The following is a 110,852-nucleotide window of genomic DNA, read 5'->3' as shown; positions in this document are numbered from 1 at the left end:
GTGACCATCCACAACCCGGGGCGGCGCAACGCGATGACCCCGGCCATGTGGCGACGGTTGCCGGTGCTGCTGGACGAGCTGGAGGGCGACCCGGCCGTACGGGTGCTGGTGCTGACCGGGGCCGGGGGCACCTTCTGCGCCGGCGCCGACCTGGGCGACCTCGACGAGCTGCTGGACGCCGGTGACCACAGCATCGCGGTGGCCGCCGAGGAGCGGCTGGCCGGGTTCGCCAAGCCCACCATCGCCGCCGTCCAGGGTCCCTGCGTCGGCGGCGGCTGCCAGCTCGCCGTCGCCTGCGACCTGCGGATCGCCGCGTCTGACGCCCGGTTCGGCGTACCGCCGGCCCGGCTGGGGCTGGTCTATCCGGCGCCGACCACCCGCCGGCTGACCCGGCTGGTCGGCCCGTCCACCGCGAAGTTCCTGCTCTTCACCGCCGAGCTGATCGACGCCGAGCGGGCGCTGCGGGTGGGCCTGGTGGACGAGGTGGTCGACGACCTCCCCGCCCGGGTCGACGCGGTCACCGCGGCCATCGCCCAGCGCTCCCAGCTGAGCGTCACCGCCGCCAAGGAGATCGTGGACGACCGGGCGAACCCCGCCCGGCTCGCCTGGTGGCACCGGAAGGTGCGGGACAGCGGTGAGGCCCGCGAGGGGGTCGCCGCCCACCACGAGCGCCGGGCGCCCGACTTCCGCTGGGCGCCGCCCGGCCGGCACTGACCGCCGTTTCGCCGACCCCCGTCGATGGGTACGAGGTGACCTCGACTGGTACGGGGGTCACAGTGGACGACGATTCTCCTCGGCGGAAAACGGCCCGGCAGTCCCATCTGCCGTGGATCGTGGGCATCACCCTGGTGGTGGTGGCGGTGCTGGTCCTCGACGCGGTGGCCCTGGCACGGGCCGGCACCACGGCCTTCGAGGGCGACCCACCTGGTTGGCTGCGCACCATCGGCTGGATCGTGGCGGCGTCGGGCCTGCTGCTGGAGATCGGCGGCCTGGTCGTGCTCTTCCGTGCCAATCGACGGAACCGGGATGCCCCGCTTCGGGTGATGAGCGTGGAGCGCGGGCGTGAGCTGGCCAGAGTGGTCCGCCGCGGTGGCCCGGCATCTGCCGACGACCTGCCGTTGTTGCGGTACACCGCGGAGCAGGCGGTTGGCCAGACCCGGCTGGCCTGGTCACAGGCAGGCATCACGCTGCTGCTGGCCGGGCAGGCGTTGCTGCACTTCGGCTGGTTGTGGTGGGCCTTCGCCGCGCCCTTCACCGTGCTGTTCTGCGTCGCGTGGTGGTGGTTGTTCCGGGACGCTCGGCTCGCCGACGCCTTCCTGCGCGCCCATCCGGCTCCCGCGCCGTCCCCGCCGGCACCGGCAGGCTGACCTCGTAGGGGCCGATCGGTCGCGCCCGTCCGGGTGGCCGCCGGGCCGCTCCTGGCAGATCCGTCGATGGATGTGGGCCACGGAGGCCCGGGCTCGGTGGGTCTGCCGATGACGGTTGTCTCTGGCAGGCTGAGCCGGTGGAGAACCACATAGTCCTCGGTGGACGGTACCGACTCGGCGAGCGGCTGGGTGCCGGCGGCATGTCGGTGGTGCACTACGGCCACGACGAGGTGCTGGAGCGGGACGTCGCGATCAAGCTGCTCGCCGGCTCCGACGTCGCCGCGCGCCGCCGGATCCGGGCGGAGGCGCTGTCCGCCGCCCGGCTGTCCCATCCGAACATCACCAACGTGTACGACTACGGCGAGTCAACCGGGCCGTCGGGCGAGTGGGTGCCGTACGTGGTGATGGAGCTGCTGCCCGGTATCAGCCTCGCGCGACGGCTGGCCGACGGGCCGCTGCCGGCGCCGGCGGCGTTACGGGTCTGCGCCGAGGTGGCCGGCGCGTTGGCGGCGGCCCACGAGCGGGGTCTCGTGCATCGGGACATCAAAGCGGGCAACGTCATGCTCACCCCCACCGGCGCCAAGGTCGTCGACTTCGGCATCGCCGCGGCCACCGGGGATCCGGAGGTCGACTTCGATGGTCAGCTGATGGGTACGCCCGCCTACCTCGCCCCGGAGCGGCTCACCGTCGGCGAGGTGACCCCGGCGTCGGACGTGTACGCCCTCGGTCTGCTCCTGCACCGGGTGCTCACCGCTCGACTGCCCTGGGAGAACGAGACGACCACCCAGATGCTGCGGTCCCACGCGTACGTCGATCCGATGCCCCTGCCCCCGGTGCCGGGGGTGCCGGACGAGGTGCACCAGCTCTGCCGGCGTTGCCTGGCGAAGGACCCGGTGGCTCGCCCGTCCGCCGAGGAAGCGGCAGCGGTGCTGTCGGCAGCCGCGCTGCCCCGGGCGGCCGGTGGCCCGGGTGCGGTGGTCGACTCCGCTCCCGACCCGGCCTTCTCGGAAGGGCTCGGCGGGGACGCCGGCCCGGAGCGGTCGGGTGGTCGTGCGGCAGCCCGGCGTCCCGTGTTGCTGGTCTTCGGCGCGGTGGTGCTGGTGGTGCTGTCGCTGGCCGTCATGCGGAACCTCCCCTGGCCGGGCGGGCAGGGCGGCGACGTCGCCGGGCCGGGTGCCCTGCCACCCGGCCGGGCTCCCGGCGGAGCCACCGCGGCGTCCACCACGGACGGTGCGAGCCGCGCGGGTGGCACCACCGGTTCCGGCACGCCCGGTGCGACCGGTCCCGGGGGGGCGGGGGGGGGCGGCGGCCCCCCCCCGGGGGGCCCCCGGGGGGGCCCGCCCGCCCCCCCCCCACCCCGCCCCCCGGGGGGGGGCCCGCGGGGGGGGGGGCCCCCCGGGGGCCGGCCCGGGGGGGGGCCGGGGGCGGGGGGGGCGGGGGGGGCGCCCCCCCACCTCCCGGTGCCGGCCCGAGTGGTTCCGGCCCGGCCCCCGGCAATCCGGCGCCCCCGTCGTCCTCGACCGGGCGCCCGGGCGCCGCGGGCGGCTCCGCCGCACCGACCCCCGCCCCCACCGTGGCCCCGACCCGTCCGTCCGCCGGTGCGAGCTCGCCAGGGGGCCTGCCTGTAGGGCTGCCCATCACCGCCCTCGGGGGCGTGGTCACCGTGCTCTGCACCGGCTCGACCGCCCGGGTGGTGGCACTCGTCCCGGTGCTCGGTTACCGGGTGGAGGAATACCACCCCGGCCCGGCGGACGAGGTCCGGGTGGTGCTCGTCTCGCCGACCAACACGAGCGAGGTCAGCGCGAGGTGCGCCGGCGGTGGGCTGCGCCCCCTGATCAAGGAGAGCTCCCGGTGAGGACGCCGTTGTCGCCTGAATCGGCCGCGCCCGGCGGCCTACGGGCGCTTGCTGTACGCCCATCTCCGCCGGCCCACCGGTTTGCGTCGAGCTGACGGACGGGTAGGTTCCCCGCACGGCGGCGACGGGGGGCACAGTGGACGATCATGATGACGAGTCGCGTGCGATCCGATGGGGGCGGCGGCGGTTCCGACTGGCGTTCACCGGTGTCGGCGTACTCGCCGGGGCGCTCGGGGCGATCATCGCCGTCACCGGTGGGGGCGACGCGCTGTTCCGGGAGGGTGACCCGCCAGGTTGGCTGCGGGTGCTCGGCTGGGTGATCGCCGCCGCGGGGTTGATCATCGAGATCGTCGCGCTGGTCCGGCTGGTGCGCAACGGCTGGTACCGGCGCAACCGGCAGTCCCCGCTCTGGGCCGTGCGCTGGGTCGACCGCAACGCGATGATCAAGCGGGTCCGTCGAGGCGGACCGGTCACCGACCAGGAGCTGCCGTTGCTGCGGCGGCTCGCCGAGGGGATGCGTGGCCAGGTCTCGGCGATCTGGATCCAGGTCGGGCTGGTGATCTTCTTCGCCGGTCAGGCGTTCACGCGTTTCACCTGGTTCTGGCTGGGGTTCGCGACACTGATGGCCGCCCTGTTCGCCGTCGCGTGGTGGCAGATGCGCCGGGACGCCCGGCTCGCCGACGCCTTTCTGCGCGCCCATCCGGCGCCCGCGTCCCCGCCGTCCGGTGGGATCGGGCCGGGTGCCGGTTCGGAGGCGTCTCACCACTGAGTGGCGGGAGGGCCGGCGGGCGCCGCGCCGGGGCGTACCCCGGGCGCGGCCCCCTGTGCCCGCCGGCCGGTCTGTCACCGCCCGGCGAACGCCGCCCAGCCCGGTACGGCCGGCTCCCGCCGCAGCGGCATGGCCGCCTCGGCCGGCGTCCGGTCGCCTTTGCGCTGGTTGCAGGCGTAGCAGGCGGCGGTGGTGTTGCGCCACGTGTTCCGGCCGCCGCGGGAGCGGGGCAGCACGTGGTCGACGGTGCTGGCCGGCCCGCCGCAGTACGCGCAGCACCGGCCGTCGCGGCGCAGCACGCCGGCCCGGGACCAGGCCGGCCCGGCGCTGAACCGCCAGCGGGTCACCACGTACCGGACGAGGCGGACCACCCGGGGGACCGGGAAGACCCCGATCAGCTGGTCCGGCTCGGCCTCGTGGATCTCGGCGACCCGGCGGCAGAGCATCCGGATCGCGTGCTGCACGGTGACCCGGTGCAGCGGGCCGAGGTCGGCGTTGATGACGAGGACGGCGTCCACCGGGCTCTCCTTCCACGTTCGGCGGCGGACCGGCCGGGCAGCGAAAAAAGCCGCCCGGTCCGGTGCGGACGGGCGGCTGGTCGCGTGCGGGCGCACGCGTCAGTCGGGCTCCCCGCCCCGGGTACCTTCGGCTCGGCGACCGTCACCGGGCAGCGTCGGCCACGCGCACGTCAGGTGCGACAACGACATGGCGAGCTCCCGGTGGACTGGTCGGCCTTGCGTGATCACGGTAGGTCGACCCCGGAGACGGGGGCAACGGATTTCGATGGCACCCCGTCGCGGTCCGGCCGGCGCTGCCGCCCGGTGCGCGCGGCGGCGCGGGCGGCGGCCAGTGGTCGACTGATCCGCTCGGTCATCCGGGCGACCAGTTCGCTGTCCAGCAGCGGCCGGTTGACCTGGGCGGCGACCGTGAGGGCCGGGCCGGAGACCGAGCGCCAGACGGCGGTCAGCCCGGCGCCGAGGCCGACCAGGGCCACCGCCGCCCGGGTGGTCGGCGAGCCGGCCGCCGCGGCGGCGCTCACCCCGACCACCGCGCCGAGCACCACCAGCAGGGGTACGAGCACCGGCCAGAACACCCCGCGCGCGGCCTGCACCACCAGCTTCCGGTCCCGGATGATCAGGTTGCGGGCGATCACCGCCCAGTCCTCCTCGTCGAGCAGGTCGCGCGGGTGCAGGCCGCCGGTGAGCACGCCGCGCCACAGGTCGCCCTGGTTGCGCAGCTCCCGGGCCAGCTCGCCGGCGCCGGCCTCGGCCGGGTCGCCGAACCCGGCCCGGGTGACCGCGTCCGCCCAGGCCGCCAGGGAGCGGCGGACCACCGCCGAGGAGTACGGCGGGAGCACGCTGGCCAGCTCGTCGAGCCACCGGCTGATCTCGATCTGCCGGCCGCCGAAGCGGTGCGTGAGCCGGTCGGCGGCACCCCGGCGGACCGTGTCGGCGAGCGACCGACCCAGCCGGTACGCCAGCCCGACCCGGTGGTTGGTGGCCATCGCCCAGCGCAGTACCTCGACGTTGAGCGCGTCCAGCGCGAGCAGCAGCGGTTCACCGGCGGTCTGCGCGCGGGCGGCGGCCGGCGAGGGGCCGGGCCGCCGCGCGTCGGTCAGCGCGGCGATCTGGGCCAGCGCCACCTCCACCCCGTCCAGGTACATCCGCATCCGGTCGGGGCCGGACATCTCGGTGAGGTTGGAGAGCTTCGCGGGCGCGACGGCGGGTGGCTCGTCGGTGGCCGCCAGGTCGGCGGTCTGCGCGTGGTGGTACGCGTCGGCCATCCACCAGCCGAGGCGCAGCGCGGTGCCGATGCAGGCCCGCTCGTCGCGGAGCAGCCCGTACGCGTCGTCCCGGCCGCTCTCCTCGGCTAGGCCCGCGGCCCCGCCGACCCCGTGCGCCGCCACCCTCCCGCCCTCCCGTGCCGCCCGGTCGCGGCCTCGATCAACGTCAGTCGAGGGTAGGACGGTTCCGTATGCGAAAAGGGTCAAATCGCATAATCATCGACGCTTCGACGTGTAAGCCGAGTGTGGCCGACAGCGCGGCTGGGCTGCCTGCGGCCGGTCCCGGCGTGGCGCCGGACCGCCGCTCGCCGCTCCTGCCGCCGGGCCGCCGCTCCTGCCGCCGGCTTCCAGCGGCATTACCCTTCGTAGTGGCCAGCCCCCATTCGGTGCCACAAGCGATATGACTCTGCGGCATTTTTATACCGCAGAGTCATATCGCTTGTGACCGAATGCGGCTGCCGGCCAGGCCGCCTCCGGCCAGGCCGCCTCCGGCCAGGCCGCCTCCGGCCAGGCCGCCCTCGACCGGGGGCACCCGGACCAGGACACCCCTCCCACCATGGCGCCCCCGACCAGGGCGTCGCCCGACCGCGCGCGTGCCGGCCACCACGGCGTCGCGCCGTGCCGGCAGCCGTGGGCCGGGTAGGAGGGCGCGGGACGGTCAGCGGCGGGCCAGCAGCCCCCGGGGGCGGATCGAGCGGACCGGTTCGGCCGCCGCGCCCACGCCGCGCAGGATGTGGTTGGCCGCGATGATCCCGGTGGCCGCCGAACGCTCCATCAGCGCGCTGGGGAACTCGGTGGAGATGCCGTCCCCGGCCAGGTAGAGGCCCTCGGCGTCGGTGCGTACCCCCGGGCGGGTGGCGTGGCTGCCCGGGGTGAACGCCGGCGCCTGCGCCTCCACCCGGGCGCGCAGCTCGCGGACCCGCAGCGCGGCCGCCTCCGGCCAGAGCGCGACCAGCTCGACCCGCATCCGCTCGGCCAGCTCCTCGGCCGGAACGTCCGGCTCGCAGGCGTACGCGTGCAACTCCACCACGGAACCGCCGGTGCGCTCCGCCCAGCGGCGCGGTTCGTTCTCCAGCCGGTGGTAGAGCGTCACCGAGTCCAGCGTGGGCTGCCGGGACACGCCGTTGAACACCGCCCGGTCGGCGCGTACGTCGCCGTCCATCCAGTACCGCGCCACCGCGTACGGCGGGCCGGGGCGACCGAACGCGGGCATCCGCTCCACCAGCCCGGGCGCCGCCGCGACCAGGCCGGGGGAGGCGGCGACCAGCGCGGCGAGCGCGGGCGGGTCGACGGCGAGCACCACGTGCCCGGCGGCGTGGACCGTGCCGTCCGCGGTGGTCACCCGCCAGCCCTCCGGTGCGCGGTCCAGCCGGGTCGCGGCGGCGCCGGTGAGCACCCGGCCGCCGTGCTTGTCCACGTGCCGAGCCAGCGGCTGCCAGATCGCCGTGCCGTAGTCGGAGTCCGGGCAGTCGAACGCCAGCCCCTCCGGGTTGCCGAGCAGGTAGAAGTGGAACTGGGCGATCATCTCGGCGGCCGACATCTCCGCCTCGTGGTTGAAGAACGAGTGCGAGAAGACCTCGAAGAGCATCGCCCGGGCCCGGTCCGGCAGGCGCAGCGAGCCGAGCAGCTCGTCGGCGGTCCGCTCGTCGAACTCGGCGTAGGTGCGTACCGGGTCGTAGGTGAGCAGCGGCAGGGCCGCGTCCCGGTCCATCGTGCGCAGGTCGGCCAGGCGCAGGCTGGGGCTGCGGGCCAGCAGGGCGAGCAGGTTCGCCGGCGGCGCGGGCGGCAGCTTGCCGAACTCCTCGGTGGGCCACTGCGCGGACAGGATCGGGTAGCCGGGGATCGGCTTGAGGAAGCCCAGCCCCGGGTCGACCCGCCGCAGGATCGACCGCCAGTTGTAGTACTGCCGGAAGAACGCGTGGAAGCCGTGCTCGTTCTGCTGCGGGCCGTCGGCCAGCGCCTCCGGCCAGGCGCCGAGCCGGCCGCCGAGGGTCGGCGCCGCCTCCAGCACCGTCACGTCCACCCCGCGTTCGGCGAGCACCACCGCCGCCGACATGCCGGCGATCCCGCCACCGACCACCACGGCGGTGACCGGGCGCGGCACACGCGGGGCGCCACCACCGCCCGGGTCCACCTCGTGCTCGCGTACGCCGATGAGCCGACCCACCACTTGCGACAGCGCCATGTGCACCTTCCCGACCGACCGAGCCCCCAGTCTGCCCGGTCAGGCGTCCGGCGGCAGCAGGCAGCGCCGTTCCCGGTCCGAGCCGGGCCAGACGTACTCCAGGTCGGGCGGGACGTCGCCGAACCGGGGCCGGTAGTGCTCGGGGTCCTTGCGCAGCAGCGACGAGCGGTGGCTCAGGTGCAGGTCGTCGCGGCCCAGCCACGGCGGCAGCTCACCGACGGCGGCCAGCTCGGCCTGGGTGCGGACGGTGGTCACGCCGCAGGCGGCGGTGAGGTCGGTGACCATGGTGGCGGCGCAGGTGTCGGCCCGTCCCGGCTCGCACCACACCGCGCACATGTCCAGCCCGTACCGGGTCAACGCCTCCTCGTAGCCGGCCCACATCTTCACCGCCGGATGGTTGCGCCAGCCGTAGCCCGGCCGGGTCAGCCCGCGCAGCACCTGGATGGTCTCCACCCGCTGCTTGCCCAACCGCTTCTGGTCCAGCGCCCGGGCGCTGGCCAGGAAGTCCGGGTACGGGAGGAAGGTCTGCATGCGGCTGATCTACCCGGGTCGCGGCCGGCCATGCCTGCTCGATGATCACCGGGGGCTGCGCCGAGTGCGAGCGGCTGACTACCATCCGGGCATGGCGGATCCTCTGCGCGACCGGGCCCGGGTGAAGGGCTGGCGGCTGCGGATCAACGGTGACACCCGCCCGCACTACGTGGTCTGCGGCTCCGACCCGCTGGCGCATCGGGTGGTCAAGGCGCTGCTCGCCAGCGAGGTGTCCGGCGCCCGGGTTCGGGTCACCCTGGTGGTGCCGGAACGCCGCCGCACCGATGGGCCGGACGGCCGGGACCTGCCCGGCGTGCACGTGATCACCGCGAACCGGATGGACGAGGGGGTGTTCCACCGCGCCGGGCTGGCCGGCGCGGCCGGTCTCGCGCTGCTGCACCAGGACGACGTGGGCAACATGCACGCCGCGCTCTGCGCCCAGGAGGTCGAGCCCCGGCTGCGGCTGGTGGTGCGGATGTTCAACACCAGTCTGGCCAACGGGGTCCGCCAGCTGTTTCCGCAGTCGGCGGTGCTGTCGGACGCCTCGATGGCCGCGCCGGCCTTCGTGGCGGCCGCCCTCGGTGAGGTCGCCCCCACCCACTTCCGGCACGCCGGCCGCACCATGTACGTGGCCCGCCGCGAGGACGTCCGCCCGGCCGACGTGGTCTGCGGCGTGGCCGACACCACCGATCCGGACGGGGTGGCGGTGCTGCCCGCCGACGAGTCGACGGCCGACGTGGTGATCGCCGAGGCCACCGGCGCGCCGGTCGGCACCGAGTTGGCGGCCCGCCGGCTGGTCCGGGCCCGCCGCCGACGACGGCCGATGGCGGTGCTGCTGCGGGCGGTACGCAGCTTCGCCACCCGCAAGATCGGCATCGCGGTGCTGGTGCTGCTGAGCGTGATCGCCGTGCTCGGCTGGCTGAACGGGCGGGCGGCGGACGTCAGCTGGAACGAGGCGCTCTACCTCACGCTGGTCACCACGCTCAGCGGTCAGGACCCGGACGTCAACAAGCCGGCCGCCGCCCAGGTCATGCAGGTGGTGCTGAACCTGGCCGGCCTGGCGCTGATCCCGCTGATCACCGCCGTGGTGGTCGACGGCATCGTGAACGCCCGGCTGGCCCTGCACGACGGGCGGATCCAGCCGTACCGGGCCGGGCACGTGGTGGTGGTCGGGCTGGGCAACATCGGCACCCGGGTGATGGCCCAGCTGCGCGACTTCGGCGTGGAGGTGGTGGCCATCGACCGGCTGCCGGACGCCCGGGGCGCCGAGCTGGCCCGCCGGCTCGGCGTCCCGCTGATCGTCGGTGACGCGGCCCGGGAGGAGACGCTGCGGTCGGCGTCCGTGGAGCACTGCCAGGCGCTGGTGGTGGTCTCCACCGACGACGGGGTGAACCTGCGGGCCGCGCTGACCGCCCAGGCGCTCAGCCCCGACCTGCGGGTGGTGCTGCGGCTGTTCGACGGCGACTTCGCCGAGCGGATCCAGCGGGCCTTCGGCATCGGCACCTCGCGCAGCGTGTCGTACCTGGCCGCGCCGTCGTTCACCGCCGCCCTGCTGGACCGGGCGGTGATCGCCACCATCCCGGTGGACCGGCACGCCCTGCTGGTGGTCGACGTGCCGGTCGGCGCCGGTGCCGCGCTGGACGGCCGGCCGCTCGCCGCGGTGGCCCGCCCGGGCGAGGTGCGCCTGCTCGCGCACACCCGGGCCGGGCGCACCGACTGGGGGGCCGACCGCCGGATGGTGATCAACGCGGGCGACCGGCTGACGGTGGTCGCCCGCCGCGCCGGGCTGGACGCCCTGATCCGGGAGACCACCCCACCGGTACGCGTCGGCGAGCCCGGCCCCGGTCGCCCGCCGACGCCCGGCTCCCGGGCCACCCCCACGCCTGGTTCCGCCCCGCCGGCGGGGCCGGACCGGCCGCCCGCTGAGGACCGGCCGCCCGGGCGGCCACCGAGCCAACGCGCCGACGACAACGCGGATTGAGCGAGGACGGCCCCCGAAAACGCCGACTTCCACGGTAGTGTGGAAGTCGTGTCCGCAGTCTACGAAGAACTTCCGTTCAGCGAGTTCCTGCACAAGCCCGCCGCCGCCGCCGACCGACTCGACCGGGTGCGCGCGCTGCGGCTGCGGCGGCGGGGCGCCGGTGATCTGGCGCTGACCCGCGCCGACCAGCTGGAGCGCGACGCCGTGGTCGTCGACTTCACCGCCCGCCTGCTGGCCGGGTTGGTGCGGTCCGAGCCGACCGACGTGGTGCGACGGGTGCTGGGCGAGGCCCTGCCCTGGGTCTCCTTCCTGCCCGCGGTCGACGTCGACCTGCTGCTCGACGAGCTGGTCACGGTCGCCCAGGGCGCGGCGTCGCTGGAGAACCTGTCGCCGGTCGCGGTGCTGCTGACCCAGTGGCGGCACACCGCCGAGATCCACGCCGACCCGACGCTGCTGGAGCTGCTGACCCGGGAACCGGCCGCCGACCTCGGTCCGGTGCCCGCCCCCGACGCGCGCCCGTGACTCCGAAGCGAGGGGGCCGCGCGGCCCCACCCGCCGTCGGAACGGAGTACGAACTGCGCTTCGCCGATTCGGCCGCTGTCGACGGTTGGGAGCAGCTGGCCCGACAGGCACCCGCCAACCTGCGGCGTGCTTACGAGGCGATCCGCGCGGATCCGCGGGCGCGTACCGCCCCCGAACGTCAGCACCGGCTCAAGGGCACCCTCGGCTCCGGCTCCTGGAAGGGGCAAGAGTTGGAGCGCTGGCAGTACGAGGTCACCGGCGGCGGCCGCATCTGGTACCTGATCGACGACGAACGGCGCACGGTGTGGCTGACCTACGCCGGCACCGGCCACCCCCGCGAGACGGAGTGAGAGCGGCGGGGGTGGTCAGGTGGCCGGGCGGCGGTGGCGCAGGGTGTACCAGAGTGCGCCGAGGACGAGCACGCCGAAGCCGGCCAGCACGCTGACGACCGGCAGGTTGACCGCGAGCAGCAGGCAGCCGACCAGCCCCAGCGCGGCGAGGAGCCGGACGGGCAGCTTCCGCGCCGGGTCCCGTCCCAACGTCAGCGCCGCCGCGTTGGTGATCGCGTAGTAGACCAGCACCGTGCAGCTGGAGAAGCCGATCGCCCCGCGGACGTCGCCGAGCGCCACCACCACGATCACCACCGCGGCCACCGCCAGCTCGGCCCGCAGCGGCACCTGGCGGGTCGGGTCGACGGCGGCCAGCGCGCCGGGCAGGTCCCGGCGGCGGGCCATCGCCAGGGTGGTGCGCCCGACTCCGGCGAGCAGCGAGAGCAGGACCCCGGTCACCGCCACGGTGGCCCCGGCCCGGACCACCCAGGCCAGCCCGGGCAGCCCGGCCGCGGTCACCACGTCGGCCAGGGGCGCGGCGGAGGCGGCCAACCGGTCGGCCCCGAGCACACCGACCGTGACCACGGCGAGCACCAGGTAGACCGCCAGCACCACACCGAGGGCGAGCGGCACCGCGCGGGGGATGGTCCGCTCCGGCTCGCGCACCTCCTCGCCCAGGGTGGCGATCCGGGCGTACCCGGCGAAGGCGAAGAAGAGCAGGCCGGCGGCGGTGAGCACCCCGCCCGCCGAGCCGCCGCCCGCGCCGAGCCGGTCGAGCTGGACGTGCCCGGCCGCCACCCCGGTCAGCACGACCAGGGCGAGCACCGCGAGCACCACCACGACCAGGGCCTTCGTCGCGGCCGCGGTCTTGGCGATGCCGCGCAGGTTCACCGCGGTCACCGCCAGCACCGCGGCCACCGCGACGAGCCGGGCCTGCCCCGGCCAGAGGTACGCGCCGATGGTCAGCGCCATCGCCGCGCAGCTCGCCGTCTTGCCGACCACGAAACCCCAGCCGGCCAGGAAGCCGGCGAACGGGCCGAGCCGCTCCCGCCCGTACACGTAGCTGCCGCCGGATTCCGGGTAGCGGGCGGCGAGCCGGGCGGAGCTGGTCGCGTTGCAGAACGCGATCAGCCCGGCCAGCGCCAGCGCCACCAGCAGCCCGGCGCCGCCGGCCGTCGCGGCGGCCGGGGCGAACACCACGAAGACGCCCGCGCCCAGCATGGCGCCGAGCCCGATCACCACCGCATCCGGTACGCCCAGCCGGCGCGCGAGTCGATCCACGAGCGCAGACCCTAGGGGTACGAGGTGAACGGGCGGTCCCACCGGCGCAACCGGCCGGGCAACGGCAGCGTGTCCCAGGGCACCCGGCGCAGCAGCCGGTCCAGCAGCAGCCCGAGCAGCAGCCCGGCCACCGAGTCGGTCAGCCAGTGCCAGCCCAGGTAGGTGGTGGTGCACAGCACGATCAGCGGCGGCAGCACCCGCACGGCGGTGAGCAGCCGGTCCGGCAGCCGCCGGCCGCCGAGGGTGGCCAGCAGCGGCCCGAGCAGCAGCGCGATGATCCCGTACCAGACGATCGCGTTGGCCACGTGCCCCGACGGGTACGACATGCCGTAGCGCCCGGCGGTGTGGAAGAGCTGGATGGTGTCGGCCTCCGGCAGGTACGGCGGTTTGACGCTGGCGCTCGGCGCGGCCCGGTCGGTCCAGAGCTTGAGCGGCCCGATGGTCAGGTTGGTGAGCAGGAACGCGGCCACCGGCGGCAGCACCGGGCGCACCGAGCGCAGCCGGACGGCCAGCAGCACGCCCAGCCCGGCGGCGATCAGCGTCAGCGGGGTGCCCTGACCCAGGAAGTTGAGCACGAAGGCCACCCAGTACGCGGCCGTGGGCCGGTGCTCGTCCGCCCAGTCGGCGACCGCCCGGTCCAGCCCCAACAGGTGGCCGGTGGCGAGCGCCACGGTCAGCGCGACCAGGGCGGCGAGCAGCAGCCCGTCGTACCACCAGCCGGCCGGGCGGACCGGGGTCGGGCGCGCTTCGGGGCGTACCGTCGTGGTTTGCCGCACCCGGTCACGCTACCGGGCGCGGTCGGTGGCCGACCGGCGCGGACCGGTTGGCCGTTCGGGCCGGCCGGCGGTCGCGGGGCTGTGTGTCGAGCCACGAAGGGAAGCGCTCGACGGGGGGCACCCGTCACACTTGTCGGCGTGCGGATCACCTCGGCCCTCGTCGACCCGGCGCTGCTCGACCTTCCCTGGTCGACCCCGCTGGAGGAGTGGCCCGCCCATCACCTGGTGGCGCTGCCGCAGGGCATCTCCCGGCACATCGTCCGGTTCGTCCGGCTCGGTGACTACGTGTACGCGTTCAAGGAGACCCGGGAGCGGATCGCCGAGCGGGAGTACGACCTGCTGCGGGCCCTGGAACGGATCGACTTCCCGTCGGTCGAGGCGGTGGCGATCGTCGCCGACCGGCAGACCGACGACGGTGAGCCGCTGGAGTCGGTGCTGATCACCCGGCACCTGCAGTTCTCGCTGCCGTACCGGGCGCTGTTCTCCAACACGCTGCGGCCGGAGACGATGAACCGGCTGTTGGACGCGCTCGCCGCGTTGATCGTGCGGATGCACCTGACCGGCTTCTTCTGGGGCGACTGCTCGCTGTCCAACACGCTGTTCCGGCGGGACGCGGGCGCGTTCGCCGCCTACCTGGTGGACGCCGAGACCGGCGCGCTGCACACCTCGCTCTCCGAGGGTCAGCGCGGCGAGGACCTGGAGATCGCCCGGGTCAACATCTTCGGCGAGGCGCTGGACCTGCAGGCCGCCGGGCTGCTGCACGACTCGATCGACCCCGAGGTGGTCTGCGACGAGGTGGTCCGGCGGTACGAGCGGCTCTGGCACGAGATCACCTACGAGCAGCAGGTCGAGCGGCAGGCCCGGCACGACATCGAGGGGCGGATCCGGCGCCTCAACGAGCTGGGCTTCGACGTCGCCGAGGTGGCCATGTCGACCGCCGCCGACGGCCGCTACCTGGTCCGGCCCAAGGTGGTCGACGCCGGCTACCACACCCGGCGGCTGATCCGGCTGACCGGCCTGGACGCCGAGGAGAACCAGGCCCGCAAGCTGCTCAACGACCTGGACGCGTACCGGGTGGAGAGCGACCTGACCGACGAGCAGCAGGCCGCCCACCGGTGGCTGACCGAGGTGTTCGAGCCGGTGGTCCGGGCGGTGCCCGCGGACCTGCGCCGCAAGCTGGAGCCGCAGGAGCTGTTCGCCCAGATCATCGAGCACAAGTGGCTGCTCTCCGAGCGGGCCGGGCGGGACGTCGGGATGGGCCCGGCGGTCCAGTCGTACCTGGCGGACGTGCTGGTGCACCGCCCGGACGAGCAGGCCGTCCTCGGCGTCGACGTCCCCGCCGCCGCCGACCTGGCCTGATCGCACCGCGGGCGGGCCGGGCGGGGCCTCGCGCCGTCGCCGGGCCCCCCGGTCGGTCAGGCCAGCCAGTCGCCCGCGCGCATCACCCGGACCACGTTCAGGTCGTCGTCCAGCTCCACCAGGTCGGCGCGCAGGCCCACCTGCAGCGCGCCGAGCCGGTCACCGAGGCCGATGGCGCGGGCCGGGGTGGTGGCCAGCATCCGGACCGCGTCGGCGAGCGGGATGCCGGCGGCGACCGCCCGGCGCAGCGCCGCGTCCATGGTCAGCGTGCTGCCGGCGATCGCGCCGCCGTCGGTCAGCCGGGCCACCCCGTCGGTCACCGTGACCGGCTGCCCGCCCAGCTCGTACGCCCCGTCGGCCATCCCCGCGGCAGCCATCGCGTCGGTGATCAGGGCGGTCCGCTCCGGGCCGGCCACCGTGGCGGCGAAGGTGAGCGTCCCGTCGTGCAGGTGCACCCCGTCGGCCACCAGCTCGCAGACCACGTTCGGCGCGTCCAGCAGGGCCAGCACCGGGCCGGGCTCGCGGTGGTGCACCGGCCGCATCCCGTTGAACAGGTGGGTGGCGACGCTCGCGCCGGCGGCCACCGCGGCCCGGGCCTGGTCCCAGGTGGCGTCGGTGTGGCCGACCGCGGCCACCACGCCGCGCGCGGTGAGCAGCCTGATCGCCTCCAGCGCGCCGTCCCGCTCGGGGGCCAGCGTCACCATCCGCAGCGCGCCGTCGCCGGCCTCGATCAGCGCGGTCAGCTCGTCGGTCGACGGGTCGCGGAGGAACTCCGGGTTCTGCGCGCCGCACCGGGCCGCCGACAGGTACGGCCCCTCGAAGTGGATGCCGGCCAGCACCCCCTCGGCGACCAGCGGGGCGTACGCGGCGGTCGCCGCCCGCATCAGCTCGAACGGGCCGCTGACCAGGCTGGCGAGCAGGGTGGTGGTGCCGTGCCGGAGGTGGAACGCGGCCGCCTCTCGCGCCGAGCCGGCGTCACCGGTGGTGAAGCTGTGCCCGCCGCCGCCGTGGGTGTGCATGTCCACGAAGCCGGGCACGATCCAGTGCCCGTCCCGGACCGACGGGTACTCGGCCACCGCTCGGATGCGCCCGCCGTCGATCTCCACGCACCCCTGCCGGATCACGCCGGTCGGGGTCACCACCTTGCCGGTCACCCGCAGGGCCATTCACGTCTCCTCAACCTCGACAGCGAGCAGGGCGGCGCCGAGGCAGCCCGCCTCGTCGCCCAGGGCGGCCGCGACCAGCCGCGGCTCCCGGTGGAAGGTCATCCTCTCGCACAGCGCCGCGCGCAGCGGATCCAGTAGCTGCGCGCCGGCCCGGGCCAGCCCGCCGCCGAGCACGACGGTCTGCACGTCGAACAGCGCCTGGCCGGTGGCCAGGCCGTCGGCCAGCGCCTCGACGGCCTCCCGCCACACCCGGCCGGCCAGCGGTTCGCCGCCGGCCGCCCGCCGCGCCACCTCCGCCGCGGAGACCGCCCGGCCAGGGCCCGCACCGACCGGGTTCGCGTCGGTCGGGTTCGCGTCGGTCGAGTCGGCGCCCGTCGGGTGCGAGCCGTTCGGGTCCGGGCCGGTCGGGGTCGCGGTGTCGGCGAGCTGCGCGTAGCGGCGGGCGATGGCCGAGGCCGAGGCGATCGCCTCCAGGCAGCCGCGCCGCCCGCAGCCGCAGGGCGGGCCGTCGGGGCGTACCAGGATGTGGCCGATCTCGCCGGCCGCGCCGTGCGCGCCGGCGGCGGCCGACCCGGCGACCACGTGCGCGCCGGCGATGCCGGTGCCGATCGCCACGAAGAGCACGTGGGCGGTGCCTCGGCCGGCGCCGAGCCGGGCCTCCGCGACGCCGCCCACCCGCACGTCGTGGCCGAGCGCCGTGGGCAGGCCCAGCCGCGCCACCGCCAGGTCCCGCAGCGGTACGTCCCGGAAGCCCACGTTCGCCGACCAGACCGCCACCCCGGCCGCCTCGTCGACCACCCCGGGCACGGCGATGCCGCAGGCCACCGGGGTGAGCCCGGCGGCGCGGGCCCGCGCGGCCAGCCCCTCGGCCACGTCCAGCACGGTGCCGACCACGGCGTCCGGCCCGCGGCCGGCGTCGGTGGGGTGCCGCTCGCTGTGCACGACCGTGCCGTCCGGGCGGACCAGCGCGCACTTCATGCCGGTGCCGCCGACGTCGAGCGCGATGACGACGTCGGCGGGATTCACGCCAGAACCACTGAGCGGGTCAGGTGCCGCGGCGCGTCCGGGTCGAGGCCGCGGCTGGTGGCCAGCGCCACCGCGAACCGCTGGGCCAGGATCAGGTCGGCCATCGGGTCGACCGGGGTACGCCCCGCCGCCCATCGCCCGAGCGAGGTGCGGCAACCGTGGTGCCGGCTGTGCACGAAGGCGGCCCCGGTGGCGGCCACGTCCTCCGGCAGCCCCTCGGGCAGCTCACCGAACGCCCAGACCAGCCGGCCCGGCGCGGCGATCGAGATCGGGCCGTGCCGGTAGTCCATGGCCGGGTACGCCTCGGCCCAGAAGGTGGCCGCCTCCCGGCACTTCAGCGCGGCCTCCTGGGCCAGCCCGACCGTCCAGCCCCGGCCGAGGAAGGTGGCCTGCTCGATCCGGGCCGGGTCGATCGGCAGCGGCGCCCGCACCGCGACCTCGGCGTCGGCGGCCAGCGCCTCGACGTTGTCGCCGAGGTGGGCACGCAGCAGCGCCAGCGAGGTGGTGGCGAAGCGGGTCTGCACCACCGACCGCTCGTCGGCGAAGGGCAGCGCGACCGCCGCGTCGGCCAGCTCGACGGCCGGCGAGCCCGGGTCGCCCACCAGCACGGTGGTGGGCACCCGGCCGCGCAGGGCGGCGAGCAGGTCGAGCACCTCGGTGGTGGTGCCGGAGCGGGTGATCGCGAGCAGCCGGTCGTAGCGGCGGCCGAGCGGGAACTCGCTGGCCTGGAAGGCGTCGGTCTCGCCCTGCCCGGCGCGCTCGCGCAGCCCGGCGTACGCGGCGGCCATGAACCAGGAGGTGCCGCAGCCGACCACGGCGACCCGCTCGCCGGGGCGGGGCAGCCGGTCGGTGACCGTGGCGGCCAGCCGCGCCGCCTCCCGCCAGCACTCGGGCTGGCTGGCGATCTCCGCGTCGACGTACGCCATGAGGACTCCTCGCAGAGGGCGGCGATGCGCAATACGGCGCGTTAGCGCCGTCGTTCGCGCGTTATTCTGCGCGAGCCCGGGTGGCGCTGGCAACCAGCTCCCGGTTCGCGCAGAGCAAAGTTTTGCGCCCCGGTAGTTTCGCGCACTACTGTGCACGCAATCAATCACCGATCGTGCAGAGTCGACGGAGGCCCCCCAGGTGGACCGGTACGCCAGATGGAACGCTCTGCTCGAGATGCTGACCGACAGCGGGCGGGTCAGCGTCGAGGAGGCGGCCGAGCGGCTGGACGTCTCGCAGGCCACCATCCGGCGCGACTTCGACCAGCTCGCCCAGCAGCAGATGATCACCCGTACCCGGGGTGGGGCGGTCGCCAACGGCGTCTCGTACGACCTGCCGCTGCGCTACAAGACCGCGAAGCACTCGGCCGAGAAGCAGCGGATCGGGGCGGCCGCCGCCGCGCTGGTCACCCCGGGCACCGTGGTCGGCCTGAACGGTGGCACCACCAGCACCGAGGTGGCCCGGGCGCTGGCTGTCCGGCCCGACCTGAACACCAGCGCCGAGGGCGCCCAGCTCACCGTGGTCACCAACGCGCTGAACATCGCCAACGAGCTGCTGGTGCGTTCCCGGATGAAGGTGGTGGTGGCCGGCGGCGTGGTGCGGCCGAAGTCGTTCGAGCTGGTCGGCCCGCTGGGCGGGGCGCTGCTGCGCGAGGTCACCCTGGACATCGCCCTGCTCGGGGTGGACGCGGTCGACCCGCAGCTCGGCGCCGCCGCCCACCACGAGGGCGAGGCGGCGATGAACAACCTGATGGTGGCCCGGGCCAAGCGGGTGGTGATCATCGCGGACTCGTCCAAGCTGGGCGGTCACGCCTTCGCCCGGATCTGCCCGGTGGACCGGGTGGAGACCCTGGTGACCGACTCCGGGGCCGACCCCGCGCTGGTCGAGGCGTTCCGGGTCGCCGGGGTGCACGTCATCTGCGCCTGAGTGCCTCGTTACTCCACCGTGGGCGACGATCGGCGTCCTCCATGCATACCGGGTATCGCCGCGAAGGGCATACCGCGTATGGTGACCGCTGTCATAGCCACCGACGGGGGAGGCGCAGCTTTGTCGGCCGTCCTGGAGATCGAAGGTCTACGTAAGACGTACCGGAGCCGGAAGCGGGGCGTGCGCAACGCCCTGGACGGCTTCGACATGCGGGTCGAGGCGGGGCAGGTGCACGGCTTCCTCGGCCCCAACGGCTCCGGCAAGACCACCACCCTGCGTACCCTGCTCGGCCTGATCCGGCCGGACGGTGGCCGGATGGCCGTCCTCGGCCACGAGGTGCCCGCCGCGCTGCCCACCGTGGCCCGCTCGGTGGGTGCGATCGTGGAGAGCCCGCAGTTCTTCCCGCACTTCTCCGCCCGGGACACGCTGTCCCTGCTGGCCGGCGCGGGGGAGGTGCCCGGCACCCGGGTGGACGAGGTGCTGGAGCTGGTCGGCCTGCGCGACCGCGCCGGCGACCGGGTCAAGACCTACTCGCTCGGCATGAAGCAGCGGCTCGCCGTCGCCTCGGCCCTGCTCAAGAACCCGAAGCTGCTCATCCTCGACGAGCCGGCCAACGGCCTGGACCCGGGCGGCATCCGGGAGATGCGCACCCTGATGCGCACCCTCGCCGAATCCGGGATGACCGTGGTGCTCTCCAGCCACATCCTCGGCGAGATCCAGCTGATCTGCGACGAGGTCACCATCATCTCGCTGGGCCGCCGGGTCGCCGCCGGCCCGGTCGACCAGGTGCTGGCCGCCCACTCGCAGGGCGGCGTGCGGGTCCGGCTGGAGGCCGCCGAGGACCTCACCGCCGCCGCCGACCTGCTGGAGCGGGCCGGCCTGACGGTGACCCGGCACCCGGACCACCTGATGCTGGCGGGCGTCGACAAGCCCGCCTCGGTCAGCCGGCTGCTGGCCGAGCAGCACCTCTACGTCAGCGAGCTCGCCCCGGTCGCGGTGGACCTGGAGAGCGTCTTCCTCGAGCTGACCGCCACCGCGCCGGTCCCCGGGCAGCACCGCCAGGTCGACCAGTCCACGAAGGTCGGCACGCCGGATGCCACCGGCGGCACCGCGGGAGGGTGGGGCGCATGAGCTTGTACGTCACCGAGCTGCGCCGGCTGGCCAAGCGCCGGCTGACCCGGGTGATGCTGGTGCTGCTCGTCCTCGGCCTCGGCACCATCGTCACCGCGTTCGCCTTCTCCAGCCACCAGCTGTCCCCGGCCGTGGTGGCGAAGGCCCAGGCCGAGGCCGACGCGAACTACCGCACCGCGCTGGCCGACTGGCAGCGCAGCGTCACCAACTGCGAGGCGGCCAAGGCCCGGGGTGAGCAGGTCGAGGAGCCGCTGCGCGCGGACTGCGGACGCAGCTGGCAGCCGACGCCGGAGAACTTCGACCCGGCGTGGAGCCTGCCGTACCAGTTCGACTTCCGGGCCGAGTTCGGCAACTTCGTCGCCGTCTTCGCCGGGGTGGTCGCGCTCTTCGCCTTCCTGTTGGGCGCCTCGTTCGTGGGCGCCGAGTGGAGCTCCGGCGGGATGATGAACCTGCTGCTCTGGCGGCCGAAGCGGCTGACCGTGCTCGGCACCAAGCTGGCCGCCGTGCTCACCGCCGTGACCGGGGTGACGGTGCTGCTCGGCGCGCTGTGGACGCTGGCCTTCTGGCTGATCGGCACGTACCGGGGCAGCACCGCGCGGGTCACCTCGGGGGTCTGGCAGTCGACCGGGATCAGCGGGCTGCGCGCGCTGGCGCTGATCCTGGCGGTCGGCGCGGTCGCCTTCGCGCTGGCGTCCCTCGGCCGGCACACCGCGATGGCGCTCGGCGTGGCGGTCGGGCTGGGCGTGGTCAGCGAGATCGGCGTCCGGATCGCGGTGGCGATCGCCGGGGTGCGGTTCGGCGAGCGGTACGTGCTGTCCACCTACGCGCTCGCCTGGTTCCAGCAGCGGTGGACGCTGACCGACTACCGCTCCTGCGACTTCGTCCAGGGGGTGTGCAACCCCCGGGAGATGCTGGTCACCTGGCAGGACTCGGCGCTGGTGTTCGGGCTCGGCACGGCCGTGGTGCTGGTGGTCGCCTTCTGGATGATGCGCCGCCGGGACGTCACCTGAGCCCGGGCCGCCCGGTTCGGGCGGCCATCGCGACGGGCGGGCCCGGGCGACCCGGGGCCGCCCGTCGCCGGCTGCGGGTACGGTCCGCTCTCGCTACCCTGGACGTCCCCGGTCCGGTGCCGCTCGCCGGCCGTACGCCCTGCTGAGGAGCGCCATGCCGCCCGCCGACGCCGTCCCGGCCGCCGACCGGTCCGAGCCCTCGCCGGCGGTCGGCGCACCGCCGGAGCCGGTGGCCGACGACCGGCACGGCAGCAGGCACGGCGTCGTGCCGCCGCCCCGCCCGGCCGCCGAGGAGGAGCGCGCGGGCCCGGTGGTCGAGGCGCAGAGCGCCCTGGTCGCGCCCGCGCCGCAGGTGGCGGGCGCGCCGCCGCAACGCGTGCCCGAGGGACGGAGTGGGCCGGCCGGGGATCCGGATGCCGAGTCGGCGGACGATCCCGCGGCGGAGCCGGCGGCAGCGCCCGGGGGCCAGGAGTTGACCGAGCGGGAAGTCCGCATCCTCGCCTTCGAACAGCAGTGGTGGAAGCACGCCGGGGCCAAGGAGCAGGCCATCCGGGACACCTTCGGGATCTCCGCCACCCGGTACTACCAGCTGCTCAACGGCCTGCTCGACCGGCCGGCCGCGCTGGCCGCCGAGCCGCTGCTGATCGGCCGGCTGCGCCGGCTGCGCTCGTCCCGGGCCCGCAACCGGCGCCGCTGATCACTTCTCGTACGAGCGCAGCCCGTTGCCGATGGCGAAGAACGTCGGCGCCCACTCGCCGACGAAGATGCCCCAGCGGTCCGCCCGGGCGATGCCCGCCTTCTCCAGGTGCTTGGAGAGGAACCAGCTGGTGAAGGAGATGCCGATGCTGGCGAAACCCGCCAGGTACGCGTGCTCCGCCTTGAATCCCGCCTCGTGCAGCCGTTCCAGCATGGCGATCCCCCTGTCGTGTCGCGCGGCTTCCCCGGTGTGCCCGGTGCCCGGCGGTGCCGGTCGGGAACGGGAAGCCAACCACTGCTGACGCTACCGTCGGTCATCGGGGCGTACCGGTGGGTTCCGCCGATCGGGCCGGTGGCGGGCCTACCGATTCGGGCGGGCCGGGCGGTCGACAGCGGAGCGTGACGCGGAACACCCCGGTGGGACGACCGGTCGCAACGTCCGTCCGGACCGCCAGTCGACGCCCGAAGGGGTGGACGGAGGCCGGTGGTCCCGGCAGACTGCGGCACGTGGCGGGATCGGTACGGCTGGAGCCGGTGGACGAGTCGAACCTGGAGGCGTTGCTCTCCGTAGCGGCCGCCGAGGCGGAACCGGGTGACGTGATGCCCCCGGTCGAGGCGCCCGCCGGTTGGTCGCACGCCCGGCGGGAGGCGTTCCGGCAGTTCCACCGGGCCAGCTTCGCCGGGCTGGCCGCCCCCACCCGCACCCGGATGTACGCGGTGCTGGCCGGCGGCGAGGTGGTCGGGATGATCCGGATGCGCCGCTGCGACGAGCCCGGGGTGGTGGAGACCGGCATGTGGCTGGGCCGCTCGGCCCGGGGGCAGGGCCTCGGCGCGGCCGCCCTGCGGGAACTGCTCGACGCCGCCGCGGCGGCTGGCATGCACACCGTGGTGGCCGAGACCACGACGGCCAATTTCGGGGCCGTGCGGACTTTGAAGAAATGCGGCGCGAAATTGATTGAGGACGGCGAGAAGGTGCACGCCGAAATCTGCCTGGACGCGATTCCGCCGGCATTCTGAGTAGGCCCCTGCCGCATGCTTGCACTGCGGCATCCTTTTCGTGTCCGCCCTGTTCAGGGCGGGTAAGTATGTCTCCTTCATCCGCTTTTCGACCCACTGGGAGCGGCCTCCCTATTGTATTGGGCGGTGGCTGGGGGAATCGTTCGGAAACGTTTTGCCTGCTCGGCGGGGGGTAGTGAGGCCCGGGTCCGCCAAAAGGGGACACCCGATCGCAGGCCCGCCGTGCGCCATTCCCCGGTCGTTTTTCCGGCCTCCGGTGGGATCGGGTTGCCCGACCACCGGGGAGTGAAGGAGAACTGATGAAAAGCGGAATGCGGATCGGCCTCGCGGTCGGTTTCGGATACCTCCTCGGGCGGCGCCGGAAGCTGCGTACCGCCCTGACCCTGGGCGCGGCGGTCGCCGCCGGACGGGCCAGTCGCGACCCCGGCCAGCTGCTCCGGCGCGGCACCGACCTGTTGAACTCCTCCCCGCAGTTGGCGAACCTGAGCAAGCTCGGCGGCCCGTTGGCGTCGGCCGGCAGGTCCGCCGTGAGCGCGGCAGCCGGCAGTGGCGTCGACGCCCTCAGCGGCCGGCTACGCGGCACCGCCGACAGCCTGCGCCGCCGCTCCGGCGGCGGCGACCAGGGGCCCGGTGACCCGCGCTCGTCGGCCCCCGACGAGGAGCCGGAGCTGGACGACCAGGCCTACGACTACGACGACGACCGGGAGCCCGGCCGTGACGAGCGGCCCGCGCCGGCCCGACGGAGGCGGTGACCATGGCCCCCAACCCCCTGGTGGACCAGGCGAAGGACCGGCTGGCCGCGGACCTGAAGGACCTCGCCTCTGCGATCGGCGAGCGGGCCGTGTCGGTGGTCACCGAACGGCTCACCGGCGCCACCGGCCGACTCAGCGAGTACGCCCGCGACGGCGGCGGACCCGGCCTGATCGCGGCCGCCACCGGTGCGCACAAGCTCGCCGAGGGCCACTCCCCGATGAAGGCCATGTTCCATGCCGGCCTGGCCGGCGGTAAGGAGAAGTTGATGTCGGCGTTCGGCGGTGGCGGCGGCAAGGGTGACAAGCAGGGCAAGAAGAAGCTCAAGGTCACCAACATCGTCGAGACGATCGAGGTCGGCGTGCCCGTTCGGGTCGCCTACAACCAGTGGACCCAGTTCGGTGACTTCCCGAGCTTCATGAAGAAGGTCGAGAACATCGACGCCGACGGTGACGGCGAGAAGCTGAACTGGAAGGCGCAGATCTTGTGGTCGCACCGCAGCTGGGAGTCGACCATCGTCCGGCAGATCCCGGACAAGCTGATCCACTGGCGGTCCAAGGGCGAGAAGGGCTCGGTCGACGGCACGGTCAGCTTCCACGAGTCCACCCCGGACCTGACCCGCATCCTGGTGGTGCTGGAGTACCACCCGCAGGGCCTCTTCGAGCACACCGGCAACCTGTGGCGCGCCCAGGGCCGCCGGGTCCGGCTGGAGCTCAAGCACTTCGTCCGGCAGGTGATGACCAGCACCGTGCTCGACCCCGACTCGGTCGAGGGCTGGCGCGGTGAGATCGAGGACTCGCAGGTCGTCAAGGACCACGAGACCGCGCTCCGCGAGGAGCAGGAGGCGCAGGAGCAGGGCGGCGAGCAGGGCCGCGCCGAGGAGCCGGAGGACGAGCAGGAGGAGCGGGAGCAGCGCCGGCCCGCCGAGCGCGGCCGCCGCCGGCCGCCGGAGCGCCGCCGCCCGCCCGAGGAGGAGGAGTACGACGCGTACGACGACGGCGAGGACTACGACGAGGGGTACGACGAGGAGGAGCCCGAGGAGGAGCCGCCTCCGCCGCGCCGGCGTCAGCCCGAGCGGGCCCGCCGCCCCCAGCCCCGCCCCGAGCGGGAGCCCCGCCCCGAGCGGGAGCCCCGCCCCGAGCGGGAGCCCCGCCCCGAGCGGGAGGACCGGCCTCGTCCGGCCGCCCGCCGCGCACCCGAGGCACCCCGCCGTCCGGTGGTCCGCCGACGCCGCGAGGAGCGGGGCGAATGAGCATCGCGACGGGCGGCGGCCAGGCCGGTAGCGCGCTGGAGCGCGGCACCGGTGGCGGCGGCGGTGGGGGCACCCTCGCCGACGTGGTGGAGACCGTGCTGGACAAGGGTGTGGTGATCGACGCCCAGGTGACCATCGGGGTGGTCGGCATCCAGCTGCTGGAGATCAACGCCCGGGTGGTCGTCGCGAGCATCGAGACGTACCTGCGGTACGCCCAGGCGGTCGACCGGTTGGACATCACCCCCAAGGACCAGAAGGGCCTGCCCGACCTGGTCGGTGACACCACCAAGGCGGCCGTCAAGGGCAGGGCGCTCTCCGGGCTGGGCAAGGCCGCCCAGGAGATCACCGGCGCGGTGGCGGACTCGATCGCCGATCGCGGCGACCGGGAGCGGCAGCGGGACCGGCCGAGCCGGCGCCGCCGGGACGGGGAGCGCTGAGATGGCCGACGAGACGGGCCTGTTCATCTACGGCATCGTGCCGTCCGACGTGGAGCCGACCCCGGACGCCGCCGGGGTCGGCGACCCGGCCGGCGCGGTGGACGTGGTCGTGCACGGCGACCTCGCCGCGCTGGTCAGCGAGGTCGGGTTGGAGCAGCCGATGGGCCGCCCGGCCGACCTGACCGCGTACCAGACGTTGCTGGACGGGACGATCGAGGTCGCGCCGGTGCTGCCGGTGCGGTTCGGCACGGTGGTGACCGGGCCGGACGCGGTGGTCGACCTGCTGGACGCCCACCACGACCAGTTCGCCGACGCCCTCGACGAGCTCGAGGACCGGGTCCAGTTCACCGTGCACGGGCGCTTCGACGAGCAGGAGCTGATCGCCGAGGTGCTGGCCGGGGACCCGCGGGCGGCGCAGCTCGCCGACCAGGTGCGCGGACGCTCCGAGCCGGAGAGCCGGGAACAGCGGATCCGCCTCGGCGAGCTGATCAGCCAGACGGTCGAGCTGCGCCGGGAGGCGGAGAACCGGCAGCTGATCGACCGGCTCGCCCCGCTCAGCCTGGCGAACGTGCCCCGGCAGCCCAGCGACGAGCTGGACTCGGTGAACGTCGCCTTCCTGGTCGAGGCCGACCGCGAGGACGAGTTCGTCAGCGTGCTGGAGGAGTTCGCCGAGCAGCGCCGGGACCTGATCCGGATGCGACTGCTCGGGCCGCTGGCCCCGTACGACTTCGTCGACGCGCACCAGCTGGTGGAGTGAGCGGTGGAGATCCTGTGGACGCTGCTGACCCTGCCGTACGCGCCGGTGCGCGGGCTGACCTCGGTGCTGCGGGTGGTGGCCCGGGAGGCGGAGGCGCGGCAGACCAACCCGGTCAACATCCGGCGCGAGCTGGAGGAGCTGGACCGGGCCGCCGCCGCCGGTGAGATCACCGCGGCCGAACGCGACGCCGGGCAGCAGCAGGTGCTCGACCGGCTGACCGGTACGGCCGGTGGCGCCCCCCGCACGGCGGCCACCACCGCAGGCGGCACCAGCGCGGGCCGGGCCACCGCAGGCGGTACCACCGGGGGCCGTACCAACTCCGGTCGTGCCCCCGAGGGCCGTACCGCCGAAGGCCGTGCCGCTGCGGGCCGTGCCGCTGCGGGCCGGAACGCCGGGGGCCGTACCAACTCGGGCCCGACCGGCGGCGGCCGTTCCGCCGGAGATCGGGCCCCCGCGGGGCGGGCCGGGGGCGCGCGGGCGGCCGGTCGGCGGGCCGCCGGCGGGCTCCCGCACGGCGCGGGCCGGGACCCCGACCGACGGCGAAGGAGGTGAGCGGGGTGGCGCCAGGACGGATCCGCGGCGACGGTGGCCGCGAGCGGCCGGAGGACCCGGAGGACCGGTACGCGGACGAGGACTACCTCGAACCGGTCACCGCCGCCGAGGCGGCCCGCGAGGGCCTGCGGCAGGTGGTCGGGCTGACCGGCAAGGACCCGCTCGGCATCACCTCGATCCAGCCGGCCGACGACGGCTGGCTGGTCGGGGTGGAGGTGGTCGAGGACCACCGGATCCCGGCCTCGACCGACCTGCTCGGCCTCTACGAGGTGGAGCTGGACATCGAGGGCGCACTGCTCGGCTACCGCCGGACCCGGCGGTACCAGCGCGGCAAGGGAGAGGCGGCCTGAGATGACCGGTCCGCGGCCACCCGTGGTGCAGAACACCGGCCAGGTGATGGGCGCCGGGCACGAGCCGGCCAACCTCGGCGACATCCTCGAGCGGGTGCTCGACCGGGGCATCGTGATCGCCGGCGACATCCGGGTCAGCCTGCTCGACATCGAGCTGCTCACGGTGAAGCTGCGGCTGGTCATCGCCTCCGTCGACACCGCGCGGCAGATCGGCATCGACTGGTGGGAGCACGACCCGTGGCTCAGCTCGCGGGCCACCCCACTGGTCGAGCCGGGTCCGCGCGACCCGGAGGAGGTCGAGGCGGAGCGCCGCGTACGGGTCGCCCGGCGGGCCGCCGTACGGGAGGAGCGGGAATGAGCACGACGGGTCGCTGGCTGCACGGCGTGGTCCGGGAGCCGGACCCGGCCGTGCTGGCCGCCGTGTCCGGGATGGACGGCGGCCCGGTCCGGGCCGTCCCGGCCGGCGACCTCACCGCCGTGGTCAGTGCCGTGCCGCTGAGCGAGTACGGCGAGGAACCGCTGCGCCGGAACCTGGAGGACCTGGCCTGGCTGGAGCGGGCCGCCCGGGCGCACCACGCGGTGGTGGACGCGCTGGCCCGCGCCGGGGCGGTGGTGCCCGCCCGGCTGGCCACCGTGCACCACGACGACGCCCGGGTCGCCGCCATGCTCACCGGGCGGCGGGCCGAGCTGGCCGAGGTGCTGGATCGGCTCACCGGTCGCGCCGAGTGGGGCGTCAAGGGGTACGTGGTGCCCGGCGCGCTGCCCCGCACCGAGGCGCCGGCCGGCGGCGGTGGGGTCGGCACCGCGTACCTGGCGCGGCGTCGGGCCCAGCTCACCGCCCGGGACGAGGGGCAGCGGATCGCGGCCGAGGCTGCCGGCGCGGTGCATACGGCCCTGACCCGGTACGCCGCCGCCGGCCACCGGCACGCCCCGCAGGACCGGCGGCTCTCCGGCGCGCCGACCGCGATGGTGCTCAACGGCGCGTACCTGGTGGAGCTCGGGGCGGTCGACGGCTTCGCCGCGCTGGTCGGCGAGCTGACCGAGCGGCACCCGGAGATCCGGCTGGAGCTGACCGGCCCGTGGCCGCCGTACTCGTTCGTCTCCGACGGCGCGCGGGAGCCGGCGCACGCCGTCCGGGAGCCGGCGTGGTGACCACCGGGCTGGCCCCGAGCAGCGCCGACGACCCGCTGGCCTACCGGCCGGTGGCCCTGGTCGACCTGCTCGACCGGGTGCTCGCCACCGGCGTGGTGATCACCGGGGACATCACCCTGGCGATCGCCGACATCGACCTGGTCCGCGTCTCGCTGCGGGCGCTGGTGGCGTCCGTCGGCGCGCTGGTCCCGCCCGAGCTGCGCCCGGCGGCCCCGGAGCCCGGTGAACCGTACGGTCTCCCGTCCGGGGGCCCGGGATGACCGCCGGCCGACCGGGGTCCTCGCCGGAGGCCGAGCCGTCCGGGGTCGACCGGGCGGGGCCGCGGCGACGGGACGAGGGCGCCGAGCTGGCCGCCGCGCTCGGCGAGGCGATGCCCTGGCAGGCGCCGTCGGTCCGGCCGCTGGACCGCCGCCTCGCCGTCGACCAGGACTCCGTCGAGCGGGGGCTGGCCAGCCTGGTGCTCACCGTGATCGAGCTGCTGCGCCAGCTGATGGAACGGCAGGCGCTACGCCGGGTCGACCTCGGCGACCTGACCGACGAGCAGGTCGAGCGGATGGGCGCCACCCTGATGGCGCTGGAGGAGCAGATGGCTCACCTGCGCGACTACTTCGGGCTCTCCCCGGAGGACCTCAACCTCGACCTCGGCCCGCTCGGCCCGCTGCTGCCCACCGACTGACCGGACGGCGCTGCGACCGGGCCGCGCGTCGGCCCGGCGGTCGGGTCGAGACCTGCCGGACGGCGTCACCCGTCGGCGTCGAGCAGGCTGGGATCCCGGCGGATCAGCTCCGCCAACCGGGTCGCCGGGTCACCGCTCAACCCCTCCGGCCCGGCCCAGGACGGCACCGTCCGGGTGGACAGCGGCCAGGCGGGCGGTGGCGTACCGGGGTTGTCCGGGCCGACCGCGACCTGCTCGCCGTCCCGGGCGATCCGCAGCGGGTGCGTCCGCCCGCCGTGCTCCACCCGGACGATCACGGTCAGGCCGGGATGGGCCGCCACCACCTGGCGGACCGCCTCGGCGACCTCCGCCACCGGGTCGCGGTCCCCGGCCTCCCGCCGGTCCGTCGGCGGAGCCGTCGACGGGGGCCGCCGCACCGGGCCGTCCGGCCGGCCGGTGGCCTGGGTGTCCCGGCGCGGCTCGTCGCCCGGCTCCGCGGCCCGCCGCCGCAGCGCCTCCTCGCGGCGAGCCAGCCGGGCCAGGCTCTCGTCCAGACCACCACGCATGGCGTCCCCCCTCTCGTCACCGAATACGGATGCCGCCGGTGTTCGGTTCAGGCACCCCGCTCGCGGGTCGCCCGTTCCAGAGCGCGGTCCAGGACGACCAGCAGGGCGTCCCGGACCGACAGCCGGTCGCGGGCGTCGAACTGCACCAGCGGCACGTGGTCGCCGACGGCCAGCGCCCAGCGGATCGCGCCCAGGTCGTGCGCCACCCGGCCGTGGAAGGCGTTCACCCCGACCACGAACGGCAGGCCGGCCCGTTCGAAGAAGTCGATCGCCGGATAGCAGTCGTCGAGCCGGGAGCTGTCCACCACCACCAGCGCACCGAGCGCGCCCCGGGCCAGGTCGTCCCACATGAACGCGAACCGGGCCTGCCCGGGCGTGCCGAACAGGTAGAGCTTCAGGCTGTGGTCGATGGTGACGCACCCGAAGTCCATCGCCACCGTGGTGGTGGACTTGGTGTCCCGTGCTCCCGGGTCGTCCACCCCGATGCCGGCGCTGGTCATCACGGCCTCGGTGGTCAGCGGCGCGATCTCGGAGATCGCCCCGACCGTGGTGGTCTTGCCCACCCCGAACCCGCCGGCCACCAGGATCTTCACCGGGATCGGTGGCGCGCTGCGGGCCGGCGCCGCCGGCACCGGCTGGGCCGCGGCCGGCCGGTACGCGGGCGGTCCCCCCGGGTACGCGGGCGGTCCCGCCGGGTACGCGGGCGGCGGCGTGGCCGACGGCGGCCCCGCCGGGTACGCCGGCGGCGGCGCGGGGTGCCCGCCCGCCGGCTGGCCGTAGCGGGCGGAGGCGCTGTTCGCGGCGAGCCCGCCCAGTGGCGGGATCGGCCATTCAGGAGATCGCACGGAGTCCGTCAATCAATCGAAGGATGAGGTCGGGGTCGTGGGCCTCCGCGACGGTGGCCACGTGCACGTCGAGGAGGCCTGCCGCGCGTAGGTCCCCGACCAGGACCCGGGTGACGCCGAAGTGCATCCGGGTCTTGGCGGAGATCTCGGCGACCGAGATCGGCGCGCCGCAGAGCGAGACGATCGCCTGCAGCTCGGGCGGGAGCCGGTGCGCCACGCCCGGGTCCGGCCCGCCGCCGGAGCGGGCGGTGACCTGGGTCTCCAGCCCGATCGCCGGGTCGGCGCCGGCGACCCGGCCGGCGGTGAGCACGAACGGGCGCGGCGCGGTCGGCGCCACGGAGCCCGGGTAGGCCGACGGCACCGGGGTCGCGGCCGGCGGACGCGAGCCACCCGCCGCCCGCAGGTAGGGGCGGATCCGGACCATCGGCTCCGGCTCCGGTTCCTCGCCCGCGGGGTCGGGGATCACTGCTGGACGGCGTTCTTCAGCTCGACGATCAGCCGGGGGGTCAGCGCGCTGCCGGCCCGGCCGGCGAAGAGCGTCATCTCGTACGCCACCGTGCCCAGGTTGGCGGACCGGTCGGCGACCACGCCGAGCACCGAGCCGCTGCTGATCGCGCTGATCAGCAGGTAGCCGTCGGCCATGTCGACGATCACCCGATTGAGCCCACCGAGGTCGTACCAGCTCGCCGCCCCGCCGGCCAGGCTGGTCATGCCGGACACGACCGCGGCCAGGCGCTCCGCGTTGGACCGGTCCTTGATCGCCGACATGGCCATCAACAACCCGTCCGACGACACGGCGATCGCCTCCAACACCCCCGCGGTGCTGGAGGTGAACGAGTCAAGCAGCCAGTTGAAGGTGCGGGCCTCGGGGCTGAGCTCCGGGCCGGCGTGGCTCGGGTGATCGACGTTCTCGTGCAGGAAGGGGCTGGTCACCGTGTTGATCCCTTTTCGTGGTTGCGGTGGTGGGGGACTTCACCCAGCGCGCGGGCGACGCCGGCCTGGAACTGGTCGATCAGCTCGCGGACCTCGTCCGGGTCGCCCGGCTGCTGGTGGGAGACGGCCGGCCGGGACGGGGCGACCATCAGGTTCGCCCCGGGCACCCGCCGGCTCAACCGGGGCCGCTGCGAGGCGGCGCCCAGGTCGGCCGGGCGCCCGGGCGGGTGGCTCAGCTCGGCCCGGCGTACCCCGGACTCGAACTGCTCGACCAGGGCGCGGGCGGCCTCCGGGTCGGCGCCCGTGGCGTCCACCGGCCCGATCGGCCGTCCGCCCGGCGGCAGGCTCGCCCCCGGCACCCGCTGCCGGATCGTCGGCCCGGCACCCGTTGCCGGCCCGGTGGGCCCCCCCGGCACCGGCGGCCAGGGTGGCGGGTCGGCGGGCGTGGTCGGCGCGGCCGCCGGGCCGGTCGGTGCGGTGACCGGCCCGGCGTACGGGCCGGTGGACGGCGCGCCGGCGGGACCGCCCGGGATGGCGCCACCGATCGGTCCACCCGGCTCGCCGGTACGCCGGCGCCGGGGGAGTCCGGCCTGGGTGATCGGCGCGGTGCCCTCACCCACCGGTGCGGAGCCCGGCCGGGCGGCGGTCTCTACCGGTGGCGCCGCCGCCCGAGGTGCGGCGGCCGAGGCGGACGGCTCCGCAGCCGCGGCCGCCGCCCCGTCGTGCGCGCCGAAGGCGTCCCACGAGTCACCGGCCTCCATGGTCCGGGTCGCCCGCAGCAGCGCCCGGTCGAAGCCGGCGACGGGGGCGTCGTCCCGGTGGGCGCCGACCGGCGAGGTCGGCGCGGCGGTCAGCGCCCGACTCGACCGGCCGCCCTGCAGCGCGGCCGAGCGACGGTCCCGGCCCGGTACGGTCGCCCGGGCCACCGTGGCGCCCTCGCGGTCGGCCTGCCGCACCACCAGCAGCGCGTGCGGCACCTCCAGCCGGGCGGTCACGCCGCCCCCGGCGGTCGGCACCAGGTCGACGGTCCAACCGTGCCGGCGGGCCAGCCGGCCGACCACGAAGAGGCCGAGCACCTCGGTCGGCACCAGGTCGAGCCGCTCCCGGCGGGTCAGCCGGGTGTTCTCCTCGGCGAGCCGTTCCGGCGCCATGCCGATGCCGTGGTCGGTCACGCAGAGCCGGGCGCCGGTGCCGGTCAGCTCACCGGTCACCACCACCCGGGTGTGCGGCGGCGAGAACGCGGTGGCGTTCTCCATCAGCTCGGCCAGCGCCAGCACCAGGTCGCCGACGATGGCCGGTGCCGCCGAGACGCCGGGCTGGACCTGTACGTCGACCCGGGTGAAGTCCTCGATCTCGCCCAGCGCCAGCCGGACCACGTCGGCCAGCTGCACCGGCGCGACGTGCCCGTCCGTGCCGGCCGAACCGGAGAGCACCACCAGGCTGCCGGCGTTGCGGCGCAGCCGGCTGGAGATGTGGTCGAGCCGGTACAGGTGTTCCAGCCGGCCGGGGTCGGCCTCCTGCTGCTCCAGCCGGTCGATCAGCGCGATCTGCCGGCCGACCAGGTTCTGGGTACGCCGGCCGACGTGCCCGAACATCTGGGCCACGTTGCGCCGGCCGGCCACCTGGCGCTCGACCAGCCGGGCCGCGGTGCTCTGCACCCGCTCGAAGGCGCGGGCCAGGTCACCGATCTCGTCCCGGGCCCGGACGTCGACCGGGTCGAGTCGGACCGGCGGCGCGGCCTCGGTCTCGTCGTCGGCGACCCGGACCAGCTCGGCCTCGGCGACCCGGGCGACCCGGTCGGCGGAGCGGGTAAGCCGGGTGAGCGGCCGGGCCACCGTGCGCGCCACCGCCACGCTCAGCAGCACCACGGCCAGCAGCACCAGGACCGCCGCGCCGCCCACCAGCCACGCGGCGACCAGGGCGTCCCGTCGCTCGTCCCGGGTCTCGGTGACGACGTCCGTGACGATCTTCTTCTCCACGAACTGGCCGAGGGTGATCATCGACCGGACGGCCGGGAAGAGCGCGTCCAGCGAGACGTTGGCGATCGCGCCCACCGGGTCGCGGACGCTGTCCACCTGGAACGTGGGGCTGGTCCGGGCGGCGACCGCGCCGTCGTCCAGCAGGGCGAGCTGGTACTGCTCCGGCGTGGCCAGGCCGCGGAACCGCAGGTTGTCCACCTGGAGGCCGGCCATGCAGGCGATGTAGCCGGCGATCGCCCTCGGATCCCGGGTGGCCTTGACCAGGACGATCAGCGTGGCGCAGGCGCCCAACGACTCGTCGGTGCGCAGCAGCGCGTCCAGGGCGAGCACCTGGCGCCCGGCGGAGGTGCCGGTGTCCACCCGGAAGCTCAGCCGCAGCGAGTCGATCAGCGCGGTGTCGATCGGGCCGTACACGTCCATGATCTGGCTCGGCGCGGCCGCTCGGGCGAGCACCAGGCCGCGCAGCTCGTCGAGCTTGCGTACCCCCTCGAGAGCGGCGGCGACCTGGGCGGGCAGCTCCTCGGCCCGCTCGGCGCGCAGGTCGGCGACCCGGTCGTCCACGCCGGCCGACTGCCGCAGCAGTTCGCTGCGGGTGACCCGGCCGAGCAGGAAACCCACCGACAGCACGCGTTCCTGCTGGAGATCCTGCACCAGGCTGCCGATCCGGCCGGCCAGCCGGACGGTGTCGGCCATCTCCCCGGCCTCGCGGGCGACGGCGACCCGGTCCAGCACCACGGGCACGGCCAACCCGATCATGCTGAGCAGCGGGACGATCACCAGCAGGGCAAGCTTGCCCCGGATCCGGAGCCTACCGAGCAGCATCGAACGGCCCCCAGCGCTCGGCGCCGTGCTGGCCGGGCCCGACCGGCTGCGGCAGCCGCGGCTCGGCCGCCGGTCCGCCCCGCTCGGCCGGCGCCGGTCCGCCCCGCTCGGCCGGCCCGGGTCGCCAAGCGCCCGGCCCGGGCAGCGCGCCGGAGTCCTCCGGGTGACCGCGCTCCTCGGCCGCCCGCCGGTACGCCCGCCGGAACGCGGCGATCAGCACCGCGGCCAGCGCCAGCACCAGCAGGACGGCGAGGACGGCGGCGCCCAGGGCGAGCCAGCGGTCCCGGTCGTACCGGTCGATCCGCTCGCCGAGCAGCACGTCGAGTTCGCCGAGGATGACCGGCTGGAGCTGCTTCGCGGCTGCCTGGGCGTTGAGCCGGGCGGCAGCCACCTGCCCCGGCTCGGCCCGCCCGCCGGGGTTGGCCGGCGCGGAGAGCGCGGCGAGCGCCTCGACGGAGCGCTGGTAGGTGTCCAGCGGGGTGAGCACGTTGGTGCCGAGGTCGGTGCTCTCGGTGCTGTCCACCGCGGCCCGCAGGGCGGCGACCAGGTCGGTGGCGGCGCCGACCGCGGTGACCCGCAGCTCGGCCAGCTGCGCCTCGGTCGCCGGGCGCTGGGCGGCCGGCCGGCGGGTGGCCAGCGCGGTGAGATCGGCCAGCCGTCCGGCGGCGACCATCGCGGTGGGCAGGTCCCCGCCGATGCCGTCCTGGAGGAAGGCCGAGTCGGTGCCCGGGTCGCGGACCAGCCCGGAGCTCTCCCGGGCCTTGCGGTGCAGCGCCAGCAGCAGGTCGGTGGCCTCGCCGTACGCGGCGAAGGCGGCCTCCGGGTCGGCCGGGCCGCGGTCCGGCAGCGCCTCCAGCTTGGCGCGCAGCCCGGCCCAGCGTTCGTGGGTGCGCAGCTGGTCGCCGATCCGGGCGTCCACCGCCGCGGCGTCCCGCACCGCCCGGTCCAGCGCCTCGCGGCCGGCGGGGCGCCCGGCGACGGCGGCGGACTGGGCGTCCACCAGCGCCTCGGTCACCGGCCCCAGGGCGCGCAGGTACTCGACGCCGCGCCGTTCGTCGGCCGCCAGGTCCCGGTCCGCGCCGGTGAGCCGGTAGGCCTGGACGAAGAGGAGCGCCATCGGGGCCAGCAGCGCCACCACCAACACCAGCGGCAGCACCCGGCCGGGCGTGGAGGGCCGTCGACCGACCCGCTGCCCGGGAACTGTCATGGTTCGTCTCCTCCGGCGACGGCGGGGTGACCGGTGTGCGGGGGTCGCCAACCCGGTCCCGTCCACCGGACCGGAAAAGTAGTCGAAGCGGGCCCGGTGCAGGTCGCGATTGGTTAGTCAGTTTCGCGTCACTCGGAGCGATGTCACGTGTTGTTGACCTTCTGGACACGCATCGTGCGTCGAGTGCGTCGGCTTGAACGGGTCGGAGGGGATTTCGGATGAGGGTCGGAATTCACGTGATCCGAAGTCGTCCGGGCGGATTCGATCTGGACGGCGGGTGGTCGACCGGTTCGGCGGACCGAACGGGCCAGCCGGACGGACGTACGGCGGATCTCAGCCAACGCTCAGCAAGCGGGCCGTACCGTGAGCCGCATGAGATCACCGCTGTCGGCCGCGTGGGTGAAGCGCGTCCTGGCCAACCGGCGCCGGGTCGTGGTCGGGTCGGTGGTCGTCGTGCTGCTGGCCGCCGCCGCGGTCTGGGCGGCCCGGCCGGACCGGCCCGGGTATCGGACCGAGTCGGCCCTGGTCACCGTGCGGTCCGGGCCGGCCGGCGACGAGCCGGTCACGTTGGACACCACGCTCTGGCTGCCCGACGGGGCGAGCGCCGACCGGAAGGTGCCGGCGGTGCTGCTCGCGCACGGCTTCGGCGGCACCAAGGACTCCGTCCGCGCCGACGCCGAGGACCTGGTGGCCCAGGGCTACGCGGTGCTCGCCTGGACCGCCCGGGGCTTCGGCCGCAGCGGTGGCGAGATCCACCTGGACAGCCCCGACCACGAGGTGCGGGACGCGCAACGGCTGCTGGACCTGCTCGCCGCCCGCCCCGACATCCGTACCGACGGCGCCGGTGACCCCCGGGTCGGCGTGGTCGGCGGCTCGTACGGCGGTGGCCTGGCGCTGCTGCTCGCCGCCCAGGACCCGCGGGTGGACGCGATCGTCCCGATGATCACCTGGAACGACCTGTCCCGGTCCTTCCTGCCGGAGAGCACCGGCGGGCCGGCCACCCAGGGCGTGTTCAAGTCAGGCTGGGCGGGGATCTTCTTCGGCGGCGGCGGCAACGCCGGCTCCGGCCCGGCCGGCCTGTCCGGCGCGACCGCCGCCGCCCAGCCGGAGCAGGCGCCCGCGTCGGCCGGCGCGCCCAGCCCGCAGCCCGGGGCCGGCCCCGGCACCTCCACCGGCCGCGCGCCGGGCGCCGCCGCGGACCCGTCCTGCGGCCGGTTCGCCGCCGACGTGTGCGCCGCGTACCTGCGGATCGCCACCACCGGGCGGGCCGATCAGGCGGCGGTGGACCTACTGCGGCGATCCTCGCCGGCCGGCGTGCTGGGCCGGATCAAGGCGCCCACCCTGCTGGTGCAGGGCGAGGCGGACACCCTCTTCCCGCTCACCGAGGCGGACGCCAACGCGCGCGGCATCGCCGCCGCCGGCACCCCGGTGCGGGTCGCCTGGTTCACCGGCGGCCACGACGGCGGGTCGGGCCCCACCAACGACTCGGACCGGGTGAAGTTCCTGACCGCGCAGTGGCTCGACCACTACGTGAAGGGTTCCGGGGAGACGCCCGGCGACGACTTCACCTTCTCCCGGATCGCCGGCTTCGACGCCCTCGACCGGGGTCTGGTGGCGACCGGCTACCGGACCACCGACTACCCCGGGGTGGCCGGCGACGCCCGCCGCGAGGTCGCGGTGACCGGGCCGGCGCAGCCGGTGGCCAACCCGCCGAACGGCAAGCCGGCGGCGATCTCGTCGGTGCCGTTCGCCGGCGCGCTCGGCTCGCTGGTCGACGGGGTGGCCGGCGACGTGCCCGGCCAGCACGCCCGGTTCGAGTCGGCGCCGCTGCCGGACGCGGTGGACGTGGTCGGCGCGCCGACCTTCTCGATCCGGGCCGCCTCGCCGACCGGCGAGGCGGTGCTCTTCGTCAAGCTCTACGACGTCGACCCGAACGGCGCGGCGACGCTGCCGGACGGCCTGGTCGCCCCGGTGCGGCTGACCGGGCTGCCGCGCACCATCGACGCGGCCCGGCCGGTGAGCGTGACGCTGCCGGCGATCGTCCGCCGGTTCGAGGCCGGGCACCGGCTGCGGGTGGCGGTCGCCACCTCCGACCAGGCGTACACCACGCCGGCCCAGCCGGCCGTCTACACCGTCGCGGCCGGTGGCGGGCCGGTCAGCCTGCCGACCGTGGTCGCCGACCCGATCCCCACCACGGCCACCGTCTGGCGCTGGGTGCTGGTCGGGCTGCTGGCCGCCATCGCGGTCGGGCTCGTGGTGGTCGTCCTGGTCGCCCGCCGCCGGCACCGTCGCCAGGACAGCTCCGTCCATCCCGGGTACGCGGGCGTCCCGCTCGCCGTCCGGCAACTACGCAAGGAGTACGCGGACGGCTTCGTCGCCGTGTCGAACGTGGACTTCGAGGTGCACCCCGGCCAGGTGGTGGGACTGCTCGGCCCGAACGGCGCGGGCAAGACCACCACGCTGCGGGTGCTGATGGGGCTGACCCAGCCGACCGCGGGCGAGATCTACGTCTTCGGGCACCGGCTGGTGCCGGGCTCGCCGGTGCTGTCCCGGATCGGCGCCCTGGTCGAGGGGCCCGGCTTCCTGCCGCACCTGTCCGGGTTGGACAATCTGCGGGCGTACTGGAAGGCCACCGGCCGGCCGTGGGAGGACGCGCACTTCGACCAGGCGCTGGAGATCGCCGGCCTGGGCGACTCGGTGCACCGCCGGACGAAGAACTACAGCCACGGCATGCGCCAGCGGCTGGCCATCGCGCAGGCGATGCTCGGCCTGCCGGACCTGCTGGTGCTGGACGAGCCGACCGACGGGCTGGACCCGCCGCAGATCGCCGAGATGCGCCGGGTGCTCCAGCGGTACGCCACCGACGGCCGGGCGGTGCTGGTCTCCAGCCACCTGCTGGCCGAGGTGGAGCAGACCTGCACCCACGCCGTGGTGGTCAACAAGGGCCGGATCGTGGCGTCCGGGCCGGTCGAGGAGATCGTCGGCGAGTCGCCGAGCACGCTGTTCGAGGTGACCGACCCGGACGCCGCGCGGGCCGTGCTGAGCCGGCTGGACGGGGTACGGGTACTGGGCGCCGGTGACGGCGGGGACCTGCCGCCGCTGGCCGCCGGTCCCGGTGCTGGTGCTGGTGCTGGTGACGACGGTGACGATGGCGGTGTTGCCGGGGGCGGTGGCCGCGGCGGGGGCGGGCTGGTGGTGGACACCAACGGCACCGCGCGCAGCGAGGTGGTGGCCGAGCTGGTCCGGGCCGGGATCGGGGTGGACCGGGTGGTGCCGCGGCGGCGCTTGGAGGACGCGTTCCTCGCCCTGGTGGGCGAGAACTCTCGGGGAAGCGGGGACCGGTGATGGCGGGCTCTTCAGCTGGAGCGGGCGACGCGGGCCGTCGGCCGGGGGCGGCGGTCGGCGCCGCCTCGGCCGGGCCGGGGGCGGCGGCGGGTTACCGGCCGTCGGCCACCATGCCGTTCGCGGCGGAGTTCCGCCGGCAGGCGTCGCGGCGGCGTACCCAGCTGGCGCTGGGGTTCATGGTGCTGCTGCCGTTGATCATCCTGATCGCCTTCCAGTTCGACTCGGGCGGCGGCGACGACAACGGGCGCAACGAGTTCGCCAGCCTGGTCGACCTGGCCACCTCCGGCGGGCTCAACTTCACCCTGTTCTCGATCTTCGTCTCGGCGTCGTTCCTGCTGGTCGTGGTGGTGGCGCTGTTCTGCGGGGACACCGTGGCCAGCGAGGCGAGCTGGGGCAGCCTGCGCTACCTGCTGGCCGTCCCGGTGCCCCGGGCCCGGCTGCTCACGGTGAAGCTGGTGGTGGCGCTGGCGTACTCGGCGCTGGCCCTGGTCCTGCTGGCCGGCACCGCCCTGCTCGCCGGCACCCTGCGGTACGGCTGGACGCCGCTGCGCAGCCAGGTCGCGGCCGAGCTGGCGCCGGCCGACGGGCTGCTGCGGTTGCTGGCGGTGCTCGGCTACCTGGCGGTCGTACTGCTGGTGGTGGCCGGCCTGGCGTTCCTGCTGTCGGTGTCGACGGACGCCGCGCTCGGCGCGGTCGGCGGCGCGGTGCTGCTGTGGATCCTGTCCAGCATCCTCGACCAGATCACCGCGCTCGGCGTGCTGCGCGACTTCCTGCCCACCCACTACAGCAGCGCCTGGCTGGGGCTGCTGTCCACCCCGGTGCAGACCGACGACGTGGTCCGGGGGGCGATCTCCGCGATCAGCTACGCCACGCTGTTCTGGGGGCTCGCGTTCTGGCGCTTCACCCGCAAGGACGTCACCAGCTGACGGGCCGGCGTTGCCCGACCATGCCGTGCTGCGGATCCGGAGTGGGCGGGTGATCGAGATGGCAGATTATGACAAACAGGAATCATCGCGGTAATTAGATTCACAGCGCATCCTGGCGGCAGTCGATCCGCCCTGGAGGCGCCAGATGAACCCCGAACCGCTGCGTGGCCCCGCCCTGTCCCTCTTTCGCATGGTTCTCGGCCTGTTGTTCCTCTGTCACGGACTGGCCTCGGTGTTCGGCGTCCTCGGCGGTCACCGGGGCGCCGGGGTGGCGCTCCCGGCCGGCCAGTGGCCGGATTGGTGGGCCGCGCTCATCCAGCTGGTGTGCGGCTCGCTGGTGCTCGTCGGGCTGCTCACCCGGGTGGCCGCGCTGCTCGCCTCGGGCTCGATGGCGTACGCGTACTTCACCGTCCACCAGCCCCACGACCTGCTGCCGCTGCGCAACGGCGGTGAGGTGGCGGTGCTGTTCTGCTGGTCGTTCGCGCTGATCGCGGTGCTCGGCGCGGGCCCGTGGGCGCTCGACGCGCTACGCCGGACGACCGAGCCCGGGGACCGGGGGCTGCGGACCCGACTGGTGGTGCCGCGCCGCCGCCGCTCCGCCACGCCGGTCTGACGACGGCCGGCGGGCCAGCGGCGCGCACCTTCAGGACCTACGAACCGCTCACTCGCCCGGACCTGCGGGATCCTCCGCCGCGCAGCCACCGGTGTGCGCGTGGGGCTGGGCGCATCGTCCACCGGCGGGCAGTCGGCGGTCGCACCACACGCGGGTACGCACCGACTGGCGGTCCTCCTCGCTGAGGGTGGTGTCGCCGAAGTCGAGGGCGAGCACGTGGCCGAGGGAGCGGCGCAACGCCATGGCCAGGGCGCCGGCCTCGTCGATCCGGGTCAGGGTGGTCGGCAGATGGATGATCCAGTGCGGGTCGGTCACCGGAACCACCTGCTGTTCGTGGCCGTCGTGGTCAGGTGGCAGTCGGTGTGCCGGGACTGCCACTGGCGCAGCGCCACCCGGATGCGCTCGCCCTCGGTGTTGGCGGTGGCCAGGTCGCGGGCGAGCCGATCCAGCTCGTCGGCGACCCGGTCGAGGTAGGCGTACACCTGGGCGGGGTCGAGGCCGCGCCACCGGCGGACGCCGAAGGTCGCCTCGCGCACGTGCTGCGGGAGCAGGCGTTGCATGGCTCGGTAGATCACGCTGTCTCGCCTTTCCGGGTCGTCAGGTCTGGTTCGGGCGGGGCGGCGCCGAGGCGGGCGGGGTCGACCGGCACGACCGCGCGTGCGCACCGGCCGGAGCCCGGCACCCGCCCCGGGCCCGTCTCCTTATCGCGGCGTCCGCGAGCAGGTTTCAGCTGGTCGCGGCGTCCACGCCGGACAACCCGCCGGTGTACGACGCCAGCGCGTTACCGGCCGACGTCAGGCTCTGCGCCATCAGGTGGAGCTGCGCGGCGGCGTGCCGCCACTGCTCGGTCGCCGCCTCGGCGGCCAGTCCGGACGGATCGGCGGCGGCGAGTTGCCGGCCGGCGGCGGTGATCCGGTCCGGCAGCCGCGCGATCCGGTCGGCCGCCGCGCCGAACTGGTTCCGGACGGTGTCCAGCACCTCGATCAGCCCGCCGACGGTGGCGAACTCCCGGTGGCCGGCCTCGGCGCGCAGGCGGTGGATCCCGTCCCTGAGCTCCTGTTCCGCGTCGCCGGCCAGGTCCAGGGCGTCCTCGCCGCTGCGCCGGGCGAGGTGGATCGCCGGGTGCGCGGAACCCACGCTGGTGCGATCCAGCAGCACGGTGGCGGCGGCCACCGCCAGGTATGTCGCGCGCAGCTCGCCGGCCACCTGCTCGGCCGACCACACCGCGTGCGCGGCGGGTATCTCGCAGTCCGTCAAGGCGCAGACCTTCCTGTTGTGGATGGGTGCCGGGACGGCAGAGACTGCCGCCCCGGCGGCCGGGCGAGCCCGGGGATGAGCCGTCCCCGTTTTGCCGACGAGGGGCGCCTCGTCCTCAACATATGATCCCTAGTGTCAGATGCGCAAGCCCTGTAACACCAAGAACTTGATGTCATAAGCGAAGAGTGGTCAGATGGTGCTGCCGACGAGGGAGCACCGCCATGTCCGTCACGCCGTTCTACGTCCGTATCGCCGACGAAATTCGCGAAAAGATCAGATCCGGCGACCTGAAGCCCGGCGACAAGCTGCCGTCGATCTCTGAGCTGTGCGCTCAGTACAGCGTCTCCACCCAGGTCATCCGCTCGGCCATGCTGACGCTGCGAGCCGAGGGCCTGGTGGAAGGGCACCAGGGGCGCGGTGTTTTCGTCCGGGGCCATGGCAACACCGGGCAGTGACTGGCGACAGTTGACTGATTCGGCTCGGCTGCCTGATCGGGTCGCAGGCAGGTGGGCGAATCGAGTGGGGGCGGAGGCTGCCCGTCAGGCGTTGCCGAGGCTGGCCAGGATTTCGGCCAGTACCAGGGGGTTGAGGTAGTCGCGGTACGCGACGACCAGGCCGTCCCTGATCCGCAGAACGGCGATGATGGTCTGGTGCAGGGGTGCGCCGGTGGGGATCACCGTGCCGTGGGCCTCGTACTCGACGATCACCACCTCCGGGTCGATGGTCTCGTGGATCACCATGTCGCGGTACTCGTGGAACGTGACCAGACCGTTGGCTTGCGCGGTCAGGAACTCGCGGATCTGGTCGCGGCCTTCCACTCGGCCAGCGACGCCCGCGGGTCGGTACGGCCACTCGATGTAGCCGTCCGACGCGAAGAGGTTGACGAACGCCTCGGTGTGCTGATCGCGGCTCGCGCGCAGGATCTGCTCGACGACCTCGCGTGACGTGGCGGGCATGGCACCCCCTTTGGTTCAACGCTTGTTGATTGAACGAGCGTAGAACGCAATAGGTGGCCGGTCAACGGCCGTAGAATGAGTTCGTGCCTGAAGCAAGCCCCCGCCCGACGCGGGCGCAGCAGCGCCGTCAGAGCGAGGAGCGCATCCTCGCCGCGGCCCGCCAGATCTTCGCCGAACGCGGCTACGAGCGGACCACGATCCGGGCCGTCGCGTCGACCGCCGGTGTCGACGCGGGACTGGTCATGCACTATTTCGGCAGCAAGGACCTGCTCTTCGCCAAGGCCGTCGAGGTGCCTACCGACGAGGTGCCCGGCGGCACCTCGGGCGAGGTCGCTGAGGCGCTGCTGACGTCGCTGGGCCGGCGCCTGGCGGGCGAGCCGGCGGCATCCCTGGCGGTGCTGCGCTCCATGCTCACGAACGCCGACGCCGCCGATCGTTACCGAGCCGCCGGTGAGCCCCAGCTCAACCAGCTCACCGAGGCGATTCCGACACCCGACGCCGACCTGCGCGCGAGTCTGCTCAGCGCGATCATCCACGGCGTCATAGCTGATCGATACCTACTGCGCCTCACGCACCTCGCGGACGCGCCGCCCGAGCAGATCATCGACCTGCTGCGCCCGTGCTTTCAAAGCCTGACCACACCGCCGCCGGCGTCGCCGACGCCCCTGTAGCGAGCCGCGGGCTCTGCCGTTCCGGCAACCGTCTCACCCAGATCTCCAGCGGCGACCTACCGGCGCGACCGGCCGTTCACCGCCGTCACCGACCGGGCGGCGGTGGTGGAGCCGGCGGCCGTCATTTCCGCTCAATGGGTGCAACCCGGTGCTTACCCCGACCGTAAACAGGGCATGTCCTTGATCCACAGCAGACGGTGGCGCACCCGCCGCCCGTCGACGACAGGAGTAGACATGGCCGTTCCGTACCGTCGCACCGCCGTCCTCGTCACGCTCGCCGCCCTCGCGGCCAGCCAGCAGGCCTGCGCGGCGGAAGACCCGGGCGGCACCGCGTCGACGCCGTCTCCGACCCTGGTCGCGTCCGCCACCGTCGAATCCACCCCGGCGACGCCGAGCGCCCCGGCCACCGGGCAGCCCGGCCCGACCCCGACGGGCACGACGGCCACCGCGACGCCTCGGCCGACGGCCGCCCCCGCCGGGCTGCTCTCCGGTAAGCGGCAGGTCCAGCTCTTCGCCCGCTGGCGCGGCAGCCAGGTGCCCGAGTCGGTGCTCACGGTCGGCGCTTCCGGCCGAGCCGAGGTGTCCGGCGACTTCGGTGACCGGGCGCTGTTCGTGCCGGTGCCCGCGCCCGGCGGGCGGCACCAGATCAAGACCGGCAAGCTGCGGTCCGGCGGTGAGCCGTACTGCCTGTCGATCAAGACCAACGGCAGCAAGCCGCTCACCCTGGTCGCCGCCGCCTGCGACACCCGCCAGGCCAGCCAGTTCTTCACCTTCGTCGGCACCGGGAAGGACAACCAGGGCCGGGCCACCTACGCGGTGCAGAACCGCGACGCGTACCTGCGCTGGAACCCGGAGGGCAGCTCGGGCCTGATCGCGGAGGAACTGGCCGACTCGGGGCCGGAGACCACGTTCGTCCTGGTGGACAAGGGCCCGGCCAGCCTGCCGGCGCTCGACTGATCCCGCGCCGGGTCCGCGGCTGCCGGCCGCGGGCCCGGTTCACAGGATGGGAGCGCCTCGGCGATCGCGGCGGGCCTGGCTAGACTCGGCGGCACAACTGCATACCTCATCCAGAGGGGCTGAGGGATACGGCCCGACGACGCCCCGGCAACCACCCCGTGCGCTCACCGCAGAGCGACCGACGGGGCAGGTGCCAATTCCGTCCCCGCCGCACCGTGCGGTGCGGGGAAAGATGAGAGGACTCCTCGACATGACGTCGACGCTTCCCGCCGCCGGTATCGACACCGCCGCCAGCCCCGCCCGCGCCCTGGTCTGCCGCGCCTGTTCGGCGCGCTACCCGCTGGCCGCCCAGCACGCCTGTTACGAGTGTTTCGGCCCGCTGGAGGTCGACTACGACGCCGCCGCGCTGGCCACCGTCACCCGCGAGCAGATCGAGGCCGGGCCGCAGAACATCTGGCGGTACGCCGGCCTGCTGCCCGCCGGTCAGGACCCGGCCGGTCGGGTCACCTTGGACCCGGGGCTGACCCCGCTGGTGGCGGCCCCCCGGCTCGCTGCCGAGCTGGGCATCACCGCGCCGCTGTGGGTCAAGGACGACAGCGCCAACCCGACCCACTCGTTCAAGGACCGGGTGGTCTCGGTGGCGCTCACCGCCGCGAAGGCGCTCGGCTTCACCCGCTTCGCCTGCGCCTCCACCGGCAACCTGGCCAACTCGGTAGCCGCGCACGCCGCCCGCGCCGGCACCCCCTCGGTGGTCTTCATCCCCGGCGACCTGGAGCAGGGCAAGGTGATCACCACCGCCGTGTACGGCGGCGAGCTGGTCGCCATCGACGGCTCGTACGATGACGTGAACCGGCTCTGCGGCGAGCTGGTGGAGACCGACGAGTTCGAGGACACCGCCTTCGTCAACGTGAACGTCCGGCCCTACTACGCCGAGGGCTCCAAGACCCTGGGGTACGAGGTGGCCGAGCAGCTCGGCTGGCGGATCCCGGCGCAGGTGGTGATCCCGATGGCCTCCGGCGAGCTGCTCACCAAGGTCGACAAGGCGTTCTCCGAGCTGGTGGAGATCGGGCTGGTCGAGGCGCCGGCCGGCGGCTGGAAGGTCTTCGGCGCTCAGTCGGCCGGCTGCAACCCGATCGCCGCCGCGCTGCACGCCGACACCGACACCATCACCCCGGTCAAGCCGACCGGCATCGCCAAGTCGCTCAACATCGGCGACCCGGCCGCCGGCGCGTACGCCCTGGAGGCGGTCCGCCGCACCGGCGGCTGGATGGAGTACGCCGACGACGACGAGATCCGCGCCGGCATCCGCGACCTGGCCCGTACGGCCGGGGTCTTCGCCGAGACCGCCGGCGGGGTGACCGTCGCGGTGCTGCGCAAGCTGGTCGAGTCCGGCCGGCTCGACCCGACGGCCGAGACGGTCGTCTTCAACACCGGCGAGGGACTCAAGACCATCGACGCGGTGGCCGCCCAGGTCGGCCCCACCCACCGCATCAAGCCCTCGCTGCGCGCGGCCCGGGACGCCGGCCTGCTCTCCTGAGGCCCGAGGCGGCAGACCGGGGAGTAGCTGGCGGTTTGCTGTGAGTGTGGAAAAACCCGCCGGTAGGGACTTGACGGCAGGAACCAGGCGGCGCAAGATGCTCCGTGCGGGAGGGCATTTCGCCGGAGACTTTTGAAGTTCTTACGACCCAACGCCGGAGGCGTTGTGCGAGTGTCCCTCCCGACCACGTCCGATCGGGCCAGCGAGTAATTCGCTGGCCCGATCGCTTTTCCGGCTGCCAGGCTCCCCGACATGAGCATCACGATCGCGTCGTTCGACGGCGCCGACCAGGCCGCGGTCGACGAGGCGTACCGGATCGGCGCGGCGGCCAACGACGCCGACCTGCCGGACTTCCCGCCGTTCTGCCGGCGACGCTTCGACGCGCTGTTCTCCACCCCGATGCCCGGCACCGCGACGCTCTGGGCGCTGGCCCGCCTCGACGGGGTGCCGGCCGGCTACCTGCAGCTCGACCTGCCGCAGCTCGACAACACCGACAACGCCACCGCCGAGCTGGTGGTCCACCCCGAGCTGCGGCGCCGCGGGGTGGGCCGGGCCCTGCACGCGTACGGGGTGCGTCTGCTGCGCGAGCAGGGGCGCAAGCGGGCGGTCACGATGACGGTCTCCGCGCTGCCCGACGGGCCGGACCGATCGGTGGCGGGCGACGCGTTCGCCGCCGCGACCGGAGCCCGGCCCGCGCTCGCCGAGGTGCGTCGCCGTCTCGACGTCGGTGAGATCGACCGACTCGCGCTGCGGGCGGCGCTGGCCGAGGCCCGCCCGCGCGCCGAGGGTTACCAGTCGGTCTGCTGGCAGGGTGCCACCGGGCCGGAGTACGTCGCGGACGTCGCCTACCTGGACGGCCGGTTGCTGATGGACGCGCCGATGGGCGACGTGCAGTGGGAGCCGGAGCAGGTGGACGCCGAGCGGGTCCGGGGCACCGAGCGGGCGCTGGACGCCCGGGGCCGCCGGCGCTACCACCTGGGGATGCGGCACGAGGCGTCCGGGCGGCTGGTCGCCTGGACCCTGCTGGACGTGGGCGCCGCCGCCGACTGGCACGCGTTCCAGCAGATCACCATCGTCGACCCGGACCACCGTGGGCACCGGCTCGGCCTGATCGCCAAGGCCGAGAACCTGCACCACCTGCTCACCCACGAGCCCGGGGTACGCGTCATCGACACCTGGAACGCGGCGGAGAACCAGCACATGATCGCCATCAACGAGCGGCTCGGCTTCCGCCCCGTCGACGCGTGGACCAACTGGCAGTTGACGATCTGAACTGTGACACGCCCCTACTGATCTGGGGGCTTCCTGTTGCATGATGGCGGGCATGACGGAGACCCCGCACCCCCTCTACGCCAGGCACGCCGACACCCTGGACCGCGCGCTGACCGCGATCTCCGAGCGCGGGTACTGGTCCGCCTACCCCGAGTCCCCCAGCCCCCGGGTGTACGGCGAGACCGCCGCCGCCGACGGCAGGGCGGCGTTCGAGGCGTACCTGAACGGCGACTTCCCGCTGGACCAGCCGGGCGACGGGGACACGGTCGCCACCGAGAGCAGCCCGTTCGGCCTGGCGCTGAACGTGCGCTACCCGCACGCCGCCGCCGACCAGCTGGTGGGCGCCGCGACAGTCGCGTTGCCGGCCTGGCGGGACGCCGGCCCGCAGGCCCGGGCCGGGGTCTGCCTGGAGATCCTGGACCGGCTGCACAAGCACATCTTCGAGCTGGCCAACGCGGTGCAGTTCACCAGCGGGCAGGCCTTCGTGATGGCCTTCCAGGCCGGCGGGGCGCACGCGCTCGACCGGGCGCTGGAGGCGGTCGCGTACGCGTACCGGGAGATGACCCGGCACCCGGCGACGGCCGGCTGGGAGAAGGCCGCCGGCAAGGGCGACCCGCTGCGGATGAGCAAGACGTTCCACGTGGTGCCGCGCGGGGTGGCGCTGGTGATCGGCTGCAACACGTTCCCGACCTGGAACTCGTACCCCGGGCTGTTCGCCTCGCTGGTCACCGGCAACCCGGTGATCGTCAAGCCGCACCCGCGCGCGGTGCTCCCGCTGGCGATCACCGTCCGGTACGCCCGCGAGGTGCTGACCGAGGCCGGCTTCGACCCGAACCTGGTGCAGCTCGCCCCCGAGGCGTCGGGGGAGAAGCTGGCCTCCACCCTGGCCCTGCACCCGGCCGTGAAGATCGTCGACTTCACCGGCTCCACCGAGTACGGCGACTGGCTGGAGGAGAACGCCCGGCAGGCGGCCGTCTACACCGAGAAGGCCGGCCTCAACACCGTCGTCGTCGACTCCACCGACGACTTCGCCGGGATGTGCCGCAACCTGGGCTTCACGCTCACCCTCTACAGCGGCCAGATGTGCACCACCAGCCAGAACATCCTCATCCCGGCCGGCGGCATCGAGACCGACCAGGGGCACAAGAGCTTCGACGAGGTGGCCGGCGGGATCGCCGCGGCGGTCGGCAAGCTCACCGCCGACCCGGCCCGCGGCGTGGAGCTGACCGGCGCGATCGTCAACGACGGGGTGCTGGAGCGGCTGGACGAGGTGACCAAGGTCGGCGAGCCGGTGCTCGAGTCGCGTACGGTCGAGCACCCGACGCTGCCCGGCGCGGTGGTGCGGACGCCGACCATCGTCAAGCTGGCCGCGGACGACACCGGCACGTTCGGCCGGGAGTGGTTCGGCCCGATCTCGTTCGCCATCGCCACCGAGTCGACCGCGCACAGCCTGGAGATCATGCGGGGCACGGTCGGCGAGAAGGGCGCGCTGACCGCCGCCGTGTACTCCACCGACGAGGCGGTGCTGGACGCCGCAGAGGGCGCCGCGATCGAGGTCGGCGTGCACCTGTCCTGCAACCTGACCGGCGGGGTCTTCGTCAACCAGTCGGCCGCGTTCTCGGACTTCCACGGCAGCGGCGCCAACCCGGCGGCGAACTCCGCCCTGACCGACGGCGCGTACGTGGCCAACCGGTTCCGCATCGTGCAGTCCCGCCGCCACGCCTGACCCCCTACCCATTCGCGCGCTTTCACGCAAGGAGTGGCCATCTGCCGCCGGATGGCCACTCCTTGCGTGAAAACTGCGCTCTGAGCAGATGACCGCGGGGAGCGTGAGGTCAGGCGGGGCGGCGCATCTGCAGTTCGCGCATGACCGGGACGGTGGGGTGCGGGACGCGTACGCCGGTGTCGGTGAAGCCGATCTTCTGGTACGCCCGGTACGCGCGGTCGTTGCCGACCACCACCTCCAGCAGCAGCTGCGGCCGGCCGCACTCGTGGGACCAGGCGCCCACCGCGTCGACCAGCGCGCCGAGCAGCCCGCTGCCGCGCCAGGTCGGGGTCACGTACACCGCGTAGACCACCGTCAGCGCCGGCTCGTCCGGGCTGACCGTGCCGCCGGCGTGCCCGACCAGCCGGCCGTCGGCCTCCGCGACGAACTGGGCGGTGTGCCGCCCCGCCGCGACCTGGGCGATCCGGGCGGCGTACTCGGCGTGCGGGCGGGCGGCCGCCTGGGCGACCGTCTCCAGGAAGGCCAGTGGGGTGTCGGCCAGCATCTCCAGCCGCAGCGCCCGCATCCGGGCGGCGTCCTCGGGCCGGACCCGGCGGACGGTGACCGTCGAGTTGTCCGGGTGGGCCGGGGCAGGTGTCATGCCGCCATGCATACCGCAACGACGGCTGACGATGGCTCGGACACCGCAAACCGTGGCGGAATGTGCCGATTTGTGGTCGTGCGGTGCCGTCACTGCTCGTGTAGCGTGCGATTTCGGTCACCTTGCGCGGTCGTCGCCGGCCAGCCGCAAGGGTGGGCCTCCGGTGCCGTCCCCGTCGGCGCCGGGTGGTGGAACGCCGCGCACAGTGAGGAAGTGGCACCGTGGCACAGGGCAGTGTGAAGTGGTTCAACGCCGAGAAGGGCTACGGCTTCATCGCCGTCGACGGCGGGCAGGACGTCTTCGTTCACTTCTCAGCGATCGAGATGGACGGCTACAAGGCGCTGGACGACGGCCAGCGGGTGGAGTTCGAGATCACCCAGGGGCAGAAGGGTCCGCAGGCCGAGCGGGTCCGCGTCATCGCCTGATCCCCGGCCGCGGCGGTCCGCCCGCCGGGCCCACCTCGGGGCCGCGGCCCGGGCCGGCGCCAGGGAAGATCATGAGCCGTTCCAGGCGTCGTCGCTGAGGAGGCTCCATGTCCGAGCAGTTCCCGCCGGGGTCGGCCGAGCCGCACCGCGGTGACCCGACCGGCCCGGGGTCGTCCACCCCGTCGCCGGACCCGACCGCCGCCCCGGCCGCACCCGGCTGGCCGGCCCAGCCCGCCTGGCCGAGCCAGTCCGCCTGGCCTTCCTCGCCCGGCGCCGGGCCCGCTCACCCGGGCGAGCCCGTGCCCGGCCAGCCCGTGCCCGGCCAGCCCGTGCCCGGCCAGCCCACGGCGGGCCAGCCCGCGGCCGGCACCCCGGCGCCCGGCCTTCCCGGTCAGCCCGCGCCGGGTCACCCCGGTCAGCCCGCGACCGGCTGGCCCGTGCCGAGCCAGCCGATGCCCGGCCAGCCCTGGCCGGCGCCGGCGCCGGGCTGGGGGTATCCACCCGCCGGCGGATTCCCGCCCGGCGCCGGGCCGTACCCCGGCCAGCAGCCGTACGGGGGGTCGGTCCCCGGTGGCCACGACCCCGCCGACCCGCTGGTCAACCCGCCGTACGCCGGGGTGAACGGCTGGTTCGCCCGCTGCCTCGGTGCGGCCCGCCGCGGCTGGCGGATCCTGCTGCCGGTGCTGCTGCTCACCCAGACGGTGCCCGCCGCGGTGGTCTCGCTGCTGTCGCTGGGGCTGACCCCGAATCCCGAGTCGGTGGCGCCGGACGGCTCGCTGCCGCCGGGCTACCTGAGCGACATCGCCGTGTACGGCGGCGCGGTGCTGGTCGCCACGTTCCTCCTCGGCTTCGTGCAGAGCGTGGGCTGGGCGGCCGGCACCTGGGTGGTCGCCCGGCAGGCCGCCGGCGAGCCGGTCGACCTGGGCGGGGCGCTGCGCTACGGCGGGCGTCGGGCGCTCGGCCTGTGGGGCTGGACGCTGCTGATCACCGTGATCATCACGGCCGGCGTCTGCTTCTGCGTGCTGCCCGGGGTCTACCTGACCTTCGCGCTGGCGCTGGGTGGCCCGGTCTACCTCTTCGAACGGAGCAACCCGATCGGTCGCTCGTTCCGGATGTTCCACGACCGGCTCGGCCTGGTGCTGGGGCGGGTGGCCCTGGTCGGGGCGGCTCTGGTGCTGGGCAGCGTGCTCGGCGGGGTGGTGGAGTCGGTCGGACTGCTCCCGTTCGGCGCCGACCCGCTGGCGTCGCCCGGCACCGCCGTGGGCGCCGTGCTGGTGATCGTGGCGTGCGCGGTGCTGGTCGTTCCGGCGTACCTGGCGCAACTGGTCGGGCTGGTGGTGACGTACGCGGAGCAGCGCGCCCACGAGGGCCCGGTGAACGCCGCCCGACTGTTGGCGGAACTCGGCTGACCGGCCCCATCGTGCTTGCACTCGGCAGGGGAGAGTGCTAAACAAGTCATTGGCACTCGCATACCGTGAGTGCCAATGGTCGGGGCGGTAGGGCCACGGCCGCGCCGGTGTCTCGATGGCACCGGCCGGCACGAGGCCGGTCGTCGCGGGCTGTCCGGCCCGACCGAGGAGGACGTCGTCGTCGCCAGGTGGCGACGTCCCCAAGGTGCGTACACCAGGCGGCCCATCCGGGATACACACTCGGGTGGCCCGTGAGTGTCCAGGAGGACAACGCCGTATGGCCAAGATGATCGCGTTCGACGAAGAGGCTCGCCGCGGCCTCGAGCGGGGCATGAACCAGCTCGCCGACGCCGTGAAGGTGACGCTCGGCCCCAAGGGCCGCAACGTGGTGCTCGAGAAGAAGTGGGGTGCCCCCACCATCACCAACGATGGTGTGAGCATCGCCAAGGAGATCGAGCTCGAGGACCCGTACGAGAAGATCGGCGCCGAGCTGGTCAAGGAGGTCGCCAAGAAGACCGACGACGTCGCCGGTGACGGCACGACGACGGCGACCGTTCTGGCCCAGGCCCTGGTCCGCGAGGGCCTGCGCAACGTGGCCGCCGGCGCCAACCCGATGGCCCTGAAGCGGGGCATCGAGGCCGCCGTGGCCAGCGTCTCGGAGGAGCTGTCCAAGCTCGCCAAGGACGTCGAGACCAAGGAGCAGATCGCCTCCACCGCCTCCATCTCCGCCGGTGACAGCACCGTCGGCGAGATCATCGCCGAGGCGATGGACAAGGTCGGCAAGGAAGGCGTCATCACCGTCGAGGAGAGCAACACCTTCGGCCTGGAGCTCGAGCTCACCGAGGGCATGCGCTTCGACAAGGGGTACATCTCCGCGTACTTCATGACCGACCCGGAGCGCATGGAGGCCGTCTTCGACGACCCCTACCTCCTGATCGTCAACAGCAAGATCTCGTCGGTCAAGGACCTGCTCCCGATCCTGGAGAAGGTCATGCAGTCGGGCAAGTCCCTGCTGATCATCGCCGAGGACATCGAGGGCGAGGCCCTGGCCACCCTGGTCGTCAACAAGGTCCGGGGCACCTTCAAGTCGGTCGCCGTCAAGGCGCCGGGCTTCGGTGACCGCCGCAAGGCCATGCTCGCCGACATCGCCATCCTCACCGGTGGCCAGGTCATCAGCGAGGAGGTCGGCCTCAAGCTGGACGCCGTCGGCCTCGACATGCTGGGCCGCGCCCGCAAGGTCGTGGTGACCAAGGACGAGACCACCATCGTCGACGGTGCCGGTGACGCCGAGCAGATCCAGGGCCGGGTCAACCAGATCCGGGCCGAGATCGACAAGAGCGACTCCGACTACGACCGCGAGAAGCTGCAGGAGCGGCTGGCCAAGCTGGCCGGCGGCGTCGCGGTGATCAAGGTCGGCGCGGCCACCGAGGTCGAGCTCAAGGAGCGCAAGCACCGCATCGAGGACGCCGTCCGCAACGCGAAGGCCGCCGTCGAGGAGGGCATCGTCCCGGGTGGTGGCGTCGCGCTGGTGCAGGCCGGCAAGACCGCCTTCGACAAGCTCGACCTGGTCGGCGACGAGGCGACCGGTGCGAACATCGTCAAGGTCGCGCTGGACGCCCCGCTGCGGCAGATCGCCGTCAACGCCGGCCTCGAGGGTGGCGTCGTGGTGGAGAAGGTCCGTAACCTCGACGCGGGTCACGGCCTGAACGCCGCCAACGGCGAGTACGTCGACCTGCTGGCCGCGGGCATCATCGACCCGGCCAAGGTCACCCGCTCGGCGCTGCAGAACGCGTCGTCGATCGCGGCGCTCTTCCTCACCACCGAGGCCGTCGTCGCGGACAAGCCGGAGAAGACCCCGGCCGCCCCGGCTGGCCCGGGTGGCGGGGACATGGACTTCTGAGTCCAGCTCCATCCAGTACGCCACAGGGGCGGGCCGCGCGAGCGGTCCGCCCCTGTGGCGTTGTCTAGCGGGGTATCCGGCGCTGGTTGCGGCGCTTCTCGGCCCGGCCGTACGGGGGTGGCACCGGCACCGGCTCGTCGACCACCGGCACCGGCTCGGCGACGTCCGGTTCGTCCACCTCGGTCAGCTCCGCGAGCTGCTCGGCGTCGCCGTAGTCCCGCCGGTCGAACGGCACCGCGCCCGGCCGCTCGGTGGCCGGCACCCGGGTGACGTGCGCAACGTCGTCGGTCTGCTCGTCGTCGGTGGTCATGTCGCCTCCTCCTACCGAAACGGTAGGGGCCGCCGTTCGGTCACGCGGACGAACCGGATTATCGGGGTCAATGCCCGCTTTGGCCGGTCGGCGACGGGTCCGGGCGGTCCGACCCGAGCGCCGTCGGTAGAGCGGGAAGACCCGCTCGATCCGGGCGGCGGCAGGGCCGACGGCGCACCGGTCAGCCGCGGGCGGCGCGGACCGCCGCGTACGCGTCGACGATGCCCGCGCCGGCCAGGCTCCCCGCACCGCCGCAGCCGTCCCGCGGCCCGGCCGGCGGAGCGTCCGTCGCGGCGGGCTTCGCGGTCTCCCGCAGGATCCGTCGGGTCCGGTCCAGGTCGCCGACCAGCGCCGGGTTCGCCGACCACATCAGCGCCACCACGCCCGCCACCTGCGGCGTCGCCATCGAGGTGCCGTCCAGGGTGGCGTACCCGCCGCCGGGCATCGCGGAGAGCACCTCCGCGCCCGGGGCGACCAGGTCCGGCTTCGCGGCGCCGCCCGGGGCCGGCCCGCGGCTGGAGAAGTCGGTGACCCGGCCGCGCCGGTCGACCGCGCCGACGGTGAGCACGTCCGGATAGGGCGCGGGCGGGTCGACGATCGACCCGCAGTACGGGCCGGTGTTGCCGGCCGCCGCGACGACCAGGATCCCGGCGGCGTCCAGCGCGTCGACCGCCGGGCGCAGCGCCCCCGGGTCGCAGCCCTCGATCGGCGGGCAGCCCCAGGAGTTGGTCAGCACGTCCGGCGCCCGCTCCGGCCGCCCGTCGGTGAACGGGTCGCCGCCGGCCGGGAACGGGGCGAGCATGAACTGCAGGCAGTCCAGGTAGCGCGCCGGGCTGCCCAGGTTCCGGTCGAGGTCGGCGCAGCCCACCCAGCCGGCGCCGGGCGCCACCCCGATGCCGTCCCGGCCGACCGCGCTGCCGGTCGTGTGGGTGCCGTGGCCGCCCTGGTCGGTCGGGGAGCGGGTGCCGTCCCACGGGTCGTACCAGGAGTCGTCCCCGCCGCGGAAGCCGCCGGCGAGCGCCGGGTGGGTGCCGTCCACACCGGAGTCCGAGCTGCCGACCACCACCCCGGAGCCGGTGACCCCCAGCTCGGACCAGACCCGGTCCGCGCCGATCAGGCGCACGTTCCAGGTCGGGCCGTCGGGGGCCGGGCGATCACCGTGGGCGGTCGGCGCGGCGGCGGGCAGCGGGCGTACCCGCTGGCTGATCAGCACCCGGGCCACCTCCGGCCGGCCGGCGAGCCAGGTCCGCACCGCCGGCCCGCCGTCGGTCTCGATCGCGTTCAGCAGGTAGTACGGCGTGGGGTGCAGGCGCAGCCGGGTCAGCTCCCGGCGCAGGCCGCCCTGGGTCCGCTCGGCGGTCGCTACCAGCCGGCGGTGCACCTCGACGGCCCGGGCGTCGCGGCCGGCCCGGCCCGGCGTCCCGGTGGGGAGGCCGCCGAGGTCGGCCTGCTCGCGGAGCACCACCAGCAGCCGCTCGCCGTGCAGGCCGGGCTGGCCGGGGCCGAGGTCGACCGCGCCGAGGGCGACGAGCAGCACGGCCGTGGCCAGCGCCGCCACCGGCCGGCTCGGCGTACGCCCGCGCGGGCGGGCCAGTAGCACGCCGTACCCGACGGCCAGCAGGATCGCGGCGACCAGCCCGGCGCCGGCGGCGACCGCGACCCAGTACGGCACGTCCCGGCTGCCGATGAGCACCACGGAGATCTCCTCCGGGTCGGCGAAGGCCAGCGGCCCGAACAGCACCAGCCCCACCAGCCAGCGCACCGGCGCCTGCCCGGCCGGTACGCCGTCCCGGCGGCCCGCCGCCTGCAACGCGCCCAGCGCGAACCCGACCGGCGGCAGGGTGACCAGCGCGGGCAGTTGGGCGCCCGACTGCCCCGCCCCGGCGGCGAGCAGCAGCAGGACGACCCCGGCCACCAGGCCACCCACCAGCACCAACCGCGTCGGCTGCGGCCGGCCCGCCGCGGACCCGGCGGTGGCGAAGCGGGACCAGAACGGGTCGCCGAGCAGCGCGCCGGCCAGCGTCCCGAGGGCGGCGGCGGCGAGCGCGGCGAGCAGCGTCTCCAGCAGGCCGCCGAACGCGCCGACCCAGGCCCAGGGCAGCAGCAGCGCCAGCCCGGCGGCGATCGCCAGCAGCGTGCCGGCGGTGGGCCGCCCGCTCCGGGCGTGCGGCCGGCTCTCCGGGCCCGGCTGCTTCGGGACCGGCTCCGCCCGGCCGCCCGGGACGAACCGGGCGGCGAGCAGGGCGAGCACGGCGGCGGTGGTGGCCAGCGCGGCGAGGTAGAGCTCGTGGTGCACCGGAGGGACCGCTCGCAGCGCGGCGAGCACCGCCAGCGCCAGGGCCGCCGCCAACCAGACCCGGCCGGTGCTCCGGACCGCGGCCGACCGGGGGAGCAGGGCCAGCAGCAGCGCGGGCAGTCCGGCCAGCAGGGCGGAGGCCACGCCGACCGCCGGCCAGAGCCACACCCAGCGGTCCCGCCCGCCGGCGAGGAGGAGTTGGTCCGCCACCCAGCCGCTGGCCTGGAGCAGCGCGACCACGGTCGCCGTCCAGCCGCCGGCCAGCGCGGCCACGACGACAGCCCACGGGCTCCCCGACCGGCCGTCGTCGTCGCTTCGGGGTCCGTCGGGCCGCATCCGCACACAGTACGACGGCCGACCGGCGGGCGGCGTCGCCGCCGGGTGAGCGGGCCTGCCCGCCCGCCTGCGTCCACCGCGGGGTAGGTGGGAGACGTCCCCGTCGCTTGCTCTGCTGCCATCCACGCGACGACCACTCTCGGTGACTGCCGCGTATATGGCAGCAGAGCAAAGCGTGCAAGCCAGGGCGCCGGGGGCCGCGGACCCGAGGCGGCGTTTTCCCAGCTCAACACCGCGGTCGGTAGGAGCGGTGCCCGGCGGGCGCGGATGGCTGGGGCGCGCCTGATTACGCAGAGTGCGACAACCGCGGTCGGCGCTAAGGAAAACGCCGCGTGAACGGGGGCGCACGGCGCGACGTACCCCGGATCGGGGCGTGCTGCGGGCGGCCCGGTGCGGTTACGGTGGACGGGTGCGTGACCCCTACGTGACCCGAGCCGCCGCCGGCCAGCTCTCCCCGCAGCGCCGGGCCGACGACCTGCGGAAGCTGCGGGCCGAGCGGTTCGATGTGCTGATCATCGGCGGCGGCGTGACCGGCGCCGGCGCCGCGCTCGACGCCGCGTCCCGGGGCCTCAAGGTGGCCCTGGTCGAGGCGCGGGACTACGCGGCCGGCACCTCCAGCCGGTCCAGCAAGCTGATCCACGGCGGCCTGCGCTACCTGGAGCAGCTCGAGTTCCATCTGGTCCACGAGGCGTTGACCGAGCGCGGCCTGCTCGCCACCCGGCTCGCGCCGCACCTGGTCCGGCCGCTGCCCTTCCTGGTCCCGCTGCCCGGCGGGCGCAACCTGCGCGACCTGCCGGCACGGGTGTTCCGCCGGGCCTACTACGGCGCCGGGGTGGCCGCCTACGACGCCTTCGCCGGGCTGTTCGGCGGGGGTCGCGGCATGCCGCTGCACCGGCACCTCACCCGCGAGGGCGCCCGCCGGATCTTCCCGAGCCTCCGGGCCGACGCGCTGGCCGGCGCCATCCGCTACTACGACGGCCAGGTGGACGACGCCCGGCTGGTGGTCACCCTGGCCCGCACGGCGGCCAGCCTGGGCGCCACCGTGGTGAACAGCACCCGGGCCGTCGGCCTGATCCGGCAGGCCCGCGAGGTCACCGGGGTTCGGGTCCGCGACCTGGAGGCCGCGCCCGGCGACCCGGACGCCGAGTTCGAGGTACGCGCCCGCACCGTCATCGGGGCGACCGGCGTGTGGAGCGACGACATGTCGCGGATGCTCAACGACGTCGGGCTGCGCCCCGGCATCCGGGTCCGGGCCTCCAAGGGCGTGCACCTGGTGGTGCCCCGCTCGGCGATCACCGGCGAGACCGGGCTGATCCTGCGCACCCCGACCAGCGTGCTCTTCGTCATCCCGTGGGGCGGCCACTGGATCATCGGCACCACCGACACCGACTGGCGGCTGGACCGGTCCCACCCGTCCGCCTCCGCCCGCGACATTCAATACCTGTTGGACCAGGTCAACACGGTGCTGGAGCGGCCGCTGTCCACGGCCGACATCGAGGGCGTCTACGCCGGGCTGCGGCCGCTGCTGGCCGGCGAGGCCGACTCCACCTCCAAGCTGTCCCGGGAGCACGCTGTCTTCGAGCCGATGCTCGGGCTGCTCCTGGTGGCCGGCGGCAAGTACACGACGTACCGGGTGATGGCCTCCGACGTGGTCGACCGGGCCGTCCGCCGGCTCGGTGGCGGGCGGCCGTCGCGCACCGCCGACCTGCCCCTGCTCGGCGCCGACGGGTACGCCGCGATGTGGCGGGACCGGGCCGACCTGGCCCGCCGGCACGGCGTGCCGGTCGGCGTGGTCGAGCACCTGCTGGAGCGGTACGGCACGCTGACCCTGGAGCTGCTCGCCCTGGTGGACGCCGACCCGCTGCTCGCCTCCCCGCTGGCCGGCGCCCCGGAATACCTCGCCGCCGAGGTCACCTACGCGACCCGGGCCGAGGGGGCGCTGCACCTGGAGGACGTGCTGACCCGGCGCACCCGGATCTCGATCGAGACCACCCACCGGGGGCTGGAGTCGGCCGGGCACACCGCGGAGCTGATGGGCTCGGTGCTGGGCTGGGACGCGGCCACCCGGGAACGGGAGGTCGCGCACTACCGGGCCCGGGTCGAGGCGGAGCGGGAGTCCCAGCTGATGCCGGACGACGCAACCGCCGACGCTGCCCGGCTCGGCGCGCCGGACGTCCGCGGCTTCGCCGCCGATCGGGGTGTCGACGGCGACTCCGTCGAACTGCCGACCTCCTCCCGCTGACCGATCCCCGGTACGCGGGTCCGCCCATCGACGGCCGTCCGGTCGGTGGGTTCCGGCCACTACCTACGGTGGGGTAAGTTGCGGCGCGTGGTTTCCACCCAGTGGTCACGCCTGCCCGTCCTGACCGCCGCCGCCGTCCTGACGGCCAGCCTCACCGGATGCTCGGTGTTCGCCTCCGACGCCGCCCGGTCCACACCCGGGGCCACCGCGAGCGGTTCCGCCGCGGGCGCGGCCGACGCCGCCGCCCGGGTCAGCCTGGTGCAGAAGATCGGCCAGGACGGCCCGCTCCGGACGCTCACCGTGGAGCCCGACGGCCGCTGGGAGTGCGACGACTGTGCCGGCGACGGCGTCACCTCCAGCGGCAACCTGAACCCTGAGCAGGTCACCCGGTTGCACGGCCTGCTCGCCGACCCGCGACTGCCCGGGGAGACCGACCAGGCGCGGCAGTACCGGCTGAGCTGCATCGGCGCGCTGACCTCCAGCCTGGTCACCGCCGCCGGGCAGATCACCTCGCAGGACTGCCCGGGCGAGGAGCACCCGCCGGTGGCGAACGAGATCCTGCTGCTGCTCACCCAGGCCACCCCGGCCGAGCCCACCGCCTGAACGGGTCGCCGCGCGGCCGGGTCGCCGCGCGGCCGGGGGAGGGCTCAGAGCACCTTGCCGGGGTTGAGCAGGCCGGCCGGGTCCAGCGCCGTCTTGATCGCCTGGTGCACCCGGACGCCGACCGGCCCGATCTCCCGGGCCAACCAGTCCCGCTTCAGCAGCCCGACCCCGTGCTCCCCGGTGCAGGTGCCGCCGAGGTCGAGGCCCAGCCGCATGATCTCGTCGAAGGCCCGCCGCCCCCGTTCCAGGCTCGCCGGGTCGGCCCGGTCCACCACGATGTTCGGGTGCATGTTGCCGTCGCCGGCGTGCCCGACCACGCCGATCGGCACCTCGCACTCCCGCGCGATCCGGGCCACCCCGTCGAGCAGGGCGGCCAGCGAGCCGCGCGGCACCGCCACGTCGTCGATCACCAGGCCGCCGTTGCCGCCGGGACAGGTGTCCGCGGCGAACTTCTCCATGGCCGGGTGGGCCAGCCGGCGGGCCTGCAGCAGGGCGGCCGCCTCGACCGCGTCGGTGGCGGCGTACACCTCCTCGGCGCCGGCCGCCGTGCAGACCTCGGCGAGCCGGGCCAGGTCGTCCGCCGCCCGGGCGCCGGTGTCCGCGGCCGCCAGCAGCAGCGCCTGCGCGTCGGTGCGCAACCCCATCGGCCGGTACGCCTCGATCGCCCGCAGGTGGGTGCGGTCCAGCAGCTCCAGCAGGCTGGGGGTGAGCCCCTTCGCGGCGATGTCGGCCACCGCCGCGCCGGCCGCCGCGGTGGAGTCGAAGACCGCCACCATGGTCAGCGAGGCGTCGGGGGCGGGCCGGAGCGACACGGTCACCTCGGTGATCACCCCGAGGGTGCCCTCGGAGCCGACGAAGAGCCGGGTCAGGTCGTACCCGGCGACGCCCTTGGCGGTCCGCCGGCCGGTGCGCAGCACCTCGCCGGAGGCGAGCACCACCTCCAGGCCCAGCACGTACTCGCCTGTCACGCCGTACTTCACGCAGCACATGCCGCCGGCGTTGGTGGAGGCGTTGCCGCCGATGGTGGACGACTCCCAGGAGCCCGGGTCCGGCGGGTACCACAGGCCGTGCTCGCGGACCGCGCCCGCCAGCGTCGCGTTGACCACCCCGGGCTGCACCACCGCGATCCGGCTCACCGGGTCGACCTCCCGGATCGCGTCCATCCGGACGGTGCTCAGCACCACCGCGCCGTCCACCGCGTTCGCCGCGCCGGCCAGCCCGGTCCGCGCCCCCTGCGGCACCACCGGTACGCCGTGCCGGGCCGTCGCCCGGACCACGGCGACCACCTCCGCGGTCTCCCGGGGGCGGACCACCACCAGCGGCTCGCCGGCCGCGCAGAGGTCCGCCTCGTCGCGGCGATGGGCGTGCAGCAGATCCGGGTCGGTGAGCACGGCGTCGTCGCCGAGGGCGGCGCGCAGCTCGTCGAGGAGGGGGGAGCCAGCCATGCGGGGAAGGCTAACCGGCAGCTAGATTGGCCGCCATGCTGTACCTGGACCGGCCGGCCTGGCCGTGGCGGGGACGGCTCTGGTCGCACCTGATCAGCGACGTCTCCCACGCCGAGCTGCACGCCTTCGCCGAGGTGCTCGGCGCGCCGAGGCGTGCCTTCGACCGGGACCACTACGACATCCCCGCCGACCGGTTCCCGATGGCGGTCTGGCTGGGGGCGCGGGTGGTGCCCAGCCGCGAACTGGTCCGCCTGCTGCGCGTCGCCGGCCTGCGCCGCCCGAAGCACCTCTCCCGGCCCGCCGGCGAGCGTCCGGGCGCGGCGTCCCGCCCGGCCGCCTGAGCCGGGGCGACCACCGTGGCATCCCCGGTGACCGGCGGTACGGCTCACCGCAGGGTGGCCAGCTCCCGGGTCAGGTTGGCGCGCGCCGGCCGCTCCCACCGGGTGGCCAGCTCCGGCAGCCGGTAGCGGGCGGGCAGGGCGAGCAGGGCGTCGAGGACCCTGGCCCGGCCGGCGCGGAAGGCCGGCTCCGGCACGTGCGCGTACTCGGCGCGGATCTCGGCGGCGTACCGGTCGTACTCCGGCTCCGGTGCGGCCAGGATCGCCAGGTCGGCGTCGCAGAGCAGGGCGCCGTCGCGGTCGTCGGCGGCGACCGCGTGGTCGGCGGTGAGCAGCACCAGCCGGCGGACCTCGGCGACCGCGGCCGGCGGCACCCGCAGCCCGGTGAGCATCCGGTCGGCCAGCGCGGCGCTGTCCCGCTCGTTGGCGTCGCCGGTCGCCCGGGGGTCGTAGACGGCGTCGTGGCACCAGGCGGCGAGCCGGACCAGGTCCGGCCGGTCGGCCGCGAGCGGGTGGGCGTCCACCACGTCCAGCACGGCGCTCAGGTGCCGGAGCGTGTGGTAGTGGCGGTGCGGCTGCGCCCAGCGGGTAAGTAGCTCCTCGCCGGCGGCGGTCAGCGCCGGGCCGTCCGCCGCCCCGGCGGCGCGGGCGGCGGACCGCCAGCGGGAGAGCAGGTCGGTCACCCGGCCGAGTCTGCCCGACGATCGGCAGGATTCACCCCGAGCGGTACGGGTAGTCCGCGCCATGGCCGTGGCAGGGGACCGCCGACCGTCGTGGATGCAACGGGTCGGCCTGCGGACCGGCGACGGCGCGATGGACGTGGACTCGGCCCGGATCGCCGAGGCCATGGAGGAGCTGCGTCACCGCGGCCGGGCCACCCTGCAGGACCGGTTGCACCGGGTCCGGATGGCGATGGGCCTGGCCGTGCAGGCCGGGCTGGCGGCCGCGCTCGCCTGGGTCGTGTCGCACGAGCTGCTGCACAACCCGCAGCCGGTCTTCGCCCCGATCTCGGCGGTCGGCACGCTGGCCGCCTCGGTCGGGCAGCGGCTGCGCCGGACGGTGGAGCTGATCGCCGGGGTGGCCGTCGGGGTGGCCCTCGGGGACGGGCTGATCTACCTGCTCGGCACCGGCGGCTGGCAGCTCGGCCTGGTGGTGACCGCGGCGATCCTGCTGACCATCTTCTTCGGCGCCAGCGTGGCGATCGTGATCCAGGCGGCGGCCACCGCGGTGCTGATCGTCACGCTCAGCCCGTCCACCCAGAACCTGGAGCTGCCCCGCTTCGTGGACGCCTTCGTCGGTGGCGGGATCGCGCTGCTGGTGACCGCCATCCTGCTGCCGCTCAACCCGCTGCGGGTGATCAACCGGGCCGCCCGACCGGCCCTGGACCTGCTGGCCAGCCAGCTCGACGTGGCCGCCGAGGCGCTGCGCAACCGGGACCGGCGCGCCGCGCAGCAGGCGCTGGACCGGCTTCGGGAGAACAAGGAGGAGCTGGACACCTTCACCGAGGCGATCGACGGGGCCAAGGAGACCAGCACGCTGTCCCCGGCCCGCTGGCACCGGCGCAGCGAACTCACCCACTACGCGGAGGCGGCTGAGCCGATCGACCGGGCCATGCGCAACAGCGGCACGCTGATCCGCCGTTCGGTCACCCTGATCGAGGACGAGGAGCAGGTGCCCGGGCCGATGCCCGACGCGGTGGCCCACCTGGCCGAGTCGGTCCGCCTGCTGCGGCACGAGTTCGCCGTCGGCGAGGAGCCGGAAAAGGCCCGCGAGCGGTCGCTGCGCGCGGTGAGCGAGGCCGGCCGGGCGTACGGCGAGGGGGTGGGCTTCTCGGGCAGCGTGGTGATCGCCCAGGTGCGTACCACCGCCAGTGACCTGATGGTCGCCTCCGGGGTCGACCAGGAGGAGGCGAACCGGCTGGTCCGGCGGGCGTTCGGCAACCAGGACCCGGGTGGCGGCGAGCCGACCGAGCCGGACACCGCCCCCAGGGCGCCCACCGCGCCGCCGGTCGGCTGAGCCCGCGCCGTGCCCCGGTTGCCGCCCGGCGGGTGTCGGGCCGCCGGGAGCACCCGGCCGGGAGGGCCGGGGATGACTACGCTGACCGCATGGCCGACACCCCGCCCGGACCGCCCGCGTCCGCGCCGCCCGCCGTCACCCCGCCGGGCGCCGCCGCGCCCCGGATGCCGGCCCGCCGGCGCAGCGTCTGGCGCGTCGTGGCATTGGCCGCGGTGGTGCTGCTGATCGCCGGCTGCGCGGCGTACATGATCTGGACGCTCGGCGAGAACCTGGGCCTGGACGCCCTGCTGGTCGGCGTGGCGGCGGCGATCCTGCCGGTGCCGGTGCTCGTCGCCTGCTTCCTCTGGCTCGACCGGTACGAGCCGGAGCCGCTGAAGTACCTCATCTTCTGCTTCGTCTGGGGCGCGTTCGTGGCCACGGCCGCGTCGTTGACGGTCAACGAGACGGCTGCCCGGTTGTTCAAGGAATGGGGCGTCTCCTCCTCGCTGACCGGGGTGCTGGTGGCGCCGTTCATCGAGGAGCTGACCAAGGCCCTCGGCCCGATCCTGCTGCTGGTCTTCCGCCGCCGGGAGTGGTCGGGGATCACCGACGGCCTGGTCTACTGCGGGCTCTCCGCGATCGGCTTCGCCATGGTGGAGAACATCCTCTACCTGGGCGGCTACGGCTACGCCTCGGGCGCCGACCAGTGGGGCCCGGCGACCGGCGTCCGGCAGGTGATCGCCATCTTCATCATGCGGATCCTGCTCTTCGGCTTCGCCCACCCGCTGTTCACCTCGATGACCGGGGTCGGGCTGGGCATCGCCGCCCGGACGGCCGACCGGCGGGTACGCGTCCTCGCCCCGGCCGCCGGTCTGCTGCTGGCGATGATGCTGCACGGCACCTGGAACCTGCTGCCGACGCTGGTCCAGGCCACCGGCCAGCTGGCGATCTGGATGTACGGCGTGCTCGGCGTGATGGTGCCGGTGTTCTTCGGCATGGTCGGCTTCGCGGTGTGGCTGCGCGCCTGGGAGGGGCGGCTCACCGAGCGCACCCTGCCGGACTACGTCCGGGCCGGCTGGCTCACCCCGCCCGAGGTGGCCGCGCTGGGCAGCCTGGGCCGGCGGCACGCGGCGCGTACCTGGGCCCGGCGGGTGGCCGGCGACGCGGGCGTACGGGCGATGCGCGGGTACCAGTTCGCCGCGACCCGGCTGGCCCTGCTGCGGGACGGGATGCGCCGGGGGCTGGACCGCACCCCGGCCGACCGGGAGCGGACCCGGCGGGAGGAGTGGGAGCTGCTGCAGGCGATCGCCGCGTACCGGTCGTTCTTCGTGGGGCGCGACCCGCAGGCGCCGGTCGGCGTCTGGGACGGCCGCCGCTACCACCTGCGGTTCCCGGACGGCTCGCAGCGCCCGGTCGAGGCGCCCGACTCGCCGGTGGTGCCGATCCCGGTGGTGCTCGCCCCGCCGCCCGCCCCCTGGCTCAGGTCATCAGGCCGGTGAGGAAGTCGCCGAGCCCCTGCGCCAGCGCCATCAGTGCGGCGCCGATCCCCCTGAACAGCTGGGCCGCGCCGTCCGGCCGGAACGCCATGAAGTAGATCAGGAAGGCGACGAAGCCCCAGAGCAGGATCTTCTTCACGAGTACCGGCATCGTCCCTCCCCAGGGCGCTGGACGGGGCTGGCTTCCCGCCCGGCGGCCCGGCAAACGGCGCGGCCCGGCGGTCGGGCACCGGGGAGCTGAAGGTGCGCCGGGGGCGGGAGGCGCGCCGGGGAGCTAGAGGTAGAGCCCGGTGTTGCCGGCCGGCTCCCGCTCCACCCGTTCGGCGGCGACGGCGTGCACGTCCCGCTCGCGCAGCAGCACGTAGCCGCGGCCCTGCAACTCGACCTCGGAGCGGTCGTCGGGGTCGAACAGCACCCGGTCGCCGGCCACCACGGCCCGTACGTGCGGGCCGACCCCGACGGCGGTGGCCCAGGCGAGTCGCTTGCCCACGGCGGCGGTCGCCGGGATCACGATGCCGGCGGTGGAGCGGCGTTCCCCCTCGCTGCCCTCGGTGCGGACCAGCACGCGGTCGTGCAGCAGGCGGATGGGCAGGCCGGAGTCGAGGTTCGCATCGGCGGTCACGCGAAGACGCTACCGCGTGCCGGTCGGCCGGTCGCCGCCGTGGTTGAGTGAGCGCGGCGCAGGGCAATGTGTGGCGGAACCGCCCTACTGTGGCGCGTGGCGGACTACCCTGTCCGGGCCGTCGCCGCGAAGGGCGGGCCGCTTTGTCTTCCAGGAGGTGCGCTTGAGCCGCTTCGAGCAGGTACGCGGACGGCTCCGCCGCGCGTACGAATCCGGGCGTGAGGCGGTGCGCGCGGGTCGCGCCGACCATGCCGACGAGCCGGACCTACCAGGGGTGGCCACGCCCTCCCTGCCCGGACCGCCGGCCCCGCGGTCGGCGACGGTGGTCGGCGCCGAGCCGGCCGAGCCGACCGGGGAGGACCTGCACCCGTCGACCGCCAGCCGGGACGACGCGGACGTGCCGCACTCGCTGCGGATCGCCGCCGCCTGGTCGTGGCGGCTGATCGTGATCGGCGTGGTCACCTGGGCGCTGCTACGGATCGTCGGGACGATCAGCATCGTGATCATCCCGCTGGCCATCGCCCTGCTGCTGTCCGCGCTGCTCGCGCCGGCGGTGGGCTGGCTGCTGCGGGCCCGGTTCCCCCGGTCGCTGGCGACCGCGGTGGTGCTGGTGGGCGGCCTGGCCGCGGTGATCGGCACGATGACCCTGGTGGTGAACGAGTTCATCAAGGGCGCGCCGGAGCTGAGCGAGAAGTCGTCGCAGGGCGTGCGGCAGATCCAGGACTGGCTCAAGACCGGCCCGCTGCACCTGTCGGACAGCCAGCTCGACCGGTACATCACCGAGGCGCAGGGCTGGATCAACGGCAACACCGAGAAGTTCACCAGCGGCGCGCTCTCCACCGCGGCCACCCTGGCCGAGGTGCTGACCGGCACCGTCCTGGTGCTCTTCGCCACCTTCTTCTTCCTGCGCGACGGCAGCAAGATCTGGCGGTTCCTGGTGCGGCTGCTGCCGGTGGCCGCCCGGTGGAAGGTCGACGACGCCGGCCGGTCCTCCTGGGCCACGCTGGGCGCGTACGTGCGGGCCACCGTGCTGGTCGCCTTCATCGACGCGCTGGGCATCGGCATCTTCCTGGTCATCTTCCACGTGCCGTTCGCCTTCCCGCTGGCCGCGTTGATCTTCCTCGGCGCGTTCATCCCGATCGTCGGGGCAGCCCTGTCCGGCATCGTGGCGGTGCTGGTGGCGCTGGTCGACCAGGGGCCGGGGACGGCGCTGATCATCCTGGCCGCGGTGATCGGCGTGCAGCAGGTCGAGGGACACATCCTGCAGCCGCTGATCATGGGCCGGGCGGTGGCCATCCACCCGCTCGCGGTGATCGTCGGGATCGCCGCCGCGGTGGTGCTGGCCGGCATCACCGGCGCGCTGGTCGCCGTACCGCTGATCGCGGTGCTCAACACCGCCGTCCGCCGGCTCGCCGCGCGGACCGTCCCGGACACCCCGCCGGACGCCGTGGTGGTCGCCTCGCAGGCGCCCTGACCGACCCGCGACCCGCCCGCACCCCGCCCCGGGTGCGGGCGGTCGCGCGTCCGGGCCCGGTCGCGGCCGTGCGGATTCAGGCCTTGGCGAGCCGCTCCAGGGCGCCGCGGGCCACCTCGGGCCGGGTGGTGTACCAGAACGGGGGCAGCGAGCGGCGCAGGAACGGGCCGTAGCCGCGGGCCGTCTCCAACCGGGAGTCGAGCACGGCCACCACGCCCCGGTCACCGGTCGCCCGGATCAGCCGGCCCACGCCCTGGGCCAGCCGGACCGCCGCGATCGGCACGCTGACCGCCGCGAAGCCGGAGCCGCCGCCCGCGTCCACCGCCGCCGCCCGGGCCGCCGCCAGCGGCTCGTCGGGCCGGGGGAACGGCAGCCGGTCGATCACCACCAGCTGGCAGGAGTCGCCGGGCACGTCCACCCCCTGCCAGAGCGACATCACGCCGAACAGGCAGCTGGACCGCTCCTCGCGGAACCGGCGGACCAGCAGCGGCAGCGCCTCCTCGCCCTGCAGCAGCACCGGCAGGTCGGTCCGTGCCCGGAGCAGCTCCGCGGCCTGCTGCGCGGCCCGTCGCGACGAGAAGAGCCCGAGGGTACGACCACCGAGCGCGCCGACCAGCCCGAGCAGCTCCTCGCCGGCGGCCTCGGGCAGCCCGGAGACGCTGGGCCGGGGCAGGTGCGCGGCGACGTACAGGATGCCCTGCCGGGCGTAGTCGAACGGCGAACCGACGTCCAGCGACGACCAGCCCGGGCCGGAGGTGGCCGGCACCACGCCGGTGGCCGCCCGGCTGCCGGTCGCGGCGGCCACCCCACCCGCCGGGGCGTCTGCGGGTACGACCGAGGTGGACCGGCCGGCGGTGGCGGTGGCCATGGCGGCGGCGGCCGGGGACGGCGGGGCGGGCGGTGGCGCGTCCAGCCCGAGGGCCCGGGCCACCGTGTCGAACCGGCCGCCCAGCGCCAGGGTGGCCGAGGTGGCCACCACGGTGCGCTCGTCGTACAGGTGGGTGGCGAGGGTGCCGGCGACCGAGAGCGGCGCGACCACCAGGGCGCGGCGGCTGCCGTTGTCCGGCTTCTCCACCCAGGCCACGTCGTGGTCGGCCTCCTCCAGCAGCCGCTGGGCGGTGGTGGAGAGCTCGTCCAGCGCCGCCTTGGCCTGCTGCTTGCGCACCGGGTCCGGGTCGTCGGACTTGACGTCGCCGATCGCCTCCAGTGCCGCCCGGGTGGCGGCGTCCAGCAGCGTGCACGCCTCGCGCAGCGGCGCCGGCAGCCCGGAGGTGATCCGCCCGGCCGGGGCCTCGGCCAGCCCGACGGCCAGCGCGTCGCCGGCCTCGGTGAGCCGGTCGGCGACGTCCGGCCGCAGCAGCGGGCGGGCCCGGCGGGCCGACCGGTCGATCAGCTCCGGGACCAGCTCGGCCTGCGCGGCGGAGGAGACCCGGTCGGCCAGCTCGTGCGCCTCGTCCACGATCAGCAGCTTGTGCGGCGGCACGATGTGCCGGCCGGCGAGCATGTCCACCGCGAGCAGGCTGTGGTTGGTGACCACGATGTCCGCCTCGCGGGCCCGGGCCCGGGACGCCTCGGCGAAGCACTCGGCGCCGAACGGGCAGCGGGCCGCCCCCACGCACTCCCGGGCCGGCATCGACACCGCCCGCCAGGCCTGGTCGTCGACGCCCGGGTCCAGCTCGTCCCGGTCGCCGGTGTCGGTCTCCTGCGCCCAGTCGCGCAGCCGCTGCACCTGCTTGCCCAGCCGGCCCGCCTCGCCGAGCCACTTCGTCCCGCCGCTGGGCCGGGCGGCCGGCGCGTCGAAGAGGGTGTCCTCCGGCTCCTCCTCGGTGGAGGCGTCCAGCCGGGCCAGGCAGAGGTAGTGGTGCCGGCCCTTGAGCACGGCGAAGGTGGGTCGCCGGCCCAGCAGCGGCTCGACCGCGTCGGCCAGCCGGGGCAGGTCGTGGTCGACCAGCTGGGACTGCAGCGCCAGGGTGGCGGTGGAGACCACCACCGGCCCGTCCACGGTCAACGCGGGCGCCAGGTACGCCAGCGACTTGCCGGTGCCGGTGCCGGCCTGGACCAGCAGGTGCTCGCGGGTGGCCACGCTGCGCTCGATCGCCTCGGTCATCTGCTGCTGGCCGGGACGGGCCGCGCCGCCGGGCACCGCGCCGACCGCGGCGGCGAGCAGCTCGCTCCCGCCGGGCCGGCCGCCCCGACGCCGGCCGCCGCGCGCGGTCGGGGTGGCGGGGCCGGTGGCGGTGCGGGACGGAGTCACCGTGCGACGGTACCCGCAGCCGCCGACAGCGGGTGCGCGGCACGGCCGGCGGACCCGCTCCGCGACCCTCCCGACCGGCTCGCGCCACGCGGCGGGGGATGGCGGGAATCGGCTAGGGTTCCACTCATGCCGAGCGATGTGGTCCGCGTGATCTACCGCAAGTACGACGGCAGCGCCCACCGCGACTACCCGGCCCGCCGGCTGACCGAGGACGACCTCGGCGTCTGGCTCGGCGTGCCGGCCGGCACCGAGTCGGTCTACCATGGCCGGCCGTCCGTCGAGCAGATCCCGTTCGTCCTGCTGGTGCCGCACCACGCCTGGTGGACCGGCATGTTCAACCCGCCCCCGCGCACCAGCGAGGTCTACTGCGACATCGCCACCCCGGCCCGCTGGGAGGGCGACGACACCGTCCACCTGGTCGACCTCGACCTGGACGTGGTGCGCCGGCGCGCCACCGGCCTGGTCGAGCTGCGCGACGAGGACGAGTTCGCCGAGCACCGGGTGCGCTTCGGCTATCCCGACGAGGTGGTGGTCGAGGCCGAGGCGGCGGCCCGCGAGCTGCTCACCGCCCTGGGCGACGGCACCGAGCCGTTCGCCACGTCGTACCGGAAGTGGCTGGCGCTGGTGGTCTGAGCCGGCTCAGCCGGGCGGCGGCCCGGGGTCGTCCGGCAGCCGCGGCGGCAGGTGGCCGAGCTTGTCGGGGTTGAGCTGGTTGAAGACGCCGGTGACCCGGCCGTCGGCCACGGTGAACGAGCTGACCAGCCGGAACAGTCGGCCGTCGGGGTGCACGGTCCGCCCGGGAGGCGGTGCCGGGCGGGGTGGGCGAGGATCGGGGGATGAGCGTGGTGGACGGAGCGGAGTTCGTGGCGCCTAAGGGCGGCACGATGCGGGCCCTGTTGCGGGCCCCGGCGGGCGGCGACGCGGTGGACCTGGGGGCGATCGACCCCCGGTCGACCCCCGGCCTGCCCGGCGCGGCGGGCAAGGGTGGCGAGCGCAAGGCCTGGGCGCGTGACCAGGTGGAGCTGATCGGCGCGGAGCTGGCCCGACAGCAGGAGATGCTGTTCGCCACGGCCAAGGCGGCCGCGGACTCCGCGGCGCCCGCCTCGGCCCCCACCCTGGCGGGCCCCGAGCTGGCGGGCGACCGGCCGGGCCGGCTGCTGCTGGTGCTGCAGGCGATGGACTGCGGCGGCAAGGACGGCACGGTCAAGCGGGTGGCCGGCGCGATGAACCCGCTCGGCCTGCACATCCGGTCGTTCGGCCCGCCCACCGAGGAGGAGCTGCGGCACGACTTCCTGTGGCGGATCCGGCGGGCCCTGCCGCCGCCCGGGTACGTCGGCATCTTCAACCGGTCGCACTACGAGGACGTGCTGGTGGCCCGGGTCGAGTCGCTGGTGCCGGAGGCCACCTGGCGGGCCCGGTACGACGAGATCAACGCCTTCGAGCGGGAGCTGGCCGGGGCGGGGGTGACCGTGGTCAAGGTGATGCTGCACATCTCGCGCGCCGAGCAGGGTGAGCGGCTCGCCGAGCGGCTGACCGATCCGACGAAGTACTGGAAGTACAACCCGGGCGACATCGACGCCCGCGCCCGCTGGGACGACTACGAGGCGGCTTACGCGGAGGCGGTGGGCCGGTGCGGCACCGAGGCGGCGCCCTGGTTCGTGGTCCCGGCGGACCGCAAGTGGTACCGCGACTGGGCGGTGGCGCACCTGTTGCGGGAGACGTTCGACGCACTCGATCTGGGGTATCCGGCTGCCGATTTCGACGTGGCGCACGAACGGGAGCGGCTGGCGCGCGGTAACGCCGAGGCCAAGGGTAACGGTTGGTGAACGAGCGGTGAAGCGGGCCTGACCAGGGGTGGGCCGGCGGATGCCCGATTCGGCGGTGTCCCTAGCATGCCCTGCAGCGGACGCCTCGGCGGCGTCGGCCACCCTTCCACCGACACGACGAGGTCCGTGCTGTGAAGTTTTCCTTCCGTCCCACCGAGGGCGCCTTCTACGAGCTGTTCACCAGGGCCGCCCACAACCTGGTGAAGGGCACGGAGCTGCTCAACGAGCTGGCCCTGCCCGGGGTGGACGTGCAGTCGGTGAGCGAGCGGCTGACCGAGGTCGAACACGACAGCGACCAGATCACCCACGAGCTCTACAAGAAGATCAACTCTACCTTCATCACCCCGTTCGACCGCGAGGACATCTACCGCCTGGGCTCGCTGCTCGACGACGTGATGGACCACCTCGAGGCGGTCGGCAACCTGCTCTACCTGTACGGCCTGACCAAGCTCCCGTCGCTCCCGCGTGAGCTGCACGAGCTGGTCAACGTGCTCGACCAGCAGGCCAAGCTGACCGCCGAGGCGATGCCCCGGCTGCAGTCGATGCGCGACCTCGAGGACTACTGGATCGAGTGCAACCGGCTGGAGAACGACGGCGACCAGGCGTACCGGATGCTGCTGGTCCGGCTCTTCTCCGGCGAGTACGACGCGTTGACCGTGCTGAAGATGAAGGAGGTCGCCGACGAGCTGGAGGCCGCCTGCGACGCCTTCGAGCACGTGGCGAACACCGTCGAGACCATCGCGGTCAAGGAGTCCTGAGCCAGTGACTCCGGAACTCATCGCCGTGCTGGCGGTGATCGTCGCCGCCATGGCGTTCGACTACACGAACGGCTTCCACGACGCGGCGAACGCGATCGCCACCAGCATCTCCACCCGGGCCCTGACCCCGCGGATCGCCCTGCTGCTGGCCGCCGTCGGCAACTTCATCGGCGCGCACTTCGGCGCCGGGGTGGCCAAGACCGTCGGGGACAATCTGGTCACCCTGCCGACCGGCGTGACCAGCCTGGGGGTGGTCTTCGCCGGGGTGCTCGGGGCGATCGCCTGGAACCTGATCACCTGGTACTTCGGGCTGCCGTCGTCGTCCTCGCACGCTCTCTTCGGCGGCCTGGTCGGCGCCACCCTGCTGGCCACCGGCGGCGTGGTGCAGTGGGCGAACATCGGCGAGAAGGTCATCATCCCGATGATCCTGTCGCCCGTCGTCGGCCTGGTCCTCGGCTACCTGCTGATGCTGGCCATCCTCTGGACCTTCCGAAAGGGACAGCCGGCCAAGCTGAACCGCGGCTTCCGCTACGCGCAGACCGCCTCCGCGGCGGCCATGTCGGTCGGCCACGGCATGCAGGACGCGGCGAAGACCATGGGCATCATCGTGCTGGCCCTCTACACCGGCGGGTACCAGAGCGACAAGACGCACATTCCGCAGTGGGTGTTCTGGACCTCGGCGACCATGCTCGCGCTGGGCACCTACTCCGGCGGCTGGCGGATCATCCGTACCCTCGGTCGCAAGATCATCGACCTTGGCCCGGCGGAGGGCTTCGCCGCCGAGACGGTGGCCAGCGCGGTGCTCTACTTCAACGCCCTGGTGCTCAAGGCGCCGATCTCCACCACGCACACCATCACCTCCGCGATCATGGGCGTCGGCGCCACCAAGCGGCTCTCCGCCGTCCGCTGGAACGTCGCCGGCAACATCGTGGTCGCGTGGATCATCACCTTCCCGGCGGCGGCGCTGATCGCCTGCCTGACCTACCTGGTGGTCCGCCCGCTGTTCTGAGCGCGGCGCGTCTCGTCGAGGGCCTCCGCCGGCACCGGCGGGGGCCCTCAGGCGTACGAGACTCCGATCTGCTCCTTGATCGCGTCCACCAGCGTCAGCATCTCCAGCGTCACCGCGTGCGGCACCAGCGGGCTCTCGAGCGCCCCGGCGGCCAGGCGGCGCTGCACCTCGGCGGCCTCGTGCTGGTAGCCGCCGCCGGTCAGGTCGGCCGGGATCGTCTCCGGCTCGGCGCCCGCCCGGTGCAGCACCGCCGCCGGCGGCCGGAAGAACGGCTCGGGCAGGTCGATCCGGCCGGTGCTGCCGGTGATCGAGGCGCTGATCCCGGTCGCGCCGACCATGCCGCAGCTCAGCGTGGCCACCGCCCCCGACTCGTACCCCAGCACGATGCCGGTGTTGGCGTCCACCCCCTCGCCGGTCAGGCTCGCCCAGGCCCGTACCTGCCGCGGCACGCCGAGCAGCAGGTGGGCCAGGCCGAGCGGGTAGACGCCCAGGTCGAGCAGGGCGCCACCACCGAGCGCGCGATTGCGCATCCGGTGCTCGGGCGGGAACGGCCCGGCCACCCCGAAGTCCGCGCGTACGTGCGTCACCTCGCCGATCGCCCCGTCCGCGATCAGCCGGGCCACCCGCAGGACGGTCGGGTCGCAGCGCATCCACATGGCCTCCATCAGGAAGACCCCGCGGGCGCGGGCCAGCTCGATCAGCTCGACGCCGGTGGCCAGGTCGAGGGTGAACGGCTTCTCCACCAGCACCGCCCGCCCGGCGGTGAGGCAGATCCGGGTCGCCTCGTGGTGGGCGGAGTGCGGGGTGGCCACGTAGATCGCGTCCAGCTCGTCGTCGGCGGCCAGCTCCGCCCACGAGCCGTACGCCCGGGCGGCGCCGTATCGCCGCGCGAACCGCTCGGCGGCGTCCGCCGTCCGCGAGCCGACCGCCGTCAGCTCGGCCCCCGGCACCAGCCGCAGGTCCTGGGCGAAGCGGCCGGCGATGTTCCCGGTGGCCAGGATTCCCCAACGCGTCATGCCGGCACGCTATCCCGGACCGGCGCCCGGCCGGCAGGCTGATCCACCGGTCGGGAACTAGGCTCGCGGAATGACGATCGACGGCTTCGCCGCACCCCCCGCCCTGGTGGAGCACGCCCGCCGGTTCCGGGCCGAGGGCGGCACCCCGGCGCCGCCGCGGGTCGCCGCCACGGTGCTGCTGCTGCGCCCGGCCGACCCCGGCTTCGAGGTGTACGTCATCCGCCGGGTCGCCGCGATGACCTTCGGCGGCATGTACGCCTTCCCCGGCGGCGGGGTGGACCCGTCCGACTCCCAGGTCCACCCGGGCTGGGCCGGCCCGTCCCCGGACGAGTGGGCGGGGCGGCTGCGGCTCGACCCGGACGCCGCCCGGGCGGTGGTCTGCGCCGCCGCCCGCGAGGTCTTCGAGGAGGCCGGGGTGCTGCTGGCCGGTCCGGGCCCGGAGACGGTGGTCGGTGACGTGAGCGGCGACGAGTGGGAGGCGTCCCGACAGGACCTGGAGGGCCGCCGGGTGGGCTTCGCCGACCTGCTCGCCGGGCGCCGGCTGACCCTCCGGTCGGACCTGCTGTTGCCGTGGAGCCGGTGGATCACCCCCGAGTTCGAGCCGCGCCGCTTCGACACGTACTTCTTCGTGGCGCTGCTGCCGCAGGGGCAGCGGACCCGGGACGTCTCCCGGGAGGCCGACCGGACCCTGTGGGTGCGGCCGGCGGACGCGCTGGCCCGTGCCCGGACGGGGGAGCTGGCGATGCTGCCGCCCACCCTGGTCACCCTGGCCGAGGTGGCCGAGGCCGCCGACCTGGCCGACGTGGCCCGCCTCGCCGCCACCCGCGACCCGGCAACCCCGATCACCCCCCGCCTGGACCTCCCCGAGGCCGGTGAACCCCGCTTCCTGCTGCGCTGATCCCCGGGTACGCGAAAGGGGCGCCGGTCGGTCGACCAGCGCCCCTTCGCGGACCGGGGATCAGCGGCTCAGCCGAAGCGGCCGGTGATGTAGTCCTCGGTCTTCTTCTGGCTCGGGTTGCTGAAGATCTTCTGGGTGTTGTCGTACTCGATCAGGCGGCCGGGGTCGCCGGTCTTGTCGATCGAGAAGAAGGCGGTGCGGTCGGAGACCCGGGCCGCCTGCTGCATGTTGTGCGTCACGATGATGATCGTGAACTTGTCCTTGAGCTGGAACATCAGGTCCTCGATCGCCAGCGTGGAGATCGGGTCGAGCGCCGAGCAGGGCTCGTCCATCAGCACGACCTGCGGCTCCACCGCGATCGTCCGGGCGATGCAGAGCCGCTGCTGCTGACCGCCGGAGAGGCCGGCGCCCGGCTTGGCCAGCCGGTCCTTGACCTCGTCCCACAGGTTCGCCGAGCGCAGCGCCTTCTCGGCGGAGTCCTCGAGGATGGACTTCTTCCGGACCCCGTTGAGCTTCAGCCCGGCCACCACGTTGTCGAAGATCGACATGGTCGGGAACGGGTTCGGCCGCTGGAAGACCATGCCGATCATCCGGCGGACCGCCGTCACGTCGACGTCGCGCTGGTAGATGTTCTGGCCGTCCATGGTGAGGTCGCCCTCGACCCGGGCGCCCGGGAGCACCTCGTGCATCCGGTTGATCGTCCGCAGGAAGGTCGACTTGCCGCAGCCGGACGGGCCGATCAGGGCGGTCACCGTCTTGGGCTCGACGGTCAGGTTGATGTTCTCGATCGCCTTGAACGAACCGTAGTAGGCGGTGACGTTCGAGGCGTCGATGCGCTTGGCCATGGTGGTGGTACCTCCGGGGTTCATCGGGCGAGCCGGTTGCGGCGCGCCAGCAACTTCGCCGCGATGGTCAGGATGAGCACGAGGGCGACCAGGGTCAGCGCCGCGGTCCACGCCCGGGCCGGCGAGTACTTCGACGCCTCACCGGCCTGCTGGTAGACGAAGAGGGCCAGCGACGACTGGTTGTTCTCGAAGGGGTTGGTGTTGATCGCCGCGCCGCCACCGGCCACCAGCAGCACCGGCGCGGTCTCGCCGGCCGCCCGGGCGATGGCGAGCATCACGCCGGTGACGATGCCCGGAAGCGCCGTCGGCAGCACTACCCGCAGGATCGTCTTCCATTTCGGCACGCCGAGGGCGTACGCGCCCTCCCGCAGCGGCGCCGGCACCAGGCGCAGCATCTCCTCGGTGGAGCGGACCACCGTCGGCAGCATCAGCACGCTCAGTGCCAACGCCGCGGCGAAGCCGGAGAATCCCGGCTGGCCGTTGTTGAACCACGGCGAGACGATCAGCACCCAGAAGGCCAGCACGAACAGGCCGGCGACGATCGACGGGATGCCGGTCATCACGTCGACGAAGAACCGGATGATGAAGGCGAACCGGCCCCGGCCGTACTCGACGATGTAGATCGCGCAGAGGATGCCGAGCGGGACGGTGATCAGGGCGGCGATGCCGACCTGCTCCAGCGTGCCGACGATCGCGTGGTAGGCGCCGCCCTCCTTGTCCCGGGCCCCGATGTTGTTCATCGAGGTGAGGAAGAAGTTGGAGTCCAGCCGCTCGACGCCCTTGCTGAACAGCGTCCAGACCACCGAGGCCAGCGGCAGCACGGCCAGCACGAAGGCGGAGTGGATCAGGGCGCTCCAGGTGCGGTTGCGGGCCGCCCGGCGACCCTCCACCGCGTTGCTGGCCGCGTACATCCCGGCCAGGTAGAGCAGGGCGCCGAGGACCACGACCAGCACCGGGCCGCCGATGCTGGCGCCGTACACGATGGCGGCGGCGACCAGCAGGGCGGCCAGCGCGATGGCCGGCGGAGCGTACCGGGGCAGCCGCTTGGCCCGCAGCGAGACGGGCTGGGCCGGCGGACGGCCGCGGTGTGACGCGACGGTGGTGGTCATGCGGCGGACTCCGTGAACTCGCGACGGCGGTAGATGATCGCCCGGGCGGCGATGTTGACCACCAGGGTGATCGCGAAGAGCACCAGGCCGGAGGCGATCAGCGCGCCGCGGCCGGTCTCGTTCGCCTCGCCGAACCGGTTGGCGATGTTCGCGGCGATCGAGTTGCCGCCGGTCTCCAGCAGGTTGAACGAGATGTTGTAGACGGCCGACAGGGTGAGCGCCAGCGCGATGGTCTCGCCGAGCGCGCGGCCCAGGCCGAGCATCACCGCGGCGATGATGCCGGGGCGGCCGTAGGGCAGCACCGCGGTGCGGAGCATCTCCCAGCGGGTGGCGCCCAGCGCGAGGGCGGCCTCCTCGTTGGCGGTCGGGGTCTGCAGGAACACCTCGCGGGAGAGCGAGGTGATGATCGGCAGCACCATGATCGCCAGCACCAGCGAGCCGAGCAGGATCGAGTTCCCGAACGGCCCGTTGCCGCCGAAGATCGGGATCCAGCCGAAGTAGTGGTTGAGCCACTCCGAGAAGTCCCGCACCGGACCGACGAAGTAGTCCCGGCCCCAGAGACCGAACACCACGCTCGGCACGGCGGCCAGCAGGTCGATCAGGAAGCCGAGGGTGGTGCCCAGCCGACGCGGGGCGTAGTGCGACAGGAACAGCGCGATGCCCAGCGCCACCGGCACCGCGACCAGTAGGGCGAGCACCGAGGTGAGCAGCGTGCCGAAGGCGAGCGCGCCGATGCCGAACTTGGGCGGGTTGTCGTTCGGGAACCAGCCCTCGTAGGTCCAGAAGCTCTCGCTGTTGGCCCGCAGGGCCGGCACCGCCTTGGCCACCAGGAAGATGGCGATCGCGGCGATGATGACCAGCACCGTGGTGCCGGCCGCGATGGTCAGGCCGCGGAACGCGCGCTCCGCGCCGAAGTTGCGGGCCCGGGGCAGGGCGCCGCCGCCGCCCATCCCGTCCCCGCCCGGGGTACGGGTGCTGAATGACGTCTCGGCCACACGCGCCGAGGCACCGGCGGGCGACTCGTGACCCGAGGTCACGTGCTGCCCACCGGTGCCGGCGTGCGCCGAGCGGGGAGGGGTTTCACCCATCTGCTCGCTCGTTTCGATTGGAGAAGGTGGTGTTGCGGGGACCGGTCAGGAGAGGTTCTTGACCGCGGCCTCGACCTTGGTGCGGACCGAGTCCGGCAGCGGGGCGTAGCCCAGCTCGGTGAGGTCGGTCTGGCCCTCGGTGCTGGCGGCGTAGCCGAGCAGGCCCTTGATCAGCGGGAGCTTGTCGGCGGGGTTGCCCTTGCTGCAGACGATCTCGTAGGTCGCCAGGACGATCGGGTACGCCCCGGCCTCCTTGGTGTTGTAGTCGATCGACAGCTTGAGGTCGTCGCCCTGGCCCTCGACCTTGGCACCGGCGATGGTCTTGCCGGCCGACTCGGCGGTCAGCTCGGTGAACTCGCCCGCGCCGTTGAAGACCTTGGCCTTCGACAGGCCGGAGTTCTCGGCGTACGACCACTCGACGTAGCTGATGGTGCCCGGGGTGCTCTTGACCTTGCTGGCCACACCGTCGGACTTGTTGGCGCCGACGCCGCCCGGGGCCTTCCACGCCTTGTTGTTGCCGAAGGTCCAGTCCGACTCGGCGGTCTTGGACAGGTACTTGGTGAAGTTGTCCGTGGTGCCCGACTCGTCGGTGCGGTGCACGGCCTGGATCGGGGTCGACGGCAGCTTGGCGTCGGCGTTGTCGGCCTTGATCGCCGGGTCGTCCCACTTGGTCACCTTGCCGGCGAAGATCTGCGCCAGGGTGGCCGGCTTGAGCTGGAGGTTGTCCACGCCCTCCACGTTGTAGACGACGGCGATCGGGCCGACGACCATCGGCAGGTTGATCGCGGCGCCACCGGTGCAGCGGGCGTCGGCCTTCGGCTGCTCCTCCGGCTTGAGCGCGGAGTCCGAGCCGGCGAAGTCGGCGGTCTTGGAGATGAACGCGGTGACACCCGCGCCGGAGCCCGAGGGCTCGTAGTTGATGGTGCTGCCGCTGCACTTCTGCTGGTAGGTCTTGATCCACTCGGCCATCGCGTTCTTCTGCGCCGAGGAGCCCTGAGCGTTCAGCGTGCCCTGCGCGCAGTCGGCGGCGGCGGAGCCGGAGGCCGACGGGGAGGCGGGCTCGTTGTTGTCCGAGCCGCAAGCGCTGAGACCGAGCATCGCGGTAAGGGCGAGGCAGGCGATGGCGCCGTGCCGCTGGAGCTTCACCTGAGGGGTTTCCCTTCACGTCTTGGGGAGACGACCGGTTGGTCGTTCCACGCCGGCGCTGACCGGCTGGTACGAAAACTAGGGTCGTCAGGTAGCCGGTTTGCCGGTCGCACATGAACGAGGCGTGAACTCCCCCGGCCGGGCAGTTGACCGCGGGCTGAGGGAAGGTTGTCCGTTAGGTGAACTGCCGTCCTGCTATCGCCATATATACGATTTAACCGGTCAGTCGTTATCGCGCCGATGCGCCGCCGTTACTCGTCGGTGACGCGCCGGAGGGGCTCAGAAGAGCCCGCCGACCGCGTCGGCGAGCCGGGTCCGCAGCGGCTCCGGCAGCCGACCGTAGCCGAGGCGGGTGATCCACCGCTGGCCCTCGTCGCTCGCCGAGCAACCCAGGAATCCCTTCGTCAGGGTCACCTTGTCCGCCGCCCGGCCGCCCGCATAACCGCTCGGGCGCCGGGGGCGCGGCCGCAGCCGGTGAGCAGCAGCGGTACGCCGAGCGTCGCCGCGACCCGCCGCGCATGCTCCGGCTCAGCCCAGTGCGTAGTTCACGTGCCCGCACCAGCGGGCGAACCCGAGCCGTTCGTAGAGCGCCACCGCGCCGGTGTTGGACTCGTCCACGTAGAGCATCACCCGGTCCAGCTTCCGCTGGTCCCGCAGGTGGATCAGGCCGGCCGCGGTGAGCGCCCGGCCCAGACCGCCCCGGTGGACGCCCGGGTCCACGCCCAGCACGTAGACCTCGCCGATCCGGGCCGAGCCGGGCCGCTCGTGCACCTTGGTCCAGTGGAAGCCGACCAGCCGGCCGGTGGACTCCTCCACGGCGAGCAGGAAGCCGGCCGGTTCGAACCACGGCTCGGCGAGGCGTACCCGCAGGTCGTCGGCGGTCCACCGGCCCTGCTCCGGGTGAGCCGCGAAGGCCCGCGCGTTGAGCGCCAGCCAGGCCTCGTCGTCCGCCCCGGGCCGGTACGCCCGCAGCGCGACCCCGGCCGGCAGCGGCTGGGCGGGCACCGGGGCGGTCAACGACCGGCGCAGCTGCCAGAGCACCCGGGCCCGGTCGAAGCCGAGGTCGACCGCGAGCGCCGCCGCCGACGGGTGGTCGCCGTGCGCCCAGGCCCGCAGTGGGCCGCCGGCCGCCGCCAGTACGCCCCGGGCCAGCGCCCGGCCGGTGCCCCGCCGCCGGTACGCCGGATGCACCGCCAGCTCCACCCCGGTGCCGTCGGGGTCGGTGGTGTCCAGGTGGGCGTACCCGGTGAGGGTGCCGTCGGCGGCCCGGGCGGTCAGGTGGACCGCCGCCGCCGCGGGATCGCGCAGCCGCAGCTTGGTGTGCTCGTCGAACGGGTCGGCGCCGTCGGCGTCGCCGGCCAGGCGGGCCAGGGCCAGCACCTCGGCCACTTCGGTCGTGTCGAGCCGGTCGGCCCGGGCCACCCGGTCGGTCGTCGGTTCCGCGCTGCTCACCACGTCACCGTAGCCGGATCCGGCGCTCCGCTCCGCCGCGACCGCGCAGCCGGGTCCGGCGGCCCGCTCTGCCCCGACCGCGCAGCCCGTGGCGAGCCGCGGTGGCCGGTGGATCGGGTCGGCTCAGTTCACGCCGTCCGGGGGCAGCGCCTCCAGCCGGAACCGGCCGCCCAGGTCGGGCAGGATCCGGTGCAGCGCGTCCACGGTGCCCTGCCGGTTTCCGCCGGCATCGTGCATCAGCACGATCGAGCCGGCCTGGGTGTCGCCGGTGACCGAGGCGGTGATCTTGGGGGCGCCCGGCGCCTTCCAGTCGTTCGGGTCCACGGTCCAGTGCAGCGGGGCCATCCCCAGCTCCCGGGCCACCTGCACCACGGGCGACGTCCAGGCCCCGCCCGGCTGGCGGAACCAGCCGACGTGGGCGTCCGGGACGGCGGCGTGGATGGCGTCGTTGGTGCGGGTCAGGTCGGCCCGGATCGCGGCGGGGGAGCGCTTGCCCAGCGTGACGTCGTGGCTCCACGAGTGGTTGCACAGGGTGTGGCCGTCGGCCACGATCTCCTGGATCAGCTCCGGGTGGTCCTGGGCGTTCTGCCCGACCACGCAGAAGGTCGCCTTCACCTGGTACGCGCGCAGCACCGCCAGCACCTGCGGGGTGTAGGTCGGATCCGGCCCGTCGTCGAAGGTCAGCGCCACCTCGTCCGAGCCGGTGGTCACCCGCGCGCCGTAGAGGGTGTCGTCGAGGCCCTCGGCCAGCCGGTGGCCGTCGGCGCTGGAACCGCCGTCGGCCTGCGGGCCGCCCTCGGCCTGCTGCCCGGTCTCCGGCCCGCCGGCCGACGGCGGGGGCGGGCCGTCGTGCCGGGCCCCGGGCTCCGGCCCCTGGTCGGCGTACTGGGGGCCGTCGACGCTGTGCGCGGCGCCGGTGCGCGGCCGCCCCGTGTCGGGGATCAGGCTGCGGCCGAGCGCGTACGCGGAGCCGAGCAGGGCGGCGAGCACCAGCACCACGATTCCCACCGTACGGCCGGTCGATCCCGCGCGCATCAACCGCACCGCCGGTCCCGGTCGCGCCCCGAACCCGTCGAGTCCCCCGTGGTCAGTGCACGCACCGTCGCCCCCTCTTGCCCCGCTTGATCCGGCAATCAGAATAGAGCCGGCAAGAGGTGCAAAAGGGGCGTACCGGAAATAGGCCCTCGGTTGGGGGTGGTCAGACCGAGACGGGGGACTGCTCGGACTCGGCCATCGCTCGCGACGGCGGGACCACGAACTTGTAACCCACCTGGCGGACCGTGCCGATCATCGACTCGTACTCCGAGCCGAGCTTGGCCCGCAGCCGCCGGACGTGCACGTCCACCGTCCGGGTGCCGCCGAAGTAGTCGTACCCCCAGACCTCGCGCAGCAGCTGGTCCCGGGTGAACACCCGGCCCGGGTGCTGGGCCAGGAACTTCAACAGCTCGAACTCCTTGTACGTGAGGTCGAGCGGCCGCCCCTTCAGCTTCGCCGCGTAGGTGTCCGGGTCGATGGTCAGCTCGCCGGCCCGGATCGAGCCGCCCGCCCCGGCGGTGGCGTTGCTCAGCCGGCCGACGGCCAGCCGCAGTCGCGCCTCGACCTCGGCCGGGCCGGCGCCGGCCAGGATCACGTCGTCCACGCCCCAGTCGGCGTTCAGCGCGATCAGGCCGGCCTCGGTGACCACCGCGACCAGCGGCACCCCCAAGCCGGTGGCGTGCAGCATCCGGCAGGTGGCGCGCGCCTCGCTCAGCTCGGACCGGGCGTCCACCAGCACCGCGTCGGGGCTCGGGCCGGAAATCAGCGTGCGTACGTCGCGCGGCGCCGTCCGCACCGAGTGCGGCAGCAGGTCCAGCGCCGGCAGCACCGCCGAGGGTTCACCTGCGCGCGCGGTCACCAGCAGCAGGATCTCCACACGATCACCTCCGTCCCGGCGGCCGGAGCCGCTCGCGACCAGCGGCACTCCCGACCGGGGGTGGCGCTGAGAACTTGCGTGGGTCCCGGCGTCGCTGACGGGCGGGTAACGGCTTGAGCGTAACCGATCACCCAGCTCACTCCCCGGCGTCCCTTCCCCTTTGTCGGATCTGCCCATGAACGCTCCGCAGGTTTTAACGTTGCCGAAACGGTGGCCTCCGCCCCGGCGGTTCGGTCTGGCACGATCGGGGCGTGTTTCCCTCCACCTCGCCCGAGACCGGCCGCGACCGGTGGCCCGACGACCCGCACGCGGGACCCGGCGGCCCCGCCCTCGCCCGTCCGCCGGGCCCGCCGACCGGCCCCACCGACGACGGTGACCAGCGGCGCAGGGGCCGCGGGCCGCGCCGGTCCCGCAAGGGCGGGGAGGCCCGCCGGCTCGACGACGAGGCCGACGAGCCGGCCGAGGAGGCGATCGAGCCGGTCGAGGTGCGCCGCCCGCTGTCGCTGACCGTGGCGGGCTTCGCCGCGCTGCTCGGCGTCGGCCTGGTGCTCGGCGCGCAGACCGCCGGCCCGGGGCACCGGCTGCCGTTCGCGTTCATCGTCCTCGGGGTGCAGCTGCTGTTCATCCTCGCCTGGACGATGGCCATGCGACCCCCGGCGCTGCTGCTTGTCGCCGGGGTGAGCGCCGCCGTCGCGGTGACCGCCGACATCGCCGCCGTCCGGTCGGACGTCGCCGGCCTGGCTCCGCTGGGCTACGCCGCCGTCGGTGGCTTCGTGCTGGGCGTGCTGGGCCAGCTGGTACGCCGGGTGGACCGGGTCCGGGTCACCGACTCGCTCGGCACCACCCTGTTGATCGTGGTGGGCGTGGTCGCCTTCGCCACCCTGATCACCCTCAGCCGGGTCCCGGCCGGCACCCAGGCGATCACCGTCTGCCTGGTGGCCAGCGGGGTGGCGCTCACCGTGGCGCGGCTGACCGACGCGTTCGCGGCCTGGCCGCGGCTGGCCCCGCAGGTGCCCCGGGGCGCGGCCGGCGTGGTCGCCGGCGCGATGATCGGCACCCTCACCAGCGCCCTGCTCGGCAGCTACCTGGTCGGCTTCACGCCGACCAGCGCCGCGCTGGTCGGCCTGGTCACCGCGGCCACCGCCGTGCTGGCCGACCTGGCCGTCGGGTACGCCGAGGCCGGCCGGCTGATGGCCGGTGAGCCGCCGACGATGTGGATCGCCCGGCACATGCAGGGCCCGCTCGGCGGGTTCGCGCTGGCCGCGCCGGCGGCGTACGCGATGTGCGTGCTGTTCCTGTGACGGCCGGGCGCCGCGGCTGACGACCGGGCGCCGCGGCGAACGGTTGGGCGCTGCGGCGCTCGGGTAATAGCGGTGCGCCCCTGGGCGGTGCCCGGTGGCGACGGGCGGCGCCGCGTGCGACGGCGACGACGGACAGGAGGCGGCGTGGCAGAGACCTACCCGGCGTACGAGCAGGAGCGACCCCGGCGGCGCGGGCGCAAGGCCCTGGTCTCGCTGGTCGTGCTGCTGGTGATCCTCGCCGGCCTGTTGGTGGTGGGCGACCGGGTGGCGGCGGGCGTCGCCGAGCGGCGGATCGCCGACCAGGTCGAGCAGGAGGTCGCCAAGCAGAACGCGCAGTCCTCCCGGCCCAAGGTCGACGTCGGCGGCTTCCCGTTCCTCACCCAGGTCGTCGCCGGCCGGTACGAGCGGATCTCGATCGTGCTGACCGACGTGCAGGGCCCGGTGCAGGGCGAGACGGTCAGCCTGCCCCGGCTCGACGTGGACGCGCGCAACGTCCGGGCCTCGCTGGACACGCTCCGCTCCGGCCAGGGCGACGTGGTCGCCGAGTCGGTCGACGGCACCGGCACCGTCACCTACGACAGCCTGGCCAAGCTGCTCGACCGGCCCGGCCTGAAGCTGGGCGAGCAGAACGGCAAGCTGGTGGTCACCGCGCCGGTGGACATCCTCGGCCAGAAGCTCACCGTGGCCGGCACCGCCGACGTGGTGGTCGCCGAGAACGGCAAGATCGCGCTGAAGTTCAACGACCTGAGCGCCGAGGGGCTGCCCGCGGTGCCGCTGGCCAAGACCCTGCTCAACAACTACGCCCGCGGCATCTCGATCGACGTGCCGCTGCCTCAGCTGCCGTTCCAGCTCAACGTGCGCAAGGTCGAGCCGAAGCCCGAGGGGTTGACGGTCACCGCCGACGCGAAGGACGTACCGATCAACTCGGCCGGCTGAGCCCGGCACCGCACGACGGCCCGGCTCCGGCCGGGCCGTCGGCGTTTTCCCGGCTCCGCTCGGCGCCGTCCCGGATGCTGGTCGGTGCCCTGGCGCCACGCGGGACGGCTGGTAGGCTCCCTGCTCATGGGGACGCACCTCACCAAACGGCGCGCGGTCGACCTGTGCCGCGTGGCCACCTGCCTGTGTCGCTCCGTCATCTGACGGCGGAGCTGTCTCCGGCCGCCCGGCGGCCAACCGGCATCTGAGGGTCCCCGCACCCTCCCCGGTGTTCCCCCTCCGCAACGCCCGGCAGCGGCGCCGTCGCACGAACCCGTGATCCGTCCACACTGGGTCCCGCGCGTGGTGCGACACCGTTCCCATCTCCGCGCTGGCTCACCATCCATCCTCACCAGGGAGTGATCCGATGAGTCGCGACACCGCACTCGTCTCGGCCGAGTGGGCCGAGAAGAACATCGACGCCCCGGGCGTCGTCTTCGTCGAGGTCGACGAGGACACCTCGGCCTACGACACCGGCCACATCGCCGGGGCGATCAAGCTGGACTGGAAGACCGACCTGCAGGACGCGGTCCGGCGGGACTTCGTCAACCAGGAGCAGTTCTCCGCGCTGCTGTCCGAGCGCGGCATCGGCAACGACGACACCGTCATCCTCTACGGCGGCAACAACAACTGGTTCGCCGCGTACGCGTACTGGTACTTCAAGCTCTACGGCCACCGGGACGTGAAGCTGCTCGACGGCGGCCGCAAGAAGTGGGAGCTCGACGGCCGCCCGCTGGTCGGCGACGCGGTCCAGCGCCCCGCGACCCGGTACGTCGCGCAGCAGCCGGACACCTCGATCCGTGCCTTCCGCGACGAGGTGGTGGACGCCATCGGCACCAAGAACCTGGTCGACGTGCGCAGCCCCGACGAGTACGCGGGCCGGCTGCTCGCCCCCGCCCACCTGCCGCAGGAGCAGGCCCAGCGGGCCGGCCACGTGCCCACCGCGATCAGCGTGCCGTGGTCGAAGGCGGCCAACGAGGACGGCACCTTCAAGTCCGACGAGGAGCTGCGCAGGATCTACGCCGACGCCGGGCTGGACGACGGCAAGGAGACCATCGCCTACTGCCGGATCGGCGAGCGCTCCTCGCACACCTGGTTCGTGCTGCAGGAGCTGCTCGGTCACCAGAACGTGAAGAACTACGACGGCTCCTGGACCGAGTACGGCTCGCTGGTCGGCGTGCCGGTCGCGCTCGGCGACGAGCCGGGGAAGGCGTGATCACGATGACCGCTCCCGCTTCCACCGCCGCCGGTTGCGCCGCTCCGGACCAGGCCGCCCCCCTCCCGGCCAGCCTGGACCTGGAGAAGGAAACCGTCATCACCGGCCTGGTCAGCACCGAGTCGGGCGAGGTCGTGCCCGGCGCGTACGTCCGGCTGCTCGACTCGACCGGTGAGTTCACCGCCGAGGTCGTCACCTCGCCGGCCGGCCAGTTCCGGTTCTTCGCCGCGCCCGGCAGTTGGACGCTGCGGGCGCTGTCCCGGCACGGCAACGGCGACACCGAGGTGACCGCCGCGCGCGGGATCAACGAGGTCGCGGTCACGGTCGCCTGACCCACGCTCTGATCGGCCCGGGGCCGGTCACCCCTTGCCGGGGGTGACCGGCCCCGCCCGCGTCCACGGTTCCGTCACCGTGATCCGGCAACTCATGATCCTCTGATGCTCAGCCCGACATCCCTCGGCGTGTCGGCCGGCCCACCATCAGACGATCATGGCCGCCGGCCGCCGGGGTGGCGGGGTGAGCGGGTGGCGGGGTGAGCGGGTGGCACGATGGGCGGGTGAGCGCTGTCCAGACGGGGTGGGCCCCGGTGAGTGATGACCGGGAGCCCCCGCGTAGCTGGGGCTGGCCGCGCTGGCTGCTCGCCGCGACGGTGGCCTGGGCGGTGCTGCTCGGCGCGCTCACCTGGTGGTCGGTGCGGCACGACCCGCCGACCGTACGCGAGCAGCGCAGCCTCGCCGAGGCCGCCCGGGTGGCCGACGCCGCCACCGGGCAGCTCGTCGCCGCCCTGGGTGACGCCGCCTGGGCGCTGGCCCCGCGCCAGGTGGAGCGGGGTTGCCAGGTCACCCCGATGGCCGCGGGTGGCACGCTCACCACCGGGGTGGACGTGGTGCTGCCCGAGGGCGGGGAGCGGGCGCTGCTGGGGCGGGTCGCCGGCCGGCTCCCGGCCGACTGGCGGGCCGGCGTGCGGACCGCCACCGACGGCCCGCGGCTGCGCGCGGACGCCGGCGAGTTCGTGCTGGTGGAGGGTCGGGTGGAGCGCCCGGGTCGGGTCCGGTTCGACGCGGAGACCGGCTGCCGCCCGATCGACGCCGAGGTCGCCGACCTGCTGCCCGGATACCCGCACGACCCGGCCCTCGACGAGGCGCTGCGCGCGCTGGGTCGTTCGCCCGACGGCGAGCCCGACGCGGTCTTCGCGGCCTGCCCGGGCGGCGGCCGGGCCGCGACCCACCGGGCCACCGCCGGCGCCGCACCCGCGCCGCTGGCCGGGCTGAAGCCGCTGGCCGCCGGCACCGTCCTGCTGGACAACCCCGAGGTGTACGCCTACCGGCGCGGCCCGGCCGTCGTGGTGGCCGACGCCACCGGCGAGCGGCTGCGGGTGACCGCCTCCACCGGCTGCCCCGCCTGACCACCGCCGGGCCGCTCTGCCGCCCGCGCCTGCTCTGCTGCCAACTAAGCACCGGCCCGGCCGGGCGTAGCCTCCGCGGCCATGCCCTGCTCTGCCGCCCGCGCCTGCTCTGCTGCCAGATGCGCGACGCGCTCAGTGGCCGCGGCTCTTGTCGTGCGGGGTGCGGCTGCGGCCCAGCGCGTCGACCCGGCCCCACCGCCCGGGGATGTCCAGCAGCTCCACCCGGCCCATGCCCTCCGGCACCGCCGGATCGATGATCAGGTGCTCGCCCTGCGGCTCCAGGCCGAGCATCACCCGCAGCAGCAGCAGTGGAGTGCCGGCGGACCAGGCCTGCGGGCTGCATGCGGTCGGATACTGGACCGGGTAGTCGGTGAGGTCGCGCTCGTACCCGGCGAACGCCTCGGGCAGCCGCCCGTCGAAGTACTGCGACGCGGCCAGCATCGCGTCGCAGATCCGGCCGGCCTCCTCGCGGAAGCCGTACCGGGCCAGGCCCCAGGCGATGAAGGCGTTGTCGAACGGCCAGACCGTGCCGACGTGGTAGCCGATCGGGTTGTAGCGGCCCTGGCCGGTGCCGAGCGTGCGGACCCCCCAGCCCGAGAAGAGCTCGGGCCCGAGCAGGTGACCGGCCAGCTTGCCGGCCCGCGGCTCGTCGACGATGCCGCTCCAGAGCAGGTGGCCGACGTTCGAGGTGAGCGCGTCCACGTGCCGGCCCTCGGGGTCGAGGGCCAGCGCGTACGTGTCCTTGTCGGGCATCCAGAAGTCGCGGTTGAAGCGTTCCTTGAGGGCCGCGGCCTCCCGCTCCAACCGCTCGGCGTACGCCGGGTCCTGCCAGACCGTCCGGGCCAGCCGGGCGCCGCGCAGCTTCGCGTCGTACGCGTACCCCTGGATCTCGCAGGTGGCCCGGGGAAAGCCCGGCAGCCGGCCGTCGGCGTAGCAGATGGCGTCCCAGGAGTCCTTCCAACACTGGTTCTCCAGGCCGGTCTCCGGGTTGCGGGTGCGATACCAGATGTAGCCGGTGCCGAGCAGGTCGCCGTAGCTGTCGATCCAGTCCAGCGCCGCCCGGGCGGCGAACTCCAGCCGCTTGACCAGCGCGGTGTCGCCGGTCCACCGCTCGTACTCGTCGAGCAGGATCACGAACAGCGGGGTCGAGTCCGCGGAGCCGTAGTACGGGGAGTGCGGCTGCTCCTCGAAGCCGGCCGTCTCGCCGTACCGCAGCTCGTGCAGGATCTTGCCCGGCTCCTCGTCGCGGAAGTCGTCCAGCCGGTAACCCTGCAGGCCGGCGAGCATCAGCAGGGTCGGCGGAATCAGGTCGGGCAGGAAGGGGAGGATCTGCAGCGAGGTGAGGATGCTGTCCCGGCCGAACAGCGTCATGAACCAGGGCAGGCCGGCCGCGACCAGCCGGACGCCGAGGGTGATCGACTCATACCGGAGCGCGGCCAGGTCGTTCAGGCTCCGCCGGTACGCCCCGGCCAGCGGCTGGCAGTCGCAGCCCAGCTTGGGCGCCCGGTCGATGAGTTCCTGCTGCTCGGCGGCGATCGCCTGCGGGCTCCGGCTGCCGCCCAGCGGGGTGGTGGCCCGGATGTCCTCCCCCCGGGCACCGTAGATGATCGTCCCCACGTGCAGCCGGGTGCTCCACTCGGCGTGCGGCCCGACCAGGATCTGCCAGGTCATCCCGGCCTGGTCGACGTCGGCGGGTGCGGTGCTGGTGATCACCGTCTCGCGGTGGAACGCGTCCCGCCGGTAGGTCAGCCGCAGCTCGTTCTGCCCGACCGTGGCGGTCGTGGCGCCCTTCTTCCGCTGCTGCTGCTTGACCTCGAACAGGTCGGCGAAGTCGGAGCCCATCTCCATCCGCAGGGTGAACCGCATCTCCCGGCCGGAGTGGTTGAGCACGGTCAGGTCCTCGCCCATGCTGCCGCCGATGGACCGGCTGCGGATCACCGACACCTTGGCGTCGAGGTAGTGCGTCGGCTCGCCGGGCACCAGGAAGTAGCGGGTCGTGTACGAGTGGGCGTCGTCGATGGACAGGGCGTGCAGCCGTTCCCCGTCCAGGGTCAGCAGCCAGGTGGACAGGAAGCGGGTGTCGAAGGAGAACAGCCCGGTGGGGAAGTCGTACGACGGCTCGACGTCCCCCCGCCGGTCACTGACCACGAAGGTGTTGCCGTCGAGGATGCTGACCAGCTGTTTCATTCCGGCCGGCCAACCTGCGCTCGGTTGATCTCCCGCGGGTCCCGCGCCCCCGGCGGATCGGGGAAGAAGTGCCGGAACACCAGGAAGAGTGTCACGTTGCCGCTGAACGTGCTCTCGTTGCGCAGCACCGCGGAGATGGCCTGGGCGCGCCCGGTGACCAGCCGGTCGAACAGGTCGGCGCTGCTGGTCCAGATCGAGTCCGCCGGCCCGCGGGCGCGTTCCACCGCGGCCCGACCGGGACCGAGCCGGACCAGCCAGTGCTCGGTGCGGCTGCCGGTGGTGAGATCGATCTGGATGGTGCCGCTGATCGGCGACCGCAGGACCGCCGGGGCGCGCGCCGGCAGCGATGCGAAGAACTGCTCCGTCGCCTCGTTCACATCCGAATGGTAGGCACCGGAGGGGCGAATCGGGTCGGTATCGGCACTCCGGACAGATCGGACGGGGGTCGGGTCCGCACCGGTGTCGGCCGGGTGGTCGCCGGGCGGCGGTCAGTAGACCAGCGCCTGCGCCCCCTCGGCCATCGCCTCCTCGACGAAGACCGCCGCGCCGGCGATCCGTACGCCCGGCAGGACGTCGTCCGGGCCGATCTCCCGGCGAGCGGCGCACTGGGTGCAGGCGGTGACCCGGCCGGTGGTCAACACCACGTGCAACAGCTCGGCCAGCGGCGCCGAGTGCGGCAGCTCGAACCGCTCCGCCCGGCCGGGCACGGCGAACCAGGTCGACTGACCGGTCAGCCAGAGCGACACGTCCACCCCGGCGGCCGCGGCGGTGGCGGCCACCGTGAAGGCCTGGGCGCACCGCTCCGGCGCGTCCTCACCGGCGGTGGCCTTGACGACGAGAGTGCGGGCCATGCCGCCCAGCATAGGATGACCATGATGGTTACCGAGATGGGGTTCGTCAGCCTGCTGGTCGCGGGCCTGGGCGCGCTCGCCGGTGGCCTGGTCTATCTGGCGGTACGCATATCGAGAGGCAAGTGGTAGTTCCAGTGAGCGCGAGGAGTGAGCCGGGTTTGCGAGCCCCGCAGTCGCGAACGAAGGTGGCACCGTGAGTAGCGAGAACCCGTTGCAGCCGCCGTGGCTGAACGCGCCGCCGGTCGAGGAGTACCCGTACGAGGAGAGCCACGACCTGCGGGTGGGCCCCAAGCTGCACCCGGCGCTCGACGGCCTGCTGCCGTACATCGGGGTGTGGCGTGGCCGGGGGCGCGGCGGCTTCCCGACGATCGAGGACTTCGACTTCGCCCAGGAGATCCGGATCAGCCACGACGGCCGGCCGTTCCTGTTCTACGAGTCGCGGTCCTGGATCCTCGACGAGCAGAGCCGACCGGTCCGCCCCGCCGGCCGCGAGGTGGGCTGGTGGCGGCCGGTGCTGGACGGCGACCGGGCGACCGACGAGCTCGAGGCCCTGATGAGCGTGCCGACCGGGGTCATGGAGTTGCACGTCGGCAAGCGCAGGGGCACCCAGATCGAGTTCTCCACCGACGCGGTGGTCCGGACGGCCACCGCGAAGGAGGTCACCGCGGGCGCCCGGCTCTTCGGCATCGTCGAGGGCGCGCTGCTCTACGCGCAGGAGATGGCCGGCATGGGCCACGGCCTCTCGCCCCACCTGTCCGCCCGCCTGGTCCGGGTCGCCGGCTGACCGGTCGGCCCGGCGCTCGCCGGGACCGACCCGCCGGGACGCGGCGGCGGGCCCGTCAGGGCAGCGGGAAGCCCACCAGCTCCTGCAGCGCCGGGGTGTGCGCCGACGGGCCGAGCGCCACGCCGTCCAGGGCGCGCACCTCGACCAGGCCGCGCACCGACGAGGTGAACCAGACCCCGTCGGCGGCCCGCAGCCCGTCCGGCGTGACCATCCGCTCGTCCGCGGTCAGGCCGACCGCGTCGGCGTGCTCCAGCAGCCAGGCGGCGGTGGTGCCGGGAAGGATGCCGGTGGTGGTCGCGGGCACCGCGCAGAGCCGGTCGCCGTCCCGCCACACCACGTTGGCGGACGGCCCCTCCAGCGCGTACCCGTCGCTGGAGACCCACAGCACGTCGGCCACGTCGTTGCGGGCAGCCCAGCGGCGGGCGGCGCTGCTCGCGCCCCACGAGGTCGACTTGACGCCGGCCGGCAGCCAGGCCAGCTCCGGGCGGGTCGCGGCGGGCACCCCGAGCGGCAGGGTGGCCACCGTGACGCCGTCCCGGCGGGCCCGCTTGGACCCCGGCGCGACCTCGCCGAGGGTGGCGTACACGGTCGGCAGCCCGCCGCCCTCCGGCCCCCGGGTGCAGACCAGCCGCAGCGCCGCCTCCACCGGCGCCGGCCAGCCCTCGGCCACCGCGTCGAGCAGCTCCACCAGCACCTGGTCGGAGGGGAGCGGCAGCTCCACCGCGGCGGCCCCGGCCCGCAGCCGGGCCAGGTGCGCCCCGAGCAGCCACGGCCGGCCGGCGCGCAGGTGCATGGTCTCGAACAGCCCGTCGCCGCGCAGCACGCCCAGGTCGTCGCCGCGCAGCACCGGCTCTCCCGGCGGTACGACGCCCCGGCCGAGCACGGCGATCCTCGATGCCACCATGACCGCCCAGCGTAGTGGCGTCCGTCGCCGGCGTCCGGGTCAGGTGCGGGGGCCGCACTATCATCGGAGCGTGTCCGATTCCTCCCTGGCGGAAATGCTGCGCTCCCGTGGACTGCGGCTGACCGCGCAGCGCCAGCTGGTGCTGCGGGCCGTGCTGGATCTGGGGCACGCCACGCCGGAGCAGGTGCACGCCGCCGTCCGGCAGGTGGCCGCCGGGGTCAACATCACCACCATCTACCGCACCCTGGAGCTGCTGGAGCGGCTCGGGCTGGTGACCCACACCCACCTGTCGCACGGGTCGCCGACCTACCACGCGGCGGGCGAGCACCAGCACATCCACCTGGTCTGTCGGGAGTGCGGCGGGATCGACGAGATCGGCCCGGAGCTGCTCCGCCCGCTCGCCGACCGGCTGGCCGACGAGCGCGGGTTCCGGGTGGACATCGGGCACGTGGCGCTCTTCGGCGTCTGCGGCAACTGCGAGGACGGGGAACCGACATGATCGACGTAGACGGTGCGGTGGCGGTCGAGGACATCGACGAGGCGAGCCGCGACCAGCCGGACGAGGCGCACCGCGCGGCCGGCGTGCACGGCGTCGCCGCCCACTACGGCGACCCGCTGCGCGAGCAGCGCACCCTGGACACCGGCGTCGGGCTGGTGGACCGGTCGCACCGCGGCGTGCTGGCCGTGCCGGGCGAGGAGCGGATCGGCTGGCTGCACACCCTGACCAGCCAGCACCTGGCCGCGCTGCGCCCCGGCGAGGGCACCGAGCTGCTGGTGCTCAGCCCGCACGGGCACGTCGAGCAGCACGCGATGGTCGCCGAGGACGGCGACACCACCTGGCTGGACACCGAGCCGGGGATGACCGCCGGGCTGCTGGCGTACCTGGAGCGGATGCGGTTCTTCAGCAAGGTCGAGCCGCGCGACGCCACCGCCGACCACGCGCTGCTGTCGTTGGTCGGGCCGGGCGCCGCCGAGGCCGTCGGGACGCTCGGCGTCACCGGCCTGGCCGCTCCGCAGGCCGTCCGGGTGCCGGGCCCGAAGTTCCGCTCCGGCGAGCTGCCGCCGCGCCCCACCGCCGTGTACGACGTCCGCCCGCTGCCGGACGGCGGCTGGGCCCGGCGGGATCCGCTCGGCGTCGACCTGCTGGTGCCCCGCGACGAGATGGACGCGGTGGTCGGGCGGCTGCGCGACGCCGGGGTGCCGCTCGCCGGGCTGTGGGCGTACGAGGCGATCCGGGTGGCCGCCCGGCGGGCCCGGGTCGGGGTGGACACCGACCACCGGACCATCCCCGCCGAGGTGGACCTGATCGCGCCGGCCGTACACCTGGACAAGGGCTGCTACCGCGGCCAGGAGACGGTCGCCCGGGTGCACAACCTGGGCCGGCCGCCGCGCCGGCTGGTCCTGCTGCACCTGGACGGGGTGACCACCGACCAGCCGCCCGCCGCCGGCACGCCGGTGACCCGCGACGGGCGCGCGGTCGGCTTCGTCGGCACCGCGGTGCAGCACCACGAGCTGGGCCAGATCGCGCTCGCGGTGATCAAGCGGAACGTCCCGGACGACGCCCGGTTGATGGTCGAGGAGTCGGCCGCCGCCATCGACCCGGCGTAAGGGCTGCCGTGCCCCGGCCCGCGAGGCGGAAGATCTTCCGTCTTCGGGGCCGGGGACGCGCGATTCTGCCGTCGACCGGAGCCGGTCCGCGGGTCTAGGATCGCCGGCATGACGACAGGGACGTTGATCACGGTTGCCCCCACCGGCGCGGAGTCGGCCAAGGCGGAGGTGCCGGCGCTGCCGGTGACCCTTGACGAGTTGCTGTTGACCGCCAAGGAGTGCGAGGCGCTCGGCGCCGCCGTGATCCACGTCCACATCCGCGACGGCGAGGCGCGCCCGACCCTCGACCAGGGTCGGCTGCGGGAGACCGTGACCGCGCTGCGGGAGAGCACCGACCTGATCGTGCAGCTCTCCTCCGGCGGCGCGGTGACCGACCCGGAGTCCGACCGGCTCGCGGTGCTGGACGCCGCCCCGGACATGGCCTCCTGCACCATGGGCACGCTGAACTTCGGCGACGACGTCTTCCTCAACCGGTGGGAGTTCATCGTCGACCTGCACACCCGGATGCAGGAGCGGGGCATCGTGCCGGAGTACGAGATCTTCGACCTGGGCCACCTCACCGCCCTGCAGCGCCTGCTCGGCAAGCACGGCCTGCCGCACGGCGGGCACGTGCACGTCGACTTCGTGATGGGCGTGCCGGGCGGCATGCCGGGCACCACCGAGACCCTGGTCGCGGCCCACCGGATGCTGCGCGACCTGCCCGAGGGCACCACGTTCTCGGCCACCGGCATCGGCCGCAGCACCATCGGGGTGATGCTGGCGTCGCTCTCGGCCGGTGGTCACCTCCGGGTTGGCATGGAGGACACCGTGACGTACGCCAAGGGGCGGCCGGTGGAGTCGAACATGCAGCTGGTCGCCCGCGCGGTCGGCTTCGCCCAGCTGGCCCAGCGCCCGCCGCTGACCACCGCAGAGGCCCGTACGCTGCTCGGGGTGTAAGCCCGCGCGGGCCCGGCACCCGGTACGCCGGTGGCGTGCGTCGCTGGTCACCCGGGTGCCGGGCCGTCCCGACGCGTCGGTACCGTCCACTCGTGGGAAAGACGTACGAGGGCGGCGTGCCGCTCGCCGAGGTGGTCCGGTCGGAGTTCGTGGAGGGCGTCCACCGGGGCTCGGTCGTGGCGCTCGACGCCGCCGGGAGGCCGGTCGCCGGGGCGGGGGACGTCGGCTCGCCGATCTTCCCGCGCTCGTCCAGCAAGCCGATGCAGGCGATTGGCATGCTCGACGCCGGCCTGTCGCTGGCCGAGCCGGCCGACCTGGCGATGGTCTCGGCCAGCCACGCCGGCGAGGAGTTCCACCTGGCCCGGGTGGGCGCGCTGCTGGCGAGCGCCGGGCTGGATGAGTCGGCGCTGCACTGCCCGCCCGACCTGCCGTTCGGCGACGCCGCCCGGGAGGCGGTGCTGCGCTCCGGCGGTGGTCCCACCCGGGCGCAGATGAACTGCTCCGGCAAGCACTCCGGGATGCTGCTGACCTGCCTGGCCGCCGGCTGGCCGCTGGACGGCTACTGGCGACCCGAGCACCCGCTCCAGCAACGGCTGCGGGCGGCGATCGAGGAGTACACCGGCGAACAGGCGGCGGCCGTCGGGGTGGACGGCTGCGGCGCGCCGGTGCTCGCCGTGTCGCTGACCGGGCTGGCCCGGGCGTACCTCCGGCTGGTCTCGGCCGAGCCGGGCACGCCCGCGCGGGCCGTCGCGGACGCCATGCGGGCGTACCCGGAGCTGGTCGGCGGCACCCAGGCGGACGACACCCGGCTGATGCGCGGCGTACCCGGGGTGCTGGCCAAGATCGGCGCGGAGGGCGTGCTCGCCGCGGCCGTTCCCGGGGTCGGCGCGGTCGCCCTCAAGATCGACGACGGTGCCGCGCGGGCGCGGATGCCGGTGCTGGTCTCGGCGCTGCGCCGGCTCGGCGTCGACGCCCCGGTGCTGACCGAGTACGCCGAGGTCCCACTGCTCGGCGGCGGCCTCCCGGTCGGGGCGATCCGCCCCCTCTGGTGACCCTTCCGGCCCGCGCGCAGACGGTCGACGGGCATGGTGGGCCGGCAGGTCGGGAACTCGTCCGCTGGCGGCCCGTGGTCAGGAGCGGCCCGTGGACGGGGGAGCGGTCGCTACCCGTCGTGACCGGCCGGGTGGTGGATCCGAAGACGAGCGATATGACTGTGCGTCATAAATATGACGATCCGTCATATCGCTCTTCGCGGAACGGAGTTCGGGACCGCTTCACGGCGTGGTGGCGACCTTCGTTCGGGCGGCCCGAGCACCCGTCAGCCGAGGAAGGCTCGTAGTGCGGCGGTGACCGGCTCGGGGCGCTCCAGCGGCGGCAGGTGGGCCGCATCGGGCACGTCGGGCAGGCGTACCGCACCGGGCGCCTCGGCGGCGATCCGGTCGGCGAGCCGGCGCAGGTCGGGCACGTCGGCCGCGCCGGCGGTCACCAGCACCGGCAGCCGCAGCTCGGCGAGGCGGTCGATCGCCGACGGGTCGAGCTCGGCCACCTCCACCGCGCTGAGCGCCAGCTCGGCGGCGAGCGCCCGGCGGTCCAGCTCCTCGGCGAAGGCGATCAGCCCGGGGTCGACGTCGGCGGGCTGGCGCAACGGGCCGACCACCCAGAACCGCACCTCGGCGGTCGCCGCCGCGGCGAAGTCCTCCGGGTCCACCTCGCCGATCAGGCTCTCCCACAGCTCCTCGGTCTCCTCGGACCACTCGTTGCCGGAGACCGCGCTGCTGAACAGCGCCAGGCGGGAGACCCGGTCCGGGTGGGACAGCGCGGTGTCGATCGCCACCGCGCCGCCGAACGAGCAGCCGACCAGGGCCGCCCGGTCGATGCCGAGGGCGTCGAGCAGGCCGACCACGTCCTCGTGGTGGGCGAACGGCTCGGGCGGCAGCTCGGACTCGCCGTACCCGCGCAGGTCGAGCGCGATCACCCGGTGCCGGTCGGCGAGCGCGGGCAGCTGGGCGCGCCACATCCGGCGGTCGGCGATGCCGGCGTGCAGCAGCACCACCGGCGTGCCGGTGCCCGCCTCCTCGTACGCCAGGCTCGCCCCGTTGATGTCGATCTTCGTCACGACGAGCAAGCTACGGATCGGACAACCGGACCGCAAGGGCCCACTGTTACCTTGCTAACTTCCGCTAGCGATCTGCTTGCTGGAGCTAGCAGCGCTGGCTACCGTGGAGACATGGCCGCTTCCAAGGACTTGCCCGACGTCGGCGGGTTCATTCGTGACCTGCGTCGGAACGCCAAGATCTCGCTGCGGCAGCTGGCCGAGCAGGCCGGCGTCAGTAACCCCTACCTGAGCCAGATCGAGCGTGGGCTGCGCAAGCCGAGCGCCGAGGTGCTCCAGCAGCTCGCCAGCGCGCTGCGGGTCTCCACCCCGGCGATGTACCTGCGCGCCGGGCTGCTCGACGACAAGGAGGGTCAGGGGGTGCTCGCGGCGATCGCCGTCGACGCCGACCTGACGATGGCCCAGAAGCAGTCGCTCACCCAGATCTACGAGACCTTCCGCCGGGAGAACGCCCGCCTGGCCGAGGCCACCGCGACCGCCGACCAGGCCACCGCGGCCGCCGCCGAGGCGGGCGCCGCCGCTGACCAGGCCGGCCCGGCCCACGGTACGGGCGCCGTCGCGCCAGCTGGTGCCGGCGGCCCACTCGGCCCGACGCCTGTCACGCCGGCGACGCCGTCCGCCGCGGCGAGCGCCACGCCGGCCGCCACCGGGCCCACCACGCCGGCGGGCACCCCGACCGAGGCGGTCCTCGAGTCGGTCGCCGTCACCGAGGCCGGCCCGGCCCCCGCGCCAACCACCAGCAGCACCCCGTCCGCCAACCCGCCCAGCAGTACGGCCGCCGCCGCGACCGAGGAGGAGAAGTCATGACCCAGCCGAAGACCAACCGCATCCCCGCCCCGCTCTACGCCGCCGCCGGCGCGGGCGATCTGGCATACCAGCAGCTGCGCAAGCTCCCCACGGTGGTGGGCGAGCTGGGTAACCGGGTCGTCACCGACGGCACCCGGGTGGTCGCCGGCCTCGGTGGCAAGGCCGTCGTCACCGGCTTCGAGCTGCGCCAGAAGGCCACCGAGACGCTGCGTACCGCCAACCAGACCGCCACCGGCCTGCGCGAGAAGGCCGTCCCGGCCGACCTCGACCTGGACACCCTGCGCGGCACCGCCACCCGCAACGCCGCCACCCTGCTGGCCTCCGCCCAGGTCGCCCAGGAGCGGGCGCTGGCCGCGTACGGCGCGCTGATCGCCCGCGGCGAGCGGGTCGTCGGCGCCGGTGTGCTGGAGGCCGCCGACACCGTCAACGCCGACATCGAGGCCACCGACGCCACCGTCCCGGCCGAGGTGCGGGCCGACGCTGTCGCCACCCCGACCGCGGCTGTCGAGACCCAGACCCAGACCCCGACCCCGACCCCGGCCGACGTGGCCGAGGTGGTGGAGGCCAAGCCGGCCGCCGCGAAGACCCCGCGCACCCGGGCCACCAAGGCCGACGTGACCGACACCCCGTCGGCCAAGCTGCCCAAGGCCACGAAGCGGACCCGCCCGGCCGCCGAGTGACACTCCGGCCGTGAACGGCCCCGCAGGCGTCCTGCCGGACGTTTGCGGGGCCGTCGGCATATGCTGGCCGGCATGGCCATCGCCGCGCCGATCTTCGTGTTCGACGTCGTCTTCGTGATCGACCGGATCCTGCTCGTGTTCGCCCTGATCCTGCAGGGTGTCTCCCTGGTGCACGCGATCACCCAGCGGGCCGACGCCTTCCCGGCGATCGGCACCCTGCCCAAGGGCGGCTGGATCGCCATCCTGGCGGTCTGCATGCTGCTCACCCTGCTCGGCTTCGGCGCGCTCAGCATCTTCGGGCTGATCGGCATCGCGGCCGGCCTGATCTACCTACTCGACGTCCGGGTCGGGCTGCGCGACCTGCACGACGGCAAAGGGTTCTGGTGAGGGGTTTCCGCTGGCCCCCACCGCCCGACGGCGGCCCCCGCACCTGGGGTCCCGGCCCGGGCGGGCCGCGTACCGGCCGGCCGGCGCTGCCCGAGCCGGAGACCGAGCTGGTCACCACCCCGCACGGGGTACGGCTGGAGCGGCTGGTCACCGGCACCGGTGACCCGGTGACCGTGTTCGCCCACGGGCTGGGCAACGGCATCGCCACCACCCGCCCGTTCGGCAGCGGCGTCACCGGCCGCAAGGTCTTCTTCCAGTTCCGTGGGCACGGCCGATCGGACGCCCCGCCCGGCCCGTGGAGCTACCTCGACCTGGCCCGCGACCTGCGCGCGGTCGCCGACCTCGGCAACGCCACCCGGGCGTTCGGGGCCAGCCTCGGCGCCGGTGCGCTCTGCCGGCTGCTGGTGGAGAGCCCCGACCGGTTCGAGAAGGTCGTCTTCTTCCTGCCTGCGGTGCTCGACACGCCGCGCGGGCCGGCCGCCCGGCAGCGGTTGACCGACCTGCTCGACGCGGTCGGCGACGGGGACGCCTCGGCGCTCGCCGACGTGGTCTCGCTGGAGATCCCGCCGGCCGTACGGAACACCCCGGCCGGCTGGGCGTACCTGCGGCAGCGGCTCGACCAGCTGCTGCGCGACGGGCTCGCCCCCGGGCTGGCCGACCTGCCGGAGCAGGCGCCGCTGCGCGACGCGGGCGCCCTCGCCGCGGTCACCGCGTCGGCCCTGGTGATCGGCTGCGCGGGCGACGACCTGCACCCGGCCGCCGTCGCCGAGGAGTTGGCCGCCGCGCTCCCGCACGCCACCCTGTACGTGTACGACCGGCCGGGCGTGCTCTGGACGGAGCGCGCCGACCTGCGCGACCGCGTCTCGGGGTTCTTGAACGGGTGACGTCGCCCACCGCGGCGGGTTCACCAAACCGGACGGTACCTGTCAGGTATCGCTGGCACGCTCGACCGCATGACGACGCAGCCACTGGAAGGAAAGATCGCCCTGGTCGCCGGAGCGACCCGGGGCGCGGGCCGGCAGATCGCGGTCCAGCTCGGCGCGGCCGGCGCCACGGTCTACGTCACCGGCCGCAGCACCCGCGCCGGCCGCTCCGAGCTGAACCGGCCGGAGACCATCGAGGAGACCGCCGAGCTGGTCACCGCGGCCGGCGGCACCGGCATCGCGGTGCGGGTCGACCACCTCGACCCCGAGCAGGTACGCGGCCTGGTCGAACGGATCGACGCCGAGCAGGGTCGGCTCGACGTGCTGGTCAACGACGTGTGGGGCAGCGATCACCTGATCACCTGGGAGAAGCCGGTCTGGGAGCAGCCGCTGGAGGCCGGCTTCCGCACGCTTCGGCTGGCGGTGGACACCCACATCATCACCAGCCACTTCGCGCTGCCGCTGCTGATCCGCCGCCCCGGTGGGCTGGTGGTGGAGATCGGCGACGGCACGAAGGACTACAACGACGCCAACTACCGACTGTCGGTCTTCTACGACCTGGCCAAGGTCTCGGTCAACCGGCTCGCCTTCACCCAGGCGCACGAGCTGAAGCCGCACGGGTGCACCGCGGTGGCGCTAACCCCCGGGTTCCTCCGGTCCGAGGCGATGCTGGAGCACTTCGGCGTCACCGAGGCGAACTGGCGGGACGGTGTCGCGACGGATCCGCACTTCGTCATGTCGGAGACCCCGGCTTTCGTCGGGCGCGCGGTCGCCGCCGTGGCCGCCGACCCGGACCGGGCCCGGTGGAACGGGAAGTCCGTGGACAGCGGTGGTCTGGCCCAGGTGTACGGGTTCACCGACCTGGACGGCACCCGACCGCACTGGTCCCGCTACCACGACGAGGTGTTCCTGACCGGGAAGCCGGCCGACGACACCGGTTACCGCTGATCGTCGTAGAGCGCGGCGAGCCGGCGGGCCGCGTCGGTCAGCCGGGCCCGCAGTTCGGGCGGGTCGCGCACCTCCACCTCCGGCCCGAGCCGGAGCAGCAGGTCGTACGCCACCTCCACGGACTCGACGGGCAGCCGGGTGGTCACCCACCCCTGCCCGTCGGGCTCGCCGGCGGCGGCCACCGCCTCTTCGTACGCGAAGGGGGCCTCGGCGGTGAAGCGCAGCGCGCGCAGGCCGGCGGCGCTGAGCCGAACGGTGATCTCGGCCCCCAGCAGCTGCCGCAGGAACGCCTCGGCCTGCTCCCGCCAGTAACCGCCCAGGTCGAAGCCCTCGTCCCGGACGAAGCCCTCCTCGCCCACCACGACGTCGACCACCCGGTCGACCCGGTAGGTCCGCATGACGGCGTCGACCCGGCCGACGACGTACCAGGTGCCGCTCTTCAACACCAGCCCGTACGGCTCGACCCGCCGGGTCACCTCCCGCTCGCCGCGCCGGTACCGCAGCTCGACCACCCGGTCCCGCCAGACCGCCCGGGCCAGCTCGGTGAGCCAGCGCGGCGGCGTCGACTCGCGGAACCAGCCCGGCACGTCGAGGTGGAACCGCTGCCCGGTGCGGGCGGGCGCGTCGCGCAGGCTGGGCGGCAGCGCGGCGAGCACCTTCAGCTCGGCGCCTGCGACCGCGTCCGCGAGGCCCATCTCGCCGGCCGGGCCGGGCAGGCCGGCGAGGAAGAGCGCCTCCGCCTCGTCCCGGGTCAGCCCGGTCAGCCGGGTCCGGTAGCCGCCGAGCAGGCGGTAGCCGCCGGCCCGCCCCCGGTCGGCGTAGACCGGCACCCCGGCGGCGGAGAGCGCCAGCACGTCCCGGTAGACGGTCCGCTCGGAGACCTCCAGCTCACGGGCCAGCTCCGCGGCGGTCATCGTCTCCCGGGACTGCAGCAGCAGCACCAGGGAGATCAGCCGGGACGCCCGCACCCCACCATCCTGCCCGGCCGGGCGGCCGACGAGGGTCACCGGCGCGAAGCGGTAAAGGGCGATCCGCCGACCGGCCCGGGGTGCGCACGGCCACTAGGCTCTGCGGTCGTGAACGCACCCCGCATCGCCGCGCCCGTGACCGGCACCGTCGGTCGGTTCCTCGCCGGGGTCGGCCTCCTGCTGCGCGGCCTCGGCCTCTACGTGCGCAGCCCGGGGCTGATGCTGCTCGGCGTCCTGCCGGCGCTGATCTCCGGCGCGCTGTTCGTCGCCGCGTTCGCCGCCCTGGTGTACACGGTGGACGACCTCGCCGCACTGGTCACCCCGTTCGCCGACGACTGGTCGACCACCTCACGCAGCCTGGTACGGGTGATCGCCGGGCTGGCCTTCCTGGGCATCGGCGGGCTGCTCGGGGTGCTCACCTTCACCGCCGTCACGCTGGCCATCGGTGACCCGTTCTACGAGAAGATCTCCGAGCGGGTGGAGGAGCGCCTCGGTGGCACCCCGGACGCGGTCGAGGTGCCCTTCTGGGCCTCGCTGCGCCGCAGCGCGGGCGATTCGCTGCGGCTGGTCGGGATGTCGGTGCTGGTAGGCGTCCCGCTCTTCGCCGCCGGTTTCATCCCGGTGGTCGGGCAGACGGTGGTGCCGGTGATCGGGGCCGCGGTGGGCGGCTGGCTGCTCGCCGTGGAGCTGGTCGGCGCGCCGTTCTCCCGGCGTGGCCTGCGCCTGCCGGACCGGCGGGCCAGACTGAAGGTGGACCGGCCCACCGCGCTGGGCTTCGGCGTGGCGGTGTTCGTCTGCTTCCTGATCCCGCTCGGCGCGGTGCTGGTGATGCCGGCAGCCGTGGCCGGGGCCACCCTGCTCACCCGCCGCTCGTTCGGCCAGCACATCCGGGAGCACTGACATGGAGATCACCCTTGTCGAGGGGGACATCACCGCGCAGCGGGTGGACGTGGTGGTGAACGCGGCCAACTCCTCGCTGCTCGGCGGCGGTGGGGTCGACGGCGCGATCCACCGCCGGGGCGGGCCGGCCATCCTGGCGGAGTGCCGGGCACTTCGCGCCTCCCGCTACCCGGACGGGCTGCCCACCGGCCAGGCGGTCGCCACCACGGCCGGTGACCTGCCGGCCCGCTGGGTGGTGCACACCGTCGGGCCGGTCTTCTCGCCCGGCGAGGACCGTTCCGGCCTGCTGCGCGACTGCTACGCCAACAGCCTGGCGGTCGCCGACGGGCTGGGCGCGGCCACCGTGGCTTTCCCGCTGATCTCGGCCGGCGTCTACGGCTGGCCGGTCGACGACGCGGTACGCCAGGCGCTGACCGTGCTGCGCGCCGCCGCCCCGACCAGCGTCACCGAGGCGCGGCTCGTGCTCTTCGGCGCCGACACCCACGCCACCGCCGAACGCATCCTCACCGCGGGCTGACCGCGACCAGCCGGGCGGCCGGCTGGGGTCGCCGGTCGTCTACAGGTCGCGTAGGCAGGACCACTGGGCGCCGACCGGCCGGTAGCCGAGCCGGGTGTTGACCGCGAGCATCGGGGCGTTCGCCTCGTCGTTCGAGGTGTACGCGACGCGTACCCCGGTGGCGGCGGCCCGGTGCAGAGCGGCCCGCTTGGCCAGGCGGGCCAGGCCCCGGCCGCGGTGCTCCGGCACCGTGCCGGTGAAGGCCGACCACATCCGGTCCCCGTCCCGCTTGACCAGGCTGAGCGCCACCAGCTCCCCGGCGACCTCGACGGCCGTGCTGGCCGCGCGGTCCAGTCCGGCGTCCTGCCAGACCTCGTAGTGCCAGCTGTCGTAGCTCATCGCGTCCGTCGGCACGTCGCCCGGTTCGCTGGGCGAGGCGGCGGCGTCCACCTCGTACAGCCGGCGCGGGTCCACCTCGGCCGCGGCGCGCAGCCGCACCCCCGGCGGAGTCTCGGGCATCGGGGGGACGGGTCGCAGGTCGAGGGCGGAGTAGCGCGCCTGCCGGCTCGGCGTGAAGCCGTGCCGGCGGGCGAACGGCAGCGACTCGGCGAGCGCCCAGGTCAGCACCCGGCGGGCCCCGATGGACCGCAGGTGCGCCAGCGCGGCGGTGAGCAGCGCCGTCCCGGCGCCCCGACCACGGTGGTCCGGGTGGACGTGCAGGGTGGAGATCTCCCCGAAGTCTGGCTCCGAGGTCTGGCCGTTCCGGTACGCCGACGCCCAGCCGACCACCCGACCGTCCGCCTCGGCGACCCAGGCGGTCCAGTCCTCGCCGGGCGGCGGCTGCTCGATCATCCGCCGGGTCGACTCCACCCCGCGCAACAGGTACGGATGCACCAGCGCGCGCAGCGCCACCACCTCCGGCGCGTCGTCCGGCCGCGCGGTCCGGACCACCGGTGGCCCCGCCGCCGGGTGAGCGACCGGTCCGGACGGGGTGACTCGCCGTTGGGCGCCCTGCGTTTCAGCCATGCCGAGGACGCTATGCGCCGACGGGCCGGGCCAGCCAACGAAATACCTCGCCGGTTACGTTGCGTTACTTTCGCCACGTGTCACGCACCGTCACAGGTCTGTCGAGCACCGATCCACTCGCTCCGACGCTTTGCTCTGCTGCCACGGACGCAACACCCGCTTCAGCTGGGAATTCACGAAACCCGCGCGGCCGTTGGCCCGCACCGTTTTTAACCGACAGTTACTGTCGCGTTCGTGGCAGCAGAGCAAAGGGGGGGCGACGGCGTGCCGAGGGGGAGAGGCCGCACGTTGCTGTGGGTAGCGGAATGCGGGGCGCGCCGCGCGCGCTCGGAACCGGTGCACGTGCGCAGCGGGCCATGCCGTTGGGACAGGCCCAGGGAGGAACAGCGTCGGGGCTCAGGCCGACTCGCGGACCACCAGCTCGGTCGGCAGCACCACGGCCCGCTCGACCCGCTCGCCGGCGGCCAGCGCCAGCAGCAACCTCGTTCCCTGCCGGCCCAGCTCCACTATCGGCTGCCGGACCGTGGTCAGCGGTGGCTCGGTGTAGGCAGCCGTCTCGATGTCGTCGAAACCGATCACCGCCACGTCGTCCGGCACCCGGCGACCCGCCTCGCGGAGCGTCCGCAGGGCGGCGTGGGCCATCAGGTCGGAGGCGGCGAAGACGGCGTCCAGGTCCGGATGGTCCGCGAGCAGCGTCCGCATCGCGATCGCCCCGGACTCCCGGGTGAAGTCGCCGTACGCGACCAGCTCCGGCAGGCCGGCCTCGGCGACGGTGTCCCGGTAGCCGACGTACCGCTCGATGCCGGCCACCATGTCCTGCGGACCGGCGATGGTGGCGATCCGTCGGCGGCCGTTCCGGATCAGATGCCGGACCGCCTCGGTGACCCCGCCGACGTGGTCCACGTCGACGTACGGCACCCCGGCGGCGTCGAGCGGCCGGCCGCTGCACACCACCGGGATGCCGAGCCGGGCCAACCGGCCGGGCAGCGGGTCCGCGCCGTGCAGCGAGGCGAAGAGCACCCCGTCCACGTGCCGTCCGGTGGTGTACCGCTCCACCCGGTCGTGCCCGGCCGGCGAGCCGGCCAGCATCAGCACCAGCTGCTTGTCGGCCGCCTCCAGCTCCTGGGCCGCCCCCCGGATGATCCCCGGGAACACCTGGTCGTCGGAGAAGACCCGGGTGGCGGCCTCCGGCATCACCAGCGCGATCGAGTCGGTCCGCTGGGTGACCAGGCTGCGGGCGGCCAGGTTCGGCACGTACCCCAGCTCCTGGACGGCCCGGCGGACGGCCTCCTGGATCGGCTCGGCGACGGTGGTGGAGCCGTTCACCACGCGGGAGACGGTCGCCCGGGACACGCCGGCCCGTCGGGCGACCGCCTCCAGGGTGGGCCGTTGAGCGGTCGTCATCCCCGTTACCACCACCTCGTCACAGCCCGTTCCGGGAGATCACCTCCTGGTACCACCGGGCGCTGGACTTCGGCGTGCGCCGCTGGGTCAGGTAGTCGACTCCGACGATCCCGAACCGCTTCCGATAGCCCTCGGCCCACTCGAAGTTGTCCAGCAACGACCATACGAGATAGCCGCGCAGATCGACCCCTCGGGAGATCGCCTCGTGCGCCGCCCGCAGGTGCCCGTCGAGGTAGGCGATCCGGTCGTCGTCCTGCACCTGACCCGCCCCGCCGCTCTCGGCGCCGGCCCTGTCGGGGAAGGCGGCGCCGTTCTCGGTGATCAGCAGCGGCAGCCCCGGGTAGTCGGTGGCGATCCGCTCCAGCAGCCGGGTCAGCCCGGCCGGCTCGATCATCCACCCCATGTCGGTCAGCGGACCGGCGGGCGGCAGGAACTCCACCGCGCCGTCGGTGCCCGGGTACGCCCCGCCGCCACCCGCCCCGTCCGGCCGCCCGGCCACGTAGGTGGGGGCGTAGTAGTTGACCCCGAGCAGGTCCAGCGGCGCCGCGATCACCTTCTCGTCCCCGTCCTGCAGGAACGTCGGCTCGACCAGCCGGGCGACGTGTTCCAGCACGTCGACCGGGTACCCGGCGCCGGTCAGCGGGTCCAGGAAGATCCGGTTGTGCAGGCCGTCGACGAGGCGTACCGCGGCCGCGTCGGCGGCGCTGGTCGGGTCCGCGGGGCGTACGTCGGCGGGGTTGAGGGTGATCCCGACGATCTCCGCGCCGGCCGCGCGCAGCGCCCGGGCAGCCAGGCCGTGCCCCAGCAGCAGATGGTGTACGGCCCGGAACGCCGCCCCGGCGTCCCGCTCGCCGGGAGCGTGCACCCCGCTGCCGTAGCCGAGGTACGCCGAGCACCACGGCTCGTTCAGGGTGGTCCAGGTGCGGATCCGGTCGCCGAGCCGGCCGTGCACCACCAGCGCGTACTCGGCGAAGTGCTCGGCGGTCTCCCGGTTGGTCCAGCCGCCCCGGTCCTGCAGCGCCTGCGGCAGGTCCCAGTGGTAGAGCGTGACGATCGGGTCGATCCCGCGATCCAGCAGCGCGTCGGTGAGCCGGTCGTAGAAGTCCAGGCCGCGCGGGTTCACCGGCCCGGCGCCGTCCGGCCGGATCCGCGGCCAGGCCACCGAGAACCGGTACGCGGCCAGCCCCAGCTCGGCCATCAGCGCGACGTCCTCGGCGTACCGGAAGTAGTGGTCGCAGGCGACGTCGCCGGTGTGGCCGGCGAAGACCTTGCCCGGCGTACGGCTGAAGGTGTCCCAGATCGACGGGCCGCGACCGTCGTCGCGGACAGCGCCCTCGATCTGGTACGCCGCGGTGGCCGCGCCCCACACGAAGTTCTCCGGGAATCGAAGCTCACTCACGCTGTGCCCTTCTTCCGTTCGCGACTGCGGGGCTCGCAAACCCGGCTCACTCCTCGCGCTCACGATTTCACCGCGCCTTCCATGATGCCGCCGATGATCTGGCGGCCGAACACGACGAACACCAGCAGCAGGGGCAGGGTCGCGATGGCCGTGCCGGTGAACACCTGCGACATGTCCTGGTAGTACCCGTCCGACAGGGCGCGCAGCGAGAGCTGCACGGTCGGATTCTCCGGATCGTTCAGCACAGCGTACGGCCAGAGGAAGTCGTTCCAGGTGGTCATGAACGTGAGCAGGCCCAGCACGGCGGCGGCCGGGCGCAGCGCGGGCAGCACCACGTTCCAGTAGATCCGGGCGGTGTGGCAGCCGTCCACCCGGGCCGCCTCGATCAGCTCGTCGCTGACCGCCTGGCCGGCGTACTGCCGCATCATGAACACCCCGAAGCCGGTGACCAGCGCGGGGACGATCACCGCCGGCAGCCGGTCGTTCCAGTTCAGCTTCGTCATCAGCAGGTACAGCGGAATGACCCCGAGCTGGGTGGGCACCATCATGGTCGCGATGATCGCCATCAGCAGCGCGTTGCGCCCCCGGAAGCGCAGCTTGGCGAAGGCGAACCCGGCCAGCGTGGAGAACAGCACCACCGAGAAGGTGACCGTGCACGCCACGATCGCCGAGTTGACCAGGCCGGTGACGAAGTGCGCGTCGGTGTTGGCGAGCAGCCGGGCGATGTTGGCGCCCAGGTTCCCGCCGGGGACGATCGGCGGCGGTACCTGGCCCATCGCGTCGCTGCTGCGGCTGGCCACCACGAACATCCAGTAGATCGGGAAGATCGACATCCCGGCGGTGAGGACCAGCGCCAGGTAGGTGAGCCGGCCGGCCGACCAGACCCTGCTCATCGGGCGCCTCCCCGCCCGCTGCCGAGCCGGCGCAGCACCAGCACGTTGACCGCGGCGACCACCGCGATCAGCGCGAACAGCAGCCACGCCACGGCGGAGCCGTAGCCGAAGTTGTAGTGCGGGGCGAAGGCGTTCTCGAACATGTACATGGTCACCGTCTGGGATTCCCGCAGCGGTCCGCCGCGGATGGCGTTGGTGCCGGAGTTGAACATCCGGGGCTCGGTGAACAGCTGCAGGCCGCCGATGGTGGAGATGATGACGGCGAAGATGATCGTCGGCCGCAGCAGCGGCACGGTGATCGACCAGAACTGCCGGGCCCGGCCCGCCCCGTCGATCGAGGCCGACTCGTACAGGTCGCGCGGGATCGCCTGCATGGCGGCCAGGAAGATCAGCGCGTTGTAGCCGGTCCAACGCCAGTCGACCATGGCGGAGATGGCCACCCAGGCGGCGAACCGGTTCGACTTCCAGTCGATCGCGGCGATGCCGACGTGGTCGAGCAGCCAGTTGATCATCCCGAACTCGCGGCCGAAGAGCACCGCGAAGACGATCGCCACCGCGGCGGTCGAGGTGACGTTCGGTACCAGCACTGCCATCCGCCAGCCGGTCCGGGCCCGCAGCCGGCGGTTGAGCAGGTTCGCCAGCCAGAGGGCGGCGAGCAGCTGGGGCACGGTGGAGATGACGAAGATGCCGAGCGTGTTGACCACCGCGTGCCAGAAGTCCGGGTCGCCCATCAGCTGGGTGTAGTTCCCCGCCCCGATGAACGTCGGGTTCGCGCCGAGCAGGTCCCAGTCGTGCAGCGACACCCAGAACGTGTACGCCAGCGGGTAGAGCCCGAAGACCGCGAAGATCAGGAAGAACGGGGCGATGTACAGGTAGGGCGAGTAGCGGGTGTCGAACCGGGCGAGCCGGACGACCCGGGACGGGTGCGCGTGCCGCGGCGCCGGGGTGACCGGCGGCCGGGCGTCGAGATGGACGGCCATGCCGTTGACTCCTTCTCCGCCGGGCGGGCGGCTCCCGGCACCCCGGGGCCGCCCGCACGGCTGGCTCGGGCTACTTGGCGGCGGCCTTCTCGGCGTTGGCGACGGCGTCGGACCAGCCCTGTTCGGGGCTGCGCTGCCCCAGCTCGACGGTGCGTACGGCGTTCTCCACCTCGGTGCGGACGGCCTGGTTCTTCGGGCCCATGTAGACCGGCTTCAGGTTCTTCGCGCCGGCGGCGAAGATCTTCCCGACCGGGGCGCCGGAGAAGTACGCGTTGGTGGAGTTGACGATCGCCGGGTCGTCCAGCGCCTGCGGGGACGAGGGAAGCGGGCCCTTCTCCTGGAAGGCGCCGATCTGGCCCTTGGCGCTGGTGAGGAACTTGGTCAGCTCGATCGCCTCGGCCTGGTGCCTGCTCTGCTTCGGCACCGCCAGGTACGACCCGCCCCAGTTGCCGCCGTTGCCGGGCGCCTGGGCGATGTCCCACCTGCCCTTGGCGGCCGGGCCGGCGTTGCCCTCGATCACGCCGGTGAACCACGCCGGGCAGGCGACCGTGGCGAACTTCGACTGCTTGAACGCGGAGACCCACTCCTCCGACCAGGTGCCGTACCTGCCGGAGAGCTTGGCGCCGATCACGTCCATCGTCTGGTCGTACGCCTGCTTGACCGCCGGGTTGCTGTCGACCACCAGCTTCTCGTCCGTGTCGTAGTAGGTGTAGCCGGTGCTGCTGCCGGCGTTCTGCAGCAGGATGGTGTTGTAGATGCTGGTGGCGGAGTCGAGGAACGCCGCTCCGGTGTTCTTCGCGGTGTACTGCTGGCCGGCCTTGATGTAGTCCGCCCAGGTGGGCCAGAGCTTCGAGACGGCGTCGCGGTCGGTGGGCAGGCCGGCCTTGGCGAAGAGGTCCTTGCGGTAGCACATCGCCATTCCGCCCACGTCGGTGCCGAGGCCGATGAGCTGCTTGCCGTCGGCGGTCAGGCCGCCGTTCCACTTCCACTCCAGGAAGTTGCCCTTGAGGTCCGCGGCGCCGTGGTCGAGCAGGTTGACGAAGTTCTGCGGGTTGGCCTTGTACTCGACCAGCAGCCCCTCCTCGATGGCGACCACGTCGCCGGCGCCCTTGCCGGCGGCCAGCCACTGGGTGAGCTTCGGCGAGTACTCGTCGAGGTTGCCGCCGGTGCCCCGCTCGACGATCTTGATATTGGGGTGGGCGGCCATGTACTCCTGGTAGAGCTTCTGGTAGCCGAACTGGCCGAACACGTCCACGGTCAGTGTGATCGGTCCGCCCTCGGCGGCGGCGTCGTCGCCACCGCCGCAGCCGGCGGTGGTGAGCAGTGCGGTGGCGGCCACGAGGGCGATCGCGGTCAAGCGGTGGCGCGGTGTGACACCCATGGGTCTCGGACCCCTCTCAGTCGTCGGTGGTGGGATTCGGGCGCGGTCGGGCGGAGCGCGGAGCGCTGTGAGAGCGCTCTCACGACAGCGTGTCGGGTGTCGGGTCCCACTGTCAAGAGAGCGCTCTCCCGAACCTCGCCGCGGCACGAAAGAGCGGCCGCCCCCGGAGGGAACGGCCGCTCAACCGGCGGGGGTACGACGACTCAGCCGGTGCGCAGGCCCTCCAGCAGCGAACGGTCGCCGGCTACGCCGAGGGTGTCGAAGCTGACCCGACCCCAGAGCGCCAGCAGCAGGTCGCTGGCCGTGCCGGTCACCTGCGCCCGGGCGTGGTGGTCGTCGTGGCCGAACATGGTCGCGGTGTCCAGCAGGGCCATGCCCTCGCCGCGCAGCCGCAGATACCACTCCTGGGCCGCGTCGGTCGCGGTCAGCTGCACCACGCCGTGCCACTGCCCGGCCGTCCGCCGCCGGCCGGCCGGCAGCCAGGTGTCCAGCACCTCGCTCACCCCGTCGGCCGCCAGCTTGGCCTCGATCGGGTCGCCGGCCGCGATGGCCAGCTGGGCGTCCCAGCGGTGCACCGCCGTCTCGTGGGCCATCCGGCGCATCCAGAAGCCGGCCTTCTTCGGCTGCGGCGCCCAGTTCCACGCCGGCGCCTCCGGGTCGAGGGCGTCGAGAACGGTCATCAGCTGGTCGTACCCGTGCTGCCACAGCTGCAGCGGGGTCACCCCGGCGGGCGCCTCGGCCGCGTCCCGGCGGGCCGGCTGGGCGGTCTCGCCCGAGCCGACGAACGAGTGCACCCAGTGGTAGAGGCCGGCCAGGTGCAGGGTGAGATCGGTGACCGTCCAGCCCGGACACGACAGCACCGGTGTCTCGGGCGGCGCCTCGGCCACGGCGGCCGCGAACGCCGGCCCGTCGGTCCGCAGCGCCCCGATCCAGAAGTCCTTCGTGCCGTGCAGTCTGCTCATCGCTTTCCTCCCGGGGGTGACCGGGCCACCAGTGGGTGCCGCGGCTACCCCTCAGCCTAGGGTGAAAGGCGTGTCAGACGTCTACGCCAAACCGACAACCGGTGCCGGACCCGCCGATCGGACCGAACTGGCGGCATACACCACCCTGCGGCTCGGTGGGCCGGCCGCCCGGCTGGAGGCCGCCACCAGCGCCGATGAGATCGTACAGAAGGTGCGTGCGGCGCAGGACCGCGAGGACCAGGTGCTGGTCCTCGCGGGCGGCAGCAACGTCGTGGTGGGAGATGCCGGATTCCCCGGCACCGTCGTCCTGGTCCGCTCCCGGGGGCTGCGGGTGGTCGCCGAGGACGCCCAGACCGTGACGGTACGCGTCGAGGCCGGCGAGCCGTGGGACGAGCTGGTCGCCACCACCGTCGCCAACGGCTGGTCCGGGCTGGAGTGCCTCTCCGGCATCCCCGGCTCGGCCGGCGCCACCCCGATCCAGAACGTCGGCGCGTACGGCCAGGAGGTCGCCGAGGTGGTCACCGGCGTCCAGGTGTACGACCGCCACACCGGCAGCGTCGGCCGGATCGAGGCGGCCGACTGCGGCTTCGCGTACCGGTCCAGCGTCTTCAAGTACAGCGACCGCTGGGTGGTGCTCTCGGTCGACTTCCGGCTGGAGCGCTCGCCGCTGTCGGTCCCGGTGCGCTACGCCGAGCTGGCCCGCGCCCTCGGCGTCGAGACCGGTGAGCGGGTGCCGGCGGCCGACGCGCGGGAGGCGGTGCTCAAGCTGCGCGCCGGCAAGGGCATGGTGCTCGACGCCGACGACCCGGACACCTGGTCGGTCGGCTCGTTCTTCACCAACCCGGTGCTGGACCGGGCCGCGTACGAGCTGCTCCGCGAGCGCGCCGCCGACCTGGGTGAGCCACCGCACTGGCCCGGCGCCGGCGACGTGGTCAAGGTGAGCGCCGCCTGGCTGATCGACAAGGCCGGCTTCGCCAAGGGCCACCCCGGCCCGGACGGCATCGCCATCTCCAGCAAGCACACCCTGGCCCTGACCAACCACACCGGCGCGGCCAGCACCGCCGCCCTGATCACCCTGGCCAGAACCATCCGCGACCAGGTCCACGCCCGCTTCGCGGTAACCCTCCACCCCGAACCCGTCCTGATCAACTGCACCATCTAACCCCGCCCCTCCCTCCCGCCCCCCACTCGCGCGATCTTGCACTTTCGGCCCCTCGTTCGCCCCTTGTGCGGCAATTGTCGGGGCAGGAAGTGCAAGATCGGCGGCGGGATGCTCCTATGGATGTCAAGGTGTGGCCGGTGGTGGTTGGGTGGGGTTGGTGAGGACCTCGTAGACCTCGCGGGCGATGTATCGCTTGAGGC

General features: G+C 74.2%; 115 protein-coding genes, 4 pseudogenes and 1 riboswitch (1 of these 120 running past the window's edge). Of the genes and pseudogenes, 67 read left to right on the top strand and 52 right to left on the bottom strand.

The annotated features are described in order from the left end of the window. The 5 genes from ACFY3U_RS15310 to ACFY3U_RS15290 all read left to right on the top strand — a co-directional run. On the top strand, positions 1-714 hold the 3' portion of the coding sequence (locus ACFY3U_RS15310) for an enoyl-CoA hydratase/isomerase family protein (protein ID WP_387200982.1). Its footprint begins 54 nt before the window's first position; 714 of the gene's 768 nt are visible here — the last part of the coding sequence; its start codon lies off the left edge, out of view; the stop codon is at positions 712-714. A 119-nt stretch (positions 715-833) separates the two neighbouring features. Then, complete coding sequence (locus ACFY3U_RS15305; RefSeq protein WP_387200980.1) at positions 834-1,367, top strand: hypothetical protein; 534 nt, start codon at positions 834-836, stop codon at positions 1,365-1,367. Positions 1,368-1,504: 137 nt separating this feature from the next. Then, positions 1,505-2,995, top strand: a complete 1,491-nt coding sequence (locus ACFY3U_RS15300; RefSeq protein WP_387200977.1) for a serine/threonine-protein kinase — start codon at positions 1,505-1,507, stop codon at positions 2,993-2,995. Positions 2,996-3,021: 26 nt separating this feature from the next. Beyond that, positions 3,022-3,222 (top strand): hypothetical protein, encoded by a 201-nt coding sequence (locus ACFY3U_RS15295; protein ID WP_387200974.1) that lies wholly within the window; start codon positions 3,022-3,024, stop codon positions 3,220-3,222. Between the two features lie 136 nt (positions 3,223-3,358). Beyond that, a complete protein-coding gene (locus ACFY3U_RS15290; protein ID WP_387200972.1) occupies positions 3,359-3,991 on the top strand; it encodes a hypothetical protein in 633 nt (210 codons plus the stop codon). Positions 3,992-4,065: 74 nt separating this feature from the next. Here the strand turns inward: ACFY3U_RS15290 and ACFY3U_RS15285 are convergent, their stop codons facing one another. The 4 genes from ACFY3U_RS15285 to ACFY3U_RS15270 all read right to left on the bottom strand — a co-directional run bounded on the left by ACFY3U_RS15285 (position 4,066) and on the right by ACFY3U_RS15270 (position 8,490). Further along, on the bottom strand, positions 4,066-4,509 hold the full coding sequence (locus ACFY3U_RS15285; RefSeq protein ID WP_387200969.1) for an HNH endonuclease: 444 nt from the start codon (positions 4,507-4,509) through the stop codon (positions 4,066-4,068). A 224-nt stretch (positions 4,510-4,733) separates the two neighbouring features. Beyond that, a complete protein-coding gene (locus ACFY3U_RS15280; RefSeq protein WP_387200967.1) occupies positions 4,734-5,897 on the bottom strand; it encodes a hypothetical protein in 1,164 nt (387 codons plus the stop codon). Between the two features lie 535 nt (positions 5,898-6,432). Beyond that, positions 6,433-7,959, bottom strand: a complete 1,527-nt coding sequence (locus ACFY3U_RS15275; protein ID WP_387200964.1) for an FAD-dependent oxidoreductase — start codon at positions 7,957-7,959, stop codon at positions 6,433-6,435. A 39-nt stretch (positions 7,960-7,998) separates the two neighbouring features. Then, positions 7,999-8,490 (bottom strand): MSMEG_6728 family protein, encoded by a 492-nt coding sequence (locus ACFY3U_RS15270; protein ID WP_387200961.1) that lies wholly within the window; start codon positions 8,488-8,490, stop codon positions 7,999-8,001. A 91-nt stretch (positions 8,491-8,581) separates the two neighbouring features. On the opposite strand from ACFY3U_RS15270, the gene ACFY3U_RS15265 reads away from it, so the two are divergent. Genes ACFY3U_RS15265 through ACFY3U_RS15255 form a run of 3 tightly spaced genes read left to right on the top strand, consistent with a single transcriptional unit; the run spans position 8,582 to position 11,343 of the window. After that, positions 8,582-10,471, top strand: coding sequence for a potassium channel family protein (locus ACFY3U_RS15265; RefSeq protein ID WP_387200958.1), 1,890 nt, complete (start codon positions 8,582-8,584; stop codon positions 10,469-10,471). A 48-nt stretch (positions 10,472-10,519) separates the two neighbouring features. Beyond that, positions 10,520-10,993 (top strand): hypothetical protein, encoded by a 474-nt coding sequence (locus ACFY3U_RS15260; protein ID WP_387200955.1) that lies wholly within the window; start codon positions 10,520-10,522, stop codon positions 10,991-10,993. Then, a complete protein-coding gene (locus ACFY3U_RS15255) occupies positions 10,990-11,343 on the top strand; it encodes a hypothetical protein (protein ID WP_387200952.1) in 354 nt (117 codons plus the stop codon). The genes ACFY3U_RS15260 and ACFY3U_RS15255 overlap by 4 nt, the downstream gene beginning before the upstream one ends. A gap of 15 nt (positions 11,344-11,358) precedes the next feature. On the opposite strand, the gene ACFY3U_RS15250 is transcribed toward ACFY3U_RS15255, so the two are convergent. Next, on the bottom strand, positions 11,359-12,603 hold the full coding sequence (locus ACFY3U_RS15250) for an APC family permease (protein WP_387200949.1): 1,245 nt from the start codon (positions 12,601-12,603) through the stop codon (positions 11,359-11,361). An 11-nt stretch (positions 12,604-12,614) separates the two neighbouring features. Then, entirely contained in the window at positions 12,615-13,379 is a 765-nt protein-coding gene (locus ACFY3U_RS15245) for a phosphatase PAP2 family protein (RefSeq protein ID WP_387200946.1), read from the bottom strand. 138 nt (positions 13,380-13,517) lie between these two features. Between ACFY3U_RS15245 and ACFY3U_RS15240 the strand changes: the two genes are divergently transcribed. Further along, a complete protein-coding gene (locus ACFY3U_RS15240) occupies positions 13,518-14,738 on the top strand; it encodes a DUF4032 domain-containing protein (protein WP_387200943.1) in 1,221 nt (406 codons plus the stop codon). 56 nt (positions 14,739-14,794) lie between these two features. Here ACFY3U_RS15240 and nagA read toward each other — a convergent pair whose 3' ends face one another. From nagA to ACFY3U_RS15225, 3 genes are read right to left on the bottom strand one after another with little or no spacing between them, the layout of a single operon-like run. Continuing rightward, positions 14,795-15,904 (bottom strand): N-acetylglucosamine-6-phosphate deacetylase, encoded by a 1,110-nt coding sequence (gene nagA / locus ACFY3U_RS15235; protein ID WP_387200940.1) that lies wholly within the window; start codon positions 15,902-15,904, stop codon positions 14,795-14,797. Beyond that, positions 15,905-16,882, bottom strand: a complete 978-nt coding sequence (locus ACFY3U_RS15230; protein WP_387201524.1) for an ROK family protein — start codon at positions 16,880-16,882, stop codon at positions 15,905-15,907. 44 nt (positions 16,883-16,926) lie between these two features. Next, a complete protein-coding gene (locus tag ACFY3U_RS15225) occupies positions 16,927-17,856 on the bottom strand; it encodes an SIS domain-containing protein (protein ID WP_387200937.1) in 930 nt (309 codons plus the stop codon). 199 nt (positions 17,857-18,055) lie between these two features. Between ACFY3U_RS15225 and ACFY3U_RS15220 the strand changes: the two genes are divergently transcribed. From ACFY3U_RS15220 to ACFY3U_RS15205, 4 genes are all read left to right on the top strand, one after another. Continuing rightward, entirely contained in the window at positions 18,056-18,841 is a 786-nt protein-coding gene (locus tag ACFY3U_RS15220) for a DeoR/GlpR family DNA-binding transcription regulator (protein WP_387200934.1), read from the top strand. 120 nt (positions 18,842-18,961) lie between these two features. Next, entirely contained in the window at positions 18,962-19,972 is a 1,011-nt protein-coding gene (locus ACFY3U_RS15215) for an ABC transporter ATP-binding protein (protein WP_387200931.1), read from the top strand. After that, the gene (locus ACFY3U_RS15210; protein WP_387200928.1) at positions 19,969-20,982 is read left to right on the top strand and encodes an ABC transporter permease subunit; all 1,014 of its coding nucleotides are present in this window, start codon (positions 19,969-19,971) and stop codon (positions 20,980-20,982) included. The genes ACFY3U_RS15215 and ACFY3U_RS15210 overlap by 4 nt, the downstream gene beginning before the upstream one ends. A 154-nt stretch (positions 20,983-21,136) precedes the next feature. Next, positions 21,137-21,679, top strand: coding sequence for a DUF3263 domain-containing protein (locus ACFY3U_RS15205; RefSeq protein ID WP_387200925.1), 543 nt, complete (start codon positions 21,137-21,139; stop codon positions 21,677-21,679). Here ACFY3U_RS15205 and ACFY3U_RS15200 read toward each other — a convergent pair whose 3' ends face one another. After that, the gene (locus ACFY3U_RS15200; protein ID WP_387200923.1) at positions 21,680-21,892 is read right to left on the bottom strand and encodes a hypothetical protein; all 213 of its coding nucleotides are present in this window, start codon (positions 21,890-21,892) and stop codon (positions 21,680-21,682) included. Positions 21,893-22,185: 293 nt separating this feature from the next. On the opposite strand from ACFY3U_RS15200, the gene ACFY3U_RS15195 reads away from it, so the two are divergent. The 11 genes and pseudogenes from ACFY3U_RS15195 (at position 22,186) to ACFY3U_RS15145 (ending at position 28,621) form a co-directional block, all read left to right on the top strand. Further along, positions 22,186-22,695 carry a GNAT family N-acetyltransferase gene (locus tag ACFY3U_RS15195; RefSeq protein WP_387200920.1) on the top strand — a complete coding sequence of 170 codons (510 nt, stop codon included), beginning with the start codon at positions 22,186-22,188 and terminating at the stop codon, positions 22,693-22,695. Positions 22,696-22,994: 299 nt separating this feature from the next. Further along, complete coding sequence (locus ACFY3U_RS15190; RefSeq protein WP_387200917.1) at positions 22,995-23,447, top strand: hypothetical protein; 453 nt, start codon at positions 22,995-22,997, stop codon at positions 23,445-23,447. Between the two features lie 2 nt (positions 23,448-23,449). Next, the gene (locus tag ACFY3U_RS15185) at positions 23,450-24,697 is read left to right on the top strand and encodes an SRPBCC family protein (protein ID WP_387200914.1); all 1,248 of its coding nucleotides are present in this window, start codon (positions 23,450-23,452) and stop codon (positions 24,695-24,697) included. A 35-nt stretch (positions 24,698-24,732) separates the two neighbouring features. Next, positions 24,733-24,921: pseudogene (gene gvpJ / locus ACFY3U_RS15180) on the top strand (gas vesicle protein GvpJ); the annotation flags it as partial. A 214-nt stretch (positions 24,922-25,135) separates the two neighbouring features. Next, positions 25,136-25,891, top strand: coding sequence for a GvpL/GvpF family gas vesicle protein (locus ACFY3U_RS15175; RefSeq protein ID WP_387200911.1), 756 nt, complete (start codon positions 25,136-25,138; stop codon positions 25,889-25,891). Between the two features lie 3 nt (positions 25,892-25,894). Beyond that, positions 25,895-26,443 carry a gas vesicle protein GvpG gene (locus ACFY3U_RS15170; protein ID WP_387200908.1) on the top strand — a complete coding sequence of 183 codons (549 nt, stop codon included), beginning with the start codon at positions 25,895-25,897 and terminating at the stop codon, positions 26,441-26,443. 5 nt (positions 26,444-26,448) lie between these two features. Continuing rightward, entirely contained in the window at positions 26,449-26,793 is a 345-nt protein-coding gene (locus tag ACFY3U_RS15165; protein WP_387200905.1) for a gas vesicle protein, read from the top strand. Positions 26,794-26,839: 46 nt separating this feature from the next. After that, positions 26,840-26,992, top strand: a pseudogene (gvpJ, locus tag ACFY3U_RS15160) (gas vesicle protein GvpJ); the annotation flags it as partial. A 155-nt stretch (positions 26,993-27,147) separates the two neighbouring features. Next, positions 27,148-27,945 carry a GvpL/GvpF family gas vesicle protein gene (locus ACFY3U_RS15155; protein WP_387200903.1) on the top strand — a complete coding sequence of 266 codons (798 nt, stop codon included), beginning with the start codon at positions 27,148-27,150 and terminating at the stop codon, positions 27,943-27,945. Further along, positions 27,939-28,205 (top strand): gas vesicle protein, encoded by a 267-nt coding sequence (locus tag ACFY3U_RS15150; protein WP_387200900.1) that lies wholly within the window; start codon positions 27,939-27,941, stop codon positions 28,203-28,205. The genes ACFY3U_RS15155 and ACFY3U_RS15150 overlap by 7 nt, the downstream gene beginning before the upstream one ends. Beyond that, a complete protein-coding gene (locus ACFY3U_RS15145; protein WP_387200897.1) occupies positions 28,202-28,621 on the top strand; it encodes a gas vesicle protein K in 420 nt (139 codons plus the stop codon). The genes ACFY3U_RS15150 and ACFY3U_RS15145 overlap by 4 nt, the downstream gene beginning before the upstream one ends. 65 nt (positions 28,622-28,686) lie before the next feature. Here ACFY3U_RS15145 and ACFY3U_RS15140 read toward each other — a convergent pair whose 3' ends face one another. From ACFY3U_RS15140 to ACFY3U_RS15115, 6 genes are read right to left on the bottom strand one after another with little or no spacing between them, the layout of a single operon-like run. Further along, on the bottom strand, positions 28,687-29,166 hold the full coding sequence (locus ACFY3U_RS15140; RefSeq protein ID WP_387200895.1) for a hypothetical protein: 480 nt from the start codon (positions 29,164-29,166) through the stop codon (positions 28,687-28,689). A 47-nt stretch (positions 29,167-29,213) separates the two neighbouring features. Next, entirely contained in the window at positions 29,214-30,011 is a 798-nt protein-coding gene (locus tag ACFY3U_RS15135; protein ID WP_387200892.1) for an ATP/GTP-binding protein, read from the bottom strand. After that, the gene (locus ACFY3U_RS15130; protein WP_387200889.1) at positions 29,998-30,477 is read right to left on the bottom strand and encodes a DUF742 domain-containing protein; all 480 of its coding nucleotides are present in this window, start codon (positions 30,475-30,477) and stop codon (positions 29,998-30,000) included. Before ACFY3U_RS15130 ends, ACFY3U_RS15135 begins: the two co-directional genes overlap by 14 nt. Beyond that, entirely contained in the window at positions 30,474-30,944 is a 471-nt protein-coding gene (locus ACFY3U_RS15125) for a roadblock/LC7 domain-containing protein (protein WP_387200886.1), read from the bottom strand. Before ACFY3U_RS15125 ends, ACFY3U_RS15130 begins: the two co-directional genes overlap by 4 nt. Continuing rightward, positions 30,941-33,745, bottom strand: a complete 2,805-nt coding sequence (locus ACFY3U_RS15120; RefSeq protein ID WP_387200883.1) for a nitrate- and nitrite sensing domain-containing protein — start codon at positions 33,743-33,745, stop codon at positions 30,941-30,943. The genes ACFY3U_RS15125 and ACFY3U_RS15120 overlap by 4 nt, the downstream gene beginning before the upstream one ends. After that, positions 33,732-34,952 (bottom strand): hypothetical protein, encoded by a 1,221-nt coding sequence (locus ACFY3U_RS15115; RefSeq protein WP_387200880.1) that lies wholly within the window; start codon positions 34,950-34,952, stop codon positions 33,732-33,734. Before ACFY3U_RS15115 ends, ACFY3U_RS15120 begins: the two co-directional genes overlap by 14 nt. A gap of 372 nt (positions 34,953-35,324) precedes the next feature. Here ACFY3U_RS15115 and ACFY3U_RS15110 point away from each other — a divergent pair, with 372 nt between their 5' ends. The 3 genes from ACFY3U_RS15110 (at position 35,325) to ACFY3U_RS15100 (ending at position 39,836) form a co-directional block, all read left to right on the top strand. Further along, complete coding sequence (locus ACFY3U_RS15110; RefSeq protein ID WP_387200877.1) at positions 35,325-38,297, top strand: alpha/beta fold hydrolase; 2,973 nt, start codon at positions 35,325-35,327, stop codon at positions 38,295-38,297. Then, complete coding sequence (locus ACFY3U_RS15105) at positions 38,297-39,223, top strand: ABC transporter permease (protein WP_387200874.1); 927 nt, start codon at positions 38,297-38,299, stop codon at positions 39,221-39,223. The genes ACFY3U_RS15110 and ACFY3U_RS15105 overlap by 1 nt, the downstream gene beginning before the upstream one ends. Before the next feature lie 145 nt (positions 39,224-39,368). After that, positions 39,369-39,836 carry a DoxX family protein gene (locus tag ACFY3U_RS15100; protein WP_387200871.1) on the top strand — a complete coding sequence of 156 codons (468 nt, stop codon included), beginning with the start codon at positions 39,369-39,371 and terminating at the stop codon, positions 39,834-39,836. Positions 39,837-39,884: 48 nt separating this feature from the next. Here ACFY3U_RS15100 and ACFY3U_RS15095 read toward each other — a convergent pair whose 3' ends face one another. The 3 genes from ACFY3U_RS15095 to ACFY3U_RS15085 all read right to left on the bottom strand — a co-directional run bounded on the left by ACFY3U_RS15095 (position 39,885) and on the right by ACFY3U_RS15085 (position 41,093). Then, positions 39,885-40,160 (bottom strand): hypothetical protein, encoded by a 276-nt coding sequence (locus ACFY3U_RS15095; RefSeq protein ID WP_387200868.1) that lies wholly within the window; start codon positions 40,158-40,160, stop codon positions 39,885-39,887. Next, the gene (locus ACFY3U_RS15090) at positions 40,148-40,411 is read right to left on the bottom strand and encodes a DivIVA domain-containing protein (RefSeq protein ID WP_387200865.1); all 264 of its coding nucleotides are present in this window, start codon (positions 40,409-40,411) and stop codon (positions 40,148-40,150) included. The genes ACFY3U_RS15095 and ACFY3U_RS15090 overlap by 13 nt, the downstream gene beginning before the upstream one ends. 151 nt (positions 40,412-40,562) lie before the next feature. Next, positions 40,563-41,093 (bottom strand): hypothetical protein, encoded by a 531-nt coding sequence (locus ACFY3U_RS15085; RefSeq protein ID WP_387200862.1) that lies wholly within the window; start codon positions 41,091-41,093, stop codon positions 40,563-40,565. 221 nt (positions 41,094-41,314) lie between these two features. On the opposite strand from ACFY3U_RS15085, the gene ACFY3U_RS15080 reads away from it, so the two are divergent. Beyond that, positions 41,315-41,548, top strand: coding sequence for a winged helix-turn-helix domain-containing protein (locus ACFY3U_RS15080; RefSeq protein ID WP_387200859.1), 234 nt, complete (start codon positions 41,315-41,317; stop codon positions 41,546-41,548). An 84-nt stretch (positions 41,549-41,632) separates the two neighbouring features. Here the strand turns inward: ACFY3U_RS15080 and ACFY3U_RS15075 are convergent, their stop codons facing one another. Next, positions 41,633-42,049, bottom strand: a complete 417-nt coding sequence (locus ACFY3U_RS15075; protein ID WP_387200856.1) for a nuclear transport factor 2 family protein — start codon at positions 42,047-42,049, stop codon at positions 41,633-41,635. 83 nt (positions 42,050-42,132) lie between these two features. Here ACFY3U_RS15075 and ACFY3U_RS15070 point away from each other — a divergent pair, with 83 nt between their 5' ends. From ACFY3U_RS15070 to paaN, 5 genes are all read left to right on the top strand, one after another. Next, positions 42,133-42,720 (top strand): TetR/AcrR family transcriptional regulator, encoded by a 588-nt coding sequence (locus ACFY3U_RS15070; protein WP_387200853.1) that lies wholly within the window; start codon positions 42,133-42,135, stop codon positions 42,718-42,720. A gap of 234 nt (positions 42,721-42,954) precedes the next feature. Beyond that, complete coding sequence (locus tag ACFY3U_RS15065; RefSeq protein WP_387200850.1) at positions 42,955-43,677, top strand: hypothetical protein; 723 nt, start codon at positions 42,955-42,957, stop codon at positions 43,675-43,677. A 103-nt stretch (positions 43,678-43,780) separates the two neighbouring features. After that, positions 43,781-43,916, top strand: a riboswitch (SAM riboswitch). A gap of 11 nt (positions 43,917-43,927) precedes the next feature. Further along, positions 43,928-45,214: a threonine synthase gene (gene thrC / locus ACFY3U_RS15060; protein WP_387200847.1), complete on the top strand. Its 1,287-nt coding sequence runs from the start codon at positions 43,928-43,930 to the stop codon at positions 45,212-45,214. A 252-nt stretch (positions 45,215-45,466) separates the two neighbouring features. Beyond that, positions 45,467-46,486 carry a GNAT family N-acetyltransferase gene (locus ACFY3U_RS15055; RefSeq protein ID WP_387200844.1) on the top strand — a complete coding sequence of 340 codons (1,020 nt, stop codon included), beginning with the start codon at positions 45,467-45,469 and terminating at the stop codon, positions 46,484-46,486. Between the two features lie 52 nt (positions 46,487-46,538). Further along, positions 46,539-48,212 carry a phenylacetic acid degradation protein PaaN gene (paaN, locus tag ACFY3U_RS15050; protein WP_387200842.1) on the top strand — a complete coding sequence of 558 codons (1,674 nt, stop codon included), beginning with the start codon at positions 46,539-46,541 and terminating at the stop codon, positions 48,210-48,212. Between the two features lie 109 nt (positions 48,213-48,321). Here paaN and ACFY3U_RS15045 read toward each other — a convergent pair whose 3' ends face one another. Further along, positions 48,322-48,852 (bottom strand): GNAT family N-acetyltransferase, encoded by a 531-nt coding sequence (locus ACFY3U_RS15045; protein WP_387200839.1) that lies wholly within the window; start codon positions 48,850-48,852, stop codon positions 48,322-48,324. Between the two features lie 221 nt (positions 48,853-49,073). On the opposite strand from ACFY3U_RS15045, the gene ACFY3U_RS15040 reads away from it, so the two are divergent. The 3 genes from ACFY3U_RS15040 (at position 49,074) to groL (ending at position 52,586) form a co-directional block, all read left to right on the top strand. Next, positions 49,074-49,277: a cold-shock protein gene (locus ACFY3U_RS15040; RefSeq protein WP_387200836.1), complete on the top strand. Its 204-nt coding sequence runs from the start codon at positions 49,074-49,076 to the stop codon at positions 49,275-49,277. A gap of 107 nt (positions 49,278-49,384) precedes the next feature. After that, positions 49,385-50,686, top strand: a complete 1,302-nt coding sequence (locus ACFY3U_RS15035) for a hypothetical protein (RefSeq protein WP_387200833.1) — start codon at positions 49,385-49,387, stop codon at positions 50,684-50,686. A gap of 277 nt (positions 50,687-50,963) precedes the next feature. Next, positions 50,964-52,586: a chaperonin GroEL gene (groL, locus tag ACFY3U_RS15030; protein ID WP_387200830.1), complete on the top strand. Its 1,623-nt coding sequence runs from the start codon at positions 50,964-50,966 to the stop codon at positions 52,584-52,586. A 64-nt stretch (positions 52,587-52,650) separates the two neighbouring features. Here the strand turns inward: groL and ACFY3U_RS15025 are convergent, their stop codons facing one another. Further along, complete coding sequence (locus tag ACFY3U_RS15025) at positions 52,651-52,896, bottom strand: hypothetical protein (protein ID WP_387200827.1); 246 nt, start codon at positions 52,894-52,896, stop codon at positions 52,651-52,653. A 181-nt stretch (positions 52,897-53,077) separates the two neighbouring features. Next, positions 53,078-55,528: a S8 family serine peptidase gene (locus ACFY3U_RS15020; protein WP_387200824.1), complete on the bottom strand. Its 2,451-nt coding sequence runs from the start codon at positions 55,526-55,528 to the stop codon at positions 53,078-53,080. A gap of 424 nt (positions 55,529-55,952) precedes the next feature. Here ACFY3U_RS15020 and ACFY3U_RS15015 point away from each other — a divergent pair, with 424 nt between their 5' ends. Both ACFY3U_RS15015 and ACFY3U_RS15010 read left to right on the top strand, forming a co-directional pair. Further along, positions 55,953-57,770: a glycerol-3-phosphate dehydrogenase/oxidase gene (locus ACFY3U_RS15015; protein ID WP_387201521.1), complete on the top strand. Its 1,818-nt coding sequence runs from the start codon at positions 55,953-55,955 to the stop codon at positions 57,768-57,770. 87 nt (positions 57,771-57,857) lie between these two features. After that, positions 57,858-58,373 (top strand): hypothetical protein, encoded by a 516-nt coding sequence (locus ACFY3U_RS15010; RefSeq protein ID WP_387200821.1) that lies wholly within the window; start codon positions 57,858-57,860, stop codon positions 58,371-58,373. A gap of 44 nt (positions 58,374-58,417) precedes the next feature. Here ACFY3U_RS15010 and ACFY3U_RS15005 read toward each other — a convergent pair whose 3' ends face one another. After that, positions 58,418-59,818 carry an FAD-binding oxidoreductase gene (locus tag ACFY3U_RS15005; RefSeq protein ID WP_387200818.1) on the bottom strand — a complete coding sequence of 467 codons (1,401 nt, stop codon included), beginning with the start codon at positions 59,816-59,818 and terminating at the stop codon, positions 58,418-58,420. A gap of 35 nt (positions 59,819-59,853) precedes the next feature. Between ACFY3U_RS15005 and ACFY3U_RS15000 the strand changes: the two genes are divergently transcribed. Further along, entirely contained in the window at positions 59,854-60,159 is a 306-nt protein-coding gene (locus ACFY3U_RS15000; RefSeq protein WP_387200815.1) for a DUF4031 domain-containing protein, read from the top strand. A 44-nt stretch (positions 60,160-60,203) separates the two neighbouring features. Here ACFY3U_RS15000 and ACFY3U_RS14995 read toward each other — a convergent pair whose 3' ends face one another. After that, a complete protein-coding gene (locus ACFY3U_RS14995; protein WP_387200812.1) occupies positions 60,204-60,839 on the bottom strand; it encodes a metal-dependent phosphohydrolase in 636 nt (211 codons plus the stop codon). Positions 60,840-60,969: 130 nt separating this feature from the next. Here ACFY3U_RS14995 and ACFY3U_RS14990 point away from each other — a divergent pair, with 130 nt between their 5' ends. Together ACFY3U_RS14990 and ACFY3U_RS14985 are read left to right on the top strand one after the other, a co-directional pair. Continuing rightward, positions 60,970-62,172 carry an aromatic acid exporter family protein gene (locus ACFY3U_RS14990; RefSeq protein ID WP_387201518.1) on the top strand — a complete coding sequence of 401 codons (1,203 nt, stop codon included), beginning with the start codon at positions 60,970-60,972 and terminating at the stop codon, positions 62,170-62,172. 89 nt (positions 62,173-62,261) lie between these two features. After that, on the top strand, positions 62,262-63,650 hold the full coding sequence (locus tag ACFY3U_RS14985; RefSeq protein ID WP_387200809.1) for a PrsW family intramembrane metalloprotease: 1,389 nt from the start codon (positions 62,262-62,264) through the stop codon (positions 63,648-63,650). On the opposite strand, the gene ACFY3U_RS14980 is transcribed toward ACFY3U_RS14985, so the two are convergent. After that, entirely contained in the window at positions 63,631-63,798 is a 168-nt protein-coding gene (locus ACFY3U_RS14980) for a hypothetical protein (RefSeq protein WP_387200807.1), read from the bottom strand. The two genes, ACFY3U_RS14985 and ACFY3U_RS14980, sit on opposite strands and share 20 nt — an antisense overlap. Positions 63,799-63,921: 123 nt before the next feature. Beyond that, entirely contained in the window at positions 63,922-64,269 is a 348-nt protein-coding gene (locus ACFY3U_RS14975) for a GroES family chaperonin (protein ID WP_387200804.1), read from the bottom strand. Between the two features lie 157 nt (positions 64,270-64,426). Between ACFY3U_RS14975 and ACFY3U_RS14970 the strand changes: the two genes are divergently transcribed. Beyond that, a complete protein-coding gene (locus ACFY3U_RS14970; protein ID WP_387200801.1) occupies positions 64,427-65,743 on the top strand; it encodes an AI-2E family transporter in 1,317 nt (438 codons plus the stop codon). 76 nt (positions 65,744-65,819) lie between these two features. On the opposite strand, the pseudogene ACFY3U_RS14965 reads toward ACFY3U_RS14970, so the two are convergent. Next, positions 65,820-66,506 (bottom strand): annotated as a pseudogene (locus ACFY3U_RS14965) (ATP-dependent DNA helicase); the annotation flags it as partial. Positions 66,507-66,635: 129 nt separating this feature from the next. Further along, positions 66,636-67,997, bottom strand: a pseudogene (locus ACFY3U_RS14960) (ATP-dependent DNA helicase); the annotation flags it as partial. A 126-nt stretch (positions 67,998-68,123) separates the two neighbouring features. Between ACFY3U_RS14960 and ACFY3U_RS14955 the strand changes: the two are divergent. Beyond that, positions 68,124-68,630: a DUF402 domain-containing protein gene (locus tag ACFY3U_RS14955; RefSeq protein ID WP_387200797.1), complete on the top strand. Its 507-nt coding sequence runs from the start codon at positions 68,124-68,126 to the stop codon at positions 68,628-68,630. Between the two features lie 6 nt (positions 68,631-68,636). Here ACFY3U_RS14955 and ACFY3U_RS14950 read toward each other — a convergent pair whose 3' ends face one another. Beyond that, positions 68,637-68,786: a hypothetical protein gene (locus tag ACFY3U_RS14950; RefSeq protein ID WP_387200794.1), complete on the bottom strand. Its 150-nt coding sequence runs from the start codon at positions 68,784-68,786 to the stop codon at positions 68,637-68,639. Between the two features lie 47 nt (positions 68,787-68,833). Here ACFY3U_RS14950 and ACFY3U_RS14945 point away from each other — a divergent pair, with 47 nt between their 5' ends. The 3 genes from ACFY3U_RS14945 (at position 68,834) to ACFY3U_RS14935 (ending at position 71,590) form a co-directional block, all read left to right on the top strand. Next, positions 68,834-69,823: a PPK2 family polyphosphate kinase gene (locus ACFY3U_RS14945; RefSeq protein ID WP_387200791.1), complete on the top strand. Its 990-nt coding sequence runs from the start codon at positions 68,834-68,836 to the stop codon at positions 69,821-69,823. A 131-nt stretch (positions 69,824-69,954) separates the two neighbouring features. Next, entirely contained in the window at positions 69,955-70,581 is a 627-nt protein-coding gene (locus tag ACFY3U_RS14940) for a DUF47 domain-containing protein (protein WP_387200788.1), read from the top strand. A 4-nt stretch (positions 70,582-70,585) separates the two neighbouring features. Continuing rightward, positions 70,586-71,590 (top strand): anion permease, encoded by a 1,005-nt coding sequence (locus ACFY3U_RS14935; protein WP_387200785.1) that lies wholly within the window; start codon positions 70,586-70,588, stop codon positions 71,588-71,590. Positions 71,591-71,637: 47 nt separating this feature from the next. Here the strand turns inward: ACFY3U_RS14935 and ACFY3U_RS14930 are convergent, their stop codons facing one another. Beyond that, positions 71,638-72,606, bottom strand: a complete 969-nt coding sequence (locus tag ACFY3U_RS14930) for a Gfo/Idh/MocA family protein (RefSeq protein ID WP_387200782.1) — start codon at positions 72,604-72,606, stop codon at positions 71,638-71,640. Between the two features lie 70 nt (positions 72,607-72,676). Between ACFY3U_RS14930 and ACFY3U_RS14925 the strand changes: the two genes are divergently transcribed. Further along, entirely contained in the window at positions 72,677-73,504 is an 828-nt protein-coding gene (locus ACFY3U_RS14925) for an NUDIX hydrolase (RefSeq protein WP_387200779.1), read from the top strand. Positions 73,505-73,572: 68 nt separating this feature from the next. Here the strand turns inward: ACFY3U_RS14925 and pstB are convergent, their stop codons facing one another. The 8 genes from pstB to ACFY3U_RS14885 form a co-directional block, all read right to left on the bottom strand. Further along, complete coding sequence (gene pstB / locus ACFY3U_RS14920) at positions 73,573-74,349, bottom strand: phosphate ABC transporter ATP-binding protein PstB (RefSeq protein ID WP_387200776.1); 777 nt, start codon at positions 74,347-74,349, stop codon at positions 73,573-73,575. A 20-nt stretch (positions 74,350-74,369) separates the two neighbouring features. Then, complete coding sequence (gene pstA, locus ACFY3U_RS14915) at positions 74,370-75,458, bottom strand: phosphate ABC transporter permease PstA (RefSeq protein ID WP_387200773.1); 1,089 nt, start codon at positions 75,456-75,458, stop codon at positions 74,370-74,372. Beyond that, positions 75,455-76,546 (bottom strand): phosphate ABC transporter permease subunit PstC, encoded by a 1,092-nt coding sequence (gene pstC / locus ACFY3U_RS14910; RefSeq protein WP_387200770.1) that lies wholly within the window; start codon positions 76,544-76,546, stop codon positions 75,455-75,457. Before pstC ends, pstA begins: the two co-directional genes overlap by 4 nt. 45 nt (positions 76,547-76,591) lie before the next feature. Next, a complete protein-coding gene (gene pstS, locus ACFY3U_RS14905; protein WP_387200767.1) occupies positions 76,592-77,692 on the bottom strand; it encodes a phosphate ABC transporter substrate-binding protein PstS in 1,101 nt (366 codons plus the stop codon). Positions 77,693-77,971: 279 nt separating this feature from the next. Further along, positions 77,972-78,106 (bottom strand): hypothetical protein, encoded by a 135-nt coding sequence (locus ACFY3U_RS14900; protein ID WP_387200764.1) that lies wholly within the window; start codon positions 78,104-78,106, stop codon positions 77,972-77,974. A 114-nt stretch (positions 78,107-78,220) separates the two neighbouring features. Then, entirely contained in the window at positions 78,221-79,144 is a 924-nt protein-coding gene (gene mshD, locus ACFY3U_RS14895) for a mycothiol synthase (protein WP_387200762.1), read from the bottom strand. Positions 79,145-79,267: 123 nt separating this feature from the next. Further along, on the bottom strand, positions 79,268-80,179 hold the full coding sequence (locus ACFY3U_RS14890) for a polysaccharide deacetylase family protein (RefSeq protein WP_387200759.1): 912 nt from the start codon (positions 80,177-80,179) through the stop codon (positions 79,268-79,270). Between the two features lie 163 nt (positions 80,180-80,342). Continuing rightward, entirely contained in the window at positions 80,343-81,056 is a 714-nt protein-coding gene (locus ACFY3U_RS14885) for a winged-helix domain-containing protein (protein ID WP_387200757.1), read from the bottom strand. A 251-nt stretch (positions 81,057-81,307) separates the two neighbouring features. Between ACFY3U_RS14885 and ACFY3U_RS14880 the strand changes: the two genes are divergently transcribed. The 6 genes from ACFY3U_RS14880 to ACFY3U_RS14855 all read left to right on the top strand — a co-directional run bounded on the left by ACFY3U_RS14880 (position 81,308) and on the right by ACFY3U_RS14855 (position 85,953). Then, a complete protein-coding gene (locus tag ACFY3U_RS14880; protein ID WP_387200754.1) occupies positions 81,308-82,357 on the top strand; it encodes a hypothetical protein in 1,050 nt (349 codons plus the stop codon). A 144-nt stretch (positions 82,358-82,501) separates the two neighbouring features. Then, positions 82,502-83,293 (top strand): DUF2993 domain-containing protein, encoded by a 792-nt coding sequence (locus ACFY3U_RS14875; protein ID WP_387200751.1) that lies wholly within the window; start codon positions 82,502-82,504, stop codon positions 83,291-83,293. 126 nt (positions 83,294-83,419) lie between these two features. After that, positions 83,420-83,497 carry an Ms5788A family Cys-rich leader peptide gene (locus tag ACFY3U_RS14870; protein ID WP_323135737.1) on the top strand — a complete coding sequence of 26 codons (78 nt, stop codon included), beginning with the start codon at positions 83,420-83,422 and terminating at the stop codon, positions 83,495-83,497. A 202-nt stretch (positions 83,498-83,699) separates the two neighbouring features. Then, positions 83,700-84,548 carry a sulfurtransferase gene (locus tag ACFY3U_RS14865; protein ID WP_387200748.1) on the top strand — a complete coding sequence of 283 codons (849 nt, stop codon included), beginning with the start codon at positions 83,700-83,702 and terminating at the stop codon, positions 84,546-84,548. 5 nt (positions 84,549-84,553) lie between these two features. Next, complete coding sequence (locus ACFY3U_RS14860) at positions 84,554-84,880, top strand: DUF1416 domain-containing protein (protein WP_387200745.1); 327 nt, start codon at positions 84,554-84,556, stop codon at positions 84,878-84,880. Between the two features lie 224 nt (positions 84,881-85,104). Next, a complete protein-coding gene (locus ACFY3U_RS14855) occupies positions 85,105-85,953 on the top strand; it encodes a hypothetical protein (RefSeq protein ID WP_387200742.1) in 849 nt (282 codons plus the stop codon). Between the two features lie 132 nt (positions 85,954-86,085). On the opposite strand, the gene ACFY3U_RS14850 is transcribed toward ACFY3U_RS14855, so the two are convergent. The 3 genes from ACFY3U_RS14850 to ACFY3U_RS14840 all read right to left on the bottom strand — a co-directional run bounded on the left by ACFY3U_RS14850 (position 86,086) and on the right by ACFY3U_RS14840 (position 89,003). Beyond that, complete coding sequence (locus tag ACFY3U_RS14850) at positions 86,086-88,140, bottom strand: glycogen debranching N-terminal domain-containing protein (protein WP_387200739.1); 2,055 nt, start codon at positions 88,138-88,140, stop codon at positions 86,086-86,088. Beyond that, positions 88,137-88,517, bottom strand: a complete 381-nt coding sequence (locus ACFY3U_RS14845) for an SCP2 sterol-binding domain-containing protein (RefSeq protein ID WP_387200736.1) — start codon at positions 88,515-88,517, stop codon at positions 88,137-88,139. The genes ACFY3U_RS14850 and ACFY3U_RS14845 overlap by 4 nt, the downstream gene beginning before the upstream one ends. A 111-nt stretch (positions 88,518-88,628) precedes the next feature. Then, entirely contained in the window at positions 88,629-89,003 is a 375-nt protein-coding gene (locus ACFY3U_RS14840; RefSeq protein WP_387200732.1) for a DsrE family protein, read from the bottom strand. A 12-nt stretch (positions 89,004-89,015) separates the two neighbouring features. Between ACFY3U_RS14840 and mtfM the strand changes: the two genes are divergently transcribed. Both mtfM and ACFY3U_RS14830 read left to right on the top strand, forming a co-directional pair. Then, positions 89,016-89,120: a small membrane protein MtfM gene (gene mtfM / locus ACFY3U_RS14835; RefSeq protein ID WP_387200729.1), complete on the top strand. Its 105-nt coding sequence runs from the start codon at positions 89,016-89,018 to the stop codon at positions 89,118-89,120. Positions 89,121-89,184: 64 nt separating this feature from the next. Next, entirely contained in the window at positions 89,185-89,775 is a 591-nt protein-coding gene (locus tag ACFY3U_RS14830) for an FABP family protein (protein WP_387200726.1), read from the top strand. A gap of 55 nt (positions 89,776-89,830) precedes the next feature. Here ACFY3U_RS14830 and ACFY3U_RS14825 read toward each other — a convergent pair whose 3' ends face one another. Next, positions 89,831-90,679, bottom strand: coding sequence for an aminotransferase class IV (locus ACFY3U_RS14825; RefSeq protein ID WP_387200723.1), 849 nt, complete (start codon positions 90,677-90,679; stop codon positions 89,831-89,833). 94 nt (positions 90,680-90,773) lie between these two features. On the opposite strand from ACFY3U_RS14825, the gene ACFY3U_RS14820 reads away from it, so the two are divergent. The 4 genes from ACFY3U_RS14820 (at position 90,774) to ACFY3U_RS14805 (ending at position 94,275) form a co-directional block, all read left to right on the top strand. After that, positions 90,774-91,178, top strand: coding sequence for a Fur family transcriptional regulator (locus ACFY3U_RS14820; RefSeq protein ID WP_387201514.1), 405 nt, complete (start codon positions 90,774-90,776; stop codon positions 91,176-91,178). After that, positions 91,175-92,287, top strand: a complete 1,113-nt coding sequence (locus ACFY3U_RS14815) for a YgfZ/GcvT domain-containing protein (RefSeq protein WP_387200720.1) — start codon at positions 91,175-91,177, stop codon at positions 92,285-92,287. The genes ACFY3U_RS14820 and ACFY3U_RS14815 overlap by 4 nt, the downstream gene beginning before the upstream one ends. A 108-nt stretch (positions 92,288-92,395) precedes the next feature. Next, a complete protein-coding gene (locus ACFY3U_RS14810) occupies positions 92,396-93,223 on the top strand; it encodes a 3-keto-5-aminohexanoate cleavage protein (protein WP_387200718.1) in 828 nt (275 codons plus the stop codon). A 92-nt stretch (positions 93,224-93,315) separates the two neighbouring features. Then, positions 93,316-94,275: an asparaginase gene (locus ACFY3U_RS14805; RefSeq protein WP_387200715.1), complete on the top strand. Its 960-nt coding sequence runs from the start codon at positions 93,316-93,318 to the stop codon at positions 94,273-94,275. Positions 94,276-94,541: 266 nt separating this feature from the next. Here the strand turns inward: ACFY3U_RS14805 and ACFY3U_RS14800 are convergent, their stop codons facing one another. Beyond that, positions 94,542-95,339: an alpha/beta fold hydrolase gene (locus ACFY3U_RS14800; protein WP_387200712.1), complete on the bottom strand. Its 798-nt coding sequence runs from the start codon at positions 95,337-95,339 to the stop codon at positions 94,542-94,544. A 111-nt stretch (positions 95,340-95,450) separates the two neighbouring features. Between ACFY3U_RS14800 and ACFY3U_RS14795 the strand changes: the two genes are divergently transcribed. The 5 genes from ACFY3U_RS14795 to ACFY3U_RS14775 all read left to right on the top strand — a co-directional run bounded on the left by ACFY3U_RS14795 (position 95,451) and on the right by ACFY3U_RS14775 (position 99,081). Beyond that, positions 95,451-96,143: a helix-turn-helix domain-containing protein gene (locus tag ACFY3U_RS14795; RefSeq protein WP_387200709.1), complete on the top strand. Its 693-nt coding sequence runs from the start codon at positions 95,451-95,453 to the stop codon at positions 96,141-96,143. Further along, positions 96,140-96,823: a hypothetical protein gene (locus tag ACFY3U_RS14790; protein ID WP_387200706.1), complete on the top strand. Its 684-nt coding sequence runs from the start codon at positions 96,140-96,142 to the stop codon at positions 96,821-96,823. Before ACFY3U_RS14795 ends, ACFY3U_RS14790 begins: the two co-directional genes overlap by 4 nt. 72 nt (positions 96,824-96,895) lie before the next feature. Then, positions 96,896-97,210, top strand: coding sequence for a DUF2516 family protein (locus ACFY3U_RS14785; RefSeq protein ID WP_387200704.1), 315 nt, complete (start codon positions 96,896-96,898; stop codon positions 97,208-97,210). After that, positions 97,207-98,094 carry an alpha/beta fold hydrolase gene (locus ACFY3U_RS14780; protein ID WP_387200701.1) on the top strand — a complete coding sequence of 296 codons (888 nt, stop codon included), beginning with the start codon at positions 97,207-97,209 and terminating at the stop codon, positions 98,092-98,094. Before ACFY3U_RS14785 ends, ACFY3U_RS14780 begins: the two co-directional genes overlap by 4 nt. A 69-nt stretch (positions 98,095-98,163) precedes the next feature. Then, positions 98,164-99,081, top strand: a complete 918-nt coding sequence (locus ACFY3U_RS14775) for an SDR family oxidoreductase (RefSeq protein WP_387200698.1) — start codon at positions 98,164-98,166, stop codon at positions 99,079-99,081. On the opposite strand, the gene ACFY3U_RS14770 is transcribed toward ACFY3U_RS14775, so the two are convergent. Then, the gene (locus ACFY3U_RS14770; RefSeq protein ID WP_387201511.1) at positions 99,072-100,049 is read right to left on the bottom strand and encodes a helix-turn-helix transcriptional regulator; all 978 of its coding nucleotides are present in this window, start codon (positions 100,047-100,049) and stop codon (positions 99,072-99,074) included. The two genes, ACFY3U_RS14775 and ACFY3U_RS14770, sit on opposite strands and share 10 nt — an antisense overlap. A gap of 108 nt (positions 100,050-100,157) precedes the next feature. Here ACFY3U_RS14770 and ACFY3U_RS14765 point away from each other — a divergent pair, with 108 nt between their 5' ends. Next, a complete protein-coding gene (locus ACFY3U_RS14765; protein WP_387200695.1) occupies positions 100,158-100,949 on the top strand; it encodes an EI24 domain-containing protein in 792 nt (263 codons plus the stop codon). Position 100,950: 1 nt separating this feature from the next. Continuing rightward, on the top strand, positions 100,951-101,466 hold the full coding sequence (locus ACFY3U_RS14760; protein WP_387200692.1) for an O-acetyl-ADP-ribose deacetylase: 516 nt from the start codon (positions 100,951-100,953) through the stop codon (positions 101,464-101,466). 39 nt (positions 101,467-101,505) lie between these two features. Here the strand turns inward: ACFY3U_RS14760 and ACFY3U_RS14755 are convergent, their stop codons facing one another. From ACFY3U_RS14755 to ACFY3U_RS14725, 7 genes are all read right to left on the bottom strand, one after another. Beyond that, positions 101,506-102,471, bottom strand: coding sequence for a GNAT family N-acetyltransferase (locus ACFY3U_RS14755; protein ID WP_387200689.1), 966 nt, complete (start codon positions 102,469-102,471; stop codon positions 101,506-101,508). Positions 102,472-102,867: 396 nt separating this feature from the next. Continuing rightward, entirely contained in the window at positions 102,868-103,875 is a 1,008-nt protein-coding gene (locus ACFY3U_RS14750; RefSeq protein ID WP_387200686.1) for a LacI family DNA-binding transcriptional regulator, read from the bottom strand. 19 nt (positions 103,876-103,894) lie between these two features. Further along, on the bottom strand, positions 103,895-105,274 hold the full coding sequence (locus ACFY3U_RS14745; protein ID WP_387200683.1) for a GH1 family beta-glucosidase: 1,380 nt from the start codon (positions 105,272-105,274) through the stop codon (positions 103,895-103,897). A 59-nt stretch (positions 105,275-105,333) separates the two neighbouring features. Continuing rightward, the gene (locus ACFY3U_RS14740) at positions 105,334-106,167 is read right to left on the bottom strand and encodes a carbohydrate ABC transporter permease (protein WP_387200680.1); all 834 of its coding nucleotides are present in this window, start codon (positions 106,165-106,167) and stop codon (positions 105,334-105,336) included. After that, complete coding sequence (locus tag ACFY3U_RS14735; protein WP_387200677.1) at positions 106,164-107,147, bottom strand: carbohydrate ABC transporter permease; 984 nt, start codon at positions 107,145-107,147, stop codon at positions 106,164-106,166. Before ACFY3U_RS14735 ends, ACFY3U_RS14740 begins: the two co-directional genes overlap by 4 nt. A 70-nt stretch (positions 107,148-107,217) precedes the next feature. Beyond that, positions 107,218-108,528 carry an ABC transporter substrate-binding protein gene (locus ACFY3U_RS14730; protein WP_387200674.1) on the bottom strand — a complete coding sequence of 437 codons (1,311 nt, stop codon included), beginning with the start codon at positions 108,526-108,528 and terminating at the stop codon, positions 107,218-107,220. A gap of 203 nt (positions 108,529-108,731) precedes the next feature. Further along, entirely contained in the window at positions 108,732-109,490 is a 759-nt protein-coding gene (locus tag ACFY3U_RS14725) for a maleylpyruvate isomerase family mycothiol-dependent enzyme (protein WP_387200671.1), read from the bottom strand. A 70-nt stretch (positions 109,491-109,560) separates the two neighbouring features. Between ACFY3U_RS14725 and ACFY3U_RS14720 the strand changes: the two genes are divergently transcribed. Continuing rightward, the gene (locus ACFY3U_RS14720; RefSeq protein WP_387200669.1) at positions 109,561-110,652 is read left to right on the top strand and encodes a UDP-N-acetylmuramate dehydrogenase; all 1,092 of its coding nucleotides are present in this window, start codon (positions 109,561-109,563) and stop codon (positions 110,650-110,652) included. Positions 110,653-110,852 lie beyond the last annotated feature (200 nt).

It is taken from the genome of Micromonospora sp. NPDC000089, from assembly GCF_042899365.1.
Classification (GTDB): domain Bacteria; phylum Actinomycetota; class Actinomycetes; order Mycobacteriales; family Micromonosporaceae; genus Micromonospora.
This window is presented reverse-complemented; position numbering and strand designations above follow the sequence as displayed.

Bases quoted from the DNA above. Each gene is read 5' to 3' on its own strand.
- ACFY3U_RS15275 (WP_387200964.1), bottom strand. From the start codon at position 7,959: ATGGCGCTGTCGCAAGTGGTGGGTCGGCTCATCGGCGTACGCGAGCAC.
- ACFY3U_RS15270 (WP_387200961.1), bottom strand. From the start codon at position 8,490: ATGCAGACCTTCCTCCCGTACCCGGACTTCCTGGCCAGCGCCCGGGCG.
- ACFY3U_RS15265 (WP_387200958.1), top strand. From the start codon at position 8,582: ATGGCGGATCCTCTGCGCGACCGGGCCCGGGTGAAGGGCTGGCGGCTG.
- nagA (WP_387200940.1), bottom strand. From the start codon at position 15,904: ATGGCCCTGCGGGTGACCGGCAAGGTGGTGACCCCGACCGGCGTGATC.
- ACFY3U_RS15230 (WP_387201524.1), bottom strand. From the start codon at position 16,882: ATGAAGTGCGCGCTGGTCCGCCCGGACGGCACGGTCGTGCACAGCGAG.
- ACFY3U_RS15225 (WP_387200937.1), bottom strand. From the start codon at position 17,856: ATGGCGTACGTCGACGCGGAGATCGCCAGCCAGCCCGAGTGCTGGCGG.
- ACFY3U_RS15210 (WP_387200928.1), top strand. From the start codon at position 19,969: ATGAGCTTGTACGTCACCGAGCTGCGCCGGCTGGCCAAGCGCCGGCTG.
- ACFY3U_RS15205 (WP_387200925.1), top strand. From the start codon at position 21,137: ATGCCGCCCGCCGACGCCGTCCCGGCCGCCGACCGGTCCGAGCCCTCG.
- ACFY3U_RS15200 (WP_387200923.1), bottom strand. From the start codon at position 21,892: ATGCTGGAACGGCTGCACGAGGCGGGATTCAAGGCGGAGCACGCGTAC.
- ACFY3U_RS15190 (WP_387200917.1), top strand. From the start codon at position 22,995: ATGAAAAGCGGAATGCGGATCGGCCTCGCGGTCGGTTTCGGATACCTC.
- ACFY3U_RS15185 (WP_387200914.1), top strand. From the start codon at position 23,450: ATGGCCCCCAACCCCCTGGTGGACCAGGCGAAGGACCGGCTGGCCGCG.
- ACFY3U_RS15175 (WP_387200911.1), top strand. From the start codon at position 25,136: ATGGCCGACGAGACGGGCCTGTTCATCTACGGCATCGTGCCGTCCGAC.
- ACFY3U_RS15155 (WP_387200903.1), top strand. From the start codon at position 27,148: ATGAGCACGACGGGTCGCTGGCTGCACGGCGTGGTCCGGGAGCCGGAC.
- ACFY3U_RS15145 (WP_387200897.1), top strand. From the start codon at position 28,202: ATGACCGCCGGCCGACCGGGGTCCTCGCCGGAGGCCGAGCCGTCCGGG.
- ACFY3U_RS15140 (WP_387200895.1), bottom strand. From the start codon at position 29,166: ATGCGTGGTGGTCTGGACGAGAGCCTGGCCCGGCTGGCTCGCCGCGAG.
- ACFY3U_RS15120 (WP_387200883.1), bottom strand. From the start codon at position 33,745: ATGCTGCTCGGTAGGCTCCGGATCCGGGGCAAGCTTGCCCTGCTGGTG.
- ACFY3U_RS15115 (WP_387200880.1), bottom strand. From the start codon at position 34,952: ATGACAGTTCCCGGGCAGCGGGTCGGTCGACGGCCCTCCACGCCCGGC.
- ACFY3U_RS15110 (WP_387200877.1), top strand. From the start codon at position 35,325: ATGAGATCACCGCTGTCGGCCGCGTGGGTGAAGCGCGTCCTGGCCAAC.
- ACFY3U_RS15105 (WP_387200874.1), top strand. From the start codon at position 38,297: ATGGCGGGCTCTTCAGCTGGAGCGGGCGACGCGGGCCGTCGGCCGGGG.
- ACFY3U_RS15100 (WP_387200871.1), top strand. From the start codon at position 39,369: ATGAACCCCGAACCGCTGCGTGGCCCCGCCCTGTCCCTCTTTCGCATG.
- ACFY3U_RS15080 (WP_387200859.1), top strand. From the start codon at position 41,315: ATGTCCGTCACGCCGTTCTACGTCCGTATCGCCGACGAAATTCGCGAA.
- ACFY3U_RS15075 (WP_387200856.1), bottom strand. From the start codon at position 42,049: ATGCCCGCCACGTCACGCGAGGTCGTCGAGCAGATCCTGCGCGCGAGC.
- ACFY3U_RS15065 (WP_387200850.1), top strand. From the start codon at position 42,955: ATGGCCGTTCCGTACCGTCGCACCGCCGTCCTCGTCACGCTCGCCGCC.
- thrC (WP_387200847.1), top strand. From the start codon at position 43,928: ATGACGTCGACGCTTCCCGCCGCCGGTATCGACACCGCCGCCAGCCCC.
- ACFY3U_RS15055 (WP_387200844.1), top strand. From the start codon at position 45,467: ATGAGCATCACGATCGCGTCGTTCGACGGCGCCGACCAGGCCGCGGTC.
- paaN (WP_387200842.1), top strand. From the start codon at position 46,539: ATGACGGAGACCCCGCACCCCCTCTACGCCAGGCACGCCGACACCCTG.
- ACFY3U_RS15045 (WP_387200839.1), bottom strand. From the start codon at position 48,852: ATGACACCTGCCCCGGCCCACCCGGACAACTCGACGGTCACCGTCCGC.
- ACFY3U_RS15035 (WP_387200833.1), top strand. From the start codon at position 49,385: ATGTCCGAGCAGTTCCCGCCGGGGTCGGCCGAGCCGCACCGCGGTGAC.
- groL (WP_387200830.1), top strand. From the start codon at position 50,964: ATGGCCAAGATGATCGCGTTCGACGAAGAGGCTCGCCGCGGCCTCGAG.
- ACFY3U_RS15025 (WP_387200827.1), bottom strand. From the start codon at position 52,896: ATGACCACCGACGACGAGCAGACCGACGACGTTGCGCACGTCACCCGG.
- ACFY3U_RS15020 (WP_387200824.1), bottom strand. From the start codon at position 55,528: ATGCGGCCCGACGGACCCCGAAGCGACGACGACGGCCGGTCGGGGAGC.
- ACFY3U_RS15005 (WP_387200818.1), bottom strand. From the start codon at position 59,818: ATGGCTGGCTCCCCCCTCCTCGACGAGCTGCGCGCCGCCCTCGGCGAC.
- ACFY3U_RS15000 (WP_387200815.1), top strand. From the start codon at position 59,854: ATGCTGTACCTGGACCGGCCGGCCTGGCCGTGGCGGGGACGGCTCTGG.
- ACFY3U_RS14990 (WP_387201518.1), top strand. From the start codon at position 60,970: ATGGACGTGGACTCGGCCCGGATCGCCGAGGCCATGGAGGAGCTGCGT.
- ACFY3U_RS14985 (WP_387200809.1), top strand. From the start codon at position 62,262: ATGGCCGACACCCCGCCCGGACCGCCCGCGTCCGCGCCGCCCGCCGTC.
- ACFY3U_RS14980 (WP_387200807.1), bottom strand. From the start codon at position 63,798: ATGCCGGTACTCGTGAAGAAGATCCTGCTCTGGGGCTTCGTCGCCTTC.
- ACFY3U_RS14955 (WP_387200797.1), top strand. From the start codon at position 68,124: ATGCCGAGCGATGTGGTCCGCGTGATCTACCGCAAGTACGACGGCAGC.
- ACFY3U_RS14945 (WP_387200791.1), top strand. From the start codon at position 68,834: ATGAGCGTGGTGGACGGAGCGGAGTTCGTGGCGCCTAAGGGCGGCACG.
- ACFY3U_RS14930 (WP_387200782.1), bottom strand. From the start codon at position 72,606: ATGACGCGTTGGGGAATCCTGGCCACCGGGAACATCGCCGGCCGCTTC.
- ACFY3U_RS14925 (WP_387200779.1), top strand. From the start codon at position 72,677: ATGACGATCGACGGCTTCGCCGCACCCCCCGCCCTGGTGGAGCACGCC.
- pstB (WP_387200776.1), bottom strand. From the start codon at position 74,349: ATGGCCAAGCGCATCGACGCCTCGAACGTCACCGCCTACTACGGTTCG.
- pstA (WP_387200773.1), bottom strand. From the start codon at position 75,458: ATGACCACCACCGTCGCGTCACACCGCGGCCGTCCGCCGGCCCAGCCC.
- pstC (WP_387200770.1), bottom strand. From the start codon at position 76,546: ATGGGTGAAACCCCTCCCCGCTCGGCGCACGCCGGCACCGGTGGGCAG.
- ACFY3U_RS14890 (WP_387200759.1), bottom strand. From the start codon at position 80,179: ATGCGCGCGGGATCGACCGGCCGTACGGTGGGAATCGTGGTGCTGGTG.
- ACFY3U_RS14870 (WP_323135737.1), top strand. From the start codon at position 83,420: ATGGGGACGCACCTCACCAAACGGCGCGCGGTCGACCTGTGCCGCGTG.
- ACFY3U_RS14865 (WP_387200748.1), top strand. From the start codon at position 83,700: ATGAGTCGCGACACCGCACTCGTCTCGGCCGAGTGGGCCGAGAAGAAC.
- ACFY3U_RS14860 (WP_387200745.1), top strand. From the start codon at position 84,554: ATGACCGCTCCCGCTTCCACCGCCGCCGGTTGCGCCGCTCCGGACCAG.
- ACFY3U_RS14850 (WP_387200739.1), bottom strand. From the start codon at position 88,140: ATGAAACAGCTGGTCAGCATCCTCGACGGCAACACCTTCGTGGTCAGT.
- ACFY3U_RS14840 (WP_387200732.1), bottom strand. From the start codon at position 89,003: ATGCTGGGCGGCATGGCCCGCACTCTCGTCGTCAAGGCCACCGCCGGT.
- mtfM (WP_387200729.1), top strand. From the start codon at position 89,016: ATGGTTACCGAGATGGGGTTCGTCAGCCTGCTGGTCGCGGGCCTGGGC.
- ACFY3U_RS14825 (WP_387200723.1), bottom strand. From the start codon at position 90,679: ATGGTGGCATCGAGGATCGCCGTGCTCGGCCGGGGCGTCGTACCGCCG.
- ACFY3U_RS14820 (WP_387201514.1), top strand. From the start codon at position 90,774: ATGCTGCGCTCCCGTGGACTGCGGCTGACCGCGCAGCGCCAGCTGGTG.
- ACFY3U_RS14815 (WP_387200720.1), top strand. From the start codon at position 91,175: ATGATCGACGTAGACGGTGCGGTGGCGGTCGAGGACATCGACGAGGCG.
- ACFY3U_RS14810 (WP_387200718.1), top strand. From the start codon at position 92,396: ATGACGACAGGGACGTTGATCACGGTTGCCCCCACCGGCGCGGAGTCG.
- ACFY3U_RS14795 (WP_387200709.1), top strand. From the start codon at position 95,451: ATGGCCGCTTCCAAGGACTTGCCCGACGTCGGCGGGTTCATTCGTGAC.
- ACFY3U_RS14790 (WP_387200706.1), top strand. From the start codon at position 96,140: ATGACCCAGCCGAAGACCAACCGCATCCCCGCCCCGCTCTACGCCGCC.
- ACFY3U_RS14785 (WP_387200704.1), top strand. From the start codon at position 96,896: ATGGCCATCGCCGCGCCGATCTTCGTGTTCGACGTCGTCTTCGTGATC.
- ACFY3U_RS14775 (WP_387200698.1), top strand. From the start codon at position 98,164: ATGACGACGCAGCCACTGGAAGGAAAGATCGCCCTGGTCGCCGGAGCG.
- ACFY3U_RS14760 (WP_387200692.1), top strand. From the start codon at position 100,951: ATGGAGATCACCCTTGTCGAGGGGGACATCACCGCGCAGCGGGTGGAC.
- ACFY3U_RS14755 (WP_387200689.1), bottom strand. From the start codon at position 102,471: ATGGCTGAAACGCAGGGCGCCCAACGGCGAGTCACCCCGTCCGGACCG.
- ACFY3U_RS14750 (WP_387200686.1), bottom strand. From the start codon at position 103,875: ATGACGACCGCTCAACGGCCCACCCTGGAGGCGGTCGCCCGACGGGCC.
- ACFY3U_RS14740 (WP_387200680.1), bottom strand. From the start codon at position 106,167: ATGAGCAGGGTCTGGTCGGCCGGCCGGCTCACCTACCTGGCGCTGGTC.
- ACFY3U_RS14735 (WP_387200677.1), bottom strand. From the start codon at position 107,147: ATGGCCGTCCATCTCGACGCCCGGCCGCCGGTCACCCCGGCGCCGCGG.
- ACFY3U_RS14730 (WP_387200674.1), bottom strand. From the start codon at position 108,528: ATGGGTGTCACACCGCGCCACCGCTTGACCGCGATCGCCCTCGTGGCC.
- ACFY3U_RS14725 (WP_387200671.1), bottom strand. From the start codon at position 109,490: ATGAGCAGACTGCACGGCACGAAGGACTTCTGGATCGGGGCGCTGCGG.